The sequence below is a fragment of the Hymenobacter gummosus genome, from assembly GCF_003970915.1.
GTDB classification, from domain to species: Bacteria; Bacteroidota; Bacteroidia; order Cytophagales; family Hymenobacteraceae; genus Solirubrum; species Solirubrum gummosum.
Map to the genome: position 1 here is coordinate 1 of NZ_RXOF01000004.1, position 115,343 is coordinate 115,343.

The 115,343-nt window shown below is 64.7% G+C and carries 91 protein-coding genes, 1 tRNA gene and 1 pseudogene (1 of these 93 running past the window's edge); 26 read left to right on the top strand and 67 right to left on the bottom strand.

Annotation, left to right across the window (positions count from 1 at the left end; genetic code table 11):
* Positions 1 to 113: pseudogene (locus EJV47_RS29130) on the top strand (IS982 family transposase); the annotation flags it as partial.
* A 108-nt stretch (positions 114 to 221) separates the two neighbouring features.
* Here EJV47_RS29130 and EJV47_RS08105 read toward each other — a convergent pair.
* From EJV47_RS08105 to EJV47_RS08135, 7 genes are all read right to left on the bottom strand, one after another.
* A complete protein-coding gene (locus tag EJV47_RS08105; protein ID WP_126692659.1) occupies positions 222 to 869 on the bottom strand; it encodes a hypothetical protein in 648 nt (215 codons plus the stop codon).
* A 70-nt stretch (positions 870 to 939) separates the two neighbouring features.
* Positions 940 to 1,512: a hypothetical protein gene (locus tag EJV47_RS27950; protein ID WP_165903661.1), complete on the bottom strand. Its 573-nt coding sequence runs from the start codon at positions 1,510 to 1,512 to the stop codon at positions 940 to 942.
* A 5-nt stretch (positions 1,513 to 1,517) separates the two neighbouring features.
* Positions 1,518 to 2,408: a ChaN family lipoprotein gene (locus tag EJV47_RS08115; protein WP_126692661.1), complete on the bottom strand. Its 891-nt coding sequence runs from the start codon at positions 2,406 to 2,408 to the stop codon at positions 1,518 to 1,520.
* A gap of 257 nt (positions 2,409 to 2,665) precedes the next feature.
* Positions 2,666 to 4,000 carry an ABC transporter permease gene (locus tag EJV47_RS08120; RefSeq protein WP_126692662.1) on the bottom strand — a complete coding sequence of 445 codons (1,335 nt, stop codon included), beginning with the start codon at positions 3,998 to 4,000 and terminating at the stop codon, positions 2,666 to 2,668.
* A gap of 223 nt (positions 4,001 to 4,223) precedes the next feature.
* Positions 4,224 to 5,174 (bottom strand): ABC transporter ATP-binding protein, encoded by a 951-nt coding sequence (locus tag EJV47_RS08125; RefSeq protein ID WP_126692663.1) that lies wholly within the window; start codon positions 5,172 to 5,174, stop codon positions 4,224 to 4,226.
* Between the two features lie 139 nt (positions 5,175 to 5,313).
* Entirely contained in the window at positions 5,314 to 5,865 is a 552-nt protein-coding gene (locus EJV47_RS08130) for a hypothetical protein (RefSeq protein ID WP_126692664.1), read from the bottom strand.
* Between the two features lie 77 nt (positions 5,866 to 5,942).
* The gene (locus EJV47_RS08135; RefSeq protein WP_126692665.1) at positions 5,943 to 6,449 is read right to left on the bottom strand and encodes an RNA polymerase sigma factor; all 507 of its coding nucleotides are present in this window, start codon (positions 6,447 to 6,449) and stop codon (positions 5,943 to 5,945) included.
* Between the two features lie 144 nt (positions 6,450 to 6,593).
* On the opposite strand from EJV47_RS08135, the gene EJV47_RS08140 reads away from it, so the two are divergent.
* Positions 6,594 to 7,097: a hypothetical protein gene (locus tag EJV47_RS08140; RefSeq protein ID WP_126692666.1), complete on the top strand. Its 504-nt coding sequence runs from the start codon at positions 6,594 to 6,596 to the stop codon at positions 7,095 to 7,097.
* 169 nt (positions 7,098 to 7,266) lie between these two features.
* Here EJV47_RS08140 and dnaJ read toward each other — a convergent pair whose 3' ends face one another.
* The 7 genes from dnaJ to EJV47_RS08175 all read right to left on the bottom strand — a co-directional run bounded on the left by dnaJ (position 7,267) and on the right by EJV47_RS08175 (position 15,538).
* On the bottom strand, positions 7,267 to 8,415 hold the full coding sequence (dnaJ, locus tag EJV47_RS08145; protein ID WP_126692667.1) for a molecular chaperone DnaJ: 1,149 nt from the start codon (positions 8,413 to 8,415) through the stop codon (positions 7,267 to 7,269).
* A 97-nt stretch (positions 8,416 to 8,512) separates the two neighbouring features.
* A complete protein-coding gene (locus tag EJV47_RS08150; protein WP_243651060.1) occupies positions 8,513 to 9,100 on the bottom strand; it encodes a nucleotide exchange factor GrpE in 588 nt (195 codons plus the stop codon).
* 272 nt (positions 9,101 to 9,372) lie between these two features.
* Complete coding sequence (obgE, locus tag EJV47_RS08155) at positions 9,373 to 10,485, bottom strand: GTPase ObgE (RefSeq protein ID WP_126692668.1); 1,113 nt, start codon at positions 10,483 to 10,485, stop codon at positions 9,373 to 9,375.
* Positions 10,486 to 10,719: 234 nt separating this feature from the next.
* Entirely contained in the window at positions 10,720 to 11,343 is a 624-nt protein-coding gene (locus tag EJV47_RS08160; protein WP_126692669.1) for an adenylate kinase, read from the bottom strand.
* An 81-nt stretch (positions 11,344 to 11,424) separates the two neighbouring features.
* Positions 11,425 to 11,964: a hypoxanthine phosphoribosyltransferase gene (gene hpt / locus EJV47_RS08165; RefSeq protein WP_126692670.1), complete on the bottom strand. Its 540-nt coding sequence runs from the start codon at positions 11,962 to 11,964 to the stop codon at positions 11,425 to 11,427.
* 279 nt (positions 11,965 to 12,243) lie between these two features.
* Positions 12,244 to 14,502, bottom strand: a complete 2,259-nt coding sequence (locus EJV47_RS08170) for a sodium-translocating pyrophosphatase (protein ID WP_126692671.1) — start codon at positions 14,500 to 14,502, stop codon at positions 12,244 to 12,246.
* A gap of 121 nt (positions 14,503 to 14,623) precedes the next feature.
* The gene (locus tag EJV47_RS08175) at positions 14,624 to 15,538 is read right to left on the bottom strand and encodes a M20/M25/M40 family metallo-hydrolase (protein WP_126692672.1); all 915 of its coding nucleotides are present in this window, start codon (positions 15,536 to 15,538) and stop codon (positions 14,624 to 14,626) included.
* A 135-nt stretch (positions 15,539 to 15,673) separates the two neighbouring features.
* Here EJV47_RS08175 and EJV47_RS08180 point away from each other — a divergent pair, with 135 nt between their 5' ends.
* Positions 15,674 to 17,038: a hypothetical protein gene (locus EJV47_RS08180; protein ID WP_126692673.1), complete on the top strand. Its 1,365-nt coding sequence runs from the start codon at positions 15,674 to 15,676 to the stop codon at positions 17,036 to 17,038.
* Here EJV47_RS08180 and EJV47_RS08185 read toward each other — a convergent pair.
* From EJV47_RS08185 to asnB, 24 genes are all read right to left on the bottom strand, one after another.
* Positions 17,035 to 17,811 (bottom strand): formyl transferase, encoded by a 777-nt coding sequence (locus tag EJV47_RS08185; RefSeq protein ID WP_126692674.1) that lies wholly within the window; start codon positions 17,809 to 17,811, stop codon positions 17,035 to 17,037. The two genes, EJV47_RS08180 and EJV47_RS08185, sit on opposite strands and share 4 nt — an antisense overlap.
* Before the next feature lie 54 nt (positions 17,812 to 17,865).
* Positions 17,866 to 18,867, bottom strand: coding sequence for a polysaccharide deacetylase family protein (locus tag EJV47_RS08190; protein ID WP_126692675.1), 1,002 nt, complete (start codon positions 18,865 to 18,867; stop codon positions 17,866 to 17,868).
* Positions 18,868 to 18,939: 72 nt separating this feature from the next.
* A complete protein-coding gene (locus EJV47_RS08195; RefSeq protein WP_126692676.1) occupies positions 18,940 to 20,022 on the bottom strand; it encodes a glycosyltransferase family 4 protein in 1,083 nt (360 codons plus the stop codon).
* Positions 20,023 to 20,028: 6 nt separating this feature from the next.
* The gene (rffA, locus tag EJV47_RS08200) at positions 20,029 to 21,210 is read right to left on the bottom strand and encodes a dTDP-4-amino-4,6-dideoxygalactose transaminase (protein ID WP_341539256.1); all 1,182 of its coding nucleotides are present in this window, start codon (positions 21,208 to 21,210) and stop codon (positions 20,029 to 20,031) included.
* 45 nt (positions 21,211 to 21,255) lie between these two features.
* Positions 21,256 to 22,236, bottom strand: a complete 981-nt coding sequence (locus EJV47_RS08205; RefSeq protein WP_126692678.1) for a glycosyltransferase family 2 protein — start codon at positions 22,234 to 22,236, stop codon at positions 21,256 to 21,258.
* Between the two features lie 83 nt (positions 22,237 to 22,319).
* Complete coding sequence (locus EJV47_RS08210; RefSeq protein WP_126692679.1) at positions 22,320 to 23,531, bottom strand: glycosyltransferase; 1,212 nt, start codon at positions 23,529 to 23,531, stop codon at positions 22,320 to 22,322.
* A 38-nt stretch (positions 23,532 to 23,569) separates the two neighbouring features.
* Positions 23,570 to 24,472 carry a glycosyltransferase family 2 protein gene (locus EJV47_RS08215; RefSeq protein WP_165903662.1) on the bottom strand — a complete coding sequence of 301 codons (903 nt, stop codon included), beginning with the start codon at positions 24,470 to 24,472 and terminating at the stop codon, positions 23,570 to 23,572.
* Positions 24,473 to 24,521: 49 nt separating this feature from the next.
* On the bottom strand, positions 24,522 to 25,907 hold the full coding sequence (locus EJV47_RS08220; protein WP_165903663.1) for a lipopolysaccharide biosynthesis protein: 1,386 nt from the start codon (positions 25,905 to 25,907) through the stop codon (positions 24,522 to 24,524).
* 39 nt (positions 25,908 to 25,946) lie between these two features.
* Positions 25,947 to 27,059 (bottom strand): Gfo/Idh/MocA family oxidoreductase, encoded by a 1,113-nt coding sequence (locus EJV47_RS08225; RefSeq protein ID WP_126692682.1) that lies wholly within the window; start codon positions 27,057 to 27,059, stop codon positions 25,947 to 25,949.
* A 21-nt stretch (positions 27,060 to 27,080) separates the two neighbouring features.
* Complete coding sequence (locus tag EJV47_RS08230; RefSeq protein WP_126692683.1) at positions 27,081 to 27,980, bottom strand: glycosyltransferase family A protein; 900 nt, start codon at positions 27,978 to 27,980, stop codon at positions 27,081 to 27,083.
* Between the two features lie 64 nt (positions 27,981 to 28,044).
* Complete coding sequence (locus EJV47_RS08235; protein ID WP_126692684.1) at positions 28,045 to 29,031, bottom strand: glycosyltransferase; 987 nt, start codon at positions 29,029 to 29,031, stop codon at positions 28,045 to 28,047.
* A 79-nt stretch (positions 29,032 to 29,110) separates the two neighbouring features.
* The gene (locus EJV47_RS08240) at positions 29,111 to 30,265 is read right to left on the bottom strand and encodes a glycosyltransferase family 61 protein (RefSeq protein ID WP_126692685.1); all 1,155 of its coding nucleotides are present in this window, start codon (positions 30,263 to 30,265) and stop codon (positions 29,111 to 29,113) included.
* A 90-nt stretch (positions 30,266 to 30,355) separates the two neighbouring features.
* Complete coding sequence (gene gmd / locus EJV47_RS08245; protein WP_126692686.1) at positions 30,356 to 31,480, bottom strand: GDP-mannose 4,6-dehydratase; 1,125 nt, start codon at positions 31,478 to 31,480, stop codon at positions 30,356 to 30,358.
* Between the two features lie 188 nt (positions 31,481 to 31,668).
* Positions 31,669 to 32,667: a glycosyltransferase gene (locus EJV47_RS08250; protein WP_126692687.1), complete on the bottom strand. Its 999-nt coding sequence runs from the start codon at positions 32,665 to 32,667 to the stop codon at positions 31,669 to 31,671.
* A gap of 7 nt (positions 32,668 to 32,674) precedes the next feature.
* Positions 32,675 to 33,244 (bottom strand): acyltransferase, encoded by a 570-nt coding sequence (locus EJV47_RS08255; RefSeq protein ID WP_126692688.1) that lies wholly within the window; start codon positions 33,242 to 33,244, stop codon positions 32,675 to 32,677.
* Positions 33,245 to 33,335: 91 nt separating this feature from the next.
* On the bottom strand, positions 33,336 to 34,268 hold the full coding sequence (locus EJV47_RS08260) for an NAD-dependent epimerase/dehydratase family protein (protein ID WP_126692689.1): 933 nt from the start codon (positions 34,266 to 34,268) through the stop codon (positions 33,336 to 33,338).
* Between the two features lie 9 nt (positions 34,269 to 34,277).
* Entirely contained in the window at positions 34,278 to 35,378 is a 1,101-nt protein-coding gene (locus tag EJV47_RS08265) for a DegT/DnrJ/EryC1/StrS family aminotransferase (protein ID WP_126692690.1), read from the bottom strand.
* A 164-nt stretch (positions 35,379 to 35,542) separates the two neighbouring features.
* Positions 35,543 to 36,766 (bottom strand): acyltransferase family protein, encoded by a 1,224-nt coding sequence (locus EJV47_RS08270; protein WP_165903664.1) that lies wholly within the window; start codon positions 36,764 to 36,766, stop codon positions 35,543 to 35,545.
* Positions 36,767 to 36,889: 123 nt separating this feature from the next.
* Positions 36,890 to 37,867 carry a glycosyltransferase family 2 protein gene (locus tag EJV47_RS08275; RefSeq protein ID WP_126692692.1) on the bottom strand — a complete coding sequence of 326 codons (978 nt, stop codon included), beginning with the start codon at positions 37,865 to 37,867 and terminating at the stop codon, positions 36,890 to 36,892.
* A 22-nt stretch (positions 37,868 to 37,889) separates the two neighbouring features.
* The gene (locus EJV47_RS08280; RefSeq protein WP_126692693.1) at positions 37,890 to 38,993 is read right to left on the bottom strand and encodes a DegT/DnrJ/EryC1/StrS family aminotransferase; all 1,104 of its coding nucleotides are present in this window, start codon (positions 38,991 to 38,993) and stop codon (positions 37,890 to 37,892) included.
* Between the two features lie 44 nt (positions 38,994 to 39,037).
* Positions 39,038 to 39,463 carry a sugar 3,4-ketoisomerase gene (locus EJV47_RS08285; protein WP_126692694.1) on the bottom strand — a complete coding sequence of 142 codons (426 nt, stop codon included), beginning with the start codon at positions 39,461 to 39,463 and terminating at the stop codon, positions 39,038 to 39,040.
* Positions 39,464 to 39,580: 117 nt separating this feature from the next.
* The gene (locus EJV47_RS08290; RefSeq protein ID WP_126692695.1) at positions 39,581 to 40,525 is read right to left on the bottom strand and encodes a UDP-glucuronic acid decarboxylase family protein; all 945 of its coding nucleotides are present in this window, start codon (positions 40,523 to 40,525) and stop codon (positions 39,581 to 39,583) included.
* Between the two features lie 73 nt (positions 40,526 to 40,598).
* The gene (locus tag EJV47_RS08295) at positions 40,599 to 41,942 is read right to left on the bottom strand and encodes a UDP-glucose dehydrogenase family protein (RefSeq protein ID WP_126692696.1); all 1,344 of its coding nucleotides are present in this window, start codon (positions 41,940 to 41,942) and stop codon (positions 40,599 to 40,601) included.
* Between the two features lie 46 nt (positions 41,943 to 41,988).
* Positions 41,989 to 43,941 (bottom strand): asparagine synthase (glutamine-hydrolyzing), encoded by a 1,953-nt coding sequence (asnB, locus tag EJV47_RS08300; protein WP_126692697.1) that lies wholly within the window; start codon positions 43,939 to 43,941, stop codon positions 41,989 to 41,991.
* A 161-nt stretch (positions 43,942 to 44,102) separates the two neighbouring features.
* On the opposite strand from asnB, the gene EJV47_RS08305 reads away from it, so the two are divergent.
* Positions 44,103 to 44,624: an acyl-CoA-binding protein gene (locus EJV47_RS08305; RefSeq protein ID WP_126692698.1), complete on the top strand. Its 522-nt coding sequence runs from the start codon at positions 44,103 to 44,105 to the stop codon at positions 44,622 to 44,624.
* Positions 44,625 to 44,855: 231 nt separating this feature from the next.
* Here EJV47_RS08305 and EJV47_RS08310 read toward each other — a convergent pair whose 3' ends face one another.
* Complete coding sequence (locus EJV47_RS08310) at positions 44,856 to 46,286, bottom strand: FAD-binding oxidoreductase (protein WP_165903665.1); 1,431 nt, start codon at positions 46,284 to 46,286, stop codon at positions 44,856 to 44,858.
* Positions 46,287 to 46,370: 84 nt separating this feature from the next.
* Here EJV47_RS08310 and EJV47_RS08315 point away from each other — a divergent pair, with 84 nt between their 5' ends.
* The 3 genes from EJV47_RS08315 (at position 46,371) to EJV47_RS08325 (ending at position 50,908) form a co-directional block, all read left to right on the top strand.
* Positions 46,371 to 46,994: a C40 family peptidase gene (locus EJV47_RS08315; protein WP_243651063.1), complete on the top strand. Its 624-nt coding sequence runs from the start codon at positions 46,371 to 46,373 to the stop codon at positions 46,992 to 46,994.
* 282 nt (positions 46,995 to 47,276) lie between these two features.
* The gene (locus EJV47_RS08320; RefSeq protein WP_126692699.1) at positions 47,277 to 50,678 is read left to right on the top strand and encodes a TonB-dependent receptor; all 3,402 of its coding nucleotides are present in this window, start codon (positions 47,277 to 47,279) and stop codon (positions 50,676 to 50,678) included.
* Positions 50,679 to 50,834: 156 nt separating this feature from the next.
* Positions 50,835 to 50,908 (top strand) — tRNA-Ala (locus EJV47_RS08325).
* 184 nt (positions 50,909 to 51,092) lie between these two features.
* Here the strand turns inward: EJV47_RS08325 and cysK are convergent.
* Complete coding sequence (gene cysK, locus EJV47_RS08330; RefSeq protein WP_126692700.1) at positions 51,093 to 52,016, bottom strand: cysteine synthase A; 924 nt, start codon at positions 52,014 to 52,016, stop codon at positions 51,093 to 51,095.
* An 89-nt stretch (positions 52,017 to 52,105) separates the two neighbouring features.
* Positions 52,106 to 52,939, bottom strand: coding sequence for a serine O-acetyltransferase EpsC (epsC, locus tag EJV47_RS08335; RefSeq protein ID WP_126692701.1), 834 nt, complete (start codon positions 52,937 to 52,939; stop codon positions 52,106 to 52,108).
* Positions 52,940 to 53,085: 146 nt separating this feature from the next.
* Between epsC and EJV47_RS08340 the strand changes: the two genes are divergently transcribed.
* Positions 53,086 to 53,424 (top strand): cupin domain-containing protein, encoded by a 339-nt coding sequence (locus EJV47_RS08340; protein WP_126692702.1) that lies wholly within the window; start codon positions 53,086 to 53,088, stop codon positions 53,422 to 53,424.
* A gap of 244 nt (positions 53,425 to 53,668) precedes the next feature.
* Positions 53,669 to 56,635 (top strand): right-handed parallel beta-helix repeat-containing protein, encoded by a 2,967-nt coding sequence (locus EJV47_RS08345; RefSeq protein ID WP_126692703.1) that lies wholly within the window; start codon positions 53,669 to 53,671, stop codon positions 56,633 to 56,635.
* Between the two features lie 181 nt (positions 56,636 to 56,816).
* On the opposite strand, the gene EJV47_RS08350 is transcribed toward EJV47_RS08345, so the two are convergent.
* From EJV47_RS08350 to EJV47_RS27955, 5 genes are all read right to left on the bottom strand, one after another.
* Complete coding sequence (locus EJV47_RS08350) at positions 56,817 to 58,799, bottom strand: peptidylprolyl isomerase (RefSeq protein ID WP_126692704.1); 1,983 nt, start codon at positions 58,797 to 58,799, stop codon at positions 56,817 to 56,819.
* 39 nt (positions 58,800 to 58,838) lie between these two features.
* Entirely contained in the window at positions 58,839 to 59,378 is a 540-nt protein-coding gene (locus tag EJV47_RS08355; protein WP_126692705.1) for a hypothetical protein, read from the bottom strand.
* Positions 59,379 to 59,404: 26 nt separating this feature from the next.
* Entirely contained in the window at positions 59,405 to 59,809 is a 405-nt protein-coding gene (locus EJV47_RS08360; RefSeq protein ID WP_126692706.1) for a hypothetical protein, read from the bottom strand.
* A gap of 235 nt (positions 59,810 to 60,044) precedes the next feature.
* On the bottom strand, positions 60,045 to 61,112 hold the full coding sequence (locus EJV47_RS08365; protein ID WP_126692707.1) for an MJ1255/VC2487 family glycosyltransferase: 1,068 nt from the start codon (positions 61,110 to 61,112) through the stop codon (positions 60,045 to 60,047).
* A gap of 245 nt (positions 61,113 to 61,357) precedes the next feature.
* Positions 61,358 to 63,052: an LIC_10190 family membrane protein gene (locus EJV47_RS27955; protein WP_165903666.1), complete on the bottom strand. Its 1,695-nt coding sequence runs from the start codon at positions 63,050 to 63,052 to the stop codon at positions 61,358 to 61,360.
* Positions 63,053 to 63,161: 109 nt separating this feature from the next.
* Between EJV47_RS27955 and EJV47_RS08375 the strand changes: the two genes are divergently transcribed.
* Entirely contained in the window at positions 63,162 to 64,091 is a 930-nt protein-coding gene (locus EJV47_RS08375; RefSeq protein WP_126692708.1) for a hypothetical protein, read from the top strand.
* Between the two features lie 177 nt (positions 64,092 to 64,268).
* Here the strand turns inward: EJV47_RS08375 and EJV47_RS08380 are convergent, their stop codons facing one another.
* The gene (locus tag EJV47_RS08380; RefSeq protein ID WP_126692709.1) at positions 64,269 to 64,871 is read right to left on the bottom strand and encodes a DUF4136 domain-containing protein; all 603 of its coding nucleotides are present in this window, start codon (positions 64,869 to 64,871) and stop codon (positions 64,269 to 64,271) included.
* Between the two features lie 161 nt (positions 64,872 to 65,032).
* Between EJV47_RS08380 and EJV47_RS08385 the strand changes: the two genes are divergently transcribed.
* Together EJV47_RS08385 and EJV47_RS08390 are read left to right on the top strand one after the other, a co-directional pair.
* Positions 65,033 to 66,505, top strand: a complete 1,473-nt coding sequence (locus EJV47_RS08385) for an FAD binding domain-containing protein (protein WP_126692710.1) — start codon at positions 65,033 to 65,035, stop codon at positions 66,503 to 66,505.
* A 206-nt stretch (positions 66,506 to 66,711) separates the two neighbouring features.
* Positions 66,712 to 69,018, top strand: a complete 2,307-nt coding sequence (locus EJV47_RS08390) for a xanthine dehydrogenase molybdopterin binding subunit (protein WP_126692711.1) — start codon at positions 66,712 to 66,714, stop codon at positions 69,016 to 69,018.
* Positions 69,019 to 69,150: 132 nt separating this feature from the next.
* On the opposite strand, the gene EJV47_RS08395 is transcribed toward EJV47_RS08390, so the two are convergent.
* Positions 69,151 to 70,116, bottom strand: coding sequence for a hypothetical protein (locus EJV47_RS08395; RefSeq protein WP_126692712.1), 966 nt, complete (start codon positions 70,114 to 70,116; stop codon positions 69,151 to 69,153).
* Between the two features lie 192 nt (positions 70,117 to 70,308).
* On the opposite strand from EJV47_RS08395, the gene EJV47_RS08400 reads away from it, so the two are divergent.
* Positions 70,309 to 71,319: an XdhC family protein gene (locus EJV47_RS08400; RefSeq protein WP_126692713.1), complete on the top strand. Its 1,011-nt coding sequence runs from the start codon at positions 70,309 to 70,311 to the stop codon at positions 71,317 to 71,319.
* On the opposite strand, the gene EJV47_RS08405 is transcribed toward EJV47_RS08400, so the two are convergent.
* The 4 genes from EJV47_RS08405 to EJV47_RS08420 form a co-directional block, all read right to left on the bottom strand.
* Entirely contained in the window at positions 71,316 to 71,903 is a 588-nt protein-coding gene (locus tag EJV47_RS08405; RefSeq protein WP_126692714.1) for a hypothetical protein, read from the bottom strand. The genes EJV47_RS08400 and EJV47_RS08405 overlap by 4 nt on opposite strands.
* Before the next feature lie 150 nt (positions 71,904 to 72,053).
* Positions 72,054 to 72,587: a hypothetical protein gene (locus EJV47_RS08410; protein ID WP_126692715.1), complete on the bottom strand. Its 534-nt coding sequence runs from the start codon at positions 72,585 to 72,587 to the stop codon at positions 72,054 to 72,056.
* Between the two features lie 135 nt (positions 72,588 to 72,722).
* A complete protein-coding gene (locus EJV47_RS08415) occupies positions 72,723 to 73,352 on the bottom strand; it encodes a hypothetical protein (protein WP_126692716.1) in 630 nt (209 codons plus the stop codon).
* 70 nt (positions 73,353 to 73,422) lie between these two features.
* Positions 73,423 to 75,303 carry an ABC transporter ATP-binding protein gene (locus EJV47_RS08420; RefSeq protein WP_126692717.1) on the bottom strand — a complete coding sequence of 627 codons (1,881 nt, stop codon included), beginning with the start codon at positions 75,301 to 75,303 and terminating at the stop codon, positions 73,423 to 73,425.
* Between the two features lie 190 nt (positions 75,304 to 75,493).
* Between EJV47_RS08420 and EJV47_RS08425 the strand changes: the two genes are divergently transcribed.
* The 5 genes from EJV47_RS08425 to EJV47_RS27960 all read left to right on the top strand — a co-directional run bounded on the left by EJV47_RS08425 (position 75,494) and on the right by EJV47_RS27960 (position 83,691).
* Entirely contained in the window at positions 75,494 to 76,687 is a 1,194-nt protein-coding gene (locus EJV47_RS08425; protein ID WP_165903667.1) for an MFS transporter, read from the top strand.
* A gap of 397 nt (positions 76,688 to 77,084) precedes the next feature.
* A complete protein-coding gene (locus tag EJV47_RS08430) occupies positions 77,085 to 79,124 on the top strand; it encodes a DUF3857 domain-containing protein (protein WP_126692718.1) in 2,040 nt (679 codons plus the stop codon).
* A gap of 48 nt (positions 79,125 to 79,172) precedes the next feature.
* Positions 79,173 to 81,230 carry a transglutaminase domain-containing protein gene (locus tag EJV47_RS08435; RefSeq protein ID WP_126692719.1) on the top strand — a complete coding sequence of 686 codons (2,058 nt, stop codon included), beginning with the start codon at positions 79,173 to 79,175 and terminating at the stop codon, positions 81,228 to 81,230.
* On the top strand, positions 81,230 to 83,182 hold the full coding sequence (locus tag EJV47_RS08440) for a DUF3857 domain-containing transglutaminase family protein (RefSeq protein ID WP_126692720.1): 1,953 nt from the start codon (positions 81,230 to 81,232) through the stop codon (positions 83,180 to 83,182). The genes EJV47_RS08435 and EJV47_RS08440 overlap by 1 nt, the downstream gene beginning before the upstream one ends.
* A gap of 341 nt (positions 83,183 to 83,523) precedes the next feature.
* A complete protein-coding gene (locus EJV47_RS27960; RefSeq protein WP_165903668.1) occupies positions 83,524 to 83,691 on the top strand; it encodes a hypothetical protein in 168 nt (55 codons plus the stop codon).
* 182 nt (positions 83,692 to 83,873) lie between these two features.
* Here EJV47_RS27960 and EJV47_RS08445 read toward each other — a convergent pair whose 3' ends face one another.
* The 5 genes from EJV47_RS08445 to EJV47_RS08465 all read right to left on the bottom strand — a co-directional run bounded on the left by EJV47_RS08445 (position 83,874) and on the right by EJV47_RS08465 (position 89,707).
* Positions 83,874 to 84,356 carry a hypothetical protein gene (locus tag EJV47_RS08445; RefSeq protein ID WP_126692721.1) on the bottom strand — a complete coding sequence of 161 codons (483 nt, stop codon included), beginning with the start codon at positions 84,354 to 84,356 and terminating at the stop codon, positions 83,874 to 83,876.
* 65 nt (positions 84,357 to 84,421) lie between these two features.
* The gene (locus tag EJV47_RS08450; RefSeq protein WP_126692722.1) at positions 84,422 to 87,529 is read right to left on the bottom strand and encodes a T9SS type A sorting domain-containing protein; all 3,108 of its coding nucleotides are present in this window, start codon (positions 87,527 to 87,529) and stop codon (positions 84,422 to 84,424) included.
* Positions 87,530 to 87,561: 32 nt separating this feature from the next.
* The gene (locus tag EJV47_RS08455) at positions 87,562 to 88,086 is read right to left on the bottom strand and encodes a Riean_0653 family protein (protein ID WP_126692723.1); all 525 of its coding nucleotides are present in this window, start codon (positions 88,084 to 88,086) and stop codon (positions 87,562 to 87,564) included.
* A gap of 262 nt (positions 88,087 to 88,348) precedes the next feature.
* Complete coding sequence (locus tag EJV47_RS08460) at positions 88,349 to 88,879, bottom strand: Riean_0653 family protein (protein WP_126692724.1); 531 nt, start codon at positions 88,877 to 88,879, stop codon at positions 88,349 to 88,351.
* A 294-nt stretch (positions 88,880 to 89,173) separates the two neighbouring features.
* Positions 89,174 to 89,707: a Riean_0653 family protein gene (locus EJV47_RS08465; protein WP_126692725.1), complete on the bottom strand. Its 534-nt coding sequence runs from the start codon at positions 89,705 to 89,707 to the stop codon at positions 89,174 to 89,176.
* A 235-nt stretch (positions 89,708 to 89,942) separates the two neighbouring features.
* Here EJV47_RS08465 and EJV47_RS08470 point away from each other — a divergent pair, with 235 nt between their 5' ends.
* From EJV47_RS08470 to EJV47_RS27965, 4 genes are all read left to right on the top strand, one after another.
* Positions 89,943 to 90,473 carry a hypothetical protein gene (locus tag EJV47_RS08470; protein WP_126692726.1) on the top strand — a complete coding sequence of 177 codons (531 nt, stop codon included), beginning with the start codon at positions 89,943 to 89,945 and terminating at the stop codon, positions 90,471 to 90,473.
* A gap of 117 nt (positions 90,474 to 90,590) precedes the next feature.
* Positions 90,591 to 93,965 carry a reprolysin-like metallopeptidase gene (locus EJV47_RS08475; RefSeq protein WP_126692727.1) on the top strand — a complete coding sequence of 1,125 codons (3,375 nt, stop codon included), beginning with the start codon at positions 90,591 to 90,593 and terminating at the stop codon, positions 93,963 to 93,965.
* 72 nt (positions 93,966 to 94,037) lie between these two features.
* Positions 94,038 to 94,940 carry a hypothetical protein gene (locus tag EJV47_RS08480; protein WP_126692728.1) on the top strand — a complete coding sequence of 301 codons (903 nt, stop codon included), beginning with the start codon at positions 94,038 to 94,040 and terminating at the stop codon, positions 94,938 to 94,940.
* Between the two features lie 2 nt (positions 94,941 to 94,942).
* Positions 94,943 to 95,104, top strand: coding sequence for a hypothetical protein (locus EJV47_RS27965; protein ID WP_165903669.1), 162 nt, complete (start codon positions 94,943 to 94,945; stop codon positions 95,102 to 95,104).
* 86 nt (positions 95,105 to 95,190) lie between these two features.
* On the opposite strand, the gene EJV47_RS08485 is transcribed toward EJV47_RS27965, so the two are convergent.
* Positions 95,191 to 97,368 carry a ComEA family DNA-binding protein gene (locus tag EJV47_RS08485; RefSeq protein WP_243651065.1) on the bottom strand — a complete coding sequence of 726 codons (2,178 nt, stop codon included), beginning with the start codon at positions 97,366 to 97,368 and terminating at the stop codon, positions 95,191 to 95,193.
* Positions 97,365 to 98,252, bottom strand: a complete 888-nt coding sequence (locus EJV47_RS08490; RefSeq protein WP_126692729.1) for a hypothetical protein — start codon at positions 98,250 to 98,252, stop codon at positions 97,365 to 97,367. The genes EJV47_RS08485 and EJV47_RS08490 overlap by 4 nt, the downstream gene beginning before the upstream one ends.
* Before the next feature lie 297 nt (positions 98,253 to 98,549).
* Between EJV47_RS08490 and EJV47_RS08495 the strand changes: the two genes are divergently transcribed.
* Positions 98,550 to 101,354: an aminopeptidase P N-terminal domain-containing protein gene (locus EJV47_RS08495; RefSeq protein WP_126692730.1), complete on the top strand. Its 2,805-nt coding sequence runs from the start codon at positions 98,550 to 98,552 to the stop codon at positions 101,352 to 101,354.
* A 134-nt stretch (positions 101,355 to 101,488) separates the two neighbouring features.
* On the opposite strand, the gene EJV47_RS08500 is transcribed toward EJV47_RS08495, so the two are convergent.
* Positions 101,489 to 103,774, bottom strand: coding sequence for a S46 family peptidase (locus EJV47_RS08500; RefSeq protein ID WP_243651067.1), 2,286 nt, complete (start codon positions 103,772 to 103,774; stop codon positions 101,489 to 101,491).
* 146 nt (positions 103,775 to 103,920) lie between these two features.
* Here EJV47_RS08500 and yidD point away from each other — a divergent pair, with 146 nt between their 5' ends.
* From yidD to fbaA, 3 genes are all read left to right on the top strand, one after another.
* Complete coding sequence (gene yidD / locus EJV47_RS08505; protein WP_126692731.1) at positions 103,921 to 104,148, top strand: membrane protein insertion efficiency factor YidD; 228 nt, start codon at positions 103,921 to 103,923, stop codon at positions 104,146 to 104,148.
* Between the two features lie 519 nt (positions 104,149 to 104,667).
* A complete protein-coding gene (locus EJV47_RS08510; RefSeq protein ID WP_126692732.1) occupies positions 104,668 to 105,573 on the top strand; it encodes an esterase-like activity of phytase family protein in 906 nt (301 codons plus the stop codon).
* A 398-nt stretch (positions 105,574 to 105,971) separates the two neighbouring features.
* Positions 105,972 to 107,066, top strand: coding sequence for a class II fructose-bisphosphate aldolase (gene fbaA / locus EJV47_RS08515; protein WP_126692733.1), 1,095 nt, complete (start codon positions 105,972 to 105,974; stop codon positions 107,064 to 107,066).
* Positions 107,067 to 107,310: 244 nt separating this feature from the next.
* Here the strand turns inward: fbaA and lgt are convergent, their stop codons facing one another.
* From lgt to rnc, 7 genes are all read right to left on the bottom strand, one after another.
* Positions 107,311 to 108,207: a prolipoprotein diacylglyceryl transferase gene (lgt, locus tag EJV47_RS08520; RefSeq protein WP_126692734.1), complete on the bottom strand. Its 897-nt coding sequence runs from the start codon at positions 108,205 to 108,207 to the stop codon at positions 107,311 to 107,313.
* Positions 108,208 to 108,281: 74 nt separating this feature from the next.
* The gene (locus EJV47_RS08525; protein WP_126692735.1) at positions 108,282 to 108,572 is read right to left on the bottom strand and encodes a hypothetical protein; all 291 of its coding nucleotides are present in this window, start codon (positions 108,570 to 108,572) and stop codon (positions 108,282 to 108,284) included.
* Entirely contained in the window at positions 108,565 to 109,197 is a 633-nt protein-coding gene (locus tag EJV47_RS08530) for an RNA polymerase sigma factor (RefSeq protein ID WP_243651068.1), read from the bottom strand. The genes EJV47_RS08525 and EJV47_RS08530 overlap by 8 nt, the downstream gene beginning before the upstream one ends.
* A gap of 212 nt (positions 109,198 to 109,409) precedes the next feature.
* On the bottom strand, positions 109,410 to 111,386 hold the full coding sequence (gene nadE / locus EJV47_RS08535) for an NAD(+) synthase (RefSeq protein ID WP_126692737.1): 1,977 nt from the start codon (positions 111,384 to 111,386) through the stop codon (positions 109,410 to 109,412).
* Positions 111,387 to 111,550: 164 nt separating this feature from the next.
* Positions 111,551 to 113,857 (bottom strand): T9SS type A sorting domain-containing protein, encoded by a 2,307-nt coding sequence (locus tag EJV47_RS08540; protein WP_126692738.1) that lies wholly within the window; start codon positions 113,855 to 113,857, stop codon positions 111,551 to 111,553.
* A gap of 33 nt (positions 113,858 to 113,890) precedes the next feature.
* On the bottom strand, positions 113,891 to 114,652 hold the full coding sequence (locus EJV47_RS08545; RefSeq protein ID WP_126692739.1) for a hypothetical protein: 762 nt from the start codon (positions 114,650 to 114,652) through the stop codon (positions 113,891 to 113,893).
* A gap of 202 nt (positions 114,653 to 114,854) precedes the next feature.
* Positions 114,855 to 115,343 carry the 3' portion of a ribonuclease III gene (gene rnc, locus EJV47_RS08550; RefSeq protein ID WP_126692740.1) on the bottom strand. 258 nt of this gene lie beyond the right edge of the window, so 489 of the gene's 747 nt are visible here — the last part of the coding sequence; its start codon lies off the right edge, out of view; the stop codon is at positions 114,855 to 114,857.

A 115,343-nucleotide genomic window follows, 5' to 3' on the forward strand; every position in this document is an offset into this window, starting at 1 on the left:
GCGGCTTGACTGAGCGCTTCCCCAAGAAGATCCACGCCACCACGGCCGCCGGCTTCGCCCTTAAAATCGGCCTCTTCGTCTTTGTACACGCAATCGACCGCTTCGGACTGTAACCCGCAACTTGGGTAAGCTAATTGCCGCCAGTAGCACCAGCAGAGGTTTTGTGTTCATCATACGACAACCCTTTTCAGCCACTTAGGCGCACCATCTTAATACGTGGTCTATTGGCTGAAACTGTACGGGTAGCCGATTTCCTGCAAATCGGTTTCCAACTGCACCATATCTTCCGGCTCCAGCTCCTGGTTGAGGCGCTGCACCTGCTCGCGCGTCAGGGTTTCGCCGCGGTACACCCGGGCCACGTCCTCCACCTCGATGAGCTGGCGGCCGGTGTCTTCCACGAAGTACTCGTTGGCCCATTCGGCGTAGGACTCGGGGCGGCCGTCGAGCAGGTAGAGCATTTCCTCCGAGCCGTCGTCGGCGCTGACGTCCAGCTCGCCGGTTTGCCAGCCCGTGGCGGGCGTGTACCACAGGCAGAAGGTGGTGCCGATGGACGATACCGGCTCCCCGAACACAAACTCCTCGAAGGCGGCGGGCAGCCCCTGCGTGGCCCGGGCCTTGTCGGGCTGCTCGTAGGTGTCCACGAAGCCATTGATGCAGCAGCCTTCGGGCCGGAAGAGGATGAGCATTTCGTCGCCCTCGCCGGTGTTGAGCTGGAACACGGCCTCGTCTTCGCCCCAGGCCGGGTCGTAGGAGTGGTAGCGATATTCCCAGTCGGGGGAGTTGACGGCGTCGAGCACGGCCATGGCCTTGCAGAGCTGCTGCAGGGTGGCGGCGTCGGGGAGGGCGGCGGGGTTTTGGGTCGAAATCATGGGAGTTAAAGCAAGGAATTTAGCCAGTACACCGCTCGGCGGATGCGGCGGTCCGGCGCCGGGCGGCGGGTTATTTACGGCGGCGCTCGAAGCGCAAAAGCCCGAAGGCCGGCAAGGTAAAAGCAGTAATCCGATAACCAGCCGGTGTTCTTACGGCCGCCACTACCCGGCTACGGCGGCCATCGTGCACGGGATGCTCCCGGGCCAGCTGCTGCGCCCGCGCAAACTGCCGCCGCGCCACCAGGGCCACCAGCGAATCCGGGCCAATGTCGTCGTAGTCATCCAGGGCGGGCTCCAGGAACGGCTCGTAGCTGACGACCGGCCGCCCGTGCTGGTACTGCCGCCGGAAGCACACGGTATCCGTGCGGTTCCAGATTATGCCCCCGTCCGGTGCGTACCCGGCTACTTCCACCGACTGCAGCGTAATGAGGGTGAGGGTATCCGCCGCGGCCAGGTCACGACCGGTCTTTTGCCGGTGCGCCGCCAGTATTTCCCGGAGCAGGCTTATTTCCCGCTCCCGGTCGGCCTGGCTGGCCTGGGTGCTTTGGCGCAGGTAGCGCTGATAATCCGCCAGAAAACCTTGCGCCCGCCCCGCTACCACACTACCCAGCAGCAGCCCCCAAATGACTACCAGCTTCTGCATGAGGCCTAGTAGGTCTTGGTCATGTCTTCGGGCACCACCAGCACATAGTCGGCTTTCTGCAGATGCTCCTTGTCCAGCTTCTGCAGCTGGGCCTGCGCGACGGTGCTGATGGTGCGGATGCGCAGTGCGGGCTCGGCCTGGCGCAGGTACCACACGATACCGTCGTGGTTGTCGGAGTGGTAGGCGCCGTTGACGTGCAGCAGCAGCTGGCCGGGCTGGCGGCTCTGGCGAATGAAGTGGGCCATGGTGGCGTCCTTCAGGGCCTGGGCCTGGATGATGTTCTGCACCCCGGCCGCGTGGCTGGCGTCGCCGCCGAACATTTTGCGCATACCCTGGTAGCCCGGCAGCTCGTAGTCGACCTTGATGGGCAGCGGGGCCAGCCAGGCTTTTTCCTCGGCGGGCAGCGCGTCGAGCACCGTGAGGCTGCCTTTGGCTACCTGCTGGGCGTAGCGGCGCGGCACGTTGGTGCCCACCGCGCGCAGCTTCTGCTGCCGGGCCAGCTCCAGCAGAGGCTTGTAGTCGGTCGGGTAGTTGGGCCAGGGGCGGCTTTGCTCCTCGAAAGCTTTGGCCTCCAGCTCGCCCACGTTGTACTGCTGCAGCAGCGGCTGCACGTCGCGCTCAAACATTTCCAGGCCCAGCACCAGCTGCCCGGCCTTGCGCTCGGCCAAGTCCCGGGCCACTTGCAGCTCCAGCCAGTGCGCAATGGGGTCGTTGTGCTGCTCCCCGAACAAGACCACGTCGGCCGTGGCCAGCTCCTTGGTCATTTTGTCGAACGCTACGGGCTTGCCCTCGGCCGTGAACAGGCGGTAGGCCGGCCGGTCGTCGGCGGGCGGGTTGGCGGCCCGGGCAGTTATGGGTAGCAGCAGGACGAACAGAGAGGCAAGCAGGAGGCGCATGGCAGTAAAGGTAAAACGGTTCACCGGCAGTCATTGCGAGGAGGAACGACGAAGCAAGCCTTCCTCTCGCGGCACGACGCCACGAATAGCCCCCACCGAAAAACAGCCCCGCCCGCAACTGCAGCTGCGGGCGGGGCTGTTTTCATTCTGATAGATTGGCGGACAGTAGGTACTTCGTCGGCGGTGCTACTATACTAGAGGAAAGCTTGCTTCGGCTACGCCTCGCAATGACTGCCGGTGCTACCGCTGGCCGGCGACTACCCCTTGTAGAACAGCCACTTCGACAGCTCGCCGTAGGTGACTTTCTTGCCGTACATCAGGATACCCACGCGGTAGATGCGGCCAGCCAGCCAGATGGCGCCCACGAAGCCCGCAATCAGCAGGGCCATCGACAGGCCCAGTTGCCACATGGGCACGCCGCCGAAGGGCAGGCGCATCATCATGGCAATGGGCGAGGTCAGGGGGAAAATCGACATCCAGAAGGCCACTTGCCCGTTGGGGTTGGTCGTCAGGATGGCCTGCGACACCACGAAGGTCAGCACCAAGGGCATGGTGACGGGCATCATAAACTGCTGGGTATCCGTCTCGCTGTCGACGGCCGAGCCGATGGCCCCGAACAGGGCGCCGTAGAACAGGTAGCCGCCCAGGAAGTAGAACAGGAAGCAGCCCACCAGCAGCGGCACGTTGAGGTCGGCGTTGTCGAGGGCCTGGGTAAACTGGGCCATCATGTTTTCTTTCTTGGCCGACTTGTCCTGCGGGGTGTCCACGCGGGCTACGGCGGTGGTGCGGGCCATGCGGTCCTCGGCAATCTTCTCGGGGCTCATGGAGCCAGCCATAACCGAGCTGATGCCCATCGAGAGGACGACCCACAGCGCCAGCTGCGTGAAGCCCACGCCGGCAATGCCGAGCACCTTGCCCATCATCAGCTGGAAGGGCTTCACGGAGGAAATAACCACTTCCACAATGCGGTTGGTCTTTTCTTCCATCACCCCGCGCATAATCTGCACGCCGTAGATGAAGATGAAGATGTAAATCAGGAAGCCGGCGGCATAGGCTACGCCGGTGCTGATGCCCGTGCTGGAGCTTCGTTCGCCCTCGTCGCTCAGGCTCACCGTCTGCAGGTCCACGTCGGCCTTCAGGTTGTCGAGCACGGTGCGGTCGATGCCAGCCTTTTGCAGGCGCTGGTTTTCCACCGCGTTGTTCACGGCCCGGTTGATGTCGCGTTCCAGGGCCATGCCCAGGCCCTTGCGCGAGAATACCTGGAAGCCGTTGGGGTTGCTGATGTCGAGCTTCGGAATGTAGAGCAGCGCGTCGTACTTGGCCTTGTTGAACTCGGCCTTGGCCGTGACCAGATCCGACGAGACGCGGGTGAAGCTGATGTCGTCCTTGGCCTCGGGCAGCTTGCCGGCGAAGAGGCCGCCGGCGTCGGCCACGGCCACCACCTTGCCGCTATCCGACATTTTGGCAATGAGCACGGGTACCGCAAACAGGGCCACCGTCAGCAGCGGCCCGATGAGGGACATGATGATAAAGCTCTTCTTGCGCACGCGGGTGAGGTATTCGCGCTGCGCGATAAGCCAGATTTTAGACATGGAAAGAGGAAATTTCGGGAGAAAGGATCAGGAGCTGGCGCCGGTTTAGCCGTCGAAGACGGCGTAACCGGTGCCTACCATAAAGCAGGTTTTCAACCTGCGTGGACCGTTGCTGACTGCCGCGGTTGATTTTGTGCGGGCGCCGGACGCAGGCTGGAAGCCTGCTTTATTTCGGGCACCGGTTATGCCGTCTTCGACGGCTAAACCGGCGCCAGCCTTGGGCTTACACCAGCACCGAGTCGGTGTCGGGCACGTAGTCGGGCTGGGTTTCGCGCACCCGGCGGATAAAGATTTCGTTGATGCTCGGCACCCGCTCCCGGAAGGCGTGGATTTCCACGTTGCCCGGCCCGATGAGGTAGCGCAGCAAGTCGTTGGGCGTGCCGTGCACGATGCGGATCCGGTCGTAGAAGTGGCCGTTTTCGCGCTCCTTGTGCTCGATGACCTCGAAGTCGGGGTGCATCACCATCAGCTGGCCGCGGCCTTCCACCTCGTAGGTCTGGGTGCGGTAGGCGTCGCGCACCTGGCGTACGGGGCCGTCGAGCACCTTTTTCGAGCGGTTGATCAGGGCAATGTAGTCGCACATTTCCTCCACCGACTCCATGCGGTGGGTGGAGAAGATGATGCTGGCGCCCCGCTCGCGCATGGCCAGGATTTCGTCCTTGAGCAGGTTGGCGTTGATGGGGTCGAAGCCGGAAAAGGGCTCATCGAGGATGACCAGGGAAGGGTCGTGCACCACGGTGGCAATAAACTGCACCTTCTGCTGCATACCCTTCGAGAGGTCTTCGATGTTCTTGTCGGCCCAGCTCTTGATGTCGAAGCGCTCCAGCCAGCCCTTGATTTTCTGCTGGGCCTCGCTCTTGCCGATGCCCTTGAGCTGGGCTAGGTACATGAGCTGCTCGCCCACCTTCATCTTTTTGTAGAGGCCGCGCTCCTCGGGCAGGTAGCCGATCTGGCCGATGTGCGAGGGGTTGAGCTTCTCGCCGCGGAAGCGGATTTCGCCCGCGTCGGCGCCGGTAATCTGGGTGATGATGCGAATCAGGGAGGTTTTGCCCGCGCCGTTGGGGCCGAGCAGGCCGAAGATGGCGCCTTCGGGTACCTCCAGGCTCACCCCGTCGAGGGCGGTGTGGTTGGCGTACTGCTTGCGTACGTCAAGGGCCTGTAATATTGGTTTCATAGCCGTTGAGAAGCTGATTGTGACTACCAAGGTAGAGAGTTCGGGCGCACGGCAGTGCATGCGCCGCGGCGAAACTTGGGTTAACGGTGGTTAAAAGCGGCCGAGCCGGCAAAAAGGCGGCCCGAACGGCGGGTTGGGGCTAGTCGGCCGTCCGCAAGTCGCGCAGGTAGCCGTCGAGCCGGTCGATGTGGCGGCCGTACAGGCGCTGCAGGTACCAATGGGTAAAGCGGTGCAGCAGCCCGTAGGTGAACCAGCCGATGAGCAGGTAGGCCACCACGAGCACGCCCAGCATCAGGGCCAGCTTCGGGCCGTGCTCGGTGCGCGCAAACTTCAGCCCCTGCATCACCAGGCCGATGCCGAACGAGCCGAACAACGAGAGCATGGTGGCGCGGTAGTAGAGCTGCACGAGGCGCCGCAGGCTTCCGATCTGCTGCTCCAGCTGCTGGCGCAGGCCGCCGGCCGTGGGCTGCAGCTGGTCGAGCACCCGGAATTTCTGGTAGAGGTAGTACAGGGCGCCCAGGCAGATCAGCACCAGCCACCCGGCCATGATGCGCGGGTACGCATCGGGCGCCAGCAGGATAACGGCGGCGGCAATGGGCAGGCAGAGCAGGGCAATGGCCGCCTCAAACCGGGCATTGCGGCGGATAAGCCCCAGCGGGCTGCTGTCGGGTTGGCTAAGGATGGCTTGCATGGCTTCGGGGGTTAAGGGCGGGGTTGATTCAGGGGCTTGGTGACGCCATTGCCGGCGCAGCTCGTCGAGGTCCATGGCTAAAGGCGGCTAAACAGGGTGCGAAGCTTGTCCTGCACGCGGTGCATTTTCACGCGCACGTTGTTTTGGGTGATGCCCAGGATATCGGCCATTTCCTCGTAGCTGCGGTCTTCGAGGTAGAGCAGCACGAAAGCCTTTTCCACGCTGCTGAGCTGCTCGATGGCCCGGTACAGCAGGGCTAAGTCGTCGGCGTCGGGCCCGTCGGGCGCGGGGGCGGCAAAGGGCGCGTCGGGCGGCAGCGGCCCCGGCGGCGGGCGGCGGCTGCGCCGCCGCAAATCCGACACGGCCACGTTCAGCGCCACCCGATACAGCCAGGTGCTGACCTTGGCCGCGCCCGGCCGGTACTGCGGCCAGGCCCGCCACAGCTGCAGCACGATTTCCTGGTAGAGGTCCTGCCGGTCGTCGGCATCGGTGCAGTACACGCGGGCTACGCGCAGCAGCAGGGGCTGGTACTCGCCGATGAGGGCGGTAAAATCGGCGGCGACGGGCGGGGCGGCGGGACTCATGCGGGGGCTAGGTTCGGGCAATTAATCGTCGGAACCGCCGCCGCATTACAGCCCTCGAAAAATATTTCAGGCCGCCGCCAGTCAGCCCCGGTTCAGGCACTCCGGCAGCAGCGCTTACCTTGGGAGCAATCAATAGCGCTGCTTATGTCCCTGCCCTCATTTCTGCGCCGCCACCGCTACTACCTGCTGGCCTCGGTCGCCCTGGCCGCCCTGGCTTTCCAGACCGCGCCGCTCAAGTACCAGACCTACCATAACGCCCGCTTCGGCTACAGCATCCCCTACCCCGCGGCCCTGGTCAAGCCCTTTCCCGAAAGCCGGAATGGCGACGGGCGCCGTTTCGTTTCGGCCGATGCCGCTACCACGCTCACCGCCTACGCCCACTACAATGCCCTCGACTACACCGTGGCGCAGCAGCTGCAGATGAGCCGGAAGAGCTGGCAGCGGCGTGGAGCCACCATCACGCTGGCCCAAACGCTGCCAGGCAGTTACGTGCTGTCCGGCACGTACGAATCGGCCATTTTCTACGAGAAGGGAGCCCTGCAAAACGGCACGTTCAGCACCTTCATCTGGCAGTACCCGGCCGCCCAGAAGCAGCGCATGGACGCGGTGGTGACGTACACCGCCCGCGCGTTTCGGCCGGGGCAGTAAAATCAGGCGGCATCCTTTCTCCCGTTTCCAGCCGGCCAGAATAATATCAGCTGCGAAAAAAAAGTGGTGCCACGGCTTTGAGCCGTGGCACCACCCGTTCAATCGTCTACAAAATCCGTGAACCGAAGGAAGGCGAAGCCAAATCCGGAAAGTCCGCAGGAATCCGTGATTATTGGAAGTACTCCTTTACTTTCTCGAAGAAGCCCTTCTCGTTTTTGCCGGGGCTGGGCGTGAAGTTGGGTGAGCTGCGCAGCTTCTCCAGCGCGGCCCGCTCGTCGGCCGTCACGTTCTTCGGCGTCCACACGTTGATGTGGATGAGCTGGTCGCCCTTGCCGTAGCCGTTCAGGTCGGGAATGCCTTTGCCGCGCAGGCGCAGAATCTTGCCGGCCTGGGTGCCCGGGTCGATTTTCACCTTCACCTTGCCCTCGATGGTGGGCACTTCCAGCGAGGCGCCCAGGGCGGCATCGACGATAGAAATATATTGGTCGAGCACCACGTTGTTGCCGTCGCGCTTGAGCAACTCGTGCGGCTCCTCCTCAATCTGGATGAGCAGGTCGCCGGGTACGCCGCCGCGCTCGGGGTAGTTGCCCTTGCCCGACATGGAGAGCTGCATGCCCTCGGCCACGCCGGCCGGGATGTTGATCGGGATGATTTCCTCGGCCAGCTGCCGGCCTTCGCCGTGGCACACGTCGCACTTGCTGGTTACCACTTTGCCTTCGCCGTGGCAGGTGGGGCAGGTGGAGGAGCTGACCATCTGGCCGAGCATGGTCTGCACCACGCGCTTCACCTGGCCCTGGCCGTGGCAGGTAGCGCAGTCCTTCTGCTCGGTGCCGTTCTTGGCGCCGGTGCCCGAGCAGGTGTTGCAGGCGGTGTAGCGCTTCACCTTGATTTTCTTCTCGACGCCGTTGGCCACTTCCTCCAGGTCGAGCTTGAGCTTGATGCGCAGGTTGGAGCCCTTGCGCACGCGCCGGCCCTGGCTGCGGGCTCCGCCGCCGAAGAAGCTCTCGAAGCCCCCGCCCCCGCCGAAGATGTCGCCGAACTGCGAGAAGATGTCCTCCATGCTCGGGCCGTGCCCGCCGCCGGCGGCCCCGCCCACGCCCTGGTGGCCAAACCGGTCGTAGCGGGCGCGCTTGTTGTCGTCCGACAGCACTTCGTAGGCCTCGGCGGCTTCCTTGAACTTGTCCTCGGCCGTGGGGTCGTCGGGGTTCTTGTCGGGGTGGTACTTGATGGCCACCTTGCGGTAAGCCTTCTTAATCTCGTCCCCCGACGCGTTTTTGGCGACGCCCAGGATTTCGTAATAATCTCGCTTGGTCGACATGGTTTTGTCGGTATTGGGTAGTCAGTATTAAGTATTAAGACCTCTCGCCTCGCGCTTCCGTCCGACTACCTAATACCAGCTACTGACTACTAAAAAATTACTGGCCCAGCACCACCTTGGCGTGACGAATCACCTTGTCGCCGAGGTAGTAGCCCTTCTCCACTTCATCTACCACCTTGCCCTTCAGCTCCTCCGAGGGAGCCGGAATCTGGGCAATAGCCTCGTGCAGCTCCGGGTCGAAGGGGCCGCCCTTAGCGTCCATGGTCTGCAGGCCTTTCTGCTGCAGGGCCTTGGTCAGCTTGCCGTGAATGATATCGATGCTCTCGCGCACCACGTTGGCGTCGTCGGTGCTTTGCGTATGCTGCCGGGCGCGGTCGAAGTCGTCGAGCACGGGCAGCAGCACGGTCATCAGCTCCTGGTTGGCGGTTTTGAACAGGTCGGCGCGCTCCTTGGTGGTGCGGCGCTTGTAGTTCTCAAACTCGGCCGCGAGGCGCAGGTATTTGTCTTTCAGATCGGCCACTTCCTGGTCGGTGCGGGAGGCGTCGGCCTTGGAGGCGCCGCCATCCGGGGCAGTAGCGCCTTGCTCGTCAAACATTTCGCCGGCTACGTGGTCGGCGCTATTGTTGGTAGCCGAGGTGTTCGGGTCCTGCAGCTCGTCGGGGTTCGGGAAAGTTGCGTCAGCCATTCCTTACGGTAAGTATTTCAGGGTATGGAGGTTCAGATTCGGAAACTCGGGCAACTCAAAGGTTCTGCCAAAGCCTAGCGGCGTGACACAGTGGCACGAAAACCACCGGGCCGAGCGGTTTAGTTCAGCCGTGCTGACAGATGGCAGTGGCATAAGCTTCAGCTTGTGCTGAGGCCAGAGGCCGCAATTTGGTGCCGCGCCGTCCGGTTGTTGCAGAAGGCCCAGCCCCGCATTGGCGCTTCCAGCGCCAGCACAAGCTGAAGCTTATGCCACTAATCGAACTGGTCCTCCGACAGCTCGTCCTCGTCGCCCTCGTATTCCTCTTCGTCAGCTTCGTCGTTGCCTTTCTGCACCCAGATGCTGTGGCGCAGGGGCTTGGGGTCGTCGCGGCGGGCGTCCTGAATCTGCTGCCAGAGCAGGTCCTTGAGCTTCTGGATGTTCTTCTGGGTGATGCTGGAAATGAACACGTGCGGTACGTCCTGGGGCAGGGTGGCGGTGATTTCCGCCTCCAGCTCCTCGTCGAGCATGTCCGATTTGGTAATGGCCAGCACCCGGCGCTTCTCCAGCAGGTCGGGGTTGAACTGCTCCAGCTCATTCAGCAGCACCTGGTACTCGGCGGCAATGTCCGGCGAGTCGGCCGCAATCATGAACAGCAGCGTGGCGTTGCGCTCGATGTGCTTGAGGAAGCGCAAACCCAGACCCTTGCCCTCGGCCGCGCCCTCGATGATGCCCGGAATATCGGCCATCACGAAGCTTTGGTAGTCGCGGTAGCCCACCACGCCCAGGTTAGGCACCAGGGTGGTAAAGGCGTAGTCGGCAATCTTGGGCGTCGCGGCCGACACTACCGACAGCAGCGTGCTCTTGCCCGCGTTGGGGAAGCCTACCAAGCCCACGTCGGCCAGCAGCTTCAGCTCCAGCACGTTCCAGACCTCCTGGCCCGGCTCGCCCGGCTGGGCGTAGGTCGGAGCCTGGTTGGTGCTGGACTTGAAGTGGTCGTTGCCCAGGCCGCCGCGGCCGCCGCGGGTCAGGATGATTTTCTGGCCGTCCTCCGTGATTTCCGCGCGGATTTCGCCGGTTTCGGCGTCGCGGGCGATAGTGCCCAGCGGCACGTCGAGGATAATGTCCTCGCCCTGGGCACCGGTGCGCAGGTTTTCGCCGCCGCCCTCGCCGTGGCCGGCAATGACGTGTTTCTTGTACTGCAGGTGCAGCAGCGTCCAGAGCTGCTTGTTGCCGCGCAGGATGATGTGGCCGCCGCGGCCGCCGTCGCCGCCGTCGGGGCCGCCCATGGGCTTGCCCTTGGCGCGGAACATGTGGTGCGAGCCCGCCCCGCCCCGGCCCGAGCGGCAGCAGATCTTGACGTAGTCGATGAAGTTATTGGAAGCCACTTGCTTGAATTAAAAATTAAGAATTAGGAATTAAAAATTGAGGCTGGCTCAATCTATCCTGATTCTTAAGCTGGCGTGTCGTGAAAAAAGCCGTCATCCTGAGCGAAGCGAAGGACCTTGCCAAGACGGAACGAGTTGGGGTAACATCGTTCGGGCCTGATAAGGTCCTTCGCTTCGCTCAGGATGACAGTTGATGTCAGGCGCCAACGGCCGGAAGCTGCTGGCCCTGCAAAGTTACGCTTTTACTTCGTCAGCGGCCGTGGGGCCGTCGGTGACGGTGGCGGGCTGGTGCTGGTCGATGATACCGCAGAGCTGGCTGAAGATGTCGTCGATGGCGCCGATGCCGTAGACCGAGTGGAACTTGTCCTGCTGGGCGTAGTAGCCGGCTACCTGGGCGGTTTCGGTGTTATACACCGTCACGCGCTTGCGGATTTTGGTCTCGTCCTGGTCGTCGGGGCGGCCCGAGGTTTTGCCGCGCTCCAGCAGACGGGCTACCAGCTCGTCCTCGGTTACTTCCAGGGCAATCATGCACGAGATGCCCGTGTCGTAGCGCTGCATGAGCGCGTCGAGGGCTTCGGCCTGCGGGATGGTGCGCGGAAAGCCGTCGAAGATGAAGCCGGCGGCTTCTTTGTTGCCGGCCAGCTGCGACTCAATCATGCCGATTACCACTGCATCGGGCACCAGTTCGCCGGCGTCCATGAGTTTTTTGGCTTGCAGGCCCAGCTCGGTGCCCTGGGCAATCTGCGAACGGAGCAGGTCGCCCGTCGACAGGTGCACCAGACCGTAGCGCTGGATCAGCTTTTGGCTTTGGGTTCCTTTGCCGGCGCCGGGCGGGCCGAACAACACGATATTCAGCATGAGGAGAGGTAAGCGGGGAGTGAGTGAAGCGGGGGAACTTGTAGAAAGGTAAGAAAGAATCGGACAAGCCGTATCCTGTTCTTACACGGCCTGGTACAGGTCGCGGTAGTTGCGGCCGAGCCCGTCGTAATCGAGCCCGTAGCCCACCACAAACTTGTTCGGAATGACAATACCCTGGTACTTAATGGTCAGCGGGTGCTGCAGGCATTCGGGTTTCATCAGGAACGAGGCTACTTCCAGCGAAGCCGGCCGTTGGGCGCCAATCTGCTCCAGCAGCATCTTCATGGTGTGGCCCGTGTCCACGATGTCTTCGAGGATAACCACGTGGCGCCCTTCTACGGAGTCTTGCAGGCCCAGGATTTCCTTGACGGCGCCGGTGCTGCTGGTACCCGCGTACGAGGCCACCCGGATAAAGCTGATTTCGCAGTCGATGGTCAGTTCCTTGAGCAAATCGGAGGCGAACATGAAGCTCCCGTTGAGCACCGCAATCAGCAGCGGGGTTTGCCCGGCGTAGTCGCGGCTCAGCTCGGTGGCCACGCGGCGCACGGCGGCCAGCAGCTCGGCTTCGGTCAGGTAAGGGGCAAACTCTTTGTTGTGCAGCGAGATAGTAGCCTGGGGCATGCCGGGGAAAATTGGGCCGGGGCGAAAGTGCGGCGAAGGTACGACAAAAAAGAGCAGCCCTCCCGGCGGGCGGAAGGGCTGCTCAGGGCCGCTGGCCGGGCCTCAGCGGGGCCGCAGCGCATTGCCAAGCTGACTAACAGCGCGTTAAAGTGCCATTATTTGCAGCTTAAATGTAGCCTTGCGCTGGTTCTGGGGTTTGCGGTGACCGGCCACTGCTGGTTCTTGCCTGCAGCTTAAACGTAGCGGGGCCTCGACTTTGGGGGCGTGACACCACCGGTTTTACTCGGCCTGCTTGAGCAAGGAAGTCAGTACGATGCGGGCGGCTTTGGGGGCCAGCTCGGTGTAGCGCACTTTGGGCTGCACGGCCGGCACCACCTGCTCCACCGTAGGGCGTTGCGGAATGGGGGCCACGCCGCGGTCGATTACGCTGCCTTCGCGGGCAATGTGCGGGGCAATAACCAGCGACACGATGCTCATGAGCTTGATGAGGATATTCATCGAGGGGCCGGAGGTATCCTTGAACGGGTCCCCCACGGTGTCGCCCGTCACGGAGGCCTTGTGGGCGTCGGAGCCCTTGAACTCCATTTTGCCGTTGACCATCACGCCCTTCTCGAAGGACTTCTTGGCGTTGTCCCAGGCGCCGCCGGCGTTGCTCTGGAACATGGCCATCAGCACACCCGACACCGTCACGCCGGCCAGGGTGCCGCCCAGCACTTCGGGCCCGAAGGCATAGCCGATGACGATGGGCGAAATCAGGGCAATGGCGCCGGGCAGCAGCATCTCGCGGATGGCAGCCTGCGTGGAAATAGCCACGCACTTCTCGTACTCGGGACGGCCGGTGCCTTCCATGATGCCCGGAATTTCGCGGAACTGCCGGCGCACTTCCTGCACCATGGCCATGGCCGCGCGGCCCACGGCCGAAATAGCCAGGGCCGAGAAGATGAACGGAATCATGGCGCCGATGAACAGGCCGGCCAGCACCCGGGCGTTGCTGATATCGATGGCGGAAATGCCCGCGGTGCCCATGAAGGCGGCGAACAGGGCCAGCGAGGTGAGGGCGGCCGAGGCAATGGCGAAGCCCTTGCCGGTGGCGGCGGTGGTGTTGCCCACGGCGTCGAGGATGTCGGTCCGCTCGCGCACTTCCTTGGGCAGCTCGCTCATTTCGGCAATGCCGCCGGCGTTGTCGGCAATGGGGCCGAAGGCGTCGATGGCCAGCTGCATGGCGGTGGTGGCCATCATGCCGGCGGCGGCAATGGCCACACCGTACAGGCCCGCAAACTGGTAGCTGAGCACGATGCCCGCGGCCAGCACCAGAATGGGCAGTACCGTCGATTCCATGCCCACGGCCAGGCCACCGATAACGGTGGTAGCGTGGCCGGTGCTGCTCTGCCGCACGATGCTGAGCACGGGGCGCTTGCCCATGGCGGTGTAATACTCAGTGATAATGCTCATCAAAGTGCCCACCACCAGGCCCACGGCCACGGCCCAGAACACGTCGGTGGCGGTGAAGGGGGCCGAGCCCAGACGGGCCATGCTCAGCGTGCCCGAGGGCAGGATGTAGTGAATCACAAACCAGGACGCGGCGGCCGTCAGCACCACCGAAATCCAGTTGCCGATGTTCAGCGCCGCCTGCACGTTGCCGCCTTCCTTGACGCGCACGAACAGGATACCGATGAGCGAAAACACGATGCCCAGGCCCGCAATAACCATGGGCAGGATGATGGGCGACATGCCGTTGTAGGCGTCGCCGGCGGCAATGACTTCGCGGCCGAGCACCATGGTGGCGAGGATGGTGGCCACGTAGGAGCCGAACAGGTCGGCACCCATGCCGGCCACGTCGCCCACGTTGTCGCCCACGTTGTCGGCAATGGTGGCGGGGTTGCGCGGGTCGTCCTCGGGGATGCCAGCTTCCACTTTGCCCACCAGGTCGGCGCCCACGTCGGCGGCCTTGGTGTAAATGCCGCCGCCCACGCGGGCAAACAGGGCAATGCTTTCGGCGCCGAGCGAGAAGCCCGTCAGCACTTCCAGGGCGCGCTCCATTTCGGGGCCGTTGGCCGAGGCGCCGCCCACGAACATGTAGTAAAAGACGATAAACAGGCCGCCGAGACCCAGCACGGCCAGGCCGGCCACACCCATGCCCATCACCGAGCCGCCGGCGAAGGACACGTTCAGGGCGTTGGAAAGGCTGGTGCGGGCGGCCTGGGCCGTGCGCACGTTGGCCTTGGTGGCAATTTTCATCCCGATAAACCCGGCCACGGCCGAGAAGACGGCGCCGATGATAAAGGCCACGATGATGATGGGGCTGGACCGCTCGTTGCCGTAGCTCAGGAAGCCCAGAAACAGGCAGGCAATCAGCGCAAACAGGGCCAGCACGCGGTATTCGGCCCGCAGGAAGGCAATGGCGCCGTCGGCAATGTGGCCGGCGATGGTGCGCATACGGTCGTCACCGGCGTCCTGGCGGGAAACCCAGCCAGCGCGCAAGGCCGTGTAGAGCAGGGCCAGCACGCCCAGCGCGGGCGCGAGGTAGAGAATGGTCATAAAGCGGTGTTAGGAGGTTGGAGTGGGAAGAAAGTGAGCTTATTGCGGGTAAAATAGAGCTTTTACCCGCAAGCCCAAGCTTTTTATTCGCTTAGCCCACTGTTCACTCACCACCAGCCGCTTACAATTCCTGCATTAGTACCTGGTACAGCCGCAGCATACTGTCGATATCGGCCTTATATACCAGCTCGTCGGGGGTGTGCACGTGGTCTTCGGGGGCACCCACGAAGCACCAGTCCCAGGGCTGGGCACCGTGCTGCAACTCCTTGCCGTCGGAGCCGCCGCTGCCCTCCACTTCCAGTTGGTACGGAATGCCCGAAGCTTCGGCAATGCGGCGGATGCGCTCCACGTAGGAGCGGCGCGGAATGAGTGAGTCGCGCAGGGAAATGACGCAGCCCTGTCCGGCGTGCACGCCTTCGGTAACCCAGGTAATGTCGCAGACCAGGGCCTGGCGCACCCCGTACTGCTCGTAAATGCGCTTGGCCAGGTACTTCACCGAGCCGCCGCCGTGCTCTTCCCAGCAGCTGAAGGCCACGATGCCGTGCTCCAGCGTCTCGCACAGGCGCAGGGCCGTCCACACGCCCAGGCGGTTGTCGAGGTAGCAGCTCTGCACGGCCTCGGCGGTTTCGCGGAAGTCGCACTGAAACGTCAGCTCGGTGCCGCGCTCAATGTCGCGGTTGAACTCGTAGCCCAGCGCGCCGGTTTGCTCGTCAACGGTGAGGGTGCACTCGATGCTGCCCAGCGCGTCGCGCCCAACGAGGCGGTAGCCGGTTTGCACGTCGGGGCCGCCGATGCGCACCAGCTGCCGGCCGTAGCGCACCGTGAAGCCAATAGAATCGATATGCGCAAACACGGCCGTGCGCGGCTGCCCGAACACCAGAATGATGCAGTCCTGCAGGTCGTCGCCGGCCAGCACCTGGGGCTGCACCCGCCATCCGGGCGCGTGCTGCTGAATGTAGTGGAGCAGAAATTCGGTCAGAGGGGCTTCGTGGCCCGAAGGGGCGGCAATTTCGCAGAGGGTGCGCAGCAGATGCATAGCAAGCGGGTGGGTGTGGCCCCCAATATCCGACCTAAATGGCGTATTTTAGCCTTTCCGTTGGTCCGTAGTTGCCGCCCCAGGTCCTGACTTAACGCGCCCCCGGCATACGACTCTTTTTCTTTCGCCCTGCCCATGCTGTTATCCGCCAACATGATGAGCTTTCAGGATTTGTTCCTGACGCCCATTTACCTGCTGCTGCTTCTTGGCCTGGCTTACGCACTGCGCGGGCGGTTCACAAACGCTTATACCCGCCGGTATTTTATCCCGGCTTACGCGCTGAAGCTGGGCGGGGCCATTGCGCTGGGGCTGATTTACGAGTTCTACTATAGCGGCGGCGACACGACCAACTACTACAACCACGCCGCGCTGATGTACAAAGCCTTCGGCGACTCGTTCCCGGTGGGGCTGAAGCTGCTGACCAGCGACGGTGAGTACGACCCGGCTATTTATCCTTACACCTCGCAGATGTTCTGGTTTACGCCGGGCTCCACGGAAATGGTTATCGTGCGCATCGCGGCCGTTATAGCCCTACTGTGCTTCAACACCTACACGGTCATGGCCATGCTGTTTGCCACGCTAAGCTTCACTGGCATGTGGGCCATGTACATCACCTTCGTCAAGATTCGTCCGCAGCTCTACAAGCAGTTTACCCTGGCGGTGTTCTTCATGCCTTCGGTGTTTTTCTGGGGCTCGGGCCTGATGAAGGACTCGATTTGCATCGGGGCGCTGGGCCTGCTGTTCTACGGCTTCTACAAGGCCACCATTCAGAAGCGTAGCATCATCACCTCGGCGGCCATCGGCTTTTTGGGGGCCTACGTGCTGTACGTCACCAAGGTGTACATTCTGCTGTCCTTCCTACCGCCGGCCATGCTGTGGGTGTTCAACGAGAACAGCCAGCGCATTCAAAGCTCGCTGGTCCGGATGCTGGCCAAGCCCGTACTGATTGCCGTGGGCGTGGGCGTGGGCGCTTTTGCGGCCACCAACCTCACGGCCGGGGACGAGCGTTTCGACGTGGAGAAAATCGGGGAGCGAAGCAAGATTACTAAGGAATACCTCAGCGAGTACGTCACCAGCGGCTCGGCTTACGACATCGGGGAGCTGGACGGCTCCCTGAACTCCATCGTGAAAGTGGCGCCCATGGCCGTATTCACGGCCTTGTTCCGCCCCTTCCTGTTCGAGGCCCGCAACCCGGTCATGCTGCTGTCGGCCATGGAGGCGACGTTCTTCATTTACCTGACGGTGATGATGTTCTTCCGAACAGGTCTTTTCGGCACGCTGCGCATGATTGCCACCGAGCCCACCGTCACGTTCTGCTTTCTGTTCGCCATTATCATGGCCGTGGGCGTGGGCACCACCAGCGGCAACTTCGGTACGCTGGTGCGCTACAAGATTCCGCTGATGCCCTTCTTCCTGGCCGGCCTGTTCATCATGCAGGCCCGGGTGGATAGCCTGGCCCGCCTGAAGCGCGGCAACGTGAACCTGCAGCGGGCGGCTTAGCGGGTGCCGGTGCGGCGGCGGTTGCGCAGATACTCCGCCAGCGTGGGGTGCGACCACAGCCGCGACTGACCGGCCGGGGCCGGCTGCAGCTGCAGGGTGCCGTCGAGGGCGGCGCGCACGGCCTGCCGGAGCAGGGGCAGCCCGGCGGCCTGCTGCAGCAGCGGGTACGTCACGAAGTTGTCCTCGGCGGTGGGTTGGATCAGGGCCTGGGCAATGATGGCGCCGGTATCGATGCCCGCGTCGACCAGGTGTACCGTCACGCCGCAGTGCTCCGGGTCGTTGTTGGCCAGGGCCCAGTAGCCGCCGTGCACGCCGCGGTACAGGGGCGTGATGCCGGCGTGGGTGTTGATGAACTTGCAGGGCACGCTCTGCAGCACCTTCTTGGCAATGATGCGGGTGCCGTTGACCACGATGACGTCGGGGTCCATTTCCTGCAGGGCCGCAATGGTTTCGGGCGCATTCACCGACGACACGCGCAGCAGCCGGTCTTCGGGCACGGGGGCCGCACTCAGGCCGTGGGCCTGCCTAATGGCCGCCAGCCGGGCCTGCGAGCTGCTTTCCAGGGAGCGGGCCACGAAGAGCTTGAACAGAATCTGCCCGGCCACGGTGCTCCAGCCCAGCTTCTCGGCCCGGCGCTTGAGCAGCTGCTTCTGGCTCACGGGCTCCTCCACGATGATGCGGTACACCCCGAATTCCTTGTCGAGAGCGTGAAACAGGATGTCGGTGGAGGCGCCGGGGCCGGCCAGGATGACGATGCGGGGCGGATTGTGCATGAAGGAGTAGTCGGTAGAAAGTAATCAGCGGGCAGGCAGCGGGGCTTGTCCCGTCTAATGGGCCTCCTGCTGCAGGCGGTCGGCAATGTCGCGCATGGACACGCTTTCCATGCCGTAGCGCTGCTGCAGGTGCTGGAAATGCTCGGCCAGCCGGCGCAGTACGGCCATGTTCTGCTCGAGGTTGGCGCCAAAGTTATGCGGGTGCCACCACAGGTGGTAAATCAGCCCGTGTTTGGCCGCGTGCTCCATGGCCGCCAGCATGCGCCGCACCCGCAGCCCCTCCAGCGGCTGCAGCCGCCCCGACCACGGCCGCAGGAAGCGGCTGGCCGGGATGTTATAGGGCTGACCCGAGCGGGCAATGTCCTGCAGGCTGTGGCAGTGGTGGCCGGAGAGGTTGAGGTAGGCGTCGAGCAGGCGGGCGCCGCGCTTGTAGAGGGTTTGCTCCTCCTCGTTGCGGGCCTCGTAAATCCAGCTCTGCTCGTTGCCGCGGTAGCTCGTGATGCCCAGCTCCCGGCAGATGTCGAGGTAGGCGGCGTTGTACTGGTTGCGCGGAAACACCAGGCTGCGCAGCTCCACGCCCTGCTCCCGGGCCACGCGCACGGCCGCCTCCAGGTCGGCGCGGAAGGACTCGGGCGTCTGGCCGCGCTCCAGGCAGTAGTAGTGGCAGAAGGTGTGAGTGGCCATTTCCTGCCCCGGCACCGCCCGGATCTGGTCGATGAGCGACTGGCCGAAGTAGTACGGGTCGTGCTCCTCGTCGGGGCCGACTTCGTCCATGGCCAGGTAGGGCGAGAGTTTAGGGTCGGCGTACTCGGGGCGCACAGCGGGCAGGTGGGCCAGCATGTCCTCCTTCTTGCGGAAAAACAGCAGGCCGACGGTAGCCCAGGTCACGCGCAGACCGAACTTCTGGAATAAGCCCAGCATGGCCGGAATGGCCCGGCGCACGCCCAGGATGTTGGCGCCGTACTGCTGCAGGGTCTGCTGGTCGCGCACGCCCCAGTACAGCTCAAAATCCAGCGAAATGACGAGCTTACCCGGCTCGGTGGGCTTGGCGGCCATATATAGTCAGTTGTCGGTTACGGGTTGTCAGTTGCCAGTCAGCAGACCAGAGAAGCCTGCGAATGTCGGGCGTTACTTGAATAGATTCAGAAAGTTGCGGGTGTTCGACAGCACGGAGTAGCGCTCCACGATGGTGCGGCGGGCGGCCGTGCCGAGGCGGGTGCGCAGCGCCTCGTCGGTGAGCAGGCGGCGAATGGCCTCGTACCACTCCTCGTCGGTGGCGCACACGTAGCCGTTGTGGCCGTCCTGCACCACTTCCGTGTTCATGCCCACCGGCGACACCAGCGCGGGCATGCCCAGGGCCATGTACTGCAGGGCCTTGAAGGCGCACTTGCCGCGGGCCCAGGCGTCGTCCACCAGCGGCATCAGCCCGAAGTGGAAGCCGGCCAGGTCGGCAATTTCGGTGTCCTTGCGCCAGGGCCGGAAAGTCAGCGACTTGAGCCCCTCGTAATCGGGCGGAAAGTTGGAAATGACGCGAAACTCGAAGCGGTGTCCCTCCTGCTCCAGCCGCTCCAGCACCGGCCACAGCAAATCGAGGTGGCGCAGGGTGCTGTGGGTGCCCGTCCAGCCAATGACCACCGTCCCGCCGGGCGCGGTAGCCTGGCTCCGCACGATGTTGTGCAGGTTTTCGGTGTCGAGGGTGGTGGGGTTGATGACGGCCTGGGGGCTGAACTGGGCGGCGTAGTCGCGCAGGTAGGCGTTGCCGCAGCTCACGCGGTCGGCCCAGCGGCAAATCAGGCTCACCTTGCGCGGGTATTTCAGCCGGCTGGCAAAGGCCCGCTCCCAGGCTGGGTCCTGCAGCCAGATGGCATCGTCGAAATCGTAGACTATCCGCTTGCGCAGCACCCGGGCAATCAGCCACTCGATGACGGGCGGCCCGACGGGGGCGGCTTCACGGTGCACGAACACCACGTCGTACTTGCCCACGGCCGTCAGCACCAGCAGCAGGCGGCGCCACAGCCCGCCCAGGATGCCCAGCACCTTGGCGCCCACGTGCCCGGGCTTGTAGAGGATGCTCCAGGTGGCCTCGTCCAGAAACGGCACCAGCTGGTACTGCCAGCCCTGCGCGTCAAGCTCGGGGAGGTACTGCTCGAAGCGGAAGCGCTGGGACGGCGCCTTGCCCAGGGGGTACGGGGTCAGAAACAGGATACGCACGGCGGGCTAGCGGTAAAACGCCAGCACGGCGTCGATGATGTACTGCTGCTGCTCCTCGCTCAGCTCCACGAACAGCGGCAGGCGCAGCAGGCAGTCGGCGTAGTGCGCGGCCCAGGGCAGCGCGCGGCCGTCGTGGTGAGGGGCGTAGAACGGGCTGCTGTGCAGGGGCTGGTAGTGGAACACGGCCAGAATGCCCCGCTCCCGCAGCCGGGCCAGCAGGGCAGTCCGCTCCTGGGCCGAGCGGCACACCAGGTAAAACAGGTGGCCGTTGACGGTGGCGTAGTCGGGAATGAAGGGCAGGCCCACGCCCAGGGCCGCCAGCGGCTGCAGCGCCTCGGTGTAGCGGCGCCACAGGGCGCAACGCCGGGCCTGAATGGCTTCGGCGTTTTCGAGCTGGGCCCAGAGGAAGGCGGCCGTCAGCTCCGAGGGCAGGTAAGACGAGCCCACGTCGACCCACTGGTAACGGGCCACTTCGCCGCGGAAAAAGGCCGAACGGTCGGTGCCCTTCTCGCGGATGATTTCGGCCCGGCGCACGTAGCCGGGGTCGTTGATGGCCAGCAAGCCGCCCTCCCCGGCCTGAATGTTCTTGGTTTCGTGGAAGGAAAAAGCCGCCAGCGCGCCCAGCGTGCCCAGCCGCCGGCCGCGGTAGTATCCGTCGAAAGCCGGGGCCGCGTCTTCCACCACGGCCAGCTGGTGCTGCCGGGCCAGGGCCAGCAGCGGGTCCATGTCGCAGGCCACGCCGCCGTAGTGGATGGGTACGATGGCGCGGGTACGGGGCGTAATCAGCCCTTCCACGGCCGCCGCGTCGAGGTTGGGGTTGAGCGGGCTGCTGTCGACGAACACCACCCGGGCGCCGCGCAGCACGAAGGCCGTGGCGGTGGTGACGAAGGTAAACGAGGGCATGATGACCTCGTCGCCGGGCTGCAGCTCCAGCAGCAGGGCCGCCATTTCCAGCGCCGCCGTGCCCGAGTGCGTCAGCAGGGCCCGATGCAGGCCGTAGTGCTGCTCGAAGTAGCGGTGGCAGCGCCGCGAGAATTCCCCGTCGCCCGACAGGTGCCCGGCGCGCACGGCCTGCTCGATGTAGGCCGTTTCGGAGCCGGACAAGTACGGTTTGTTGTAGGGAATCAAGGCAGCGGGCGCACAATAGCGCTGCGAAGATACGCCATGTAGCCGAAGCCCCGCCCGCACCAGCCTCTCCCCTACTCTTATCTACTCATCTGCTTACCCGCTCATCTACTCACCCCCCAGCCGGCCCGCCTCGGTGGTTTCGTCCACCAGGTACAAGGGCCGCTGCTTGGCTTCCTCGAAGGTCTGCCCCACGTACAGGCCCACCATACCGAGCACGGTGATAATCAGCCCGCAGAAAAAGCACATCAGCAAAACCAGGCTGGTGTAGCCGGCCACGGTAATCTGCCCCAGCAGGAAACGCACGATGGTTAGCAGCCCCAGCACCAGGGCCAGGGCGCTGATGCCCAACCCGAACTGCACCGTGAGCCGCAGGGGCCGGTCGGACCAGGCCAGCAGCACATCCAGGGCCAGGTTGAGGCGGCGCCCGAGGCTGTAGGCGCTGCGGCCGGCCGGGCGCGGGGCGCGGGGCACCGTCAGGCTGCTGCCGCGCATGCCCACCCAGCGCACCATCACCGGGAAAAACCGGTTGCGCTCGGGCAGCCGCCGCACCGCGTCGATAACGCGCCGGTGGTACACGCCGAAGTTGCCCACCGCGGGGTCCTGCGCCACGCCCGTCAGGCCCGACAGCACCCGGTAAAACAGCCGCGAGCTGGCCCGGCGCCACCAGGCATCGGCCGCGTGGGCGTCGCCGCGGCGGGCCACCACGTAGTCGGCGCCGTGCTGCCGGGCGTGCTGCAGCAGCTCGGGTAGGGCTTCGGGCGGGTCCTGCAGGTCGCAGTCGAGCACGGCCACCCACTCGCCACGGCAGTAGTCGAAGCCGGCGGTGAGGGCGCGGTGCTGGCCGAAGTTGCGCGTCAGCCGCAGGCCGCGCACGCGCCCGTCGGCGGCGGCCAGGCGCTGAATGTGGGGCCAGGCCGCGTCGGGGCTGCCGTCGTCCACCAGCACGATTTCGTACTCGGGCGTGAGGCGCCGGGCCGCCGCGTGCAGCCGGGCCACCAGCTCGTCGAGCAGCGCGGCGCCCTGGTACACCGGGCTGACGATGGACAGCAAAGGCCGGGGCGCGGCGGCGGGCAAAGAATCGGGCATCAGGGGCCAAAATAACGCATCCGGCGGGGTTTGCGCCGGCAAACCCCGCCGGATGCGGAAAAGACGGAAACCGGGGCCCGGGGCTAGCGGACGGCGCCGGGCAGCAGCGCGTCGTAGGCCTGCTTCACGCGCTCGGGGGAGCGGTGGTGCCGGGCCAGCTCGCGCACCTGGCTGCGGTAATCGGGCTGGCGAATCAGCTCGGCCACGCGGGCAATGCTTTCGGCCACGCTGGCCGGGCGCTGCAGGTTGAAGATGGCCCCGCCGCCCTCGCGCTGAATAATGTCGCTGTCGTCGCCCACGCCCTCGGTCAGCACCACGGGCAGGCCGCTGGCCCAGTACTCGCCCACCTTGATGGGCGAGCAGAACCGGCGGCAGTCGGCGGGCTTGATGGGCGCGAAGGCGAAGTCGGCGGCCGAGAGGTAGCCCGGCACTTCGTGGTGGGCAGCTTTGGTGACGAAGCTGCGGCCCTCGCCCAGGCCCACGGCGGCCAGCTTGCCGCGCACCTCGTCCAGCGGATTAGGCGTCAGCACGATGAGGCGGAAGCTCGGGCCGAAGTACTCGGCGGCGGCGCGGAACAGCTCGTAGGCCTCCTCGTTGTAGTAAATGTCGCCGAACTTGCCCACGTAGATGCCCACGATGGCGTCGGCGGGGAAGCCCAGGCGCTGGCGCACCTGCTGGCCGGCAGCCGGGTCGTAGCCGAAGGCGTTCAGGTTCACCGAGCAGGGCACCGTCACAATCTGCCCGGCGGCTATGCCTTCCTTAATCAGCTGCTGGCGGTAGTTTTCGGCCACCGGCATCAGGCCGCGGGCCAGCTGCTTCTGCTTGGTTTCCCAGTGGCGCTGAAACAGGTAGCGCGGGTCGTAGCTTTTCCACACGCCCGATTCGAGCATGTAGTCGGCGTGGGGCTCGAAGGACTCCACCACGAAGGGCGTCTTGGTTTTCTGCCAGAGCAGGTAGGCCAAAGCCCCGGCCGGTGCCCCGCGGCCGATAACCAGCTCGATGCGGTGCTCCCGCACCAGGGCGGCCAGCTCGCGCGGGAAGCGGATGAAGTCGTCGGTTTTGGTCAGGATTACGTTGCGGCCCGGCCGGGAGCAGAGCGGCACGTAGCTGATTTTGCTGGCCGGAAAGCCGGGCCGGAACGGGGCCGGGTTCAGGGCGGCCGCGCCCCGCTCCACCGTCACCAGCAGCACCGACTCCACGTCGGGGCGCTCCTGCAGCACCTGCAGGTGGGGCAGCACGGTGGAGGTAGTCAGGGGGTCTTCGAGGCCCCAGTAGCTCAAGAACAGGATGCGCATGGCAGTCAAAACTCAAATCGGGCCGGAAACGTGCCGGCTTAGCCGCGGCCGCCCTTCAGCAGCCCGATGATGCCGGGCCCGAGCAGGCAGCGCACGTACAGAATAGCCGCCTGCGCACGGCCCAGCCCCGGGGCGGCCCGGCGGGCAAAGTGCAGGGCCTGGGCGCGGTGGCCGTCGGCGTAGGCGTGAATGGCGCAAAGGTAGTAGACGCGCCCCAGCAGGCGCCCTAGCTGCGCGGCGGTGAGCGTGAGGTGGCGCTGCATCCAGCCGGCGGCCAGCTCTAGGCGCTGAATCAGGCCCTGGTTGTCGGCGCGCATGGAGCGGGTGTCGTGGTCGTTCATGGTCAGGGTCACCGCGTCGAGCAGGTGCACCACGTCCTGCTGGGTGTTCTGCAGCATAAACATCCAGTCCTCCACGGCTGCAAAGCGCCGGTCCTGCTCGAAGCGGTGCAGCGCGGGGTTCTGGCGGCGCACGCACACGTTGCAGGCCAGCACGTTGCCCCGGATAAAGTCGTCGAGGCCCAGCGGCCCGGCCGGCAGGGCGGCCACGTCGCTGGGGCGGCGCTGCCCGTCCCGGTCGAAGTCGTACTTGGTGGCAATGAAGTTCGGCCGGTTTAGCGCCTCAATGCCCTGGTGTAGCGTGGCCAGGTGCGCGGGGTGAAACAGGTCGTCGGAGTCGAGGAAGATGGCGTACTCGCCGCGGGCCCGGTCGAGACCGTAGTTGCGGGCCGCGCCCCGCTCGGCGTTTTGCTTGGGCAGGTAGCTGATGCGCGCGTCGGTGAAGCCGCGCACCACTTCGGCCGTGTTATCCTTGGAGCCGTCGTCGACCACCAGCACTTCAAAATCGGGGAAAGTCTGGTCGAGCACCGACTGCAACGTGGCCCCGATAAAGGTGGCCCGGTTGTAGGTCGGGATGATGATGCTGAAGAAGGGCTGGTTCACGGGCATGGTATCAGGACGCGGGCCGGAGCCCCGGTAATCAGGAGGCCGCTCAGACCAGCAGCCACTCGGCGCCGAGGCGGATGCCCTTCAGCACCAGCAGCGTGGCGCCCACCAGCGCGATGGTGCGCAGAGCAATGCGGAAAATCGGCAGGCGCAGCAGGTGTAGAATGTGCAGGTCGATGAGGAAGGTGGCCAGCAGGCTGCACAGGCCGAACAGCATCAGGGCCAGGTTCAGGTCGTGGAAGTACAGGCCGATGCCCAGCCCGACGGCGCGCAGCGTGAGCAAAAACACGTTGCTGAGCAGGATGTAGCGCTGCTTGCTCATCACCGTGTAAATGGGCGCCGTGGCCTGCGACATGAGCTTGAACACGTAGTAGTAGCCCAGGTAGCCGGTGTACACCCCGGCCATTTCCCAGCGCGCCCCGAACACGAATTTGAACAGGATGTCGCCGTACACGGTGATGACGCCAAAAGGCAGCAGCCCCAGGTAGAGCATCTTGTTAAAGAGGCTCAACGTGATGCCCGGCAGGCGCTCCGGCTCGGTGTTGTAGGTTTCGGTGGCCTTCTGCCAGAACACCGGCAGGATGGCGTTGCCGATGAGGTTAACCGGAATTTCGAGCAGACCGACCGAAAACGAGTACAAGCCCACCGGCCCGGCCCCGAAGCCCGTGGTCAGGGCGAAGATGGGTAGCTGCGTCGACAGCACGTTGATGAAGCTGGCCGGCAGAAAATACAGCGGAAACTCGCGGTACTCCAGGGCCACTGCCTTCACCTCGCGCCAGGAAAAGGTGCGCCCGAGCGTGCCAAACGAATGCCGGATGCTGCCCGATACCAGGCTCACGGTGCTGGTGAGGCGGTTGAAAAACTCACCCAGCAGCAAACCCACCACCTGCCCACCGGCCCACAGGCCGTAGCTGATGGTGAAGCCGCGGCCCACCAGCGTGGTAATCACATCGACGCTGGTACGCTTGACGAATTGCTTTTCGCGCATGTACCAGCCGTTCATGATGTTGTTCAGGTTGAACAGCAGCAGAATGATGGGTAGGGTGTAAAACCAGTTGCCCAGGGCTTCTACCTTCAGGTAGTGCAGGATGGTGGGGCCACCGGCCCACAGCCCGCCCATCAGCAGCAGGCTGGTCCCGAAGGCCAGCAGCACCGTCAGCTGCACCAGGGAGAAAAACTTTTCCTGGGTTTTGGGCTGCAGAAAAGCGGCCGTGTAAGTCAGCGTGGCCACCATGCTCAGGTTGCTGGCCAGGGAGTTGAACACCGCAAACTGCCCGTAGGCCTCCGGCGGGTAAATGCGCGACATGACCGGCGTCAGCAGGAAGCCGATGGCCGTCACGGCCGCCGAGCCCGACAGGGTCACGGCAAAATTCTGCGCGAACGAGCCTTTGCGCAGCAAGGGCTGCACCAGCTGCTGAATACGCTGCTTCAAGGGGAAATAACTAGGGGCCGCAGGCACAAGCAGGGCCGGTTAGGCGGCCGGCGCGCCGGGCGTGGCCGGCTGGGCCGCCCCGCGCGGCTGCACGGGCAGGGTACGCTTTTCGCGGCTGCTCTGCTCGGCCAGCTCGATGAGGTAGATAACGTCGCGGGCTTCCTGGGGCTGAACCAGCAGCTCGGCCCCGGCCGTAATGGCGCGGTGCAGGTTGCGGTAGAACACGCTGTAGTCGCCCTGCTCGCTCTTGACGGTAGCCGTCAGCTCCAAGCCCTGGTGGTGGGTGATGAGGCGGCCCCAGAAGCTTTCCGGCTCAGTGCCCCAGTCGGGGCGGGCATTCGGTATTTCCCCGTCGCGCAGGGCGTCCTCCTGCATGTCGCGGCCGTACTTTACGAAGCTGCCCTGCTCGCCGAACACGGCAAACTGCGGGAAGGGGTCCTTCACCAGCATGCCGCCCTTCAGCGTGGCCTTCAGCCCTTCGTAGAGCAGCACCACCTCGAAGCTGTCGATGACGCGGCCCTCGGTGCGCTGCACGCGCAAATCGGCGCGCAGTTCCAGGGGCGTCCCGAACAGCTGCAGGGTCTGGTCGATGAGGTGGGGGCCCATGTCGTAGAAGATGCCCGCGCCGGGCATGTCCTCCTCCTTCCACGAGTCGTGGCGGATGGTGTTGCGGAACCGGTCGAAGTGCGACTCGTACTCCACGATGCGCCCGAGCAGGCCGCTGGCGCACACCTTTTTAAGGGTGCGGAAGTCGCTGGTCAGGCGGCGGTTGTGGTATACCGTCAGCAGGCGGCCGCTGCGCCCGGCCACGGCAATCAGCTCGTCGGCCTCGGCCGTGGAGAGCGTGAAGGGCTTGTCGACCACCACGTGCTTGCCGGCTTCGAGGGCGGCTTTGGCCAGGGGGAAGTGCAGGTGATTGGGCGCGGCCACCACCACCAGGTCGATGCTCGGGTCCTGCAGAATGGCGTCATTGTCGGTGACAATCTGCGTGTGAGCCGGCAGCGCGTTCAGGGCCTGCCCCACCACGGCGCGCGTGGTGCGCACCTTGGCCAGCCGAAAGCCGGGCACCGAGTTCAGGAAGGGCGCGTGGTAGAGGCGGCCCGCGTTGCCGAAGCCGATGAGCCCGACATTGATGATGGTATCTTGCTTCACTACGGACAGGTCGTTACTGAATTAGCGCAGGAAACTCTCGCCCTTGGCCGTTTCGTAGGCCTTGTAGAGCGTGGCGCGGTGCTCGGCGTAAAGCGGCGCAAAGTCCTTCACCTCGTACTTCTCGGCGCTGATGGTGGACGAGCGGCGGTACAGGATGTCGTACACCTTGCGCTTGACGGCGTTGACCATCCGCTGCCGCTTCAGCTCCGACACGGGGCGGCCGGTGGCAATTTCGCGGTACACGTCGTTGATACCCTGCTCCGTGCGCTTGATCTTGAGGAACTTCAGCGTGTTGCTGTCGGGGTTGATGATGCGCACGAACACCGGTTTGCGGTACCAGGCCATCTTTACCGGCAGGGAGGTAATGCGGTAGGTGTACTCGTTGTCGACGAAGCGGCTCAAGGCGTGGGTTACGCCGATGAGGGCCAGCGAGGAGCGGCGCAGCATCAGGCCCGGGCCGTAGAAGCCGAAGGGCTCCTTCTGCTCTTTCCACTTGGTGAAGTGCGCCACGTGCTCTACCAGCTCCAGCTCCTGCCCGGTGTAGTTGTCGAAGCCGTCGGCACCGATGACGTCGTACTCCGGGTTGTTGAGCAGGAAGTCGCGGCACTCGCGGATGGCCGGGTAGCAGAACACGTCGTCGTCGTTGATCCACTTCAGCACCTCGCCGCGGCAGGCCAGCAGCGCCCGGTTCACGCCGTGGGCCTCGCCCTTATCGGGCAGCGAGATGAACTGCTGAATTTTGCCGGCCGCGTGCAGCTCGCGCAGCCACTCGGGCGTGCCGTCTTTGCTGCCGCCGTCGGCCACTACGATTTCCTCGTCGGGCTGCCGGTTGTCAATCAAGTCCTGCAGCACCACTTTCAGGTAGGGCAGTTTCTGGAAGGTGGTGATGTAGTAGGATAACCGGATGTCGGAGGCAGCCATGAGGGTCAGAGAAGTTGAAAAAGAAGATACCGGCCAGGGAGCCGGCGGGGCCAGCCCGCTGGACTTAGGGCTGGTCGGGGTTGAAGACTTTGCGCACTTCCTGCTTGCGGAAGGTGAAATGCACCGGCCGGTTCTCGTTGAGCTTGGCCAGCATTTCGTCGCACATGCGGTAGGTCGCGTCGATGTTGTTTTCGCCGGGGCGGGGCACGAAGCCGGTTTCGAAACGCTCCGGGTTCTGCACCTGCGGCAGGTTGAAGCGGTCGAACAAGGCGCGCTTCATGGGCCGGATAGGCCGCTTCGCCGCCTCGATGCCGTCGCGCAGCAACTCGCCCACGCCGCGGCGCGGGGGCTTGCCGGCGTAGAAGTCGCGCACGCGCTCAAACTCGGCCTGGCGCTTGGCCTCGCTCATGCGGTTGAAGTTCCCGTCGGGGTTGCTCACGTGCATGCTGATGACGGCCGTGCACCAGGCAATGTTCACGTTCAGGCTGGTAGCGCGGTATACCCACTCCAGGTCCACCATCACCACGCCGGCGTAGAACAGCCCGGTGAGGGTCAGCGACTTGCGCCGAATCAGAATCGGCAGGTCAATCATCTGGAACGGGATTTTGTGCTCCAGCCAGCGCTGGTAGTCCCGGGCCGGGTCTTCCTTCACGCGCACGTAGCTCAGGTCTTCCATCTGCGAGGCGGCGTTGTAGCCCATGACCACGTCCACCTCGGGGTTTTCCATCATGAAATCGGCCGCCTTCCGGATGGAGGGGTAGTGGAAGGCGTCGTCGTCGTTGATGAGCTTGATGATTTCGCCCCGGGCCATAAACAGACACTTGTTCATGCCGTGCGACTGGCCCTTGTCGTGCTCCGAGACGTACTGCTGGATCTTGCCCGCCTCGTACAGCTCGCGCAAGTACTGGGGCGTGCCGTCCTTGCTGCCGCCGTCGGCCACTATGATTTCTTCATCGGGCCGCCGCTCGGCCACCAGGCGCCCGAGCACGTGCTTCAGGTACGGCAGCTTGTTGTACGTCGTCAGAACGTAGGAAATCCGGTAAGTGGACATCGAAAAAGGGTACGGGGTACGAAGGTGAATTGAACGTCGGCGGGCGGCGGGGCCGGGGGGGCCGGAAGGCCCGTTTCGACTACTCCGGGGCGCCGCAGATGGCGCGCAGGGCCTGGTCGACCAGGGCCGGGTCGGCGGTGATATCGGCGTAGTTATGCTCCACGTTGGGCGGGGACCCCAGCTTGGAGGGCACCAGGGAGTAGTGCACCCCGATGGCCGCCGCCATGCACATGTAGCTGGGGTTGATGTAGGTTTCGCTGAGCATTTCCAGCGCGTGCGTGCCGGGCGTCATGAACAGCAGGTTGGTCATGTTGGCTCCGTGAATGCCGATGAAGATGGACGCCTCGTACATGGTGCGCACCTGCTCCACGAAATTCATGTCCTCGAAGTAAATCGTCTCGAAGCCGTAGCGCGCCAGCACGGCCAGCACCTCGTCCTCATTGGTGAGGTGGCGCCACTGCTGGCGGTTGCGCGAGACGTACAGCCGGCGCGTGGCCCGGCGGCTTGGGTCGAGGTGGCTCTGCAGGCTGCTGATGACCGCGTCGTGCACTTCCTTGGTCAGCTCGGGCACCATGAAGCCGTGGCGGCCGGGCCGGGCGGGCATCCACAGGTCGTGCACGCGCACCAGCTCCCCGTCGCCGATGACGTGGGTGCGGGTGAAACCCAGCGCGCTGACGGTGCGCGTGATGTACTCCGGCGGCCGGGGCCCGGGCAGCAGCACCACGCAGTCGGGCTGCACGCGGCGCAGCAGCACCAGGCGAGGCAGCACCTCGGCAATCCAGTGGAAGTAGTTGCCCGACCAGCTGTCGAAAGCCAGGCCCACGGGGCCATCCAGCAGCGCGGGCACGCGGCGGCTGCTCAGCTGCCGCATCAGGAAAGAACCGCCAAACTCCAGCTCGAAGTAGTCCTGGGGCAGGCTGGGCACGAACACGCGCAGGCCTTTGAGCACGGTGCCGTGCCAGGCCACGTTCACGTCCCGCAGGTGGTAGACGACCTGGCGGAAGTTGGGCGTGACTTCGGTGAAAACGTCCTGGTAAGTCCGGGTGAAGTCGGCCGGGACCATGCTGGTATTGACCGGGGCCGGGCACACGGCGCCGGTGGGCACCGGGGCCAGCTCGATTTCCTCGGCCTCCAGCGGCGAGCTGACGCCCCGCCCCAGCAGGCTCAGGCGCCGGTCAATAACTCGCTTGGCCCGCTGGTAGGCACTTAGTCGCGGGCGGGGGGGCGTAGCCATGACAAGGGTTTGTTATATACCATCTGCACCCAGCAGCAGAGCCGCCGGGTGCAGACGATGAAGAGCAACTTAAATCCGGAGCGTCACCGCTTACTGATGCTGCTCGTGCTGCCAGAACACTTTGTGGCCGCCTTTCAGCAGGTAGGCGTCGCGCTTGAACAGCGACACGTCGGCCTGCACCATGTCCTTCACCAGGGCGGGCAGGTCGTACTTGGGCTCCCAGCCCAGCTTTTGCTTGCACTTGGTCGGGTCGCCGATGAGCAGGTCCACTTCGGTCGGGCGGAAGTAGGTGGGGTTCACCTCCACAACTACCTGACCTACCGGCACCTGGTACTCGGGGTCGTTGCAGGCCACTACCACGCCTTTCTCGTCCACGCCCTCGCCCTCGAAGGCCACTTCCACGCCCACTTCAGCGAAGGCCATCTTCACGAAGTCGCGCACGGTGGTGGTGATGCCGGTGGCAATGACGAAGTCCTCCGGCGTCTCGTGCTGCAGGATGCGCCACATGGCTTCCACGTAGTCCTTGGCGTGGCCCCAGTCGCGCTTGGCCGACAGGTTGCCCAGCGAGATTTTCTTGCGCATGCCCAGCACAATCTGCGCTACGCCGCGGGTGATTTTGCGGGTCACGAACGTTTCGCCGCGCAGCGGGCTTTCGTGGTTGAAGAGGATGCCGTTGACGGCGTACATGCCGTAGGCTTCGCGGTAGTTTACCGTAATCCAGAAGCCGTACATTTTGGCTACGGCGTAGGGCGAGCGGGGGTAGAAGGGCGTGGTTTCCTTCTGCGGAATTTCCTGTACCAAGCCGTACAGCTCCGAAGTGCTGGCCTGGTAAATCTTGGTTTTCTTGGTCAGCCCCAGCAGGCGCACGGCCTCCAGGATGCGCAGCGTGCCGATGCCGTCCACATTGGCCACGTACTCGGGCGTGTCGAACGACACCTTCACGTGCGACATGGCGCCCAGGTTGTAAATCTCGTCGGGCTGCACTTCCTGAATGATGCGGATCAGGTTGGTGGAGTCCGTCAGGTCGCCGTAGTGGTTGGTAAACCGCGGATGCTTATTCCCCTCTTCGTCGGTGATGAGATGGTCAATGCGGTCGGTGTTGAACAGCGAGGAGCGACGCTTGACGCCGTGCACATCGTAGCCTTTTTCCAGCAGGAATTCTGCCAGGTAAGCGCCGTCTTGACCCGTAATACCGGTGATGAGTGCTACTTTCATGGGGGGAAGGTTGGCGCGGCCACTGGTTAGGGCCGCAATCAAATCGTGGAAAGGTGCGTGTTATCGAAGAAGCTTGGTGGTGCCGCAACGCGCAGCGGCCAGTACGGCCATACGAGTTGCGGCCGCAAAGGTAATACACAACTGCGTTAGCTGAACCTATTGTATTTCAGCCGGCTTTGATGTAAGCATTACCCGAGTACTTTCGTCACCTGGTCGGTTTTGTAAAAAAACTCGGTCGGGCGCTGGGCATTATACTCGACCATAAACTGGTCGCACAGGTCGAATACGGCCCCCAGCTTGGCCGCGGGCTCGGTGGGCAGCGCGCCGCTGAAGCCGGTGGGCATGGCTTGGTTGCCCTGGTACTGCTTGAGGTGCAGCAGGTTAAACAAGCTGCGCTTGGCCGGCCGCAGAAAATCCTTCACGACCTCAATCCAGCCCGACTGGTGGCGCACAAAATCCCGGAAGCTGAAGCCGATGGTCTTGTCGTAGTACACGCGCATGCGCTTGGCCTCCTCCGCACTGGCGTTGCGGCCGCGCTGGTTCATCACCCGGAAATTGCTCTGCGGATTCTCGATGCGCACGCTCAGCATGGCCGTGCTCCAGGCCAGGTTGGCGTTGAGGCTGGTAATGCGGTAGGTAAACTCGGTATCGACCTGCACCACGCCGGTGTGAAACAAGCCGGTCAGGGCCAGCGACTTGCGCCGAATCAGCAGGGGCAGCCCGATCATCCAGATGACGGCTTTGCTGCTGAGCCAGCGCTGAAAGTTGTCGGCCACGTCGTCGTAGAGAGTGGCCGTACCGGGCTTATCCACGTCGATCAGCCCGGTATTGCCCGACATCACGTCGATTTCGGGGTGGGCCAGCATAAATTCCTTGGCTTCGCGGATGGCCGGGTAGCTGAACGCGTCGTCGTCGGTGATAAGCTTAATCAACTCCCCGCGCGCCATGAGCATGCACTTGTTGAAGCCGTGGGCCTCGCCCTTGTCGCGCTCTGACACGAACTGCTGAATTTGGCCCGCCTCGTACAGCCCGCGCAGGTACTCGGCGGTGCCGTCCTTGCTGCCGCCGTCGGCCACCACGATTTCCTCGTCGGGCTGGCGGGCAGCGAGTAGGCGCTCCAGCACCTGCTGCAGGTAGGGCAGCTTGTTGTACGTGGTCAGCACGTAAGACAGCGTGTACTCAGCCATGGCGCGGTTAGTAGCCTAGTTTGGCAGCGTATTCCAGCATCTTGGCGCGCGGCCGCATTTTCACCGGCCGGGCCGGCACGCCCACGTACACCGTCCAGGGCTCGGTGTCCTTGGTCACCAGGGAGCAGGCGCCGACGACGCTGCCCTCCCCTATCGTCACGTTGGGCATGATAACCACGTTGGTACCGATGCCGGCGAAGCGCTGGCAGCGGATGGTGCCGAAGTCCACCGTGTCGCGAAACTCCTCGGGCACCGTCACGCTGGTAAACCCGTCGCCCATAAACCGGTCGGAGCCGCAAATCAGGCGGCTACCGGCGGCAATGGTGACAAAATCCTCCACCACCAGGGTACTCTGCGCCCCGCCGATGATGGTCAGGTACGGCGACAGGTGCACGTAGTCGCCGATGTCGGCGGCGGTGGTGAGGTACACCCCAGAGTCGATGGCCACGTGGCTGCCCACCGACACGAGGTGGGGCCGGCGGATTTCGACGCGGGCGCTGATGAACACGTCTTCGCCGCAGCGTTTGAGCAGCGAATAATCGTACGTAGCCGAAGCCAGCGGAGAAGTATCAGCCATATGCAAACGGGTTAGACAACGGGGTTGGCCAGTGGCCAAACGGGCCCCTTGCGCCTGCTACGGTGCAAGGGGCCCGTTTGGTTGGGCAGCCTTAGTACGGGAATACCGACTCGTAGTAGGCAATGGTTTTGGCAATGCCCTCTTCGAAATCGGTAAACTTGAAATCGGGGAATACCTGCCGGAAGCGGGTGTCGTCCATTACTTTCTTGGGCGCGCCGTCGGGCTTGGTGTGGTCCCACACCGTCTTGCCCTTGTAGTCGAACTTATCCTGGATGATGTCGACCAGCTGTTTCACGCTCAGGCCGTCGTTCTGGGCCACGTTCAGCACCTGGTCCAGGCCTTTACGGTCGGGCAGCAGCAGCACCATCCACACCAGGCGGGCGAGGTCCTTGGCGTAGAGCCACTCGCGCACGGCCACGCCGGTACCCCAGATGGGCAGCTCGGGCTGGTTGATTTTCTCGGCCTTGACGAACTTGGAAATCAGCGCATTCAGGGCGTGCGCCTTGTTCGGGTCGGTCGAGTCGTAGGGGCCGTACATGTTGGGGGTGAGCAGGTTGATGCTGCGCACGGCGTACTGCATGTAGAAGCACTCGGCGGCGGCCCACAGCAGGCGGCGGGTAGCGCCGTAGCTGAGCACCGAGCGGTGCAGGTGCCCGTCCCACCACTCGTCCTCGCGGAAGAGGTCGGCCTTGGCCGGGTAGGCGCAGTTGGCAATGGGGTTGATGACGATGGCGCGCGGGCAGGCGTGGGCCACGGCCTCGTACATGCCCAGAATCATGCGCGAGTTGTCGGCTACCACGGTGGCGGCCTGCTCGGTCACGTAGTTGAGGCTGCCCACGTGGGCGGCGCAGTTGACGATGAAATCCGGGCGGTGCTTCTGCAGAAACGCCGTGGCCTGGGCCGTGTCGCGCAAATCCAGGCCGGTGCTCAGGGAGGCCTCAATCGGCTCGACGCCGTTTTCGCGCAGAACCTCGACTACGTTGCGCCCGGCAAAGCCATTGGCGCCAAATACTACTACTTTCATGGGTGGATATTACCAGCCTTGGTTAATGGCAGAAATGATGTAATCCACTTGCTCCGGGCTCAGGGCGTCGTGCAGTGGAATGTGAATTTGGGTGTCGTCGAAGCGGCGTTGGTTGGTCAGGTACTCCCGCTTGCCGCCGAACAGGGAGTTCTTGTCGATGCCGTTGTGGGCCACCGAGGCCACGATGCCGCGGCTTTTCAGCGCCCGGATGAAGTCCAGCCGCCGCTCCACGTGCATGCCGTAGAGCCAGTAGGCGCTTTCGCGGTCGGGGCGCTGCTCAAACAGCTGCAGCCCCGCCACTTGGCTCAGGCCGGCGGTGTACTGCCGCGCCAACGCGCGGCGGCGCGTCATCCGTTCCGCGAAGCCTTCAAGATTGGCCAGGCCCAGGGCAGCGCCATAGTCGCTCAGGTGATACTTGTAGCCCAGCTCGGCCAAATCGTACTCCCGCTCCCCCAGCTCCGACATGGGCGAATGGTCGCGGTCGATGCCAAACCAGCGCCGGCGGAACACTTCCTCGGCCCGGGCGGGGTCGGGGCAGCACAGGGCGCCGCCGTCGCCGGTGGTCAGGTGCTTGATGGCCTGAAAGGAAAAGCAGGTGTACTCGGAAATGGCACCGATGGGCCGGCCCTTATAGGTGGCGCCCAGGGCGTGGGCGGCGTCTTCTATCACCACGAGCTGGTGGCGCCGGGCAATGGCGTGCAGCTCGTCCATGTCGCAGGGGTAGCCGCCCCAGTGCACGGCCATGATGGCCTTGGTGCGCGGGGTAATCGACGCCTCGATGGCCGCGGGGTCGATGTTGCCGGTTTCGTACTGGACGTCGGTAAACACGGGCGTGGCGCCCTCCTGCACCACCGCCAAACCCGAGGCAATAAACGTCTGGGGGGCCATAATGACCTCGTCGCCAGGGCCGAGGCCAGCCACCACTACGGCCAGGTGCAGGGCACTGGTGCCGCTGTTCAGCGCCGCCGGATTGGCCAGGCCCAGCTCGGCGGCCAGGCGCGCTTCAAACTCCTTGACCAGCCTGCCCTCGCTCAGGAATTGCGACGTCAGCACTTCGGACACGCGGGCATGCGCCGTTGGGTGCACAAAGGTGCTGAACAAGGGTATCATAGGAGCTGCATCGGACCCGGCAGGGGTACTGGCAGCCGTACGACGGCCGCTGCCGGGAGGAGCCGCAAAACTACGGCATAATTTATAACCGCGCAGCCCGCTACGACCGGCAGCTACAGCCGGCGCGGAAACGTCTTATTCGACTGCCAAACCGTCGCTGGCAGCTAATCAAAATGCGCGCGGACGCGGGGCTGGAACTTGCGCTCCAGCCAGTAGGCCACTGCCAGGGCCAGGGGCAGAAACAGAACGAAGCGCAACAGGAAGGTCGGCCCGCTGCCACTCACGGGGCTAATGTGGCCAAACAGGTACAGCAGCGGCACGTGCACAATGTAGAGCCCGTAGGAAATGCCACCAATCCAGATCAGGCGGCCCACCAGGCGTTGGCTGACCTTTTCCAGCCCGGCGGCGGGCAGTAGCACCGCCAGCACCCCGGCCAGATAACACAGCACCGCCAGCGTGTAGGGCGCCAGGTCTATTTCGCGGAAGTGCAGGCCCAGGTACACGAACGTCAGCGCCGGCGCGCCCAGCAGCACCCCGAGCACGGCCCGCCGCCCCGGAAAGTCCTTGTTGGCAAACACTAGCACGAACACCACGGCGTAGGGCAGAAAGGCAAAGTCCGAAAACCGAATCTGCGTGGCGTAAGCGTCGAGGCCGGGTGCGTACGTCAGCCCGGGCACGAGCCGGAGTAGCTTGTGCGCCGCCGTATCGAATACGTTGAAGTAGTTCATCGTAAGCAGCACCAGCATCAGGCCCAGCAGCACCCGGAAGGGCGCCTCTTTGCGCGGCAGCTGCTTGGCGTACTGCGAGAGGGCAAGGCCCATCAGCCAGAAAGCGAAGCCGTAGGCATACGAAGTCGGCAGCGGATGCTGCGGGACCAGATACAGATTGAGGGTGCCAAGCAGCACGCAGACCAGGGCCGCGGGCAGGGCCGGAATCCGGCAGTAGGAAATAGGAATAAACAGCAGGTAGTAGAGCAACTCGTAGTGCAAGGACCACGAGGGGTCATTTTCCCGGATGATGTCGGTCAGCAGCACCTGCAGCAGCGAGAAGTTGCCCAGGACGGTGGTCAGCGGGTAAGGCTGCGCCACGGCCATGGTCAGCAGCAGACTGACAAAGTAGATGGGGTAGATGCGCAGCAGGCGCTTTTTCAGGTACACCCCGATACTGGCCCCTTCCAGCCGTTGCTTGGTGGAAAGGCCAATAACGTAGCCGGACAGCACGAAAAACAGCAGTACCGCCAAGTGTGAGGGTGGCACAAACGACCAGATGCCCCGGGGCGTGTAACCGGGGTCCAGCAGGTTGTGGTTTTCGATAGAGTGGGCCCAGACCACAATCAGAGCCGCAAAACCGCGCAAAGCCTCCAGGTTGTACTCAATCTTCTTGCTCACTTTTTGCGGCACCCCGGCAGGTGCATGTACTTGTGAGGTGACCAAAGTGTGTCGTTCGAGGTGCGAAGCGGAGGTTACAAGCTACAAATATAAATAATAGTGGCTAACCATATTAAAAGGCGGCTACAGCTCCGCACCTGCTTGTACCCTTCCACTTTCACGGCTTGACTTTAATTCGTGGACTTGCTTTACCACGTAGAGCGGGCGGTTGCGGGCCGCGTCGAGGCCGCGCCACACGTACTCGCCGATGACGCCCAGCGCCACCATCTGGAAGGCCGACACGAACAGCACCACCACCATCAGCGTGGTCCAGCCCTGGGGCTCGTCGGGGCTCATCAGCCGCAGCCCGATGATATAAAAGCCGTAAAGCACCGCAATCAGCCCCAGGCCCAGGCCCACCACCGAAATAGCGCGCACCGGCGAGAAGGAAAACGACAGGATGGAGTCGATGAACAGCTTGATCTTCTTCTGCAGCGTCCAGCGCGACTTCCCGATTTTGCGCTTCTGCCGCACGTACGGAATGTTGACGTAGGCGTAGCCCAGCCAGATCATCAGGTAGAACAGGTTGCTGTTGCGCTCCTTGAGGCGCAGCACCTCCTCGCACACCTGCCGGTCGAAGAGCACGTAGTCGAAGCCGCCGTCGGGGATGTTGCGCAGGGCCAGGCGCTTCATCAGGAAGTGAAACAGGTTGGCCGTGGCCTTCTGCAGCCCGGTTTCCTCGCGGTCCTGCCGGTTGCCGATGACCAGCTTGATGCCCTGCCGCCAGTATTCCAGCATGCGCACCATCAGCTCGGGCGGGTCCTGCAAGTCGGCCGTGATGATGACCATACAGTCGCCGGTGGCGTGGGCCATGCCGGCCACGATGGCGTTGTAAGAGCCCACGTTGCCGGCCAGCTCCACCACCCGCACCCGGCCCGGCGCCCGGCGCTGAAACTCCAGCAGGGCCTGCATGGTGTTGTCGCCCGAGCCGTCGTCCACCATCACGTACTCCACTTCCACGTCGGCCGGAAAGCGGGCTTCGTTGGCCAGCAGCTCCTGGGTTGTGACGGGGATATTGGCCTCGTTGTAGTAGCAGGGAACGATAATGGAAAGCTTGGGCATGAGGGTGCGCAGCCGGAAAAATCTAGTGGAAAAAGCCCCGGATGGCGTCGCACACGGCGTCCAGGTCGGCCGGGGTCATGCCGGGCCAGAGCGGCAGGCTCAGGCTGGTGCGGGCCAGCTCCTCGGCCAGCGGAAACGCCCCTTCGGCGTAGCCCAACGACGCGTAAGCCTGCTGGCGGTGCGGGGGCACCGGGTAGTGAATCAGGGTGCCGATGCCGGCGGCCGCCAGGTGCTGCTGCAGCGCGTCGCGCCGGGCGGTGCGCACCACGTAGAGGTGGTACACGTGGGTGGCGCCGGGGGCCGTCCGGGGCAGAATCAGCTCCGGCAGGCCGGCCAGGCGGGCGTCGTACTCGGCGGCCAGGCGCTGCCGCTCGGCCGTCCAGGCGGCTAGGTGGGGCAGCTTCACCCGCAATACGGCCGCCTGCAGCTCGTCGAGGCGGGAGTTGTAGCCGATTCGCTCGTTGTAGTATTTCTGCTGGGAGCCGTAGTTGCGCAGGGTGCGCACGCGCTCGGCCAGGGCTGCATCCTGGCAGGTCAGGCCGCCGGCGTCGCCGAGGGCGCCGAGGTTTTTGCCGGGGTAGAAGCTGGTGGCGTTCAGCTCGCCGAAGGAGCCGGTCAGCTGCCCCTGCCAAGCCGCGCCCTGGGCCTGGGCGTTGTCCTCTACTACCGCCAGCCCGTGCTTGCGGGCCACGGCCAAGATGCCCGTCATGTCGCAGGCCTGCCCGTACAGGTGCACCGGCATGATAACCTTGGTGCGCGGGGTAATAGCGGCTTCGAGGCGGGCCGGGTCGAGGTTGTAGGTGGCCGCGTCGGGCTCCACCGGCACGGGCACCGCCCCCACGAAGGTGGCCGCCAGCCAGGTGGCAATGTAGGTGTTCGAGGGTACGATGACTTCGTCGCCCTCCCCTACCCCCAGGGCAATCAGGGCCAGGTGCAGCGCGTCGAGGCCGTTGGCCACGCCCACGCAGTGCGCTACCCCACTGAAGGCGGCGTACTCCCGCTCAAATTGCCGGACCGACTCGCCCAGCACGTAGTAGTGCGAATCGTACACCTGCCCGATGGCAGCCATGATTTCCTCGCGCAGCGGGTCGTGCTGGGCCGCAAAAGACAGAAACGGAACGGACATAGGTCCAAAAATAGGCGTTTAGGCGGCAACAGACCGAGGAGGCGTTAATCGGCCGGGTCGGGCCGCCAGATTCGGTGGTACTCGTCGTAGTCGCGGATGTAGTCCTGCTCGTTGTAGGGCAGGGAGGCCAGGGCCAGCTGCACGGCCGTGTGCGAGTACTGCATGGTGTGCCAGCACGAGGGCGGCAGGTACAGACCCACATTGGGGTCTTCCAGCCGGAAAGTGTGCAGCTCCCCGTCGGGCGTCTCGGCCGTCACCACGATGCGGCCCGCCACGGCCACCAGTACCTGCTCGGTGCGGTGGTGGGCGTGGCGCCCGCGCAGGATGCTTTCGGGCGTGTAATACGTCCAGAACACCCGCTCCACCCGAAACAGCAATGAGCCGCCCTCCACGACGGAAATGTAGCCGATGCTCGATTCGCCGAGCTTGGGCAAGGTAATCAGGTGGGGCGGCGGATAAGCGGCGTTCATAGGCTTAGCGGCAAAACTAGCCCGTTCCGCCCAAGTATCCTAGCCGCCGCATAGAGGCTACCAACGACAAAGGGCGCGGTTTTCCGCGCCCTTTGCTTGGCTAGTAGTCTGGCGTGACTACTTCACGTGCTCCTTAAAGTACTCGTAGGTGCGGCGCAGGCCCTCGGCGCGGTCGACCTTCGGCTCCCAGCCCAGGATTTCCTTGGCCTTGGTGATGTCCGGCTGGCGGCGCAGCGGGTCGTTTTGCGGCAGCGGGTGGTAGGTGGGGCGGAACTCCACCCCGGCCAGCTTCGCAATTTCTTCGCCGAACTCCTTAATCGTGATTTCCGCCGGGTTGCCGATGTTCACCGGCATCGGGTAATCCGACAGCAGCAGACGGTAGATGCCTTCTACCAGGTCGTCGACGTAGCAGAACGAGCGGGTCTGCGAACCGTCGCCGAACACGGTCAGGGCTTCGCCTTTCAGGGCCTGGCTCAGGAACGCCGGCAGCACGCGGCCGTCATCGAGGCGCATGCGCGGGCCGTAGGTGTTGAAGATGCGGATGATGCGCGTCTCCACGCCGTGCACGTTGTGGTAAGCCATGGTAATGGCCTCCTGGAAACGCTTGGCCTCGTCGTAGCAGCCACGCGGGCCCACGGGGTTCACGTTGCCGTGGTATTCTTCCACCTGCGGGTGCACGTCCGGGTCGCCGTATACTTCCGAGGTGCTGGCAATCAGCACGCGGGCCTTTTTCACCCGGGCCAGGCCCAGCAGGTTGTGGGTGCCCAGGGCGCCCACTTTCAGGGTCTGAATCGGAATCTTCAGGTAGTCGATGGGCGAGGCGGGCGAGGCGAAGTGCAGGATGTAGTCCAGCTCGCCGGGCACATGCACGAACTTCGACACGTCGTGGTGGTAGAACTCGAAGTCCTTCTTGCCGAACAGGTGCTCGATGTTGGCCAGGTTGCCGGTCACGAGGTTGTCCATGGCAATGACATGGTAGCCTTCGGCCAGGAACCGGTCGCAGAGGTGCGAGCCGAGGAAGCCCGCGCCACCGGTAATCAGAATGCGTTTTTTATCTGCCATATGAGGTTAGCGGCCCGCCGAAGCGGCAAATGGCCCGCTGTAGTTGAGTGGTTGACGACGAAGCGGCGCGGACTTACTGCACGGCCGGCTCGGCGTGCAGCGTGCGGATGCCGATGCAGTGGTAGGCAAAGCCTGCCTGCTCCATTTCCTTGGCGTCGTAAATGTTGCGGCCGTCGAAAATCACGCGCTGCTTCATCAGGCGGGCTACCACCTCGAAGTTGGGGGCGCGGAACTCGGGCCACTCCGTCACCACCAGCAGGGCATCGGCGTCGATGAGGGCGTCGAGCTGGTCCTTGGCGTAACCGATTTTGTCGCCAATCATGTGCTGGGCTTCCTTGATGGCCACCGGGTCGTAGGCCACCACCGTGGCGCCGGCGTCGAGCAGCTTCTCGATGATAACCAGCGAGGGAGCCTCGCGCATGTCGTCGGTCTTGGGCTTGAACGAGAGGCCCCACAGGGCGAATTTCTTGCCGGCCAGGTTGCCGCCGAAGTGCTGGGTCACTTTGTTGAACAGCACCGACTTCTGGTCCTCGTTCACGCTTTCCACGGCCTTGAGCACCTGCATCTGGTAGCCGTTCTCGGCGGCGGTTTTAATCAGCGCCTTCACGTCCTTGGGGAAGCAGGAGCCGCCGTAGCCGATGCCGGGGTAGATGAACTTGTTGCCGATGCGCGCGTCGGAGCCGATGCCCAGGCGCACCTTGTTCACGTCGGCACCCATGATTTCGCACAGGTTGGCAATGTCGTTCATAAACGAAATCTTGGTTGCCAGCATGGAGTTGGCAGCGTATTTCGTCATTTCAGCCGACGGAATGTCCATAAAGATGATCGGGTGACCGTTCATCAGGAAGGGCTTGTAGAGGCGGCGCATGATTTCCTCGGCGCGCTCCGACGCCACGCCCACCACGATGCGGTCGGGCTTGAGGAAGTCGTCGATGGCGGCACCTTCCTTCAGGAACTCGGGGTTCGAGGCCACGTCGAAGTCGATGTCGGCGCCGCGCTTGGCCAGCGCGGCTTCCAGCTCCTTGCGCACCTTGGCGGCCGTACCCACCGGCACGGTGCTCTTGGTCACCACTACGCAGTGGCTGCTGATGTTTTCGCCGATGCCGCGGGCTACCGCCAGCACGTACTTCAGGTCGGCCGAGCCGTCCTCACCGGGAGGCGTGCCCACGGCGATGAACGCTACGTCGGCACCCTGAATGCTTTCGGCCAGCGAAGTGGAGAAGTGCAGACGGCCAGCGGCCACGTTGCGCGATACCATTTCCTCCAGGCCCGGCTCGTAGATGGGCAGGATGCCTTGCTTGAGGTTGTCAATTTTGCGCTGGTCAATGTCGATGCAGGTAACCTCAATGCCGACCTCGGCAAAGCAGGTACCCGTGACGAGGCCCACGTAACCGGTGCCTACAACTGCGATTTTCATGTGGTTGTGCTTAGGGGAAAGCGGAGTATGTGAGAGCCTTACTTTGTTATTGCACGAGGCGGCTGGCGGCCGCCGACTTGGAGGCGGGAGCCGGCATCATGTAGCGCTTCCACCAGTGCTGAAACACGATGAGCGCCCAGATACGGGCGTGTACGTCGCCGGGGTTGCGCGAGAACAGCTGTTGCTTCAGGGCGCGCACCGCGTCGACGGAGAAGATGCCCTGTGCTTCCACGAAGCCGTCAGAGAGCAAATCGTCCTCGATAAGAGGGCGCAGCTCGTTGCGGAACCACTTGAGCAGCGGCACTTCGAAGCCGTGCTTGGGGCGCTTGTAGAGTTCCTCCGGCAGCATGGGCCGGAAGGCGTCCTGCACGATGCGCTTCTTGATCTGCCCATTGATTTTGCTTTCGACGGGCAGGGAGAAGGCGAAGTTGATGACCTTGTAGTCTAGGAAGGGGCTGCGCACCTCCAGGGAGTTGGCCATGCTCATCAGGTCCACCTTGGCGTTCATGTCGTAGGGCAGCACCAACTGCATGTCGGTGAGCAGCACCTCGTTCAGGTCGCCATCGGCATGGATGTTCTCCAGAATGTCGCGGCGGCGCTTATCGGCCAGCTTCTTGTTGACTTTGCGGCGGCTGTCCGGGCTAAGCAGGTTGCGCGCGTCTTTCTCATTGACGAAGGTGGCCCAGTCCCAGTACCGGTCCTTGGGCCCGGCCAGCATGCCGCGCGAGAAGCGCTGGAACTGCCGCACCTTATTGCCCAGGAAAGAGTTGCGCGACTTCGGCAGCGCGTCCCAGAGCAGGTTCAGGCCGGTTACGGCCTCGGCTTTCCAGTCGGGGTTGCGCACCTGCCACTCGCCCATGTGCTTGTTGTAGCCGGCAAAGGCTTCGTCGGCCCCGTCGCCCGACAGCGCCACGGTGACTTTCTGCCGGGTGCGCTGGCTGAGGATGTACACGGCCAGGGCCGAGGAGTCGGCAAAGGGCTCGTCGAAGTAGTCGAGCACGCCGAACAGGTGCTCGTAGATGTCGTTGTTGGTCAGCGAGAAGACCGTGTGCTCGGTCTTATGCATCTTGGCCACCAGGTTGGCGTACTTCGTCTCGTCGAAGAAGGGCTCGTCCTTGAAGCCGATGCTGAACGTGTTCAGGTGCGGGGTGTGCTTGGCGGCCAGGGCCGTCACCACCGAGGAGTCGATGCCGCCGCTCAAGAAGGCGCCCAGCGGCACGTCGGCCACGAGGCGGCGGGCCACGGCGCCGTCCATCAGCTCCACCAGCTTGGCCTGCTGCTGCTCGTAGCTGAGCTTGTTCTTGGCGACTTTCTTGGGGTCGTACGGAATCTTGTACCAGCGCTTGCGCACCACTTTGCCGTCGGCCTTCACGAAAAGGTAATGGCCGGGCAGCAGTTTCTTCACGCCCTTGAAGATGGTGGCCGGGCCCGGGATGTAGTTCAGCTGCAGGTAGTGGCTGAGGGCGGCATAGTCGAGCTTGCGCGGCACGCCCAAAGCCAGCAACGACTTCATTTCGGAGCCGAACATCAGCTTGTCCTCGTCGCGGTACACCAGAATGGGCTTTACGCCCATCCGGTCCCGCGCAATGAACAGGGTGTTTTCCTCCTTATCGTAGATGGCCAGGCCGAAAAAGCCGTTGAGCTTCTTGAGGAAGCCGCGTCCCTCCGAGATGTACAGCTTCAGGATTACCTCCGTGTCGGTGTGCGACTTAAAGGTGTAGCCCTTCTTCTGCAGCTTGGCGCGCAACTCGCGGAAGTTGAAGATTTCGCCGTTGAAGACGATGGTGTAGCGCCCCGACTCGTCGGTCATCGGCTGGTTGCCGTCGGCCGAGAGGTCGAGGATGGCGAGACGGCGGAAGCCCAACCCGCATTGGTCGTACACGAAATGACCCTGCGAGTCCGGTCCCCGGCTCACAATGGCGTCGGTAGAGGCCTGCAGGCCCGCCAGCGACGTACGTCCTGGATCAGAAAAGGCGAAGAGTCCGGTGATTCCACACATAATTGGCGGGCAAAGGTACGAAGGTTCTGGACTTGCGGCGGACAAAATAGCACGGCTCGCGCGGCTGGTCCCCGGCGCAACCAAAGGCCGGCCGCGGCAGTAGAGTTCCTGTTGGCTTTGCGGCCGCCCCATTTAGTCTTCCCCAAACACCCCTCCTACCGATGAGCCTACAGAATCAGCTAAGTCTGCAACAAGAATTTGAAGCGGCCGTGTCGCGCGTCGACAACCTGCCCGGCGACCAGGCCGCCGCCCACATGACCGACCTTTACGGCCTCTACAAACAGGCCACCGAAGGCGACCATGACACGAAAACCGACGCCGTGGGCGACGACACGCCCGATAACCCCAGCGGCCCCAAGGGTATGTCGCAGGCGCAGTGGGACGCTTGGAGCAAGTTCAAGGGCGTCAGCCAGGACGACGCCAAGCGCCAGTACATCCAGAAAGTGCAGGAAGTAGCCGGCCCGGTGGGCGAAGCAGCTACGGTCATTACCGGCAACGGGCAGCCCGCCACCGGCTCCCAGGTCGGCAGCGGCGACAAAGTACCCGGCAACGAGGCCCCGGCCCCCGGCACGGCCAAAGCGCCCTACGAAAACGAGGGCGGCCAGTCGATGGGCGGCCTGCGCGGCGACATCAACGCCGGCGCCCCCTACGGCGGCGAGGACCAGCTGAAGACGCAGCAGTAAATCACGGATTTGTGCGGATTTGACGGATTTCGCGGATTTTGTGGACGATTGAACAGGTGGTGCTACGGCCTTGAGCCGTGGCACCACTTTTTTAAGCTGCCAGTAACTTCTTCCGCCCTGCCAGACGGCGCAGCGTAAGCGTAGTGGTGCCACGACTTTTGGAGTCGTGGCACCACCTGTTCAATCGTCCACAAAATCCGCGAAATCCGTCAAATCCGCACAAATCCGTGATTAGAAGATCTTGCCCGGGTTCAGGATGCCGTGCGGGTCGAACACCTTTTTGATGCCGCGCATCAGCTCCAGGTTGGCTTCTTTCAGCGCAATGCCGATGTAGCCCTTCTGCACCAGCCCGATGCCGTGCTCCCCCGAGATGGTGCCGCCGAGCTTGACGCACAGCTCGAAGATTTCGGTAATGGGCTGGCGCAGGCCCACGTTCCACTGCTCGTCGGTCAGCTCCCCGCGGATGATGTTCACGTGCAGGTTCCCGTCGCCGGCGTGGCCGTAGCACACGCTTTTGAAGCCGTAGCGGGCCCCGATTTCCTTTACGCCTTTTAGCAGCGTGGGCAGCTCGGCCCGGGGCACTACGGTATCCTCCTCCTTATATACCGAGTTGTAGCGGACGGAATTACCGATGTTGCGGCGAATCTTCCACAGCTCGTCCTTCTGGGTGGCGTTGTCGGCCAGCAGGATTTCGCCCACGTCGTAGCGCTCCAGCACGCCGTATACCTGCTCGGCTTCCTTGTACAGCTGGTCGAGGTCCTGCCCGTCCAGCTCGATGAGCAGGTGGGCTTTAATATCCTCAGGCAGCGTGAGCGGAATCTTGAGGTAGTCCGACGACCAGGCAATGGCCTCACGCTCCATGAACTCCATGCCCGAGGGAATGATGCCCGCCCGGAACACGGCCGACACGGCTTCGGCCGCTTCTTCCTCCCGCCGGAAGGGCACCAGCATCAGAATATTCTGCTGGGGGAAAGGCAAAAGCCGAAACACCACCTTGGTAATGATACCCAGCGTACCCTCCGAGCCAATCATGAGCTGGGTGAGGTTGTAGCCGGTGGAGTTTTTCAGGGTATTGGCGGCCGTCCAGATGATGTCCCCGTTGGGCAGCACTACCTCCAGATTCAGCACGTAGTCTTTGGTGGTGCCGTACTTCACGGCCTTGGGGCCGCCGCTGCTGTGGGCCAGGTTGCCGCCCAAGGAGCAGCTGCCCTTGCTGGCCGGATCGGGCGGGTAGAACAGCCCGACTTCCTTCACCGCAATCTGAAAGGCCTCGTTCACCACGCCCGGCTCTACGGTAGCCTGCAGGTTCCGCTCGTCAATCTGCAGAATCTTGTTGAGCCGCTCGGTGCTCAGCACCACGCCGTGGTGAATGGGCAGCGCCCCGCCGCTCAGGCCGGTGCCGGCCCCGCGGGGCGTCACGGGCAGGCGGTGCTCGGCGCACAGCCGCATAATACAGCTGATTTCTTCGGCGTTAGCGGGCCGGAGCACCACGTCGGGGCGGAAGGTGAAGTCTTCGGTATGATCCTGGCCGTAGCGCAGGTACTCGTCGTCTTCAAGGCGGCCCGGAGTGAATACGTGCTCGGGACCCACAATTTCTTCGAAGGCAGCCACCAGCTCCGGGGTGAGCTGCCCAAACCTGATTTCTTCAAGCAAATGACTCATCGTATCTTTGTGCCGATGCGGAAAACGTTCCCTCCAAAGGTACAGCATTCGGACCGGCCTCAGGCCCGGTTGTTTCTGTGGCTCGTGACCGGGCTGCTGTGCCTGGCCGGCTGCAGCGGCAGCAAGAAGCTGAACTACCGCAACGGCCGCTACTACTCGGCCCAGGAAATTGCCCGTATGAAGGCCGCCGAGCGCCGCGGCAGCGGCTACTCCAAGACCAAAGTCAAGACCAAAACCGCCGGCAGCGGGCGCATGAGCCCGGCCGGGCGCAAAATCGTGGCCAAGCCGCCCAAGCGCCCGAGTAGCCCGGCTTCGACCAACCGCACCCTGGCCACCGTCATCGAGACGGCCCGCTCCTACCAGGGCACTCCTTACAAGTTTGGGGGCACTACCCGCCTGGGCATGGACTGCTCGGGCCTGCTGAACGTGTCGTTCGGCGCCGCCGGTGTGCAGATTCCGCGTTCGTCCAACGAGCAGGCCGTGTGGGGCGACCCTATTCGCCCGCAGGACCTGCAGACCGGTGATTTAGTATTTTTCGGTGCTTCGCCTGGTAGCAATACCATTACGCACGTAGGACTCGTGACGGAAGTCAGCTCCGAAGGCGTGCAGTTCATTCACTCTTCCACCTCCTTAGGCGTGGTGGAAAATGCCTTGGAAAGTGATTATTACCTTAGTCGCTTTATTAAGGCCGTGCGTCCGAAGTTGTGAGATTCCGTCGTAGCTTTGCGGCACTGTTGGCCTTGCCGTTGCGAAAATCGCCTTTCTGCGAGATGTAACGATTCTGTAATACAAGTTGGCCGCAAGTGCCGTAGCTTTGCGCCGTTTTTTGCCCTGCTGCCCCTCGCCTCCCCACGCTTTTCGACGTCTTTTCTCCTGTAGTTGTCTATCGGCCGACTGATGCCCCTTTCGCGGCGTCATTCGCGTGATACACCGCTGGCAGGCTGGATTTTAGCTTAGCACACCGTTTCCGTTTCACCAACGCACTCACTCATGAAACACAAGTTTATTCACCATCTCCTGGCGCCGACGTTGCTGGTAGCTGCCGCTACCCCGGGTTGGAGCCAGGGCATAACCACCTCCGCTATCAGCGGGGTGATTACGGACAAAGCTGGTTCCGGGCTGCCGGGTGCGACGGTCATTGCCGTGCACACTCCCACCGGGACGCAGTACGTGGCGCCGACCAACTCGGAAGGCCGCTTCAACCTGCAGAACATGCGCGTAGGTGGCCCGTACACGGTGCGCATCACGTTCGTAGGCTACCAGGACGTTACCCGGGAGGGCATCTACCTGACGCTGGGCCAGACCCTGCGCCTGGACGTGAACCTGAGTGAGCAGACCCAGACGCTGGCCGACGTAGTAGTAACCGGCCGCGATTCACGCTCGGTGATGAACGCCGACCGCACCGGCTCGTCCACCAACATCAGCACCGAGGAAATCCAGCGCCTGCCCACCATTTCGCGCAGCCTGAACGACTTCACCCGCCTGACCCCGCAGTCGTCCAGCAACCTGCCGGGTGCCGGCTCCGGCCCGGCCATCGGCGGTGGTAACTACCGTCAGAACAACGTCACCATCGACGGTTCGGACTTTAACAACAACTTCGGTATTGGCGGCAACCTGCCGGCCGGCGGCAACCCGGTTTCGCTGGACGCCGTGCAGGAAGTAAGCGTGAGCGTTACCCCGTTCGACGTGCGTCAGTCGGGCTTCATCGGTAGCGCCGTTAACGCCGTAACCCGCTCGGGCACCAACGACTTCTCCGGTTCGGTGTACACCTACTGGCGTAACCAGAACCAGCAGGGCAACGAGGTAGGCAACGAGACTTTCACCAAGCAGAAGCTGGACGACAAGCAGTTCGGTTTCCGTTTCGGTGGCCCAATCCTGAAGAACAAGCTGTTCTTTTTCGTCAACGCCGAGCGCCAGGACACCGAGCGCCCCGGCCAGAACAACGTGGCGTCGACGCCCGAGCAGCCCTTTGGTGGTCCGAACACCCCCGCCAACGTGGTGCGCCCCACGGCCGCTTTCCTCGATGAGGTAAGCACCTACCTGCGCAACACCTACGGCTATGAAACCGGCCCTTACCAGGGCTACAGCTTCAAGAGCGACCGGACCAACATCCTGGGCCGCATCGACTGGAACATCACGAACAACCACCACCTCACGCTGCGCTACAACCGGGCGGAAACCAAGTCGCCGAGCTTCGTGAGCACCTCGCGTACGCCGCTGGCGGCTTTTCCGCAAACGCGTACCAGCACACAGGCGCTGTCGTTCCGCAACTCCAACTATTTCCAGGAGCAGAACCTGTACTCGTTCGCAGGCGAGTTGAACTCCACCTTCGGCGGTAAGTTCTTCAACACCCTGCGCGCGACCTACACCAACCAGAACGACCCGCGCAGCTCCGACAGCGACGTGTTCCCGTTCGTGGATATCCTCGACGGCGTGCCTGGTGTAAACGGCGGCGTCGGCACCAACCCGCGTACCTCGTTCGGTTACGAGCCCTTCACCTTCGGCAACCTGCGCGAGGTGAAAACCTGGTCGGCCGTGGACTACGTGAACTTCACGACGGGCATCCACAACATCACGGCGGGCGCCCAGTTCGACCTGCAGAGCACCCGTAACGGCTTCCAGCGCTTCGCTACCAGCTACTACACCTTCAACTCGTGGGAGGACTTCAAGAACGGCGCCAAGCCGCGTGACTTCGCCCTCACTTACTCGCTGCTGCCCGGCTTCGAGCAGGCCTTCCCGCGCTTCAAGTTCGCCCAGTACTCGCTGTACGGCCAGGACGAGCTGACGCTGACCGAGAAGTTCCGCCTGACTCTGGGTCTGCGCGCCGAGCTGAATACCTACCTGAACGTACAGGAAATCCAGACGCACCCGCTGGTGGCTTCGCTGCGCTTCGCCAACGATGAGCAGATCGACACCGGCATCCTGCCCAAGAACCGCATCCTTTGGTCGCCGCGCCTGGGCTTCAACTACGACGTGAAGGGCGACCGTACCCTGCAGGTGCGCGGTGGTACCGGCATCTTCGCCGGCCGCGTCCCCACGGTGTGGATTGTGTCGCAGTCGGGTGACGCTGGTCTGATCCAGTTCACCACCACTTCGTCAGGCGCTTCCACTCCTGGTCCGTTCAACCCGGACCCCAACGCTTACCGTCCGACCACGGTGCCGACGCCCGGTACGCAGGTGCCGGCTACGCTCAGCGCCACTGACCGCAACTTCCGCAACCCGCAGGCCTGGAAGAGCACGGTGGCTATTGACGCTCAGCTGCCCTGGGGCATCGTAGGTAGCCTGGAAGGTATCTTCACCAAGGACCTGACCATCGCCCTGGGCCGCAACCCGAACCTGGTGGAAGCTACGCCCCTGAACGTGGCGGGCTACCCGGACAGCCGTCCGATCTACCCGAACCTGGTGAAGGACAAATTCATCAACCCGCTGACCCCGGCTTCGCAAACGGCTGCCCCCGGTCCGAACCAGCCGGTGGCCAATGGCGACACCCGCGGTACGCAGGCGTTCAACACGGTGGTGCTCGACAACCGTCACGACGGTTACTACTGGTCGGCTACGGCCAAACTGGACAAGCGCTTCGCCAACGGTCTGTTTGCGACGGTGGCCTACACCCGCAGCAACGCCAAGGTGCTGTTCGACGGCTCGGGTGACCAGCTGCTGAACACCTGGTCGATTACCCAGATCGTGAACAACTCGAACAACCCGGAGCTGAGCTACGCCAACTACGTAGTGCCGAGCCGCCTGGTCGCTTCGCTGTCGTACCGCAAGGAGTTCTTCGGCCACCTGGGCACCCAGCTTGCCGTGTTCTACGAAGGTTCGTCGCAGGGCCGCTTCTCGTACACCTACGGTGGCGACTTCAACCGCGACGGTCAAAACAACGACCTGATCTACGTGCCGAACGACCCGTCGGAAATCGACTTCACGACCACGTTCAACTACGGCACCACGGCCGCTCCGAACAACGTGAGCCCCGAGGAGCAGGAGCGTCTGTTCTTCCAGTACATCGAGCAGGACGACTACCTGCGCACCCGCCGCGGCAAGTACGCCGAGCGTAACGGGGCCAAATACCCCTGGCGCAACCAGTTTGACCTCAAGTTTGTGCAGGACGTATTCGCCAACATCGGCGACAAGCGCAACACGCTGCAGTTCAGCGTAGACGTGTTCAACCTGGGCAACCTCCTGAACAAAGACTGGGGCCTGGTGCAATCGGTGAATAACTCGGGTATTCTGGTACCGACCAACACGGCTTCGTTGGTACCCGGCGGCACGGTTCGTCCGGCCTTCCGTTTGGCTCCTGACCGTGGCAACCCCATCACCAGCACGTTCCGCAACAACAACTCGCTCTCGTCGACCTACTACATGCAGTTCGGCCTGCGCTACATCTTCAACTAAGCCAACGGTTTAGCTACTAAAAAGTGGGCTGGCGCTTCGTCAGCCCACTTTTTTTTGCGTTTTCCGACAAGTTTTTTTGCCCGAATACTTGCAGATTCAAAAACGCGCTGTACTTTTGCATCACCAAACGCAACCGGCGAATGGTTCTAACAAAACGGGGGATTAGCTCAGCTGGCTAGAGCGCTTGCATGGCATGCAAGAGGTCATCGGTTCGACTCCGATATTCTCCACTCCTGTTTTTTAGATTAGCCCCAAGAAGCCCGACCACCTAGGTCGGGTTTTTTGTTTTATGGCATTTTCAGCTTGAGCTAATTAACGCCGGTTTCCGGCCGTCATCAGCTTCCGGCCTTAACACAAAGGGCCCCGGCTTTTCCCAAGCCGGGGCCCTTTGCGCTTGGCTGACGGGGATGCTTCCTACACAAACAGGCCGTCGACGGACAGGTACCGCTCACCGGTGTCGTAGCAGAAGGTGAGCACGCGGCCGCCCTGGGGCACCTCGGCCAATTTCTTGGCCACGGCTGCCAACGAGGCCCCCGACGACACGCCCAGGAAGATGCCTTCTTCGCGGGCGGCGCGGCGGGCGAAGTCGAAGGCCTCGGGGGCGCTGACCTGGATGGTGCCGTCGAGCACGTCCTGGTGCAGGTTGGAAGGAATAAAGCCGGCGCCGATGCCCTGGATGGGGTGCGGGCCGGGCGCGCCGCCGCTGATGACGGGCGAGAGTTCGGGCTCTACGGCGAAGACCTTCAGCTGCGGGAATTGGGGCTTAATGACCTCGGCCACGGCGGTGATGTGGCCGCCGGTGCCCACGCCCGTAATCAGGAAGTCGAAGCCCTCGGGGGCGTCGCGCAGGATTTCCTGGGCGGTGGTTTCGGCGTGCACGCGGATGTTGGCCGGGTTGTCGAACTGCATGGGCATCCAGGCGCCGGGCGTGTTCTGCACGATTTCGTGGGCCTTCTCGATGGCCCCTTTCATGCCCTTCTCCCGCGGCGTCAGCTCCAGCTGGGCGCCGTAGGCCGCCATCAGCCGGCGCCGCTCGATGGACATGGACTCGGGCATAACCAGGGTGAGCCGGTAGCCCTTCACGGCGGCCACCATGGCCAGGCCCACGCCGGTGTTGCCGGAGGTGGGCTCCACGATGAGGCTGTCGGCCGAGAGCAGCCCGTCTTGTTCGGCCTGCTCAATCATGGACAGGGCAATGCGGTCCTTGATGCTGCCGCCGGGGTTGGCGCGCTCCAGCTTCACCCACACTTCCACGTCGGGGCGGATGTTCTGAAACAGGCGGTTGATGCGGACCAGCGGCGTGTTGCCGATGGTGTCGAGAATGGTGTTGGCTTTCATGGGTTGATTGAATTGCTAAATGGCCGGACGGTTGAATGGTTGGTCGTTCAAGAACAATCAGCCATTTGACCATGCCGCCATTTAGCCATTTAAATGGAAAACGTAAGGTCGGCGGAGGGGTCTTCGACGCGGGTGACGTGAATCTGGGCGCGGTGGTAGACGCGGGAGTGCGAGGGCACGCTCTCGGTCAGCCACACATTGCCGCCGATGAGGCTGTGGCGCCCGACCACGGTGCTGCCGCCCAAGATAGTGGCGCCGGCATATATCACCACGTGGTCTTCGATGGTGGGGTGGCGCTTTTGGTGGGCCAGCTCCTTGGCTACGCTTAGGGCCCCGAGCGTGACGCCCTGGAACAGGCGCACATGGTCGCCGAGCACGGCCGTTTCGCCGATGACAATGCCCGTGCCGTGGTCGATGCTGCAGGAGCGGCCGATGCGGGCGCCGGGGTGGATGTCGATGCCGGTGCGCTGGTGGGCGTACTCGCTGAGCAGGCGCGGCAGCAGCGGCACCTGACGCTGGTACAGGGCGTGGGCGAGGCGGTGCAGCCCGAGGGCGTAGAAGCCCGGATAGGTGCAGATGACTTCGGCCAGGTCCTGGGCGGCCGGGTCGGCGGCCATGATGGCGCGGGCGTCGAGCAGCAGCAGCTCGTGCAGCACGGGCAGGCGGCCGAACAAATCGGCGGCCAGCGCGGCGGGCGGCAAGGGCAGCCCCGTAACGCTGGTGAGCAGCTGCTGAAGCTGCTGCTGCAGGGCCGTGAGGTGGGCCGCCAGCGCGGCCGGGGCCGTGAGGCGCTGCCCGGTGCGCTCGGGGAACAGCAGGTCCAGCAGCTCCTCGGCCAGCTGGCACAGCGCGGCGCCCGGCAGCGGCGGGGGCGCGGCGCGGTGGGCTTCGGTCAGGGCAAGAATAAAAGCGTCGTTGGGCATAAGCAGGCGGGGCCACCGGGGCCCACAATGGGGCTCAACCGCCCCGCGGGGGAAAAGTTAGGTCGAGCTGGGCATACAACCACCACCCGGGGCCTTGCGTTAGGGCAAGTCGACCCGTTTACACACCTCAACCAAACACCCACACCATGGCTGATACCAGCATCACCAAAGTCGATTCCAAATTCTCGCCCCACGGCCCCGACGGGCAGAAGTACCTCGCCTCGGGCACCCAGGTCGCCATGCGCCTGTGGGAAAACGAGCAGCCCGGCGAAGCCAAAGAGGATGCCCGCCGCGACTACGAAACCGTAGGCTTCGTCATCAGTGGGCGGGCCGAACTGCACCTGGAAGGCCAGATGGTGCTGCTGGAGCCCGGCCACTCGTGGGTGGTGCCCAAGGGCGCCAGTCACCGCTACCGGGTGCTGGAGCCCTTCACGGCGGTGGAAGCCACCACGCCCCCGGCCCACGCCCACCAGCGCGACGAATAAACCGCCCGGATTTTCCCAGGATGAAGCTGTCCGGACTTAGATTCGGACAGCTTTTTCTTTGCTCTATTAAAATACATAAGTATATTGATATCAGCTTATTACCCATAAATTTTTCGAGTTTATCTCACTAAAAAACGGGCCTACGGGGCCGTGGAGGCACACTGACCTGCGCGGCGGCAAAAAGGCGCTAACCCCCGCGGGGGTGGCTACGTTTCGGGGGGCACACTGCTAGACATTTCCCGCTATGAAACTAACCATACCAACTCTGGGAATGACGCTGCTGCTGGGCCTAGGCTCGGCCGGCGCCTGGGCACAAGCCCCCGTTTACGTCAACGACGCCTCCACCGCGGGCGACATCTATACCTCGGCTCCGGGCAACGATGAAACCGGCAACGGCTCGGCCGCCGCGCCCTTTGCCAGCGTCAACCGGGCCATTGCCGCGGCCACCAACGGCGCCACCGTATTCATCGACGCGGGCAGCTACGCCGACCGCATCGTACTCGACAAGCCGGTGAGCCTGCAGGGCGCCGGCGACTCGCTCAGCAGCCCGGGCAGCGCCACCATCTTCCGCGACGGGCCGCGCACCGCCGACGGCGAGTACGAGGGCGTGCCGGCACTGCGGCTGACGGCCACCGGCACCGTGGCCCAGCCCCTGCGCATCAGCCGCATGAGCCTGCGCCGCTACGACGCGGGCATTATGGGCGGCTTCACCACCACTACTCTCACGGGCGTGGTGTTCGAGGACCTGGACATCTTCAAGTGCTACCGCCAGGGCCTGGAACTGGGCGGCAACGTGAGTGACTTGACGTTCCGGCGGGTGAGCATCCGCATGACGCGCATTCAGAGCGCCACGCCGGGCGGCGGGGCACCCACCATCAGCGGCAACAACTACGGCCGGGGCCTGTTTTTGAACGGCTCGGACTTCGGGGCCGACAAGCGCAACATCCTCATCGAGGACTGCGCCTTCGAGCAGAACCGCCGCGCGGGCATCGACGTGAACGAGCGGGCTGCCTCCAATCTGGTGGTGCGCCGCTGCCGCTTCTACGGCAACCTGGGCCCGGCCCTGACCATTCTGAAAGCCGCCGGCCAGCGCGACGGTAGCGGCAACTTCACCACCATTGCGGCCCTGATTGAGGACAACGTCATCTTCGACAACGCCGACAACGGGCTGGAGCTGAAATCGTGCACCGGCAACGGACTGGGCAGCGGCCCGGGCTCCTTCGTGGTGCGCCGCAACCGCATTGCCCGCGGCCTGACGCAGTCGACGGCCCTGGTGAGCGACAACGCGGCCATTGCCGTAATCGACCGGGACCGGAGCATCAGCGGGCGGCCCAGCTTCAACGACGACCTGACCACCGGCGGGCTGTGGCTGGAGGCCAACGTGATTCGCGGGTACCGCTCCTCGGCGGCGGCCTTCCTGAACCGCAACGGCTTCGGCATCGTGCTGGAGGGCAGCAACCACCAGGTGCGCCAGAATGTAGTGGCGCAGTGCCAGCTGGGCATCCAGATTCAGGACCGCCCGGCCACGACCTCGGAAAACGCCACGCCCTACTTCGACATCCCGCGCAACCAGCTGCTGATTTCCAGCGGTGTCATGGTGCAGGAAAACCGCATCGATAGCTGCGACGTGGCCGGCCTGCGGGCCGTGAACCTCACCAACGTGGTTAACGCTGGGCTTAACTGGCTGGGCGGCACCACGGCGGCCGAAATCCGCGGGGCCAGCGGCACCGGCGGGCGCGTACGCACCCTGCTGGGCACCGGCGGCCTGGGCTTCTTCACCGAGGTATCCTCGCTGGCGCCGACGGGCCGGCTGCAGTTCAGCCCCTACCTGAACAGCCGCACCGACGCTTCCGCGGCCGCCGGCTTTCAGCCCGACCTGAGCTTCCTGAACGTGGCCGCCAACGTGCCCGACGCCATGCCGGCCGGCAACATGCAGGAAGCCATGACGGCCATCTTGGACGGCGGCACCATCGAGGCCGAAGGGGGCACCTACAACGAGGCCGTGACGGTGACCAAGAACGTGACCTTGCGCCAGGAAAGCCCGAGCCTAGCCATCCGGGACCTGACCCTGGACGGCGCGGGCAAAACGCTCACGCTGGCGGCGCCGCTCAGCATCAGCGGCTCCCTCACGCTCACCAACGGCCTGATCGGCAGCACGGCTACCAACCTGCTGACCGTGGCCGACGGGGCCACCAGCACCGAGGGCAATGCGGGCAGCTACGTGAGCGGCCCCATGAACAAAGTGGGCAGCGCGGCCTTCGTATTTCCCCTCGGCCGCGACGGGGTGTGGGCCCGTCTGGGCATTTCGGCGCCCTCCGCGGCCAGCACCTTTACGGCCGAGTACCTGGCCCAAAGCTTCCCCGCCAATCAGCCCGCCGACCCGGCGCTGGCCACGGTGAGCCGGGTGGAATACTGGAACCTGACGCGCCCCAGCGGCAGCGGCGAGGTGAGCGTGCGGCTGTACTGGGAAAACGGCGGCCGCAGCGGCATCAACTCCCTGGCTGAGCTGCGCGTGGTGCGCTCCGACGGCGCGACCTGGGTGAACGAGGGCAACGGCGGCACTACCGGTACGCCGGCCAGCGGTTCTATCGTGTCGGCTGGCCCAGTGGGTGGCTTCGGGCCGTTCACCTTCGGCTCCACCAACGTTATCAACCCGCTGCCCGTCGAACTGACTGAGTTCCGGGGCGAGGCCGTGGGCCCGGGCAAGGCTCGTTTGTACTGGGCCACGGCTCAGGAAAAGAACAACCGCGGCTTTGAGGTGCAGCGCGCCCAAAACGGGCAGAGCTGGGAAACGGTGGGCTTCGTGGCCGGCAACGGCAGCAGCACCATTGCCCACCGCTACAGCTACACCGACGCCTCCGGCCTGACGGGCATGGTATACTACCGCCTGCGCCAGCTCGATTTCGACGGCAGCCAGCACTTCTCCTCGGTGGTGGCCGTGCAGCTGACCGGCGGCAAGGGCGGTGAGCTGAGCCTCTACCCCAACCCCACCAGCAACGAGCTGCGGGTGCAGCTGCCCGCCGCCCCCACCGGCCCCGTAACGGTGCAGCTGCTCGACGCCACGGGCCGCACTGCTTGGAAGACCGAAGCCGCTGCCACGGGCCAGCACCTCGAACTGCAGCTGGCCGGCCAAGTGAAGCCGGGCTTGTACGTGGTGCGCGTCAGTGGTAAAGGCCTGACGACTACTACCCGCCAGCTGGTGGTACGGTAGGATGAAGGATGAAGGATGAAGGATGAAGGATGAAGGATGAAGGATGAAGGATGAAGGATGAAGGCGTACTGGCTTTGCCTATGCGGGTTGCGTCATTCTTCCTTCCTCATTCTTCACTCTTCCTTTCCAAAACAGAGCGGGGCCACCGGAAATCATTCCGGTGGCCCCGCTCTGTTTTGGCCTATTTGGCGGCTGAAGCGCCGCCCAGCAATTCCACCCGCTCTATCCGGTCCCCGATGTCGAGGCGGTGCACTATGTCCATGCCTTTGTCGACCACGGCGAAGATGGTGTAGCGGCCGTCGAGGTGGGGCGTGGGGCTGTGGGTGATAAACCACTGGCAGCTCTCGGTGTCCTTGCCGGCGGAGGCCAGGCCCACGGCGCCCTCGGCGTAGCCACGGTCGGCGAATTCGGAGCGCAGGGTGTAGTCGGTGCCGCCCCACCCGTCGCCGCGGGGGCAGCCGCCCTGGGCCACGAAGTTGGGCACCACGCGGTGGAAGTTTTTGCCGTTGTAGAAGCCCTGGCGCACCAGCTGCACGAAGCTGGCCACCGAGCCGGGCGCCTCTTCCACCAGCAGGCGCAGTTCCACCCTCCCTTTCCCGGTGACGACGGCCACGCGCTGCCCGGCCGGAATACTCTCCACCAAGGCCCAGTCGATGGGGTGCTGGCTGGCGGCGCTGGGCGTGGGCGTCGGGGCGGGCTTGCTTTCGAGGTAGTCGAGAGCCTGCTGCAGGGCCTGCCAGGTTTCCACGTCGCGGGGCAGGCGGATGCGCTGCTGGGCCGAGCGCAGCAGCGCCAGGTTGCGAAAGTCGCGGCGCATCTGCAGCTTTTCCTCCTTCAGCGCCCCAGCCGCCGTGCCGATGAGGGCCACGTCGTTGGTGCCGATGGCGCGCTCCAGCGTCTGCACGAACAGCGGCTGCTGGGCTTCGGGGAAGTCAGGGCGGCTGCGCAGGGCCACCAGCGCCTCGATGCCGTAGGTGCTGACCACCGGCGGCTGATTCGGCTGGAAAGTGGCCTGCTCCACGAAGGCGTAGGCGGTCGGGTCTTCGCCCAGGGTTTTGAGTAGGAAGGCCCGCTCGTACGGGTCGGTGGCCGCTGCGTAGCGCTGCTGAATGCTGGCGCGGATGCCTTCCTTTTCGGCGGCAGAGGCGTGGTGCAGGGCGGCGGCCAGCAGGGCGGCGCGGGGCCGAGCGGCCGTCATGCGGGCGGCTTTGTCGAGAAACAGGCGGCCGGTTTCGCCGCTGGCGTGCGTGAGGAAGAACTCGGCGGCCGTCAGCGCCACCTGGGCCTGCGGGTCGTCGAGGGCGGCCCAGGCAGCTTCCTTCACCGGGGCGTACATCGAGGCGTTCATGGCGCGCAGGGCGGCCACGCGCACCCGGTAATCAGCGTCGCGGCGCAGGATGCCGGCCAGCACCGGAGCCACGCCCGGGTCTTTCACCTTACCCAGGGCGCTGGTAGCAGCGGCGCGCACGGCATAGCTGGGCGCACTGGTGGCCGCGGCGCTGATGGGCTCCTGGTAGGCCGTCAGGTCGAGGCGCGGGGTGCGGGCCAGGGTGTGCGCCGCGGCCAGCCGGGCCGAATACGGCGGCCGGCCGAGCAAGCTCACCACCCGGCGCACGGCGGCCTCCGAGGTCAGCCCGCGCAGGCCGGCGCGGTACAGTCCCCAGGCCTGCCCGATGCTGAGCAAGGTGTCGTCGGGCGAGGCGGTGCGGGGCAGTTGGAGCAGCAGCGGCAGCGTGCCGCGGCCCACGCAGCGGCCCAGGGCCTCCAGCTCGTAGCGGCGGGCGCGGGCGTCGGTTTCGGTGCTGACCTGGCTGGCGAGCGGGGCAGCGGCGGCGCTGTCGGCGGTCTGGCCCAGGGCGAAGGCGGCGGCCACGCGCACGTCCACGTTGGCGTCGGAGAGGGCGCCGAGCAGGTCGGGCAGCGCGGCGCGGTCCTGCACCGAGGCAAAGGCCAGGGCGGCGGCCTGTCGGTAGCGGGCCTTGGGATGGTGCAGGAAGGGGCGCAGCGCCGGCGTCTGGCGCTGGTCCTGGGCCGTGGCAATGCGGCGCAGGGTGCTGTCGGCGGCAAACTGGTTGAGCGGCGCGGCGGCTGGCGGGGTGCGGCTGGTGGAGCAGGCCGCCAGCAGCAGGCCAAGGGCGGCAAGGGCGGGGACGGAGCGGGTCATCAAGGCGGAAATTAGGCAAACGGCGCGGGATGCCGCGCCTTACCTTACCCGCATTACCTTGCTGTCAACCACGAGGCAGCCCGTTTCGTCGTCCTGGTGGGCCACGATGCACCAGCGCTGTAGGTAAGGCATGACGTCCGCCGCGTTGACGCCTTTTTCGGACAACAGGCAGCCGTACTGGTTGAAATAATACGCCAGGAAGTATTTCTCGCCCTGCCGGGCCACCTGCGCCACGCGGGCGTCGTTGCCAGCCCATTCGAATTGCAGACTATCGAAGGGCACCGGGGAGGGAATAGCTTCGGCCCGGTCGAGAAAGCGCCGTTCGGGGTCCAGCCGGCCGGGCCGACTAGCCTCAATGAACTTCAGGTACCTCCGGGCATTGGTGCAGGCCAGTCGGGTGCGCCCCTGGTAACTGACGTGAAACGACACGTATTGCGTGTAGGCGTCCGGGCCGTACAGCACCAAGCTCAGGTAGTTGTAGGGGCACTGGGTTTTCTGCGCTCCGGACGAAACCGGCTGCTGCGCCAGCGCGGCCTGCATACCGGCCAGCATGCCTACCATACCGATTACCGTTTTCATAACGCGCCTCATTTTCTTGTAAGCTACTACACGCCCCGCCACTTCGCGAGCATGCAGTAGCCCCACACGGCCAGAAAAACCGCATGCAGGTAGGCTACCACCGGGTACCAGTCCTCGAGCCGGTGGGCCGAGGCCACCAATAGCGTCGTCAGCACTGTGAGCAGCAGTACCCACGGGGTGCTGGAATAGCGGTAGAAAAACGAATCCGGCCGCTGCCGGGCCGCTTGCAGCAGCTGGCGGCCGGTGGCTACGGTCAGGGCTATGGTGATGGGGAAAAGGCCAAACGGCAGGACGCCATAGAACAGCATCATCAGCATCGTTTCCGCAGTGCTCAGCACGGTCCTCAGCATCAGGGCGCAAACCAGCGCTGCACCGCCGCAGCTGACCGCCGCCAGCCGGATTTCGCTCCATAGGGTATTAGGGCGGGCCATAGCAGTTTTACGAGTTGATATACCACGGCGCAGCCGCGCACCGCGCCGGGCGCCCCCGCCGCACCCGCTCGGCTATTGCCGAGTGGGCTCTACGTGGCTCGGCTGTGCCGAGCACCCGCCCGCGCCGCTGGCACGACAACGCCCAGGCGGCCTGGTACCGTGCTCGGCATAGCCGAGCCACGTAGGCATCACGCGGCGCAGCCGCGCGACTGCGGCCGGCGAAACAGACGCCCCGCTACTGGTCCGACATAGCCCCCACCAGCACCGCGTCCAGGGCCTGGAACAGCTCTTCGTTGCCCTCCTGCCGGTACTGGCTCAGCGCCTGCTCGAAGGGCGTCAGGTCGTACAGAAAGGCCTTCAGGTTGTCGGCCGTGATGTGGCTGAAGCGGCGCCCGTAGCCCAGCTGCTCGATTTCGGCCGCGTTCAGCCACTGCTCGAACTGGGCCGGAATGGGCACGGCGCACACCGGCTTGCCCAGGTACACGGCCTCCGAAATCAGCGAGAAGCCGCCGTTCGTCACCACGGCGCGGGCCGAGGCCAGGTCCTCGATGAAGCCGGCCTCGGAGAAGGGCCGCAGGCGCACGTTGCCGTGCTCCTCGTCGCGGTTGAAGCCGTAGACGTGGAAGGTCTGCTGCGGCAGCTGCTGCAGCAGGCTCACCAGGTCGCGCTGGTTGGTGCTCGACTGGTACACCAGCACGTGCGGCCCGCACGTGGGGCGCTGCGCCAGGATTTCGGGCCGGATGATGGGCGGCACCAGCGTGGTATCGGGCTTGCTCGTGGGCGGGTAGAAAAAGGTGGTGACCAGGTAGTGGGCCGCCCGCGGCAGCTTGGCGCGCACGATGCCGCGGGCCAGCTCGAAGTTGCCGCGCTCCTCGGCCGGAATGGCTACGTCGAGCTTGCTGCGGCTGATGACCTGCATGTTGTCGATGCTGACGACGGGCAGGCGCTGGGTTTTGGCGAAGAAGTAGCTGAACGATTCGAAGTCGGACACGACCAGGTCGAAGCGCTGGCCCTGGTCGAGCAGGTCGCGGTAGCGCTGGAAGTTCAGGCGCAGGTTGTCGGGGGCCGTGCGCAGCGTGCGGGCCGCCGTGCGGCTTTTCGACACGGTCAGCTCCTTGTAGGCGAGGTGGAAACCCTTGATTTCGTGGACGCGGCCGGGGAAGTTGGCCGCCAGCAGCTGGTAGGCCCGGCTACTGCTGACTACCTGCACCTCGTGACCCTGCTCCAGCAGGTGGCGGATAATGACTTTGCTGCGGGTGGCGTGGCCGAGCCCCTCGCCGGGGACGCCGTACAGAATGTTCATGCTATGGAATGCGCAAGTATCGATAAGCAAGTAACAAGGAAATGGCCGAGCCGGGCCCGCTACGGCCGCCCGCAACGCGTGTTCGGCCGCCGCTGGGCCCGTTGCGGATGGCCGCAGCCCGCAAAAGCGTACCGGTTTGCCCCTTGCAGAGGCGTCTTGCGGTTCGCAGGTCGTCGGTATGCCTGTAGCCTTACCCGAGCGTTTCGGAGGTAGTCCGGCGGCGCGGGCGTAGTGGTGCCACGGGGCTAGTCGGCGCGGCGGAAGCCCTCGGCCAGGGTGTGGCCGCGCGGGCGCAGGCCGGCTTCGGCGCGGGGCGCGCAGGGCAAGGGCGCCCCCCAGCACTGCGCGCCGGCGCGGGGCACCTGCACCCGCAGCCCAGGCGCCAGCGGCACCGCTTCGGTGGCGGGCTTGGGCGGCGGCTCGGGCCAGAGCAGGCGGCCGGCAAAGCGGGCGGGATCGTGGCGCAGGTAGTAAAGCGGGTCGCGCAGCTGGTACAGGGCCCAGCCGAGCAGCAACACGGCGGAGAAGTAGCGCAGACGCCCCTGCAGCAAAGGGCCGGGCCAGCGCGGCCCCAGCCAGGGCCAGAGCGCCGCCACCAGCAGAAAGCCCGCCCCGAAGCGGTAGTCGGGCGCGGCTACCAGCCAAAACACGCTGCCCAGCCAAGCCACCAGCCAGCCAGCGGCCCACCCCTGCTCAGCGGCCGGTAGCCGGCGCAGGCGGCGCCAGCGCCAGAGGGCCGGCAGCGGCGAAATCAGTCCGGCCAACACCACCGCGCCGGGCATGTACACCTGCGGCCGCCACCAATTGCCGAGCCAGTCGCCGAGCAGCGGCCCGGGCGCGGCCGCCGCGGCCTGGGCGGCGTTGCGGGCCAGGTTGACTATCAGGTGCTGCTCGGCGCGGGCGGCGGCCAGGGGCACTTTCCAGTCCACATCGAGCACGTCGAGGGCCGGCAGCGGGTATACCAGGTAGCCCGACAGCACCACGTTGCGCGCCACCCAGGGCAACGCCAGCCCGCCGGCCAGGGCCAGCGGCGGCAGCCAAGTGCGCAGCCCGCTTTGCCCCGCGCGCCCGGCCCACACGGCGCCCAGGCCCAGCAGCAGCACCGGCGCGGCCGAGAGCTTGATGGTCACGGCCCAGGCGGTGAGCAGCACCAGCAGCAGCCGCTCGGCTTCCGAAGCCCGGCCCGGCGGCTGCTGGGCAAAGCGGCAGAACAGCAGCCCCAGCAGCGCCGCCGTGGTGGTATCGGTGGTGGGCGACGACAGCCAGACCTGAAACCCGTAGAGCAGCGCCAGCAGCAGCAGCAGCGGTGCCCAGGCCGCGCGGGCGTCGGGCTGCTGGCCGGCCAGCACGGCGCGCCCGGCGGCCACGGCCAGCACGGCGTACAGGTAAGAGCTGAGCGCGTACGCCGGGCCGCCGGGCGTAGCGGCCCGCAGCAGGGCCAGCAGCAGGTAGAAGCTGGAGTTGAAGGCCAGACGTCCGTGCAGGTTGCCCAGGCCGGGCACGGCCGCAAACCGCTCCGTCCACTGCAGGGTCTGCAGCTGGTACAGGCCGGCGTCGTAGTTGGTGGGCGGCTGGGCGGCAAAAGTCAGCACCCAGGCCAGCAGCAGAAATAGCAGTGCGGCGCCCAGCCACCCGGCGGCCCGCCAGCGCCAAGGCCCGGTGCAGCGCAGCACGGCCGCCACAGCCCGGCGGTTCAGCACCAGTACCAGTGCCGTGCACAGGCCGAATAGCAGCTGCGACCTGCCATCGATGGGCCCCTGCAGGGAGTAGAGCTGCAGGGCGGCCGTGAGCAGGGCCGCGCCGGCCAAACTCAGCCACTCCGGCGCGGGTAGCTCCGTCGCTCCGCCCACGCCCAGCCGGGCGGCCAGCCGGTAGGCCCCCACCCCGAGCCCGACGGTGCCCAGAGCCGCAACCAACCAAATGAACAGGACGAGTATCATTGCCGCAAAGGTGCCGAAAACGGGCGCTGCGGCCAATGTGCTTCGAACACCGGCCCATTTTTTGGATATTGGCTGATTCTTTCTCCTCCCCCCTCTTCTACTTTCTTTTATGTTCCGTCTTTTCTCACCCCGCCTGCTGCCCGTGGTCATGCTGCTGGCGGCCGGGGCGTGTACGGCGCCGCGCGCCATTACGCACTCGGGTAAGGTTACGCCCCAGGGCCAGTTCAAGGTTGGCGGCAACATGGGCTTCAACGTGGGCACGGCCTCCGTCGGCAAAATCACCACGGCGGCCAAGGACCTGGTGAAGCAGGCCATCAACCGTGACTCCATCCGCTACGAAGAGGGCTTCGACCGGGTGCAGACGGCCGCCCTGGCCTACGTGCTCGACCCCACGGCCGCCACGTCCGACTTGTACGTGCGCTACGGCCTGCTCAAGCGCGTCGACGTGGGCTACAAGTACTCCTTCGGGGCGCACAGCTTCGACGCGATGTACCAGTTTATGGGCCCGCTGGGCACGCCCGAGAAGCCCCAGGGCCAGGACGGCGCCATGTACGGCAGCGCGGGCCTGCAGTTCTCCACCCAGAAAGTGAAGCTGCCCGGCATTCCGTTTCTGGAAGAAACCAGCGACATTCTGGGCTTTAGCGCCAAACGCATCGATTTGCTGGTACCGGTGGTGTTCAGCCACTCCTTCGGGCCGGAGGAGCAGATTGGCAACGTGTCGTACGGGCTCGTGTACAGCCACACTTTCCTTAAGTACGGGTTCGAGCCGGGCAAAATCTTCAACTACATCCCCGGCTCCAACCGCGTGCTCGACCGGGTGCCGAGCCTGATGGAGCGCCGCAGCTTCGGGGCCTTGGGCGGCTTCGTGAACCTGAAGCTGGGCTACCGCTACGCCTACGTGGTGCCCGCCCTGGCCATCTACTACCAGAATTTTGGCAAGTACCAGCTGCTCAACAACAAGCAGGCCCGCATCAAGGGCCTGACCATCTTGCCCACCATCGGCCTGCAGTTCCGCATCCCGGCCGGCAAGAACCGGTAGGCGGCCCGAGCTTAGCGGCTAAGCTAGAACGTCATTCTGAGCAAAGCGAAGAATCTCGCGTGCTGACGCCGGATAGTTATTTTCTCGTTGAACGAGGATGTTACTATCTGGCCAAACACGCGAGATTCTTCGCTTTGCTCCGAATGACGTTCTGTTGGTATTCGGTTGTTGAGTTTGCTAGCGCAGTTGCCCGTCCTGCTGCTGATAGTCTTCCGACAGCACCCGGTATCGGTCGAAGATGGAGCGCACGGCGCGGCGCATGACGATGGACGCCTGGCTGCCCTGGCGGGCCGTCACGTTGGAGGCGTAGCCCTGCCACACGGCGCGGCCGTTTTTGTGGTCGATGAGGGTGATGAGCAGGGTGCCGTCGTTGAGCAGGTAGCGTACCCGGTCGTAGCCCTGCCGCTCGTCGGAGGGCGTGTCCTCGTCTTCCACCACTTCCTTGCGCATCCACTGGGTCAGCTCCTGCTGGTTGTAGCCGGTGAAGCGCATGGCCCCGTCGAACACGCGGTAGGAAATCAGCAGGTCGGGCCGGCGCTGGTTGAGCTTGTAGCCCTGGGCGCGCAGGTGGGTCTGGATGGCGTCGCGCACGGTTTCGTCCAGGGCCGCGGCGCTGTCCCGGGCCGCCCCATCGACGCCCTGCAGGAAGGCGAAGGTGCGGTAGTGACGAAAGTTGCCGGCGTAGCTGTAATCCGACTCGATACGGCCTTCGCGGGCCGTAAAACAGCCGCTTAGCAGCAGGGGCAGGGCGGCGAAGGCAGCAGTAACGGTCCGTCTCATAGGCGCAGCGCGGGCGGTTAGGGTTTTAGGGTCAGAAGTTACTCAATATTTCGACTTACGTAGTAAATCTACTTTCTGATTTCCAAAGTTTAACCTCAACGGCCCGGGCGGGCCACGGGAATTACTATATTGCTGGTCCGCCTGCCCCGGGCGCCTTTTCTATGCTCCAGTTTTACCTCAACGACCAGCTCGTCCGGCCTACCCACCGGGCCGGCAGCACCCTGCTCGACTACATCCGCTACCAGCAGCACCTGACGGGCACCAAAATCGGCTGCCGCGAGGGCGACTGCGGCGCCTGCACCGTGCTGGTGGGCGAGCTGCAGCCCGCCAGCGGCGCGGTGCGCTACCAGACCATGACCTCCTGCCTGACTCCGCTGGGCAACGCCCACGGCCGCCACATCGTGACGGTGGAGGGCCTCGGCCGGCCAGACGGGGGCCTTACGCCGGTGCAGCAGGCCATTGTGGCCGAGGGCGGCACCCAGTGCGGCTTCTGCACCCCGGGCTTCGTTGTGTCCTTGACCGGGCACTGCCTGGGCGGCGCGGCCACCGCCGAAGCCGCCCGCGCCAGCATCGACGGCAATATCTGCCGCTGCACGGGCTACAAGTCCTTGGAGCGGGCCGCCGACCAGCTCACCGCCCAGCTGCTCACCCGCGACGCGGCCCCCGAGCGGCTAGCCTGGCTGATGGAGCAGGGCTACGTGCCGGCCTACTTCCGGCAGATGCCCGGGCGCCTGGCCGAGCTGCGCCGCGCCACCCTGGCCGACGTAGCCGCCCGCACCGGCGGCCAGCTGCCCGACCCAAATGCGCCGGCCGTAACGCCGCCCCTCACCTACCTGCTCGGCGGCGGTACCGACCTGCTGGTGCAGCGCGCCGACGACGTGCTGGCCGCCGAGGTGCAGCTGCTCTACGGCCACCAGGAGCGGTGTTTTATACGCGCAGAGGCCGACGGGCGCATCAGCCTGGGCGCGGCTACCACGGTAGAAGACTTGCGCAGCTCCGAGCTGCTGCTAAGCCGCTTCCCGCGCCTGCGCCGCCACCTGAAGCTGGTGTCGAGCACGCCCATCCGCAACATGGCCACCGTGGCTGGCAACTTCGTCAATGCCTCCCCCATCGGCGACCTGACCATTTTCTTCCTGGCCCTCGATGCCCGGCTGACCCTGCAAAATGCCGCCGGCCAGACGCGCCAACTGCCCCTGCGCGAGCTGTACCGCGGCTACAAGCAGCTTAACCGCCAGCCCGACGAGCAGCTGGTGGAAATCAGCTTCCAGCCGCCCGCCGAGGGGGAAGTGTTCAACTTCGAGAAAGTCAGTAAGCGCACCCACCTCGACATTGCCAGCGTGAACTCGGCCGCCCGCCTGCGGGTAGCTGAGGGCATCATCCGGGAAGCGCACCTGTCGGCCGGGGGCGTGGGTTCGACGCCGCTGTACCTGCGCCGCACCTCGGAGTGGCTGGCTGGCCAGCCGCTCAGCGCCGATACGCTGCGCGAAGCCAACGCGCTGGCCCAGCAGGAAATCAGCCCCATCAGCGACGCCCGCGGCACCGAGCAGTACAAGCGCCTGCTGCTGCGCCAGCTGCTGTACGCGCATTTCCTGGAGCATTTCCCGCAGCAATTGACGCTGCAGGCGCTGCTGTAGCCCACAGCTGGCGCCGGTTTAGCCGTCGAAGACGGCGTAACCGGTGCCTGGCATAAGGCAGGCTTTCAGCCTGCGGGCAGCGCCCAGCCGACTCCACCCGGCTCCGACGCGGCAACGTTCGACGCAGGCTGAAAGCCTGCTTTATTTCCGGCACCGGTTACGCTGGCTGCGCCAGCTAAACCGGCGCCAGCCCTTCCTCCCTTCCCATGCACAACCTCGACGCTGCCGGCCACGTGCGCGGCGAATCCCAGTACCTCGACGATATTCCCACCCAGCGCGGCACCCTGCACGCGGCCGTGTACGGTTCCCCCCTGGCCCACGGCGTACTCGATGGCCTGAACCTGGCGGCGGCCCGCCGCGCCCCCGGCGTGGTGCGAATTCTTACGGCCGAGGACATTCCGGGCGAAAACCAGATTGGCGGCATCGTGCCCGACGAACCCCTGCTGGCCGAGGGCCACGTGCACTTCCAGGGCCAACCGGTGGCGCTGGTGCTGGCCGAAACCGAGGCCCAGGCCCGCGCCGCCGTCAAGCTGATTGAAGCCGACATTACCCCGCTGCCCGTCATAACCGACCCGCGGGTGGCCGCCGCCCAGAACGAGCTGATTGTGCCCCCGCGCACCTTCCGCCTCGGTGACCCGGCCGCCGCCTGGGCCGAGTGCGCCCACATCATCGAGGGCACGGCCGAAAACGGCGGGCAGGAGCACCTCTACATCGAGACGCAGGGCGCCTACGCCTACCCCACCGACGGCGGCGGGGTGCGGGTGCACTCCTCCACCCAGGGCCCGACGGCCGTGCAGCGCCACACGGCGCGGGTGCTGGGCCTGGGCATGCACAAGGTGGAGGTGGACGTGGTGCGGCTCGGCGGCGGCTTCGGCGGCAAGGAAGACCAGGCTACCACCTGGGGCGCCCTGGCCGCGCTGGCCGCCCACGTGCTGCGCAAGCCCGTGAAGCTGGTGCTGCCCCGCCACGACGATTTGCGCATGACCGGCAAGCGCCACCCCTACTCCTCCGACTTCCGGCTGGGCCTCTCGGCCGACCTGAAGCTGCTGGCCTACGAGGTGACCTTTTACCAGAACGCCGGCGCCGCGGCCGACCTCTCCCCGGCCGTGCTGGAGCGCACCCTGTTTCACGCCTGCAATACCTACTTCGTACCGAACGTGCGGGCTACGGCCTACAGCTGCCGGACGAATCTGCCGCCCAACACCGCCTTCCGGGGCTTCGGCGGGCCGCAGGGCATGTTCGTTATCGAGTCGGCCATTGCGCAGGCGGCCGAGCAGCTGGGCGTGCCGGCCTACGAAATTCAGCGCCGCAACCTGCTGCAGGACGGGCAGGTGTTTCCCTACGGGCAGCGCGTGGACGACTGCAACGCTACCCAGAGCTGGCAGACGGCCGAGGAGAAATTCGGGCTGGAAGGCTGGCAGCGCGAGGTCGACGCCTTCAACGCCGAAAACCACACCCGCAAGCGCGGACTGGCGGTAATGCCCATTTGCTTCGGCATCTCCTTCACCAAAACGGCCATGAACCAGGCCCGGGCGCTGGTGCACATTTACACCGACGGCTCGGTGGGCATCAGCACCGGGGCGGTGGAAATGGGCCAGGGCGTGAATACCAAGATGATTCAGGTGGCTGCCCGCACCCTCGGCATTAGTGCCAAGCGGGTGCGCATCGAGGCCACCAACACCACCCGCGTGGCCAATACCTCGCCCTCGGCCGCCTCGGCCACCGCCGACCTCAACGGCAAGGCCGTGGAGCTGGCCTGCCGGGAGCTGCGCGCCCGCCTTATGCGCCACGCCGCCGACGAGCTGAAGCTGGAGTACGAGGGCCTGGAAATCCGCGACGAGCAGGTGCTGGCTGCCGGCAAGCCCGCCGAAACCGACTGGGAAAAGCTGGTGTCGTCGGCGTACTGGAAGCGGGTGAGCCTGACGGAAAACGCCCACTACGCCACGCCCGACCTGTGGTTCGACCAGACCCAGGAAAAGGGCCACCCCTTCGCCTACCACGTCTACGGCACGGCGCTGGTGCAGGCCACCGTGGACGTGCTGCGCGGCACCTACGACCTCGACGCGGTGCGGCTGGTGCACGACTTCGGCCAGAGCTTCACCCCGGGCATCGACCGGGGGCAGATTGAGGGCGGGCTGGTGCAGGGCCTGGGCTGGATGACCATGGAGGAGCTGCTGTACAACGAGGACGGCCGCCTGCTCAGCAACGCCCTGAGCACCTACAAAGTCCCGGACATCTACAGCGTGCCGCCGGTCCTCGACGTAGAATTCCTGGAAACGCCGGGCCACCCCAACGCCATTCTGCGGGCCAAGGCCGTGGGCGAACCGCCGCTGATGTACGGACTGGGCGCCTACTTCGCCATCCGCAACGCCGTGCGCGCCTTCCGCCCGGCCGCCCGGCCGGCCTTCTCCGCCCCCATCACGCCCGAGAAGGTGCTGCTAGCCCTGCACGGCCCGCTGCTGCCCCAGCCGCCCGCTCCCGCGGCCGCCGCTGCCACCGTAACCGCGCAGTAGAACCGCCCTGCAAACGTCCGCGCCCGTCAGCACTGACTGCTGACGGGCGCGGACGTTTGCAGGAATGCCCCGATGGTAGTTTGCCTTATCCGTTGCCAGTACGGTGGCCGGGCAAACTGCCCCCTACTTGGCTTAGAACCGCCGCGTCAGCGTCAGCACGCCGCCCGAAGGCTCGGCCGGGGAGCTGTAGCTGCCCACCTCAACCGTGGTGCGCGGCTGCGTGGTCTTGGGGCCCCACAGATTCCAGGCGCCCAGCACCGCGGTGGCCGTGCCCAACCCGACGTTCAGGAAGGATACCGCCTTTTTCGACTCGTTGTAGCTGTGACCATCGTAGCTGCGCGAGTTGTCCTCAATCAGCACGATGGTACCCAGCGCGGCCTGGCCCAGGCCCGAGGCCAGCCCAACCACCGCCAGGCCTTTGCTCGGCCGGCCGCTCATGGCCCGGCTGGCATTAAGGGCCGCCAGCGGCGCGTTCAGTCCGCTCCACGCGGCCGTGCCCGCCCCGTATGCGCCCGACACGTAGTTGTTGGAGGGCGGCCGGGGGTAGCCGTAGGTGGGCTGAATCATGGCGCATTCTTCCAGGCTCAGGCCCGATTGTGCCACCCAGGCGGCCAGCTCCGGGCTGCGCATGTCGCGGATGTAGTCGTACTGGTGGGCAGCGTTGACGCGCTCGGCCAGGGCCCGGCCGCCGGTTTGCTCCACCAGGTAGCCCACGGCGCAGATGCGGCCGGCTCCGTCGATAAAGCAGGGGCGGCGCTGCCCGGGGTACTGCTCATTGCGCGGAAACACGCCCGCCGTGCGGTAGCGGTGCAGGTAATTGAGCAGGGTGGCGCGGCGGCGCTGCTGCTCAGCGGGCAGGTGCTGCACGTTGCGGCCGCGCAGCAGGGCTTCGGCGTAGGCCAGGTGGGTGGCAATGCGGGTGGCTTCGTCATCGGCGGCCCCGGGCGCGCGGCCGAAGCGCGTCTGGAAGCTGGCGTTGCCCAGCACCGGGTTGATGAAATCGGTGGCGGCGGACGTGAGGGGCCGGCTGGGCCAGAACAGCCAGCCCAGGCCGGCCAGCAGCACGCCCAGGGCGCTGCGGAGTAAAAAAGTGCTCATGCTACCTGCGGGAAAAATGAAACTACTAACGACTACTCCCGCCGCGGCCATTTTTTTGGCGGGCCGGCCGGGCTTTGGGAGGAGTAAGCCACGGGCCCCGCAGGTTGCACGCCCCGGCGCCGGAGTTAGCCGCCAGGGCGAAATTCCGCCCCGTACCAGCCTGTTTTTCGGGCAGTAAGTGCTTTCTTGCAAATGGATTCACCCGCTCCCTTGGACTTTCTGACTGGCTCACCCTCCGTTCCACGCGACCTGCTGGTATGGCAGCACGCCGTGGCATGCCTGCGCGCCGGCATTCCGGTGGCGCTGCTGCTGGTGGTGCACAGCGCGGGCTCCAGCCCCGGCCGGCAGGGCTTCAAGATGAGCGTGGCGCCCGGCAGCATGGTCGGCTCCATCGGGGGCGGCATCATGGAGCACAAGTTCGTGGAGCTGGCCCGGCACCGCATGGCCGATGGGCAGGGCGGCCTGCTGCTGCGCGAACAGGTTCACCGCGGCGAAGCCGGGCACAACCGCTCGGGCATGATTTGCTCGGGCGAGCAGACGGTGCTGCTGCTGCACCTGCGCCCCGACTACCTGCCCCTGCTGCGCCAGGTGGCCGACGCCCTGCAGCACGACGGCACGGGCTGGCTGCGCCTCACGGCGGCCGGCGAGCTAAGCCTCACTACCGCGCCCCCGACGGCCGCCGGCTTCCAGCCCGGCCCCGCCTGGACGTACACCGAGCGGCTGGGCTTCCGCGAGCAGCTGACCATCGTGGGCGGCGGGCACGTGGCGCTGGCCTTGTCGCGCATTGCCAGCACGCTCGATTTTCACCTCACCGTGCTCGACGACCGGGCCGGCCTGAATACCCTGCAGCTCAACCCCTACCCCCACCAGAAGCGCACCGTCGACTACGCCCGGCTGGGGGCGGAAATTCCCGAGGGCCCCACCCAGTTCGTGGTCATCATGACGGTGGGCTACCGCACCGACGCGGTGGCGCTGCGGCAGCTGCTGGGCCGCCGCTTCGCCTACCTCGGCCTGATGGGCAGCGAGGCTAAAATAACCGAGCTGCGCCGCGACTTGCTGGCCGAAGGCTACCCCGAAGCGCAGCTGGCCGCGGTGCACGCGCCTATCGGCTTGCCTATTCACAGCCGCACGCCCGAGGAAATTGCCATCAGCGTGGCCGCCGAGCTGATTCGGGCCCGCAACGCGCCGCGGGCCCACAGCTAGGGCTGAATATTAAATACCGGCGTTTCGGCCGTGTACACTTCGCCGTTGCGCAGACGGTAGCGTACCACCAGCTGCTGCGGCCCCGCGGCAGCCGGGGCCGTACTCAGGCGCAGAATCAGGCTTTCGTCGGGGGTGCCGGCGCGCAGGCGCAAGTAATCGGGCAGCAGGTTGCCGCTGTAGTCGCCGGCCAGCAGCAAATCGTTGAGGGAGGTGCCGGCGGGGTGGCGGGCGTCGTAGGCGTAGCGGCTGCGCACCAGCACCGAGTCCAGCTGCTCCACAAATTCGGGATCTGCCGGCGAGCAGGCCCAGGCCACGCCGGCCCCGCCCGGGTGCGGCGTGCGGCTGGTGAAATAGCGCGTCACGGGGGCCAGCCGCAGCTTCAGCAGGGCCAGGGGCACGGTGTTGCCGGTGGTCAGCACGGTGCCGCTGCCGCCGCTGCCGTTCAGGGCTACCAGGCTCACGCCCTCAATGTCGTAGAAACCGGCCTTGGGCGGGCCGCCGCAGCCACAGCTGGTGGTGTTGCAAAACATCTGGCAAGCCGGGCCGACGCCCATTGTCAGCAGCAGGAGCCACCATTTTTTCATCGGGAAGGTTCGTTGGGCGCCCCGGGCCGGGCGGCCAGCGGCGGAGTGGCAAGTAAAGCTTTGAAAGAAACAGCGCGTGCAGCGGGCTGGCCAGGTGACGCAGCCCGCCGGGTGACGCGCTACCCCCAGTCGGCCGACCCAACCACCGTCTTAGTTGACGCCCTGAATCAGGGCGCACTCTTCTAGCGTCAGGCCCGACATCTGCACCCAGTGCTTCAGGCCGGCGTCTTTGATGGTTTCGATGCGCGTGCCGGGGTACTGCCGGCTCAGCTGCTCCAGCAGGGCTGGGCTGCCACTCTGCTGCATCAGGTAGCCCAAGGCATCCACGCGGCCTTCGGCGTCGCGCAGGCAGGGCTGGCGCTGGCCCGAATAGGCGGGCAGCACCGGAAACTGCGCGGCGGTGCGGTAGGCGTGCAGCTGCTTGAGGCTCTGGTAGCGGCGGCGGCGCAGGTGGCTGGGCAGCTGACGGGTGTTTTTGTGGCGGAGCAGGTCCTCGGCATAGGCCAGGCGCTCGGCCGTGCGCGCGTCAGCGTCGGCCCGGGTGGTAGTGGCAGCCGGATGGTAGCTCACGGCGGTAACGGCCGGGGCGCCGGCCACGGGCCGCACGACGGCCGAATCGTGCTGGCAGCCCACGCTCAGGAGCGCGGCTGCCAGCAAATTGGCGGGGATAAACCAGGATTTCACGGTGGTAAGGAATAGAGCACTATACGACGGCCGGGCGGATGGCCAAACCCGCCCACGGCCGCCGTCTTGCTGCTATGATCCTAGATTACCTCCGCAGGTTGCAATGCGCTGAAAATTTTTTCGGCCGGCTCTGCCTCAAGGCACCACCGTCAGTAGCGGCGTTTCGGCCACGTAGGCTTCCCCGTTGGTTTGGTGGTAGCGCAGCCGAAACTGCTGGGGCCCGGCCTGGGCGGGCCCCACCGTCAGCTTAAGGCGCTGCGCCTGCCAGCCCCGCACACTGCCCGGCTGGCCCAGCACCTGGCTTAGCAAGCGGGGCGGGGTGCCCGGCTCCGGCGGGCCGGCGCTGGGCCAGGGCAGCACCTGCACGATGTCGTTGAGCGGGGTGCCGGCCGGGTGCCGGGCGTCGTAGTCGTAGCGGCTGAAAATGCTCACCGAGTCCACCTGCTCGGAATACTCCGGCTCGATGCAGTCGGCCCAGGCCACGAACCCACCGCGGGCCGGCACGGCGCCGTAGCGGCGCTCTTGCAGGCCCAGGTGTAGCTGCAGCTGGTTGGCCACCACGCGCTGCCCGGCCGCCAGGGTTACCGAGCTGGCCCCGACCGGCTCCTGGTAAGCCCGCAGCTCCACGCCTTCCACGTCGACGTAGCGGTGGCCGCCGCCGCAGTAGTATTTCCGGTCGCCGAACAGCAGTTCGCAGGCCGGCAGGGTAAGGCCGGTCAATATTGCCAGCAGCGTGAGTTTGAGTGCGGGTCGTCGAGTAAGCATAGGAAGTAGAAGTTGCTGATTAACGGAATGATACCGAAATGAGCCCGCGGCGTTGCACGGGTGCCGTGCTTTATTGATACCCGGCGGCCTGCAGCCGGAACAGCTCGGCGTAGCGGCCGCCGCGGGCCAGCAGCTCCGGGTGGGAGCCAATTTCGACGAACTGTCCGTGCTCAATGACCAGGATGCGGTCGGCCATGCGCACGGTGCTGAAGCGGTGCGAGATGAGCACGGCCGTTTTGCCCTGGGTCAGGTCCTTGAAGCGCTGAAACACCTCGTACTCGGCGCGGGCGTCGAGGGCGGCGGTGGGCTCGTCGAGGATGAGCAGCTGCGCGTCGCGCATGTAGGCCCGGCCGAGGGCAATTTTCTGCCATTCCCCGCCCGAGAGGTCCACCCCGCCGTTGAAGCGCCGCCCGATCATCTGCTCGTAGCCCTGGGGCAGCTTGCTGATAACCGAGTCGGCCAGACTCTGCTGGGCGGCCTGCTCGATGCGCGGGCGGTTGTCTTTCTCCTCGATACGGCCCACGGCCAGGTTCTGGCCGGCCGGCAATTGGAAGCGCACAAAGTCCTGGAAAATCACCCCGATTTCCTGGCGCAGCTCGGCCGGGTCGTACTCGCGCAAATCGTGGCCGTCGAGCAGGATGCGGCCCTCGGTGGGGTCGTAGAGGCGGGCCAGCAGCTTGACCAGAGTAGTTTTGCCGGCGCCGTTTTCGCCCACCAGGGCCAGCTTCTCGCCGGCGCGCAGCTGGAAGCTGAGGTTGCGCAGGGCCCACTTCTGCGCGTTGCGGTACTTGAAGCCCACCCCCTCGAAGGTAAAGCCCTCCCGAATAGGCCGTGGGAAGGGGCGCACGGCCGCGCCTTCTGCGGGCCGGCGGATGCGGGGCTGCAGGTGGAAGAAGTCGAAGAAGTCCTGCAGGTACAGCGCGCCCTCGGCCACCGAGCTGAAACGGCTCAGGATGCCTTCGAGCAGACCGCGCATGCGGGCGAAGGAGCCGGCCAGAAAAGTGAGCTGCCCCACCGAAATCCGGCCCGCGGCGGCCTGGCTGATGATGTACACGTAGGCGCCGTAGTAGCCGGCCGCGCCCACCGCGGCGAAGAACGTGCCCCAGCCGGCCCGGCGAATCACCAGGCTCTTGTTCTGCTGGTAAAACTGGTCGGAAAGCAGCCGAAACCGCTCGATCAGAAAGCCCGAGAGGCCGAAAATCTTCACTTCCTTGGCCGTTTCGTCGGAGGCGCCGGTCTGGCGCAGGTAGTCCAGCTCGCGCCGCTCGGGCGTCCAGCCGTGTACCAAGGAATAGCTGCGCTCATTGAAATGCGACTCGCCCAGGAAGGCCGGCACCACCGCCACGAGCAGCAGCAGCAGCAGCCAGGGGTTAAAGGCGGCCAGGCCCACGGCCAAAAAGGCCATGCTGATGAAATCCTGGGCCTGCGAGAGAACCTGGGCCATGAGCACGGTGCGCGAAAGAGTCTGGCGGCGGGCGCGCTCCAGCTTGTCGTAAAAGGCCGAATCCTCGAACTGGTCGAGGTCCAGCTCGGCCGCGTGCTGCATCAGGCGCACGGAAGTCTGGTTGGCAAACAGGTCGCCGAGCAGGCTATCGAGCAGGGCCACGCCGCGGCCCAGGGCATCGGAGAGAATGGCCAGACCGAACTCCAGGGCCAGCAGCTCCAGCACCGGCGTGAGCGTGCGCTCGGCGGCAGGCAGGCGACTCAGGCTCACTACCGCGTCGAGGATGAGCTGGCCCACGTAGAGCATGGCTACGGGCAAGCCGGCGCGCACGAGGCGCAGGGCCACGTTGCCCAGCGTGAGGCTGGGCGAGGTCTGCCAGATCAGGCGCAGAAACTCGGGCAGGTTCCGCAGGGCCGAAACCCGCTCCCGCACCGTCAGGGCAGGCTTGCCCTCGGGGCGTGGGCGCTTGGCGGATATGCGTTGGAAGAGAGAAGTCCAGAAGCTCATGACCGCAGATGAAACGGATGTTTAACGGATAGCAACAGATTCGGACGCAATACGGCACATGTGGCCGACATGGCTTCGCCAGCCATGACGACCACCCGAACCGTCCCGAACAAATCCATTTTCATCCGTTCGAACATCCGTCCCGATCTGCGGTCCTACCTTTGCGGCTCGTTTCGCGTACCGCTTACCCATGTCCACTGCTGCTGCCCCGGGGAAGGTGTACACAACTGGTTTCTGGTTGATGTGCCTCTCGTCCTTCCTGTTTTTCCTGAGCTTCAACCTGCTCATTCCGGAGCTGCCGGCCCACCTCACCCGCATGGGCGGGGGCGAGTACAAGGGCTTTATCATCGCGCTGTTTACCGTCACGGCGGCCATTTCGCGGCCTTTCAGCGGCAAGCTGGCCGATACGGTGGGGCGCATCCCGGTCATGGTTATCGGCACGCTCGTGTGCTTTGTGTGCGGCTTCCTGTACGTGTGGGCCACCACCGTGGCGTCGTTTCTCACGCTGCGGCTGCTGCACGGCTTTAGCACCGGTTTCAAGCCCACCGGCACGGCCGCTTTTATTGCCGATATCATCCCGGTGGAGCGCCGCGGCGAGGCCATGGGCCTGCTGGGCGTGTGCGGTACCCTGGGCATGGCCGTGGGGCCGGCCTTGTGCGGGCCCATCACCGAGTTTTTCTCCATCGACGCGCTGTTTTACGCCTCCTCGGGCCTGGCCCTGCTGTCGGTGCTGGTGCAGGGCACCATGACGGAAACGCTGAACCCGGCCCAGCGGCAGAAGTTTCATTGGGGCCTGCTGCGCATCGAGTGGAGCGAGGTGCTGGAGCCGCGGGTGCTGCGCCCGGCCCTGGTCACGCTGCTGTGCCTGTTTCCCTACGGGGCCATCATCACCATCGTGCCCGACCAGAGCCAGCTGCTGGGCCTGACGGGCCTCACCAAGGGCGCGTTCTTCATCTGCTACACCGTGAGCACCTTGCTGGTACGCCTGGTGGCCGGCCGCGCCTCCGACGTGTACGGCCGGGTACCGGTGCTGCGCTGGTCGGCGCTGGCGCTGGTGCTGGCCCTGGGCGTGCTCACGCTGGCGGCCACGCCGCCGGTATTTCTGTTCGGGGCGGTGCTGTTTGGGCTGGCCTCGGGGCTGAACTCGCCCACGCTCTACGCCTGGACGGTGGACCTAAGCCACCCCGAGCACCGCGGCCGGGCCGTGGGCACCATGTACATTGCCCTGGAAGTGGGCATCATGTTCGGGGCGCTGCTGGCCGGCTGGGTGTACTCCAACGAGGCCAGCCGCCTGCCCTGGGTGTACGCCCTGAGCGGGGCCTGCGTGCTCGGGGCGCTGGTGTACCTATTCCGGCAGCCCGTGGAAGGACCCGTGCGGCAGTAGCTACCCCAAGTGGCGCGGCTAGAGCCGACAGCTAGTTCCCCTCCTCAGCTGATTCCGCGCATCAAGCGGCGGGGGTAGGGATGGTTGACCAATCGTCGAACAGGCGTAAAAGCACGTCATGCAGAGGCGCAGCCGAAGCATCTCGCGTGCTGACGTGGGAGAGTAATTCCTAGCGCTAATTTTTCAACTACCCCAACCCCCCGCCGCTTGATGCGCGGAATCAGCTGAGGAAGGGAGCTAACCTTAGCCTTGGTCACGCTTAGGGGCTCCGGCTAAAAATTTTCATCGAATCTTCAGAATATTACCACGGGCCATTAATTTTATGCTACCCAACGTGCGCGCCGGGGGCAATTAGCTTCTCGGACGTTCGATTGGTTAGCTTTCTTATTGCCCTCGTATGCATTTCCCGTGGTTACGCCCCGCCCCGCTGCTGGGCACTCTGCTGCTCACTGCCGTCACCGCCCGCGCCCAGGACGACCCCATTAAGTACGGCAAGGTGGAAGCCAGCCACTTCGACGCCAAACAGTACCACAACATCGAAGGCGCGCCGGCCGTGGTGCTCTGCGACTACGGCACCTCGCGCGTGGTGGGCGGCAAGGACGGCTTCCAGGTGGTATTCGACCGGGTGACGCGGGTGCTGGTGCTCAACAAGGCCGGCTACGACGAGGCCACCGTGCAGATTCCGCTCTACCACCGCGAGGGCAACGAAGAAAAGCTCAGCAACCTGCGCGGCTGCACCTACAACCTGGTCGGCGGCAAGCTGGAAAAGCAGCCCCTCGATACCAAGGACCCCAAGGCGGTATTCACCGAAAAGGCCGACGACAACGTGAACGTGCGCAAGTTCACCCTGCCTGGCGTGCGCGAAGGCTCCATCCTCGAGTACGCCTACACGATTAAGTCGGACTTCGTGTTCAACCTGCAGGACTGGCGCTTTCAGCGCGACATTCCGGTGGAGTGGAGCGAGTACCGGGCCGTGCTGCCGAGCTTTTACCAGTACAAGCAGATTCCCCACGGCTTCCTGCCCTACGCGGTGAAGGACTTCAACATCGTGCCCTACAGCACTTCCTACCGCGAATCCAAGGAAGACCACTACGGCCGCACCGGGGCCGAGGACGTGACGCACCTGACCACCAAGGCCGTGAGCTGCCGCTGGGCCATGCAGCACGTGCCCGCCTTCCGCGACGAGCCGTTCATGACCACGGCCCGCGACTACATTGCCGGCATCGACTTCGAGCTGGACATCGTGCAGTTCGACGCCAACCACCCGCGGCCGGTAACCTCGACCTGGGAGAAAATCAACCAGGATCTGCTCAAGGAAGAAGACTTCGGCCTCTGGCTCAGCAGCCGCAGCCCGCTCACGGCCCAGGCCGAGGCCCTGGCCACCGCCTACCCCGACCCCACCGCCCGCGCCGCCGCCGTGGTGACCCTGGTGCAGCGCGCCGTGCGCTACAACGGCGAGGAGCGCCGCTACGCCAGCCAGCCCGTGCGCCGGGTGCTCGACCAGCAGCGCGGCAACTCGGCCGAGGTGAACCTGCTGCTGGTGCGCAGCCTGCGCGACGCGGGCCTGGCCGAAGCCGCCCCGGTGCTGGTGAGTACCCGCCGCCACGGCCGGGTGCAGACGGAAGTGCCCTTGCTCAGCCAGTTCAACTACGTGGTGGCCCAGGTGCCGCTCGGCAACGGCCAGCAGTTGCTGCTCGACGCCACGGAGCCCACCGCCGCTGCGGGCACCTTGCCCAGTCGCTGCCTCAACGGGCAGGGCCGCCTTATCGGCAAGGAGGGGCGCTGGGTGTCGCTCACGCCGTCCCAGAAGTTTATGCGCGTCACCAACGCCCGCCTCAGCCTCGACGCGCAGGGCCAGCTGCAGGGCACCATGCACCGCGAGTACGCCGGCTACGCCGCCCTGGCCGAGCGCAACCAGCTGGCCGAGCACGGCGAAAAAGCCTACCTGACGGCCCTGCAGCAGCAGTACGCCGACTGGCAGCTCAAGCGCAGCGCCCTGCAGCAGACCGAAGTGCTCGACAAGCCCCTGGTGCTCGACGTGGACCTGGTGCTGCCCGCCGCCGGCACGGCCGCCGACCGGCTGTATGTGCCGGTGATGCAGTTCTTCACCGAGCGGCAAAACCCCTTCCAGAACGACGCGCGCACCTTCCCGGTCGACTTCGGCACCCTGCGCGAGGACATCACCTCGGTGGTCGTGACGCTGCCCAAGGGCTACGCCGTGGAGGAGCTGCCCAAGAGCGCCGTGCTGGACTTGCCCGGCGGACAAGGCCGCTACAGCTTCGAGGCCGTGCTGCGCGACAACGTGCTGTACTTCAACAGCCGCCTGCAGCTGCGCAAAACCGAGTACCAGCCCAGCGAATACGCCGCCCTGCGCGAGCTGTTTACGCGCTCCGTGGCCAAGCACACCGAGCCGCTGGTGCTGCGCCGCACGCCCTAAGCCCCCGGCCGCGCCTTTTCTACTAGTGTTTTCTAACTCCCTTTTTGTATGGCCCAACCTATACGCTCCCGCCTGGCGCTGGCCGCCGGCTTTTCCCTTCTGAGCCTGACGGCCTTCGGGCAGGCCGAGCCCATCAAGTTCGGCAAACCCGACCCCAAGGACTTCGACAAGGCTTCCTTCGCCGCCGACTCGGCTGCCAACGCCGTTATCCTGTGCGACTACGGCCGCTCCCACTTCGAAATGGGCTCCAAGGGCGGGCTGGTAGTAGTCTACGAGCACATCCGCCGCATCAAAATCCTGAAGAAGGGCGGCTACGACTGGGCCGACGGCGACGTGCTGCTCTACCACAAGGGCGGCGACGCCGAAAAGCTCAGCAGCCTGCGCGGCTTCACTTACAACGTGGGCCCGGGCGGTGAAATCACCAAGGATAAGCTGGACAGCGACGCCGTGTTCAGTGAGGAGCTGGACGCCAACCACACCCGGCGCAAGTTTACCCTGCCCAACGTGCACGAGGGCTCGGTGGTGGAATACGCCTACACCATCACCTCCGACTACTGGTTCAACTTCCAGGACTGGAACTTTCAGCACGGCATTCCGGTGCGCTGGAGCGAGTACCGGGCCAGCATCCCGGAGTACTTCGACTACAAGCTGCTGTGGCAGGGCTACGAGCCGCTGGCCGTGCAGGAGCGCACCACGGGCTCCACGCAGTTTAGCATCCGCTCGGAGGGCGGCTGGGCCGGCGGGGGCTTCAATACCACCCGCGTGGCCGCCAGCACCCAAACTGTAACGGCCCAGGTGACCAATTACCGCTGGGTGACCAAGAACACGCCGGCCCTGCGCCCCGAGCCCTTTATGACTACTCCGCGCGACTTCGTGACGCGCATCGACTTCGAATTGGCCGGCCTGAAGTGGCCCAACGCGGCCTACCAGAACGTGAGCGGCACCTGGGGCAAGATGCAGCGCGACCTGCTGAACGACGAGGAATTCGGCGGGCAGCTGCGCCGCGGCGGCTTCCTTAAGCCCCAGGTGACGGCCGCCATAGCCCAGTACCCCAACGAGGCCGAGCGCGCTGCCGCCATTCACGCCCTGGTGCGCGACAACGTAGCCTGCACCGGCCTCGGCCGCGGGCTGTGGAGCAAGGACGGCGTGCGCAAAGCCTGGGAGCAGCACCGCGGCACCGCCGCCGACGTGAACCTGCTGCTCATTGCCCTGCTGCGCGAAGCCGGCCTGAAAGCCAACCCGGTTATCCTCAGCACCCGGGAGCACGGCCGCGTCGACACCAACTTCCCGCTGCTTTCCCGCTTCAACTACGTGGTGGCCCACGTGCAGCTGCCCGACAGCCAGCAGGTGCTGGTCGACGCCACCGAGTCGCAGGCGCCCTTCGGCATGCTGCCGGCCGCCTGCCTGAGCGGACAGGGCCGCATGATTATGAGCGAGGATGCGGGCGCCTGGGTGCCGCTCAGCTCGCCCCACCGCTACGTGCACTTCCGCTCGGCCAAGCTCACGCTGGATGAGCGCGGCAACCTCGCCGGCACCCTGCGCGACGAGCAGGGCGGCTACCTGGGCCTGCACCAGCGCGACGAGCTGCGCCAGCAGGGCGAGAAAAAGTACGTGGAAGGCCTGCTCAAGCAGCAGAGCGGCTGGAAAGTCGACAAGTACGCCTTCCAGAACACCAAGGAGCTGGGCAAGCCGCTGATGCTGGACATGGACCTGCGCGTGCCCGGCGACGCCGAGCAGCCGCTGGGTACCATTTACCTGAACGTGATGCACGCCCTCAACGAGGCCACCAACCCCTTCCTGCAGCCCGAGCGCCGCTTCCCAGTGGATTTCGGCTCGCGCCGCGAGGAAACCAGCATGGTGACCGTGACCCTACCCGCGGGCTACGTGGTGGAGGAGCTGCCCAAGAACGCGGTGGTGGAGCTGCCCGAGGGCGGGGGCCGCTTCCTGTTCAGCATCACGCCGGTGGGCAACACCCTGCAGATTACCAGCCGCATGACGCTCAACCGCAGCCTGTTTCTGGCCGACGAATACCCCCACTTGCGCCAGTTCTACACCCTGATGCTGGCCAAGCAGGCCGAGAAAATCGTGCTTAAGCGCAAATCCTGATGAGCTACTTTGTCCGCACCATTGCCCGCACCGCCCCGCTGCTGGGCGGCCTGCTGCTGCTGGGCAGCCCCCTGGCCCGGGCCGGCGCCGACCCGCGCTGGCCGGCCTACGGCATTCCGGCCGCCCTGCGCGAAAACGCCCACGCCGTCATTCGCCAGCAGGACGATATTATTACCGTGAAAGGCGCCGGCCGCCTCGTGCACACCGTGCACCGGGTGGTGACGGTGCTCGACGACCAGGGCCAGGACTGGGGCCAGGCCGGGGTGCCGTACGACAAGCTCCGGCAGCTCAGCTACCTGCGCGGCAACGTGTACGACGCAACCGGCCGCCTCATTCGCAGCCTGCGCGCCGCCGACACCAAGGATTACAGCGCCTCGGGCGACGCTAACCTGTACACCGACAACCGGGTGCGCGTGGCCGATTTGCGCCAGACAAGCTACCCCTACACCGCCGAGTTCGAATACGAGGTCAACTCCAGCAACACGCTGTACTTCCCTACCTGGCAACCTCAGCGGGATGAAAACCTGAGCGTGGAGCACGCCACCCTGCGCGTGGTGACGCCCCCCGAGCTGCCGCTGCGCTACCTGGAGGAGCGGCTGCCCGCCGGCAGCACCGTGGCCAAGAGTGGGCAGGGCAGCTTGCTGGTGTACGCCTGGCAGCTCACCCAGCTGCCGGCCGTGGAGCGGGAGCCGTACAGCCTGCCGCTGGCCGAGCTGGTGCCCACCGTATACACCTCCCCCACCGCCTTCGAGGTGCAGGGCTTCCGCGGCTCCCTCACCAGCTGGCAGGAGCTGGGCCAGTGGGCTTTCCAGCTCAACCAGGACCGCGCCGCCCTCCCGCCCGAGGTGCAGGCCAAGGTGGCCGAACTGGTGAAGGGCGTGAATGACCCCAAGGAGCGGGTACGCAAAATCTACCAGTACCTGCAGAGCAATACCCGCTACGTGTCGGTGCAACTGGGCATCGGGGGCTACCAAAGCTTCCCGGCCAGCACCGTGGCTGGCAACGGCTACGGCGACTGTAAGGCCTTGTCGAACTACTGCATGGCCCTGCTCAAGGCGGCTGGCGTCGAGAGCTACTGCGCCTGGGTGACTTCGGGACGGGGCGCACCGGCCGTGCGCACGGCCTTCCCTAACGACCGTTTCAACCACGCCATTCTGTGCGTGCCCATGCAAAAGGACACCGTGTGGCTGGAATGTACCTCCCAGAACGAGGCGTTCGGCTATATGGGCTCGTTTACGGGCGGGCGGCACGCGCTGCTGCTTACCCCGCAGGGCGGCAAGCTGGTGCGCACCCCGCGCTACTCGGCCCTCGACAACCGCCAGTACCGCCGCGCCGAGGTGCAGATTGACGCCCAGGGCCACGGCCGCGCCACGGTGCGTACCGTCAGCACCGGCGAGCAGCAAGAAGACCTAGCCGGGATGATTCACGCCCTGCCCGCCGACGAACAGCGCAAGTACGCCTACAAGCGCCTGCCGCTGTCGGGCGTCACCATCGAGCAGAGCAGCTGGCAGACCGACCACCGCGGCGCCCAGCCCGCCGTGACGGAGCAATTGACCCTGGCCCTGCCCAGCTACGCCTCCCAGACCGGCCGCCGCCTGTTCCTGACGCCCAACCTGCTCAACCGCATGCCCCCGCCCGCCCCGCGCGTGGGTGCCCGCCAGAGCCCGCTGCGCCTGAGCATGCCCTTCACCGACGCCGATACCATCCGCTACCGCCTGCCCGCCGGCTACAAGCCCGAGGCCGTGCCCGCCCCCGTGCAGCTGCGCACCGCCTTCGGCACCTACGAGGCCCAGACCCAGGTGCTGCCCGACGGCACCGTGCAGTACACCCGCCGCCTGCAAATGCCCGCCGGCCGCTTCGAAGCCAAGGACTACGAGGCCTACGAGGACTTCCACCAGCGCATCAGCAAGGCCGACCGCGCCCAGCTCGTGCTCATCCGCCCGGAATCGTGAGTTGGTGATTAGGTAATGAGGTCGTTAAAGGATTGGGTGCTCACGGCCGCCAGATCAATCGGAACGTCATGTCGAGTGAAGGCGAGACATCTCGCGTGCTGACGCCGGATAGTAACCCAATCACCCATTCCGCCGCCCTTCGCCCACCGGCCAGCAGACCCGCCTGCCACCACAAGCGCCGCCCCGATTCGCAGTGGAATCGGGGCGGCGCTGCGTTTGAGCCGTAACCGGGCCGGGCGACTACGCCCTGAACAAATGGCCTCAGCCCCTTTACGGAGCCGGAGGGGGTATCCGCGCATACCCCCCTCCCCCTTCCGGCATACCCCCCTCCCACTGCCGTCATGCGGGGCCGCTTGATTTTCATCCGCCCTCGCGTGATTCCGACGGGCGGGAGCATGCCGGGCACCCGCCGCCGCGTGAAAATCATGCTGCGACGGGCCAAAATCATGCGGCTCCGCATGATGGCCGCCCGCGGCCGGGTGAAAGGAATGCGGCCGCGGGTGAACTAGATGCGGCCCCGCGTGCACATCATCCGCCGCCGCTTGAATCGTACCCGCCGGCGGGTGCCGCCGCTGCCCGGTGGCACCCGCCGGCACCATTCTAGCCGGGCAACGGGGCCGGCGCCAACGAAAACCGGCGCCGCGCAACGGGTACGCGGCGCCGGTTGGGCGCGGGGCAGGCGGCCGGGCCGCTAGGGCTTGGGCTTGTCGGCCTTGCGCTGGCTGCTGCTCTCGAAGCGGTTTTTCAACTCATCCACCACGGCCTGGGCCCCGCTCACGTTCTGGCGCAGGGCCTGCTGGGCGGAGTTGTAGTAAGCCAGCGCCGCCACGTAGGCCTCGCTGCCCGCCTTGATGGTGGTGGCGTTGAGGTTGTCGGCCAGGGGGCGCAGGCGCTGGCTGAGGCGGCTGAGCAGGCGGTAGGCGTCCAGGTCGAGGCGCAGGCCGGGAATGTCGATGTAGGCGGGGGCGAACTTGGGCTGCTGCTCGGCCAGGTCCAGGCTTTTCTCAATAAAGGGCAGCGTCCCGTCGCTGGCCTTGGGCAGGCGCTGAATGTCCTTGCCGCTGAGGGTAATGAGCTTGGACCCGAGCACCTCGTCCACAATGTCGAGGGCGTCGTGCAGGCGCTGCAGCTCGGCGGCGGATAGCTGAAATTGAAGATTGTCGGCGGATGCCATGCGGAAATAGGAAAAATGGTGGGAAGAAAGCCCCCACGCCGGCGCGGCGCGGGGGGTAAGCGGAGCTAGTGCGTAATCTGAATCTGGCGACGCTCTGCCCGCTGGCCGCGGCGCAATTGCAGGTGGTAGAGGCCGGCGGGCAGCGCGCTAGTGTCCAGGCGCAGGCGGCCCTGCGGGGCCTGCTGCTGGCGGCGGGGCTGGCCCTGCCCGTCGTAGAGGGTGGCTTGGAAGGCGCCGCGCTGGCTTTCCTCGATGGTCAGCTCGTCCCGGGCCGGGTTGGGGTACACGGCGTAGGCCGGGCGCTGGTTGGCGCAGCCCACCCCGTAGTTAACGGAGATGTTGAACGTATGCCGGAGTGTAGTGGGACTGGAGTTACAACCGTCCGTTACCTCAATGGTAACCGGTACCTGGGTTCGGGTAGGGTCGTCATCGGGCAGCGTGTACTGAACCTGAGCCTGCCCGTTGTACTGGGGCAAGAAGCCGGAATTGTTGATGTTCCAACGGTAATCGCCCAGCACATTCTGCCCGCCGGCGGAAATGGTAATGGTGGAACCGGCACAGTCGCCGTTCACCGTCGGGTTGATGCCGCTCGGCCCAATCTGTACGGGCAGTGTCAGAATTATTTCGCCGCAGTCGGCAAACACGCGGGCAGTGATAATTCCCGTGCCGCTAACGCTGCCTGTGGCCGTTATCGTGTAGGCAGGGCCGGTATAGGGGCCACTAGGCGATACGGTCGCCGGTGTTTCAATGCTCCATTCCACATTGGCCCCCGGCGGCAAGCCAGCCACTGTGAACGTGCTGCCCCCGGGGCAGATGCCCGGAGGGCCGCTGATGGTGGGCGCTGCTTGGCAGAACGACTGGCAGTCGAACGTAGCTGGTGCGGCGCGTACCTCGTTGAGCATCCAGCGGCTGTTGTGCTCGTCGTACTCGATATGAAACAGGTTCTCGCGGCCAGCCGTTACCACGTTGGCGAAGGGCGAGCCGTAGGCGGCGCGCTGGCTAGGCGAATACGAGCGGTACAGGATCTGGCTGGTGCCGACGAGCGGCACCCCTAAGGCGCTGGGCGTGGGTACGAAGCAGAACCGGTCAGCTCCTGGCAAAAAGGATATACCGGGGGGCAGCGCGCCCGCCGGGATGCCCACGCGGGCCAAGTCGGCGCCCAAGATGCTGCCAGGGGCGCTATCGAGAGGCAGCATCTCCGCGCGGGCGTTAACCGTCTTGCTGAATAGCTGGAGCGACAGCGGAATCAGGCCCAGAATAGGCTTACGTTTCTGAATGCCAGCGTAGCCGTAGTATACCTCTTGGCTCTGCTGGTCGGGCAACGCATTCAGGCGGAAGTTAATAGTGGCGTCGTAGGCCCCAATGAGCGGTAGCAGCAGCGCCAGCCGCGTGGGGCTGAGGTAGAGAGCGGGCGGCAGAAGGCGCACGTTTAAAGAACCCAGCAGGGCATAGTACCACTCAAAGCGGAATGCCTCGGCGCCCCCGTTGATAGTGGCCAATCGGGCGCCAGGACCAAAAGGTTGGGGGCGGGCGCATTCGGTGCCGTTGCTGGTTGCCACCACCCGGCAGGGCAGTCCGTTCATGCCCTGGGGCAGGCCCAGGTTGTCATACTCAGTTTGCCACACGTCGTGCGGGGTGTTGCCCACGGCAGCGGCGGCGGCTGAGGCTCCGAGGCCGGTGGTGCCGTAGGCCAAGAGTTGCTGCGAGGCCGGAGCCCGCAGCAAGTCGTAGGCCTGCTGCAGTTCGGGCAGCTCATCCACCAGGGCGAAGCTATTGTTATTGGGGCCGGGTACGGGCAACGGGCTGCTGATGCGGATGCCGGCCAGGTGGCGTACGGCGGCCTGGGCGCTGAGCGGGGCATTGGCCCCGCGGTGGGGCGAATCGTGGGTGATGAGCAGGCGTACCTGGTGGGCCGGGCCGCCGTTTACTTCCAGGTCGCGCAGGGCGTAGCGGGCAATCAGCCCGCCCATGCTCTGGCCCAGCATCACGTTGGGCTCGGTGCTGCCGGCCAGCTGCTTCCGCTCGTTCACCCAGCGAATCACTCGTTGCACCAAATAGGCGTTGTTCTGCAGGTAGTCTACGCCGTTGGTGAAATTGATAAACACGAGGTCGTAACCGTCCGCGTCCAGGCCATTGTTCAAGGGCGAATTACGTGCTTCGTTTATGTCATCAATAAAAGCCAAATAATCGTAATCTGGCATACTCCTTATTATCCCTGAAACGTCATACCCTTCTAACACAATCAACGGCTTATCTAACACCGGCGGCCCGCTTTCGTTGTACTCGATAGTAACCGTGGCGCTGGCAGGTCCGGCGGCAGCCCACCAAGTGCGGTCGGCGGTTAGCACTTGCCGCACATCGGCAAAGCCTGTATAGCGCGCGGCTGGCGGCACGGCCGCCACCTGTACAGGGGCGTGGCTGTAAAGTTGCGAGCCATCGGCGTAGCCCAAGCGGAAGCGAAGGGTGTAGCGGCCGGTATCGGCATAGGTCACGGCCAGCGGAGCATCCCAACCGGCATTGACGTAGCCCTGTCCGTCGCCAAAGTCCACCTGCAGGCTGGTAGGCAGCTGACCCAGGTTGGAGTAAAACAGACCTTGGCGAAAGACGAAGCGCAGTTGGTTCGTGGCAAACAGGTTTTGGGTGGGCGCCACCATAAAAGCCGTGTGGGCTTCGTACGGGCTCTGGCTGCGGCCGGGCACGTCGTAAATCTGGTTGTTCTGCACGTGCACCAGATTTTGCTGCACGGCGTCGGAGCGGAAGGCGTGGTAGCGAAAGCAGAGTACGGGCAGCTCTACCAGGCTGTCGGCGTCGTAGGCGCGCAGGGCGGTGTTGACCTGGGCCGGGGCGGGCATGGCCGGTGCGTAGGGGCCAAAGCGGGCACGGTACAAGGCCCCGTAGAGGCGGCGCCAACGGGCAGCGTCAGCGTGGTTGGCGGGGGTGAGGTCCTGACCAGTATAGGGCGTCCAGTCGATAAAGCTGAAGCCGTATTCTTCCAGGATGCCGGAGGGCACCTGGCTGCGGTCCACGTGCTCGAAGATGGGACCGATGGCGTTGGACCAAGCGGCGATGGGCGGGTTGGGGTCGGCGGGGGGCGCCGCCAGCGTGCCGACCCGCTGGGCATAGGTGGCGGCGCTCAACGCCAGCGCGGCGCCGAACAGTAGCAGTTTTCGCATTGGGTAGGGGTAAAAAATGAGAGGAAAAGAAATTAGAACTTGAGGTCGAAGCGCCCGTCGGTGGCCTGCACGTCGGGGCAGCCGGCGCGGCGCAGCGTGAAGGCGAAGCGGCCTGAGACAATCCGTAGTGAGTAGTCTAGCTTAGTGATGTCAACGAATCCAATTGGGGTAGTATCGCTTTCATATTCACAGATACTTTCTAAATCGGAGTAGCGCACATAATCCTGAGAGCTTTCTCCTAAGACATAGTGTCCAACTTGAATAGGCAACCCATTATTGTCAAAGCTCATATGAACGGATTGACGAGTGGTAACCCCGTTCTCAACCACGCGCTTATTAGCATTAAGCGTCAAGGTATTTTGATAAAATCGCGCTGTTGCTGGCTGCCCGGCCGGCAACCACACCTGCCCGTTGAGCAGGCAGCCGAAGGAGTTGGCGCCGGTCTGCGTCTCGGCCGGCAGCGTGTCTTCCACCGGGGGCTTGGGCTTGGGGTCGTCCTTGCACTTGGAGCATTGGGTGAGCAGCAGCAGGGCGGAATAGAGCAGGAGGCGGTGCACAGCGAATCAAGGTTGAGGAAACAAAAACGCCAGCGGCCGGCGCCCTCCGGCGGGGAGGGGTGTGCGGGCAAGCTGGCAACAGGGGTGTGGTAAGAAGAAGCGGGGCGCGGTGCGTCAAATATAGGATTTCGCCGCAGCGGTGCAAGCCCGCGGCGGAATAGTTACACGGCCGCTGCAGCCAGCGGCCAGAGCCAGCACAGCAGCAGGACAAAACGGTAAGCGTGTTTCATAGGGCAGGGGGGCACAATGGGAAACAGGGGATTCAAAACCTGAGGTCGAAGCGCCCGTCGGTGGCCTGAACGTCGGGGCAGCCGGCGCGGCGCAGCGTGAAGGCGAAGCGGCCTGATACGACGCGCTGCACTCGGTCCAGGCGCGTGATGTCCACCACCCCGACCTGGGTGCTGGTCAGCGTGTCATAGAAGGCACACTGCATGTCCCGGCTGCGCCATTCCACGTACCGGGGCTGCCCGCCAAGTATTGGGTAGCGACCGGTGCTGCCGATGCCACGCAGCCGGAAATACACGGTTTGGTCAAAGGCTGGCCGGTAGTTGCTGGCTCTTATGGTCAGCTCCTCCCGGCCGAACGCGCCGTAGTACTGGGCCGTGAGCGTGGGGCTGAAGGCAGGCGGGCTGGCGGTCCACACCTGCCCGTTGAGCAGGCAGCCGAAGGTGTTTTTACCTTCTTGCGTGGCCGGGGGCAGTTTCTCCTCTTCGGTCTTGGGCTGCGGGTCGTCCTTGCACCTGGAGCATTGAGTGAGCAGCGGCACAGAGGCGTAAAGCAGGAAGCGGTGCATAGCGAATCAGGGTTGGGGAAAAACACGAATGCCAGCGGCCGGCGCCCTCCGGGTGGGAGGGTCATGCGGGCAAGCTGGCAACAGGGGTGTGGTAAGAAGCGGGGAGCGGTGCGCCAAGATAAGCAGCCGCGCCGGCCGGGCAAGTAAGGAGCGGAATAATTATAGCTGGCGCAGCGAGTCGGGCGGGGTGCTGGCGCGGGCAGGACGCAGCAGGACCAGCAGGCTCAGCAACAAACCGAGCCGGTAGAGGTGGGGCATTGCAAGAAGAAATAACAGGTGGAAGAAAAAGTGGGCTCAGAGTTTCTTGTCGAAGCGCCCTTCCGTGACGCGGACGGTGTCGCAGCCGGGTTTGGCCAGCACGAACTCGAACGTGCCCGCAACAATGCCCGCCTGCCGGTCCAGGCGCGTAAGGGTGAGTCGGCCCCGGCAATAGGTCGACGCATCCACTGCGTAATACTGGCAGCCCGTGCGCACATCCATCATGCCAGCGCCATGCCGCCCCTGCGTCCGTAGCCTGTAAGTGCCAGTGGCTTGAATGCTGTCGGAAAACAGCCCTAAAGTTTGATGGTCGTTGGTTGCGCTCCTGATCCGGGCGGCGGCAATACTCAGCGTGCCTTGTGCGCGAGTTGGATCATAATCTACCGTGTAGTTCGAAAACCCGTCGTTGCCCCGGGGCGTCCACACCTGCCCGTTGAGTAAGCAACCGAACGTATTCTCACCCTCCTGCGTGACCGGGGGCAGCTTGTCCTGCCCGGGTTTGGGGTCATCCTTGCACTTGGAGCACTGGGTAAGCAGCAACAGAGCGGCGTACAGATACGGGCGGTTCATAAGTAGTCGAATTGAAGATTAGGGACGCACCGGCAGCGCGCACCGCTGGTCGTAAAGGATACCGGCCTAATATAAGCGTTGCCCCTGTCCGTCGCAAAGCAACCCCACGCCGCCACCGCCCGAGTGACGACCAACCCACCCGCCGCAACCCTCCCCCGCCCCCGTTGGTCTATGGTTTCGCGGCGTTCATCCATCCTTCACCGGCCGGGCGCCCCGGGCACCTTACCTTGCCACTATGTTGCTCCCCGCTGCCTGGCTGACCATGCTGCTCACCACCCCTCCGACGCCCGCCGCGGCCCCGGCGGCTGATTTCTGGACCGCGGTGCCCGCGGCCGCGCAGCGCAAGCTGGGCCCGCCGCGCCTGCCGCCCACGCGCTACCGGGTGCTGAAGCTGGATTTGGCCCGGGCCCGGCGCTTTTTGAAGGCCGTGCCTGCCCAGGGCCCCGCCCCTACCCTCTTCGCCCTGCCCCTGCCCGACGGCACGAAGCGGCCTTTTCGGCTGGAGCGCACCCAGGTGATGCACCCCGACCTGGCCGCCCAGTTTCCGGACCTGCTCACCTTCATGGGCCGCGACGCCCAGGATGCGCTGGCCGATGTGCGCCTGGAGCTGACGCCCACCGGCTTGCGCGCCCAGATTATTGGCTACGGCCGCACCCAGTTCGTGGAACCTTACCGCGCGGGCGACCCTTTGCATTACATCTGTTTCGATAAGGCCGATTTGCCGCCCGGCAGCAAGCAGTGGCAGGAAGCCCCGCCCCAACGCTGAGACGCGGCTAACATTCTGAGCACAAAGCCTTCTGGAGCCGGCGCAAAAACCGTAACTTGGGGCCTTCCAAAGCAGATTTTCCCTTCTTTCCATACACCCAACCACTTTTCATTGCCTATGCGCACACATTCTACCCCGACCGGTGCCGCCCTGCGCGGCGCGCTGCTGGGTGGCTTGCTGGCCGCGGGCCTGACGACGCCCTTTGCCGCTTCGGCGCAACGCGTCCTCTGGGCTGATGCCAAAACCGAGCAACTGCCCGACGCCGCCCGCCGCACCACCCGCGCCCTTGACCGGTACCGGGTGGTGAGCATCCAGACGGCCAACCTGCGCGCCGCCCTGGCCTCGGCCCCGCTGATGAGCGCCGCCGGCGCCGGTGCCCGCACCTCGGCCACCGTCGTGTCGCTGCCCCTGCCCGACGGGACTTCCGGCCGCTTCCGCGTGATGGAAACCCAGATCATGCACCCGCGGCTGGCTGCGCAGTTTCCCATGATTAAGACCTACGCCGCCCAGGGCATCGACGACCCGGCGGCTACGGCCTACTTCGACGTGTCGCCGGCCGGGCTGCACGTGATGATTCTGTCGCCCAGCAACACCGTGTTTATGGACCCCTCCGCCGACGGGGTAAACCACCTGGTGTTCTACAAGCGTGACATCAACCGCGCCTCCCTGGTGAAGGGCGTGTGCGGCGTGGAGTCGCCCAACGGGGCCGGGCAGCGCCTGGCGCCCACCGCCAGCACCAACCTGGCCCACCGCCCCAACGGCGGGACCCTGCGCACCTACCGCCTGGCCATGGCCTGCACCGGTGAGTACGCCGCCACCAAGGGTGGTACCGTGACGGGCGCCATGTCGGGCATCACCACCTCCGTAACCCGCGTGAGCGGCGTGTACACCAGCGAAATGGCCGTGGCCTTCCAGCTGGTGCCGAACAACGCCTCCCTGGTGTACCTGAACGGCTCGACCGACCCGTACACCAACAACGTGGGCTCGACGATGCTGGGCGAAAACCAGACTAACGTCGACAACATCATCGGCGCGGCCAACTACGACATCGGCCACGTGTTCAGCACCGGCGGCGGCGGCATTGCCCGTCTGCGCTCGGTGTGCGTCGCCGGCAACAAAGCCTCGGGCGTAACCGGCCTGCCCAACCCCGTAGGCGACGCCTTCGACATCGACTTCGTGGCCCACGAAATCGGCCACCAGTTCGGCGGCAACCACACCTTCAACGGCAACTCGGCGGCCAACAGCAACTGCACGACCACGACGCGCTCCAGCACCTCGGCCTTCGAGCCGGGCTCGGGCTCGACCATCATGGCCTACGCCGGTATCTGCGGCACCGACGACTTGCAGGAAAACTCCGACCCGTACTTCCACACCCGGAGCTACGACGAGATTCTGACGCACATCACCGGCACCGGCAACTGCGCCACCAACACCGCCACCAACAACACCCCGCCCACGGCGGAGGCCGGGGCGCGCTACGTGATTCCGCAGGGCACCCCGTTTGAGCTGACCGGCTCGGGCACCGACGCCAACGGCGACGTGCTGACCTACTGCTGGGAGCAGTACAACCTCGGCCCGGGCGGCGCCCCTTCGGCAGCCACCAGCAACGCGCCCATCTTCCGCTCGTTCAGCCCCACCACCAACCCCACGCGCACCTTCCCGCGCCTGTCGGACCTGCTGAACAACACCACCACCATCGGGGAGATGCTGCCGACCTACAGCCGGCAGATGATCTTCCGCCTCACCGTGCGCGACAACCGCGCGGGCGGCGGCGGCGTGGAATACGACACCACTTCGGTACCGGTAGTAGGCACGGCTGGGCCGTTCGTGGTAACGGCCCCGAACACCAACGTGACCTGGCGCGGCACCGTGCCTCAGCAAGTAACCTGGGACGTGGCCAACACCACGGCGGCCCCCATCAACGCCGCCAACGTGGACATCCTGCTCTCGATTGACGGCGGGCTGACCTTCCCCTACACCCTGCTGGCCAACACCCCCAACGACGGCAGCGAAGCCGTGACGGTACCCGGCACCGTGCCTTCGTCCACGCGGGCCCGCATCAAGGTGAAGGCCTCGGGCAACATCTTCTTCGACCTCTCGAACACGAACTTCAACCTGGTGGTGCCCACTGCGCCGGGCTTCTTCCTGGCCAGCCCCTGCGCCACCACGGCCCCGGCCATCTGCCCGGGCGCTACCACCACCTGCACCGTAAACGTGACGCCCCTGCTGGGCTTCACCGGCGCCGTGACGCTGACGGCCACGGGCCTGCCCACGGGCATGACGGCGGCCTTCTCGGCCAACCCGGTAAACACCGGCGGCTCGACCAACCTGACGCTGACCACCGACCCGAACACCACGTCGGGTACCTACACCATCAACATCCAGGGCAACGGCGGCAACGTCTCGGAAAGCCAGGCCATTACGGTGACGGTGCGCAACTCGGCCAACGTGCCGCCCACGCTGACGGCCCCGGCCGCTAACACCCTGCGCGCCCTGCCCCGGCCCACCTTCACCTGGTCGGCCATCCAGGCCGCCAGCTCCTACGATTTGCAGGTGTCGGTTGACCCGACCTTCCCGGCTGGCAACCTGATCATCAACCAGACGGGCCTGACCAACAACTCGTACACGGCCACCACCGATTTGACGCAGAACCAGCGCTACTACTGGCGCGTGCGCGGCATTGCCGACTGCGGTACCGGCAACTGGTCGGCTAACGGTGTGTTCTTCGTGGGTCAGCAGCTGTGCATCCCGGTGCTGTTCAACGCCGTCGACGTACCGCAGAACATCCCGTCCACGGCTTCGGCCTCGGCTAGCTCGGTTATCACTGTGGCCGCCGGCACCAACCCCAATACCCAGCTGCTGCCCGGGGACGTTATTTCGGCCATCCGCGTGCGCAACGTGCGCATCACGCACCCCAACACCGGTGAGCTGATTCTGTCGCTGAACAGCCCCAACAACCGCCGCATCACGCTGGCTACGGTACCCTGCGGCGGCACGGCCAACCTGAACGCCAGCTTCTCGGACACGGCCCGCCTGGCCTCGACGGATTGCCCCATCAACCGCAACCGCTTCCACCGTCCGGTCAACAGCCTGGAAACCTACCGCAACGCCACGCCCTTTGGCAACTGGACCTTGGAAGTCCGGGACATCATCATCGGCAACGGCGGCGACCTTACCGGCTGGTCGCTGGAATTCTGCACCACCCGCGACGCGCTGCCCAAGCGCGAAGCCCAGCAGCTGCAGGGCGTGTCGGTATTCCCGAACCCGAGCACCGGCGAGTTCCAGCTGAACGTGGATAACGGCGTGCGCGGCACCCTGAGCGTGCAGGTAACCGACGCCGTGGGCCGCGTGGTCCTGACCAAGGAGCTCAACAAAGGCGCCGGCATGCTGCAGGACCGCCTCGACCTGAGCAAGCTCAGCCGCGGCATGTACCAGCTGCACCTGTCGCTGCCCGGCGGCGGCACCAGCGTGGAGAAGCTGATGAAGCTGTAAGCTGCCTCAGTCCTTATCTTTAAAACCGGCCGGCTTCACCACGAAGCCGGCCGGTTTTGTTTTTTACCCCCGATGCGTACTTACTACCTGATTTCCCTGCTACTCACCAGCCCGCTGCTGACGCACACCGCCCCGGGCCAGAGCCTGCGCCGCGCCTGGCGGGACCCCGTCGACAGCGTGACGGTGATGCCGCCCTACGCGCTAGACTCCACCGTGATGGGCTTGCTGGTTTACAATGACTACCCGCACACCCCGGGCAAGACGGCCAAACCGGGCTACGTATTCGACTGGCCGTACCACAGCGTCGATGGGTCGCTGAATATGTATATCAGCCGCCGGCAGCTGTACCTGCGCACGGGCCACAACAACCCTAACCCCAACATGCTGCACTGGATGCAGGATATCACGCCGGCCCAGTTTCAGGCCATTGATGCGGTGCTGAAAAAGCCCCAACCGCCTTTCCAGGCCGTGCGCAACAGTGCTGACTTTGGCTATTTCCGCTATCTGGAGTTTGAGCCCAAAACGCCTTCCAACCCGACCCTGGAAACCGAGGAGCAATGGAAAGCCTTTAGCACGCAGGAAGAACAAGATTTGGCTGGACGCGTCATTCGCCTGCTGCAGCAGCTAAACCGGCAGCTCCCCGCCGCGGCCCAGCTGCGCGTACCCACCGAAAAGGAGCTGTTTGCCCGCGCCACCCACATTGCCGGGAGCGTCGACGAGCTGCTGAGCGGCGGCGGCATCGTGATGAGCCTGGGCAAAAGGATGCGCCGCTCAAGCGCAACTTTACCCTGCAGGGCGACGCGGCCTTCCGGCTGGGCCCGCAGCTGTACCGCCTCGACCGGGACTACGCCTACGCGGGCTACACCGAGCAAGCGGCCACGCGCGGCCTCACCGTGCAGTGGCAGCGCAAAGCCGGTGCTAGCCCCAAGCTGCCGGCGCAGCTCACGCTGCAGTGCCTCCGCGTCGACAAGCTGAACGTGACCGAGCCCGACGCCGGGCAGCCGTCCGCGCTGGACCAGCAGCTGTGGTATGCCTACCTGCCCACCGACGCAGACGACTACGAGCTGCGGCTGGGCCTGGAAAGCGGCCGAACCCTGCGCATCAGCTGCGCCGAAGCCCGGCTGACGGCCACGCCGTAGCTTCAATTGGTCCGGCCCACTGGTGACTCACCAGAGGGCCGGACCAATCGTTTAGGAAATCCGTGTAATTCGGAAAAACCCGTGATTTACAGCGCCACCCGCAGCTGGGCTTTCACATCGGAGCGTTCCGAGCCCTGGATTTCGTCGAGGCCGGAGCCGACGGTTTTCTGGTTGCGGTAGCGGGTGTTGGCGAAGCGCAGCCATAGGGTGAGGCGACGGTTGATTTTGTACTCGGCTAGGGCGTAGTAGCGGGTGCCGCGGCCGTATAGCACCGGGATGGAAAAGGCGTAGAGCACGTCCTGCTCGTACACGTACTGGCGGGTGTCGTAATCGTCGGTGTCGAAGAGGGCGTAGCGGGCGGTGAGGCGCAGGCGCGGCCAGGGCTGCACCGTCACGTCCTGGGCCAGCAGGTAGCCAGTACGTTGCGGGCCGTCGTTTTCGCGGTAGTGCACGCCCTGCACGCGGGTGCGCAAACTCAGGTTCTGCGTCGGACTGGTGTCGTAGAACAGAAGCAGAGAGCGGCGCAGCACGGGCACCGGCTCGGGCATGGGCCGGGTGCCGTCGGCGTCGTACTCCTTCAGGCGGGTGCGGATCTGGGCGTAGAGCTGGCTGGTCTTGTTCGGAGCGAAGCTCACGCGCACCAGCCAGTCGTAGCCCTTGGTGGGGGCGCCGGCCTGGAAGCGCAGCCAGGGAAAGCGGAACTGGTCGTAGTAGGCCGACAGCTCCCAGCGGGCAATGGGCCGCACTTTCAGCCCCAGGTACAGCCCCGATTCGTTGATGTTGCGGGTATTTTCGCCCAGGGCGTTGCCGTAGAGCGTGTGGAAATTCCGGTCGTAGCGGCGGTAGAGCACCGAGGCGTCCACCGTGGGGCCCAGGCTGGCCAGCAGGCCGTTGATGGTGCCGAGGCCGCCGCTACTGCTGCGGGCCGTTTCGCCGAACAGGCTCAGGTTGCGCCAGCCGTAGCCGTAGTGCAGGCTGGTAGCCAGGTTCTGCCGGCCGCTGAACTCGTAGAGGTTGTAGGGCTCGGCGCGCTTCTGCAGGGGGCGGCTCAGCAGGGTGTTCACAGCTGTCAGTCCCAGGTTCAGCCGGCCGTTGCCGGGCGCGAAGCTCAAATCACCGCCCGTCACGGTTTCACCCAGGCTCTGGCGGTTCTGCAGCTCGGTGGGCGTGCGGTGGAAGCCGGTGATGATGAAGCCCGAGGCAAACTCGTTGAAGTCGTCGGCCTGGCGCAGGGAGTCTACCACGTCACTGGTGCGCAGCGTGGCGTCGATGCGCTTGCGGGAAGCAAAGCCGGTCAGCTTCAGCGCCGGGGTAATGGCCACGGTGGCCGCCGCGCCGCGGAAAAACGCGGTTTCCAGCACCGACGAATACGGCCGCACGCCCACGTTGGAGCGGCGCAGGGTGGTTATCGTCTCGGCGCCCTTACCCACCTGCAGGCCCGAGGATAGCAGCAGCCCCTGCCCGAACTGCAGCTGGTAGTCGCCGATGACGACGGATTTCAGCCGGCCGCGGTCGAACAGGGCAAAGTGGGCGGAGTAGTAATCGAAGCCGTAGCGGCGGGTTTTCGCATCCCAGGTAAACTGCTCCCCGGCGTCTTTCTCGGCCGCGAAGCCCACCGAGAAGTCGCGGGCGTGGCTGGTGCGGAAGCGCACGAGCATTTTGTCGGGGGAACCGAGGTAGCGCGTGGGCAGGTCGCCGTTGCTGTTGGGCACGGCCGGGGTGTACCCCGTGCGCTGCTGCAGCACCCGCTCGTAGCGCAGGAACAGGGCGTTGTTGTCTTCCTGCCAGATGCGCTGCCACAGCGGCCCGCGGGCGGCGTTCGGGTCGGTGGTGCCCACCGTCACGAAGGGCGCCAGCCGGTAAATCGTGCGCACGTCGAAGCCGCGGATGGTTTGCAGCTCGTAGAGGGCCAGCAGCGGGCCGTTGAGCTGCCGGTGCTCCAGCAGGGCCGTTATCTGCGTCTGCGACAGGAGCAGCAAGCTTCCCAGTTCTTCGCGGTTGGCCGTATTCAGGTTCAGCGGCGTCTGCAGAAACTGCAGCAGGTTCTCGTACAGGTCCTCGTAGGGCACCTGGTCGCTCTCGGGCTCGGCAAACAGCTCCTGGATGAGCTTGTCGAGGTCGGGGCGGGGGCGCGGGTAGTCCTGCACCTGGGCCCGGGCCGAGCCGGCCAGCAGCAGGCCGGCCGTCAGCAGCGCGGCGGCGCGGGCCACTCCCCTACCGTTCGCAATCGGCCGCAGCCCGGTGAAGTTGAGGCGCGGCATCATGGCTGGGCGGCGGGCTGGGGTTGGGCTTTGGGCTCTAGGCGCAGGCTCGCGCCCAGGTGCTGGCTCAGGCCGAGGCTGTTGTGGTAGCCGGCGGCGTAGTCGAGGCGCAGGCGGCCCAGGCGCAGGCCTACGCCGCCGGTAGCCTGCTCGGTGAGCGTGGCCACGCCGGCGCGCACCGTCAGGGCGTCCATCACCTGGTATTCCAGCCCGGCCTTGAAGTCGGCGTCCTGCTCCACGTCCTTTTCCGTTTCCACCAGCAGCAGCACTTTGGCCGAGGCCCGGTAGCTCAGGCCGGCTTTGAGCACGGTGGGCACCCGCTCGTCCTGGTACTCGGCCAGCTTGGCCTGATTGAGGTTGTAGAGGTAGGCTCCGAAGGTCAGCTTCTGCGGAATCACCTCGGCCTGCCCGCCCAGCGACATAGCCACTGCCCGGCGGCTGCCCAGCCCCTCGATGCTCACCTGCAGCACATCAGCGCGGGCGCCGATGCTCACCAGCCCCAGGCGGTAGCCGTAGCCCAGGCCGACGCGCTGCTCGCTGTAGAGCTTGCCGCCGAAGCGCTGCAGCTCCACGCCCACCACGCCGTGACGGGCGGCTTTGGCGGTGGCGCCGTCGGGCTGCCGGCCCAGGGGCACGGCGGCGGCCAGAGCGGCGTTGTTCAGGCCCGATACCAGAAACTGGTTGCCCGCGTACAGGCCCACCTCGGCGCGGGTGAGCTGGCCGAGGCCGGCCACATTGTTGCCGATGGCCCACACGTCGCTCAAGGTCACCGAGGCGTTGCCCAGCGCGGCGGCGCGGCCGCCGCGGATGCCGGGGCCGTTGCCCTGGGCGTGGGCCGCGGCGGTGCAAAGCAGTAAGAAAGAGGCAGCAAAGTATAGTTTTCGCATAGGCGGGACTGGGGCAATCAGGCTGAACAAATTTATCGGTTACTCCTACAAACAGGCATACTCCGGCTGAAAATAATTCTATCCGGCGGTGGTTGTTGCCGCCGGGGCACTGGCCCGTTCGGCGGCGCCGCCCGCGTGGTGCAGCCCCCGACTCTGCCGGGCATCGGCTCCCCGCCTGGGCCCCGGCCGGGTGGCCGCCGAAATATCGACTTCCGGCCCGCCGTTGGCCATCGGCCCGCACCGACAAGCCATGCTTCTGTCTTAGCTTTGACGCTGCATTATCTGCCGACCCAGCGTATGTCCCTTATTGACCTCGTTGCTCAGAACCGTCAACGCCTGACCGCTCAGCTGTTGCCGGATTCCATTGCCGTATGCTTTGCCGACAATACGTTGCCCGGCCCAGGAACTCCCGCCCTGCCCGGGCAGCCCGATGCCCTGTACTGGCTCACGGGCCTGACGCAGCCCAGCGCCTGCCTGCTGCTGTTTCCGCAGCACCCGGAGCCGCGCCAGCGGGAAATCCTGTTTATCGAGCGGGCGGCGGCCTGGCGTACGGCCCCGCTGAGCGCGGCCGACGCGGCGGCGCGCAGCGGCATCGGCACGGTGCACTGGCTGGATGAGCTGGAAAACGTGTTTGCCGGGCTGGCGCCCGCCGCGCAGCACCTCTACCTTAGCGGCGGCGAGGGTTTTGGCGGCGCCGGGGCGTCCTTGCCCGCCGCCGAGCAGTTTGCGCGCTGGTGCCGCTGGCAGTATCCGCGGCACGATTACCAGCCCCTAGCGCCTTTGCTGAACACCTTGCGGGCGGCCAAAACCAGCGCCGAGCTGGAGCAGCTGCGCCGCGCCGCGCAGTTTGCCACGGCCGGCTTCCACCGGCTGCTGGGCGCCGTGCAGCCCGGCCTCACGGCGCGGCAGCTGGAGGCCGAGCTGGCGCACGAATACGCGCGCACCAGCCTTGCCTGGACGTTGTCGTTGCAGCCCGCAGCCGCCGACGCCCGCCGCGCCGCGCCGCCCCAGGCCGGCCGCGCTGGTGACTTACTGCAGGTGCACCTGGCCGTAGCCGACGAGCTGTACCCCGTCTTCGTCACGCGTACCGTCCCCGTCGACGGCCAGTACTCCCCTCGTCAGCGGGCCGTGTACGACGCCGTGCTGCGCGTCAGCCGGGGCGTCGGCAGCTACGCCCGGGCCGGCCTGAGCCCGCACGACATTCAGCAGCACGGCGACGCGCTGCTGCTCAGCGAGCTGCAGGGCCTGGGCCTGTTTACGCCGGAAGAGCTGCAGCGCTACGGGCCGGCCTATTACCTGCAGCAGTACACCCGCCCCGCGGTGGAGCCGGATGGCAGCGCCCAGGCTTTCGGCCGCGAGCCGCTGCCCGCCGGCGCCACGCTCACCGTGGCCCCCAGCATCCACCTTGCCGCCGAAGGCCTAAGCGCCTGCATCGGCAACACGCTGGTGCTGACGGCCAACGGCGCCGAAGAGCTGACGGCCGGCGTCCCGGTGGAGGCGGACGAAATTGAGGCCCTGCTTGAGCAAGAATCCGCCGCGGTGCCCCGGGCAGCTGCGGAAAGTGCTCCGGCCATAGCGCCCTTGGTTCGGGCCCCCAGGACCGCGCGCAGCGCCCCCGCCGCACCGGCCCCCACCGCTGCTCCGGCTTCGAACACGCTGCGCAGCAAGCTGTGGCGCCACGCGTACTGGCTGCTGCTGCTGCCGCTGCTGCTCGATTTGGGCTACTCCTACGTGCAGCACCTCAACGTGCCCCACGACGGGGATATGGTGGCGCTGGTGCTGCCGCGCATCTGGATCCAGCAGGTGTTGGATGAGCCGTTTGGCCTTCGGGCCCTTCTGAAAGGCGAATCCTACGTGGGGCCCAACCGCTACTTCGCGCACGAAACCCTGTACCTGTACATGCACAATGTGCCCCTGGCCTTACAAGCTTTTGTCGACCCGATATATAGCACGTATATGGCCAGCGCCATTGCCAAAATAATTATTCAGATAGCCCTACTGTCCTTACTAGCTTATTATATCAGCGAGCAGTTTGCTTTTAATCCTAAATATTTCCTGCTCGCCGCTATCCTGATAACGCCGCTTTTCCAGACGGCGGGCTACCATGACCAAATGGGTATTATCGACCGCGCCCTGACGTACACCATTTTCTACGCCCTGCCCCTGACGCTGCTGTTGGTTTATTTTATTCCCTTCTACCGCAATCTGTTTACCCCGGCCGCTACGCCCATTTCCCGGGCCTGGCATATCGTGCTGCCCGTACTGGCCGTGGTGCTGGCGCTGAACGGCCCGCTTACCCCCGCGGTGGCAGGCATGATGTGCGGCTCCCTGCTGTTGTACCTGTGGTGGCGCAATTTCCAGGCCCAGTCCCTGCCGGGCTTTGTGCCGCGCGCCGTGCAAGCCGTCAAGCTGATTCCGCGCGCGGTGCTCTGGCAACTGGGCTGGTTTATTCTCTGCGGCATGTATTCCCTCTACATCGGCACCTACAACATCGAGAATATTGCCACCGTCACCCTGGGCGAGCGGTACAGCAAGCTCTACGAGGGCATGTGGATTGAACTGGGCCGGCAGCCGGCCTTCCCGCTGCTGGTCCTTGCGGTATTGATTAACACCCGCATTATCCGCCGGAATTTCAATACGGTCACCTCGGCCCGCATTCTTACCGCGGCCCGCTGGCTGCTGATATTATCCGCCATCTACATCCTGTTGCTGCCCTTAGGCGGCTACCGCTCGGCCCGGCCCTACATTGTGCGCCGCGATAGTGTCATGCCCGTTACCCTGGCGCTGGTGTACCTGTTCGGCACGTCTTCTATTTACTTGCTGTATCACCTCAAGCGGCTGTACAAGCCCGTTTATATTACTGCCCTTATTGGCCTGATGGCCTTTTATTCCACGTCCGATATTTCCAACCTGAAAGAGAACAACTGCGAAGTCGACTCTATGCGGATTATTGCTAATTCGCCCGAAAAAATAGTACACCTCGAACAGGACTGCTCCATTATGAACTGGGGTACCATTACGGATTACAAAAACTCGGAAGAGCAGAGCAAAATGATGAAGTACTGGCGGATTATGAAGGAGGAAAAGCTCTTCTATCATTAATTACCAGCCTTCTTCCCCGGTCTTTAAGTAGCTGCTAAAGGCACATTAAAAAAGCCCCGATACGTCGCGTATCGGGGCTTTTTTGATGCATGTAATTATGTCGGCCGGCAAGCCGCAACAAGTGGCCAAACGAGCTACATCGACGCGGCTTCCTTCCCCTTCTTCTTGGTTTTCACCTTCATCTTGCCGGGCTTGGCGTCGGAGCCGCCCACCGGGTCGGCGGCCGAGGCGGCGCCGGGGTTGGGACCGTTGCTGACGATGGTCATTTCATCGACGATGTGCTTGGCGCCGCCCAGCTTCTCGATGCACCAGAGCACGTAGCGGATGTCGGCGTTGATGCAGCGCTTCAGCTCCGGGTCGTAGGCCAGGTCGCCGGTCATGGCTTCCCAGTTGCCATCGAAGGCCAGGCCGATCAGCTCCCCGCGGCCGTTGATAACCGGGGAGCCGGAGTTGCCGCCGGTAATGTCGTTGTCGGTGATGAAGGCCACGTGCAGGGTGCCGTCCTTGTCGGCGAAGCGGCCGTAGTCCTTGCCCAGGAGCAGCTGCTCCTCCTTGGTGGGCACCACGAACTCGGGGTCGGCGTTGTTCTGCTTTTCCAGGATGCCCTGGGCGGTGGTGAAGTAGTTGTAGTTTACCGCGTCGCGGCCCTTGTAGGCGCGCACCGAGCCGTAGCTCAGGCGCAGGGTGGAGTTGGCGTCGGGCGAGTACACCTTGGTGGGGTTCTTCTCGCGCAGGGCGGCCACGTACAGGCGGTTGGCGCGCACCAGGTCGGCCTGCAGCGCCTGCATTTTCGGCAGGATGTTCTGGATGTAGTTGGTGTAAATCGACTGGTAGGTCTTGAAGCCGGGGTCGGCCTCCAGCTTGGCCAGCGTGGGCGCGGCCAGGAACGCATCGGTTTTGGCCTTGGAGGTCAGGAAGGAATTGGCGAAAACGTAGTCGGCGTACTTCTGGGTGGAGCCGCCGTACTGCTTCTCAATCGTCTGGAACACCTCGGGCTGCTGGTCCTTGGGCACGTCCTGCATGTACAGGGCCAGCAGGGCGGCGAAAACCTTCTTGTCGGTGGCGGCGCTGTAGTCCTTGAAGTGCTCGGCCACCGGCTCCTTCAGCTCCTCGGCGGCGCGGCGGGCGGCGTCCGGGTTGGGGGCCACCGTGCCGGCGCCTTTGAAGTCCGAGTAAATCCGCTGCATCCGGGCGGCCAGCGTGATGATTTCGGTGCCAAAGGCGGCTTCGTTAACGTACTGGCTGCTCAGGTTGTACTCCCGCAGCCCGGCGTAGGCCCGGTCGATGTCGGTGAGCACCTTGCCGTACTGCTCGGTGCGGGTGGCGTCGGCCGCAATCCACTGCTGCAGGGCGGCTTCCTCGGCCTTTTTCTGGTCCACCGTCTTGAGGCGCTTTATGCCCTCGTTCTGGCCGATGTAGTACTTCCAGTAGTTGGCAATGTTGGCGTACTTCGAGGCGTACGCCAGGCGCAGGGCCGGGTCACGGTCCATATCCTCTTTCCAGAGCTTGAGGCGGGTGTCGCGCAGCTTGATGCGGGCGGGGTTGGTCTGCTCCAGCATCATCTGCAGGCCGGCGGCGGGCAAGAAGCGCTGGGTGCGGCCCGGGAAGCCGAACACCATCGAAAAATCCCCCTCGCTCACGCCCTGCAAACTCACGGGCAGGTGCTTTTTGGGCACGTAGGGCCGGTTGCCCTCCTGGAAACCGGCGGTGGGCTTGTTGTCCTTGTCGGCGTACACCCGGAACATGGAAAAGTCGCCGGTGTGGCGGGGCCACATCCAGTTGTCGGTGTCGCCGCCGAACTTGCCCACGGCCTCGGGCGGGGCGCCCACCAGGCGCACGTCGCCGAAGCGCTGGTACACGAACAGGTAGTACTCGTTGCCGCCGAAAAAGTCGCGCACGTAGGCCACGTACTGCCCGTTTTCCTTGGCCGCACCTGCCAGCTCGCGCTGCCGCTGCTGAATGGTGGCCGAGCGCACCAGCTCGGTGGTCTGCGGCGTGATGCCCTCGAGCACCTTGCCGGTCACGTCCTCCATGCGCACCAGCACGTCCACGAACAGACCGGGGTTTTTCAGCTCGTCGGTCTTGGTGGCGGCAAAGAAGCCGTTCTGCAGGATGTTGTTCTGGGTGGTGCTGTGGCTCTGAATGGCGTCGTAACCGCAGTGGTGGTTGGTGAGCAGCAGGCCCTGGCTGCTCACAAACTCGCCCGTGCAGAAGCCACCGAGCTGGCCGATGGCGTCCTTGAGGGAGGCGTTGTTGACGTCGTAGATTTCCTCGGCGGTGAGCTTGAGGCCTTTTTTCTGCATGTCGGCGTGGTTGAGCCGCTTCACGAGCAGCGGCAGCCACATCCCTTCGTCGGCGCGGGCCGCTACGGGCAGCAGCAGCGCCAGCAGCAGGCCTTTCAGCCAGGTACGGTTAAGCATTGAGAGGGGAATAAGTGAGTGAAACGGCGCAACTTGCCCCCGCGGGGGCAACGCCGAACCAAACTTACGAAGCCCGGCGTTGTTGCCCTAACGCCCGTTCGGGTCCGCCCCGTTTCCGCCGCCCCGTTTTCCCGCTTCGCCCCGCCGTGTCCGCGCTGTTCAAGTACCTTTTCCTGGCCCTGGTGTGGGTGTACCGCCACCTGATTTCGCCCCTGAAACCGGCCACCTGCCGCTACCAGCCCACCTGCTCGGCCTACGCCGCCCAGGCCCTGCACCGCCACGGCCCCTGGCGCGGCGGCTGGCTGGCCCTGCGCCGCATCGGCCGCTGCCACCCCTGGGGCGGCTTCGGCTACGACCCGGTGCCGGAGAAGTAAAGCCGTGGGTTGGGCTGGCGCCGGTTTAGCGAGCGAAGCGAGTGTAACCGGTGCCGGAAATAAAGCAGGTTTTCAACCTGCGTGGAACGGTGTTGTATCGGCCGGTTCCGCTCGTCCAGGCGCCGGACGCAGGCTGAAAGCCTGCCTTATGTTGGGCACCGGTTACGCCGTCTTCGACGGCTAAACCGGCGCCAGCCCCTGTTGGTCCGCAATGCCCTTTACAACATCCCAAGGCCGATACATTGCTGTTGGGAACGTATCGGACGCTCTTGGGAACGTATTGGACCCTATTGGGCAGGTTCCGGCCACTCGCGGCGACGCTTCTGACGCCCGCGGCGAAACGTTGGAGGCTGCTGGCCCGCTTCCAGGCGCAGGCAGCCGCGTTTCAGACGGCCCCGGGTATATTTTGAAGGCCCTCGTTCCCGCATTTCACCCTGCTCCGCCGACCCGGCTACCCCGTTCTCCGTATACCTCCCCTACCCCCGACCGCCCCGGCGGCCGGGCTTTTTTCACGGAAGTATGATTGATATGAACCGAATAGCGGCGGGCCTGCTGAGTTTGACGCTGCTGGTGCCAGCCTCCTGCTCCGAGGCCCAGGACGGCAAAGGCAAGGGCAAAAAGGACGGCGGCGGCAAGAAAGGCGGCAAGAAAACCACCCTGATGAACCCCATTGCGGGCCTCACCAAAACCGGCCACATGGGCTCCGAGGTCAAGGAAAGCTCCGGCCTGGCCCGGGGCCCCGAAGCCGGCACCTTCTACACCCACGGCGACGACGGGGCCGAGCCCACCCTGTACCTGGTGCGCCTCGACGGCAGCCTGGTCAAGTCCCTGCCCGTGCCCGGCGTGCGGCAGGTCGACTGGGAATCCCTGGCCCAGGACGCGCAGGGCGTGCTCTACATCGGCGACTGCGGCAACAACAACAACGACCGGCGCGACCTGACCATCTACCGCTTCGACCCGCGCCAGCCCAGCGCGGCGCCGCGCAGCATCCGCTTCACCTACCCCGACCAGAAAGAATTTCCGCCCGGCAAAAAGGAGCGCAACTTCGACTGCGAAGCTTCCCTGTGGTACGAAGGCGGCATCTACCTTTTCACCAAGGACCGCGGCCAAGGCAGCACCTGCAAAGTGTACCGCCTGCAGGCCGATGGCCCGGACAAGCAGCAGGCTAAGCTGCTGGGTAAGATTTCGATTAACGGCGAAGTCACCGACGCGGCCCTGAGCCCGGACGGCCGCACCCTGGCCCTGCTGGGCCGGGAGGAGCTGTTTCTCTGCCCCGTATCGGGTGGCAACTTCACCCAGACCACCCCGCGCACCGTGAAGCTGCCTGGCGCCGGCCAGACCGAAGGCGCCGTGTTCGAGGGCAACAGCACGCTTATCATCAGCACCGAGCAGGGCAACCTGTTTCGGTACGAGCTGGGGCAGTAGTAGGCAAAAACGTCTGTCATCCTGAGCAGAGCGAACCGAAGGAAGGCGCAGCCAAGGACCTTCCTCGCCCCCTTCACCGCCGCTGATGCCAACGTGCCGACGCTTTTTCGGTAACGGGAAATAAAAGCGCACCCACGACCGCAACTGGTAGTGGTTGCGCTTTTATCGTTCTGCCGGGTTGGCGTCAGCGCATTGGCACTAGCGGCGGTGCGGGGGGCGAGGAAGGTCCTTCGCTCTGCTCAGGATGACCGTTCTATAAACCGAGGGTCACCTGTTTGCGCGCGGCGGATGGTACTGCGGCCCGAAATGATTGGGACCGGCACCGTCCGCCGCTTACTTTTGTTTATCCCTTGACCCCGCCGCCCACGGGCGGTACTTTCCCCCACATTCTTCACAGTATGAGCAGCACTGCCGTTTCCACCCTGCGCGCCGGCGTCCTCTTCGGCGACGAGGTACAACAACTGTTTGACTACGCCAAGGAGCAAGGCTTCGCCCTGCCCGCCGTCAACGTCACCGGCACCGACACGGTGAATGCCACGCTGGAAGCGGCCCGCGAGCTGAACTCGCCCGTTATCATCCAGTTCTCCAACGGCGGTGCCCAGTTCTTCGCCGGCAAGGGCGTGCCCAACGACAAGCAGCAGGCCAGCATTGCCGGCGCCGTTTCGGGTGCCCAGCACGTGCACCTGATGGCCGAGCTGTACGGCGTGCCCGTCATCCTGCACACCGACCACGCCGCCAAAAAGCTGCTGCCGTGGATCGACGGCCTGCTCGAAGCCGGCGAAAAGCACTTCGCCCAGTACGGCCGCCCGCTGTTTTCCTCGCACATGATTGACCTCTCGGAGGAGCCCATCGAGGAGAACATCGAAATCTGCAAGGAGTACCTGGCGCGCATGGACAAAATCGGCATGACGCTGGAAATCGAGCTGGGCGTAACCGGCGGCGAAGAAGACGGCGTCGACAACTCCGACGTGGATTCGGCCCGCCTCTACACCCAGCCCTCGGAAGTGGCCTACGCCTACGAGGAGCTGCTGAAAGTGAGCCCGCGCTTCACCATCGCGGCCGCCTTCGGCAACGTGCACGGCGTGTACAAGCCCGGCAACGTGAAGCTGCAGCCCGTCATTCTGAAAAACTCGCAGGAGTACGTGCGCGAGAAGTTCGCCCTGGAAGCCGAGCGTCCCATCAACTTCGTGTTCCACGGCGGCTCGGGCTCCTCGCAGGAGGAAATCCGCGAGGCCATCGGCTACGGCGCCATCAAGATGAACATCGACACCGACCTGCAGTGGGCGTTCTGGGACGGCATCAAGAACTTCTACAAGAAGAACGAAGGCTTCCTGCAGGGCCAGATCGGCAACCCCACCGGCGAAGACTCCCCCAACAAGAAGTACTACGACCCGCGCGTGTGGCTGCGCGAAGGCGAAAAAACCTTCGTAACCCGCCTCAAGCAGGCCTTTGAAGACCTGAACGCCGTGAATCGCCGCCCTTCGGCTGAGTAGTAGCAGAACGAGCCAAAGGAAGGTCATTCCGAGCCTAGCCAAGGACCCGAAGGAAGGCGCAGCCAATCTCGCGTGCTGCTGACAGGTAGTAAAATCCTCGTTCAACGAAGAAGTTACTATCAAGCAAGATGTCTCGATCCTCGCTTGATGCGCGACATGCTCGACATGACGTTCTGATAATAGCAAGCAACAAAAAAGCCCGCCGGATTGCTCCGGCGGGCTTTTTTGTTGGGGCTGTAGCGGCTTAGCGCTTCATCTGCACCGGCAGGGGCTTCTGCGGCTGGGCTTCCAGGCCCAGGTCGCGGGGGGCGTCTTCGGGACGGCCGGGGCGGCGGCCGGCGGTGAAGAGCACCGCGAGGCCCACCAGCACCAGCGGAATGCTCAGCACCTGGCCCATGTTGAGCGGAGCCAGCGCCCAGGTACTTTCGAAGCCTTCCTGATTTTCTTTCAGGAACTCCACCAGGAAGCGGAAGGAGAACAGCAGGGTCACGAACAAACCGAACAGGAAGCCGCGCGGGGCGCTGGCCTTCCAGCGGTTCCAGAGGGCGTAGAGCAGCACGAACAGCAGCAGGCAGAACAAGGCCTCGTAGATCTGCGTGGGATGGTGCAGCTCCTGCGGAATGGGGCCGCGGGTGTTATGAATCTCGTTGTAGCGCACGAATTTGAACGCCCAGGGCACATCGGTCTGCTTGCCGATGATTTCGGAGTTCATCAAATTGCCCAGGCGGATGCACATGCCCCCGGTGGCCACCACGATGACGATGCGGTCGAGCACCCAGAGGTAATCGAACTTGTTGTTGCGCGCAAACAGCCACACGGCCAGCAGAATGCCCAGCGTGGCGCCGTGGCTGGCCAGCCCGCCCTCCCAGATTTTCAGGATTTCCAGCGGGTTGGAGAGGTAGTGGTCGGGGTCGTAAAACAGCACGTGGCCCAGGCGGGCGCCCAGCACCGTGCCGATAAGCATGTAGATGGTAATGACGTCGACCCAGCGCGGCGAGACTTTCTCGGCCTTGTAGATGTGGGTGAGGATAAACGAGCCGATGATGAAGCCCGCCGCGAACAGCAGGCCGTACCAGCGCAGCGCAAACGGCCCGAGCTGGGCAATGATGGGCGAAACGTCCCAGGGAATGTAGGCAAGCATAAGCAGCGTGCGTGACGAAAAAGCGAGGAAGACTCAAAAGTACTCAGACAATCGACTTGACGCTCAGCCGCGGCTCAGCGGCCAGGGCTGGCGGCAGGGCGCGCATCGTACGGGCCGGAGCCCAGGGCGGCGGAGTCGCCGCTGAGGACCAGCACCAGGGTGGCCAGCAGGGCCGCGTAGGCCGGCCAGCGCAGCCACTGCGGCAGCAAGGGCCGAGGAGGGGTCGTTGCGCGCGGCAGCCGCGCCCGCACCCGCCCATAGAAGTGCGGCTGGGGCTGGGCGGCGGCGCACTGGCCGCGCCACTGGTGTAGCAGCTGCTCCCACTGCTCATCGGCGCCGGGGGGGGGCGGGGTGGTATCAGGCATGGCGAAATGCGGACTGAAGATATTTGCGCAGGGTTTGCCGGGCCCGGAACAGCAACGACTCCACGGCCGGCACGCTGGTCTGCAGCACGGCGGCTATTTCCGCGTAGCTCAGCTGCTGCTCGTGGCGCAGCGTAAAGGCCACCTGTTGCGGCTCGGGCAGCCGGGCAATGTGCGCCTGCAGGGCCTGGAGCTGCTGCTGGCCTTCCAGCTGGGCCTGCGGGTGGGCGTAGTCAGGCGCCTCGTGCAGCACTTCGTTGTTGAAGCCCAGCAGGCTGGTGAAGTAGGCCAGCCGCTTCCGGGCGCGGGCCCGCCGCCGGTGTTTCAGGGCCCGGGATGTAGCCAGCCGGTACAGCCAGGTGCTCAGCGCCGCCTCGCCCCGAAACCGGGCCACGGTCTGGTATACTTCCACGAACACCTCCTGGGCCACGTCCTCGGCTTCTTCCGGTGAGTGCAGCAGGGCCAGCACGATGCGGTAAATGCGGTTCTGGTATTGTTCCACCAAGTGCCGGAACGCCACCTCGTCGCCCTGCTGCAGCCGCGCCAGCAGCTCGGCGTCGGCCGCAACAGCCGGCGCTAGACGGCTGGTTGGCGGCTCAATGGCAGCGGGCAGTGAAAGGGAGTACACCGGCGGGCGAGGGATAGAAGCAGAGCAAAATACCCGGCTCTGATTTCGGGCGCCGCCCCGCATTCCGGGCGTACAGCAGCTTAGGCCGCATCCGGCCCGAAAACTTGCGGCACCCATCCAGACTATTTTATAAACAGCTGAAGCTCAAAGCAAAAAATTTGCTCTGAGCTTCAGCTGTTCGACAGGCCAGCCGGCGCGGTACCGGGCAGCCGTTACAGCGCCCCCAGCTCGGCCGCGAAGCCCCCGCTGAGGATGGGGAAGCGCAGCCAGGAGCGCGGGTCAAGGTTGTAGTCGTCGAGGTGGAAGGAGGGGGCGTACCGCTCGCGCTTCCACTGGTTGCGGCTCCAGAGCGAGTAGAAGCGCCGCACGTACACTTTCAGCTGCTCCACGTCGGCGTCTTCCAGCTCACCTTCCAGCCGGGCCAGCACCTGCTGGGGGCTCAGCCGCTCGTAGAAGGCCAGCCGCTCGATGCGGTTGAGCAGCGGGTAGGGCATCAGGTCCCGCTCGTCGGTCTGCTTGTCTTCCAGAGGCCGCAGCTCGGCCGTGGGCTGCAGGTTGTTGACGCGGTGCAGGCCGGGGTAGTTCAGCTCCGTCTCGGCCCACACCAGCCACTGCTTCACGAAGGCCTTATCGACGCCGGCAATGGGCGAGATGGAGCCGGCCGTGTCGCCGTCCATGGTGCAGTAGCCCACGGCGGCCTCGGAGCGGTTGGAAGTGGTGATGAGCAGGCAGTTGAGCACGTTGGCCAGCATCCAGATGCTGGGGGCGCGCACCCGGGCCTGAATATTCTGTAGCGTAAGGTCGTCGGTTTTCCAACTCAGCTCCCGCCCCAGCGCGTGCTCGATTTTGCCGGTGTAGCCCTTCACCTCCTGGTCGATGTCCCAGCTGAAAAACACCGCGCCAGTATCGTCAGCCAGCTCCTTGGCCGAGAGGTAGGTGTCGTCGGAGGAGTTGACGGTGCCCTGGTAGGCGCAGGTGAGCAGGCGGCGCGTGAGCTGCTGGTTGAGGGTGCGGTTTTCGTTGCCGGTGGTTTGCACGCCCGGGTGCGAGGCGCCCTGTACGCGGCCGGCGTCGGTTTCCTTGGGCCGCTCCTGCACCGGCCCGCCGGGCAGCTGCCGGTATTCCACGGCGAAGCGGATTTCGTTCTCGGTGTAGGCGCCGGCCTTGCGCATGAAGCCCTCCACGCCCAGCTCGGCCACGCCCAGGCGCACCAGTTCGGCCACGCCCACGGCGCACATGCAGGAGTCGGCTCCGCCGCTCAGGCTCAGCACGAAGCCCTTGCTGCGGGCCTTGCGCAGGTAGTCGAACAAAGCCAGGCTCAGCGCCTGGTTCAGCTCCCGGTACTCATCCGGGGTGGGCAGCGGGGTTATGTCCTGCTTCACGGCCGGCTCGGTGGCGAAATCCACGTCGGCAAACTCCAGGTCCACATCCTTGTAGCTCAGCAGCTGGTTGCGCTTGAGCAGCTCCCCGTTGCGGGCAATGAGGATTTCGCCGTCGTAGGTGATGCGGCCGGCTTCGTTGCCGAGCAGGTTGGCGTAGAGGTAGGTCACCTGGTAGTCGCGGGAGGCCTTGAGCACCAGCTGGTAGCGCACATCGGTCTTGCTCATGGCGAAGTGCGAGGCCGAGGGGTTCACGATGAGCTGCACCCCGCGCTCCTTGAGGCGGCCGGCGGGCCGGTCCTGGGCCGGGCGCCAGGCATCCTCGCAGATTTCAAAGCCGAACGTCACGCCCTGGTGCTCAAAGGTCAGGTCGCCGATGGTGAACGTCTCGCCCCCGAAGTCGAAGGTTTCGATGGTACCAGCCCGCCAGGAGGTGAAAAAGCGCGGCTCGTAGTGCACCCCGTCGTTGGCCAGCCACTGCTTGGCCGCGAAGCCCAGGATTTCCCGGTTGCGGATGACGCAGGCGGTATTGTAGGTGCGGCCCTGCAGGCGCACGGGCAGGCCCACGCACACCACCATATTGGGGTCGGTGCAGCACTGGCGCACCGTCTGCAGGTGCTGCAGGGCGGTTTCGCTCAGCCAGTCGTGCAGAAACAGGTCCTCGCAGCCGTAGCCCGTCAGGCACAGCTCGGGCAGGCAGAGCAGCTCCACCTGGGCATCCTTGGCCTGCTCAATGGCCTCGCGGATGGTGCGCAGGTTGTTGTCCCAATCAATCGGAGTCTGGTTCAGGGCGGCGCCGGCAAGTCGCATAAGCTAGGGGCAGGGTGGTTGGAGTTGGTCCTGCAAGTAACTCGAAATGGCGGAGTCGGGTTGTGCCCGCCAACAATACAGCCGCCCCACCCGAGGCAGGACGGCTGCATTGTTGACGGGTGCGGCACGGTGCACCAGCGCAGCCCGTGCTCAGTTCCGCGCCCTTACCGGGTTATGGCCAGTTTCACGCTGCTCCGGCCTTGTCCGGTTTCCAGGACGCAATTATATAGCCCGGCCGGCAACTTGCTCACGTCCAGCGTCTGCGTGTATTCCCCGCTGGCTTGCTCCGGCTTTTCCATTACGGTTTGCACCGCATGGCCGAGCCCATCCAGCACGTACAGCTTCACCGACGTACTGCTTTGCAGCTGGTAGCTGATGCGTACCGACTCGCTGGCCGGGTTGGGGAAGCAGGCTAGCACGGGCGCGGTCTGGGCCGCGGGAGCAGCCGCCGGCTGGCCCAGTGTCGGCCGCGTTACGGCTACTGGGTTATAGGTCTTCGCGTCCGAGCAAAACTCCTTGATTTGGGCGGCGGTCTGCGCCGGCACGTTCCGGCAGTTGTTGCCCACCAACACCGGCAAGGGCAGCGGAATAGCAGTGGCCTTGTAGTGGTATTTGCCCTGGCTCGGGGTTTGATTGGCATCCATCTCCTGCCGGAACTTGAGGTTGCCCGGGTCGTTGCCGGAGCGTGCCACGTCAGCATGGTAGGTAGCCAGATAAATCACATCCTGGTCGCCCGCCTGCGCATCCTGCCGTTTGAACACGGCCCGGACTTTCAGGTAGATTTTGGCATCCTTCGCCGGCATGGTGTAGGTAGCCGGCGACATCATCGTCAGACTGGTTTCCGTCACGCAGCCCGCCGGCAAGAAGACGGTACGCACCCGCTTATCCGTTTCCTGCTCGTAGCCCATCTTCTTCAGCCGTTCGGCTTCGTCGGCGTAGGGCGAAGGGTCGGTGAACGAAGCAGCCACGGGCACGCCCCAGCCAGCCTCGCTGCCGTCGGCCACCAGGGCAAACGACAATTCTTTCAAGACAAGCCGGGCCGCCGGATTGATGGCGAATTTCAGGTCCCTGGAAAGCTTGTACTGCTTAAGCCAGTAGTCGTACACGCCGACGTGCGAAAAGTTATATTCCGCCGGACAGCTGGAGCCGCCGTACTCGTCGTACGTCGGTACGCAGTTCGGGTCATAGTCCGGGTTCGGGTATTCGTAGCCCAGGTACGGCTGGCTGTAGTCGCGGGCGTACTGCACGTATTCCACCTTGGGCGTTTCCAGCAGCGCAAACAGCCCCAGTACGTTGTCGTAGGCAGGCACGGCCGCCGTACCCACCTGCTGGGAGCCCGGGGTCTTCACAATCCGGTCCCCCCGTGGGATATCTAGTCTTAGTTCTCCGGTAGCACTGCCGGTAATTTTGTGGGTCAGGTTAGCCTCAAAAGCTGCTACTCCACTGGCATCCTTGGCGGTACGGCGCCCACCGCCGGTAAGAAAATCCAGAACGCCCATCAGGCCGCCCAGATACGGGATGGTTTGGCCTACCTGCATCAAGTTGCTGAACAGTTGGGCTTCCTGTTTTTGCTTGGTGGACAAACCATTGGTAGCCGACAAAAAATCAGCAATGCCGTTGATGCCTGTTTGGAAACCGGAATAATCTTTATAGCCGCTTACCCCTGACGTTACTAATCCATCCACCCACCTAAGCGCTGATGAGCGAATGCCGGCATCAACCCCGTTAGGTGCTTGTTTTATTATTTGCCGTGCGTAACTGGTTCCATTAAGTACGACTTCCAAATTGGCATTAGTGGTTTGAATGAGTGAAAAGGTGAAACGTAAGCGCGAGGCAAACAAGCACGTACAAGGATCATAAGCCACAGGAAAGTCAGCAAACAGCCAATAATCTGCCTCGTTTGTATAACGATTTGGTGTAGTCATGGACATCGATTTTGAGAATCGGTCCGTGGCATTGATAATCGGCGAAGCGTGAGCAAGCAACGCGGACTGATTTGTTGATGTTCTATCAAACTCCATCGTTACCGCAGCACCATTGTTTGTGCCACTAATCGGGTCCACAACCAGATAAAATACGCGTACAGTGGCGCTGTAACGATTATATAAAGCAAAGAACGGATTACTGACACCAGTAGCCGGAAAATTTACACCAGTTCCAAAATCCTTTACCAATAACTCCCAACCGTCTATTGGACCATTGTCTTTGTTTACCGGATTCTGAAAATGGAATATATTCTGATTCTGTCCGGTTGAGAATGGATTATGAAATGGAGACGCTATTACCGTGGGGGCAGGTCTATTTTTGATATAGACATCGTTATAAAATTGCGTAGTCCAGTTCCATGTATTAGAGCTTTGAGAATTATTCCATTCTGTAGTAACTGTTCGTATTTGGTCGACGCAATACTGTTGCGCTTGGACGAAGCCGGAACATAGCAGTGCCAGCAGCAATGTATACAATTGCTTCATGGGTGAAAAAACGAAAATGGTTGTGTAAATTATCTACTGCACCTTTGTGCCAACGAACGTATCATGAAGCCTGGGGCTCGTACTGAGTGGCTTCGTGGGGTCATTGTATTCATAGTCGAATCGTAATACATTTCTGCTATTCCAATCTAATTCGGCCCATCCCCTTAATGCTCCTGCTCCGTACTCTGGCGAGAATACTTGACTGAAAGCATGTAGACCCATGGAACCTAAAATAAATTCGTTGCGCAAATCATAACGGCAACCCTGCGGCAAGTTCAGGATAGCGTTTTCCTCAATCGTTACCCGAAAACGGTTGGTTGGATTTGACAGGTTATAGCCTTCATATACCCCGATAACAGGCACCCGGTCCCGGTCTACCACCACTAACGCTTTCTGCTGCACGTCCACGCCGGAGTCGTTAGGGAAGCAGCCGGTAGTAGGCTTCTTGCGCACCGTCAGCCGAATATTCACCGCTCCCACAGCCTGCGGGAATCTTAATTCAATCTGACGGCCGCGGCGCGGGTTGGCCTCCGATCCTATTTGCCACTCATACGAATCGGCAGTGCTGTCCTCAGCCGTGAGGAAGATGGGAATCATACCCGTGGCCCCGATGGTGTCGACGCGAAACCGACGAGTACGGCCTGGTATTGCCTGCAAACTTATTTCCTCCTCCATCCGGAAGGCGGCCGAGGTAGGATGCTGCTTGGCGCAGGGGTCGGGGTCTTTGCCGCAACCGGCCAGCAGTAGAATCAGGCCGGCACCAAGGGTGTTCCAAAAAGGGGCAGTACGTTTCATAGCAGACCAGAAAGTGAATCAGACAACCGCGTCATCCGGCAGTGCATAGCCCAGCCACTTGCCAGAATAGGCAAGCAGCGCCGAATGACAACAATAGGTGTGGGTAGTAAAGGGGCGTAGCGGCTCCTGCGCAAGCGCATTAGCCGCCGCTAATATACAGTCCGAAGTAACAAATCCTAATGCAGTCAGAATATTCTCTGCCTCAGACGCCCAGCGCCGCCAACGCCCGCTCGGCCGCCTGCTGCTCGGCCTGCTTCTTCGACAGGCCCATGCCCGTGGCCACCGCCTCCTCGTCAATCAGCACCGTGGCCGAAAACTCCATCACGCCGCCGCTGCGCTGCTCCCCGTTCAGCTCGTAGCGCACCGCTTTGCCGTGCCGCTGCGCCCACTCAATGAGCTTGCTCTTGAAGTTGGCCGTGGTCGAGGTCAGCGCTTTTACGTCCACGTAGGGCCGGATGAGCCGCTTGAGCACGAACTGCCGGGCCTGCTCGTAGCCGTGGTCGAGGTAGATGGCGCCCACCAGGGCCTCCAGCGCGTTGCCGTTGACGGAGCGCGAGCGGGCCGAGCGGCTCTGGCCGGGGTCCAGCTGCACCAGCGCGTCGAGGCCCAGTTTCAGGGCCAGCTGGTTCATGCTTTCCCGGTTCACGATGCGCGAACGGATTTCCGTCAGAAAGCCCTCCGGCTCGTAGGG

What these genes read in the sequence shown, in the direction of transcription:
- asnB (WP_126692697.1), bottom strand. Translation starts at nt 43,941, where the DNA reads ATGTGTGGAATCACCGGACTCTTCGCCTTTTCTGATCCAGGACGTACG.
- epsC (WP_126692701.1), bottom strand. Translation starts at nt 52,939, where the DNA reads ATGCCCAACGACGCTTTTATTCTTGCCCTGACCGAAGCCCACCGCGCC.
- EJV47_RS08540 (WP_126692738.1), bottom strand. Translation starts at nt 113,857, where the DNA reads ATGAAGCAATTGTATACATTGCTGCTGGCACTGCTATGTTCCGGCTTC.
- EJV47_RS08470 (WP_126692726.1), top strand. Translation starts at nt 89,943, where the DNA reads ATGTTGCTCCCCGCTGCCTGGCTGACCATGCTGCTCACCACCCCTCCG.
- EJV47_RS08190 (WP_126692675.1), bottom strand. Translation starts at nt 18,867, where the DNA reads ATGGCCGCCAAGCCCACCGAGCCGGGTAAGCTCGTCATTTCGCTGGAT.
- EJV47_RS08320 (WP_126692699.1), top strand. Translation starts at nt 47,277, where the DNA reads ATGAAACACAAGTTTATTCACCATCTCCTGGCGCCGACGTTGCTGGTA.
- EJV47_RS08405 (WP_126692714.1), bottom strand. Translation starts at nt 71,903, where the DNA reads ATGAAAAAATGGTGGCTCCTGCTGCTGACAATGGGCGTCGGCCCGGCT.
- EJV47_RS08445 (WP_126692721.1), bottom strand. Translation starts at nt 84,356, where the DNA reads ATGGCATCCGCCGACAATCTTCAATTTCAGCTATCCGCCGCCGAGCTG.
- EJV47_RS08185 (WP_126692674.1), bottom strand. Translation starts at nt 17,811, where the DNA reads ATGCACAATCCGCCCCGCATCGTCATCCTGGCCGGCCCCGGCGCCTCC.
- EJV47_RS08130 (WP_126692664.1), bottom strand. Translation starts at nt 5,865, where the DNA reads ATGCAAGCCATCCTTAGCCAACCCGACAGCAGCCCGCTGGGGCTTATC.
- EJV47_RS08390 (WP_126692711.1), top strand. Translation starts at nt 66,712, where the DNA reads ATGCACAACCTCGACGCTGCCGGCCACGTGCGCGGCGAATCCCAGTAC.
- nadE (WP_126692737.1), bottom strand. Translation starts at nt 111,386, where the DNA reads ATGCGACTTGCCGGCGCCGCCCTGAACCAGACTCCGATTGATTGGGAC.
- EJV47_RS08260 (WP_126692689.1), bottom strand. Translation starts at nt 34,268, where the DNA reads ATGAAAGTAGTAGTATTTGGCGCCAATGGCTTTGCCGGGCGCAACGTA.
- EJV47_RS08450 (WP_126692722.1), bottom strand. Translation starts at nt 87,529, where the DNA reads ATGCGAAAACTGCTACTGTTCGGCGCCGCGCTGGCGTTGAGCGCCGCC.
- EJV47_RS08395 (WP_126692712.1), bottom strand. Translation starts at nt 70,116, where the DNA reads ATGAGCACTTTTTTACTCCGCAGCGCCCTGGGCGTGCTGCTGGCCGGC.
- EJV47_RS08380 (WP_126692709.1), bottom strand. Translation starts at nt 64,871, where the DNA reads ATGAGACGGACCGTTACTGCTGCCTTCGCCGCCCTGCCCCTGCTGCTA.
- EJV47_RS08230 (WP_126692683.1), bottom strand. Translation starts at nt 27,980, where the DNA reads ATGGCTGCCTCCGACATCCGGTTATCCTACTACATCACCACCTTCCAG.
- gmd (WP_126692686.1), bottom strand. Translation starts at nt 31,480, where the DNA reads ATGAAAGTAGCACTCATCACCGGTATTACGGGTCAAGACGGCGCTTAC.
- EJV47_RS08430 (WP_126692718.1), top strand. Translation starts at nt 77,085, where the DNA reads ATGCATTTCCCGTGGTTACGCCCCGCCCCGCTGCTGGGCACTCTGCTG.
- EJV47_RS08510 (WP_126692732.1), top strand. Translation starts at nt 104,668, where the DNA reads ATGATTGATATGAACCGAATAGCGGCGGGCCTGCTGAGTTTGACGCTG.
- EJV47_RS08480 (WP_126692728.1), top strand. Translation starts at nt 94,038, where the DNA reads ATGCGTACTTACTACCTGATTTCCCTGCTACTCACCAGCCCGCTGCTG.
- EJV47_RS08495 (WP_126692730.1), top strand. Translation starts at nt 98,550, where the DNA reads ATGTCCCTTATTGACCTCGTTGCTCAGAACCGTCAACGCCTGACCGCT.
- dnaJ (WP_126692667.1), bottom strand. Translation starts at nt 8,415, where the DNA reads ATGTCGACCAAGCGAGATTATTACGAAATCCTGGGCGTCGCCAAAAAC.
- EJV47_RS08340 (WP_126692702.1), top strand. Translation starts at nt 53,086, where the DNA reads ATGGCTGATACCAGCATCACCAAAGTCGATTCCAAATTCTCGCCCCAC.
- EJV47_RS08175 (WP_126692672.1), bottom strand. Translation starts at nt 15,538, where the DNA reads ATGCATCTGCTGCGCACCCTCTGCGAAATTGCCGCCCCTTCGGGCCAC.
- EJV47_RS08160 (WP_126692669.1), bottom strand. Translation starts at nt 11,343, where the DNA reads ATGCTGAATATCGTGTTGTTCGGCCCGCCCGGCGCCGGCAAAGGAACC.
- EJV47_RS08415 (WP_126692716.1), bottom strand. Translation starts at nt 73,352, where the DNA reads ATGCTTACTCGACGACCCGCACTCAAACTCACGCTGCTGGCAATATTG.
- EJV47_RS27960 (WP_165903668.1), top strand. Translation starts at nt 83,524, where the DNA reads ATGCGGGGCCGCTTGATTTTCATCCGCCCTCGCGTGATTCCGACGGGC.
- EJV47_RS08140 (WP_126692666.1), top strand. Translation starts at nt 6,594, where the DNA reads ATGTCCCTGCCCTCATTTCTGCGCCGCCACCGCTACTACCTGCTGGCC.
- EJV47_RS08135 (WP_126692665.1), bottom strand. Translation starts at nt 6,449, where the DNA reads ATGAGTCCCGCCGCCCCGCCCGTCGCCGCCGATTTTACCGCCCTCATC.
- EJV47_RS08485 (WP_243651065.1), bottom strand. Translation starts at nt 97,368, where the DNA reads ATGATGCCGCGCCTCAACTTCACCGGGCTGCGGCCGATTGCGAACGGT.
- EJV47_RS08545 (WP_126692739.1), bottom strand. Translation starts at nt 114,652, where the DNA reads ATGAAACGTACTGCCCCTTTTTGGAACACCCTTGGTGCCGGCCTGATT.
- EJV47_RS08400 (WP_126692713.1), top strand. Translation starts at nt 70,309, where the DNA reads ATGGATTCACCCGCTCCCTTGGACTTTCTGACTGGCTCACCCTCCGTT.
- EJV47_RS08170 (WP_126692671.1), bottom strand. Translation starts at nt 14,502, where the DNA reads ATGACCATTCTCTACCTCGCGCCCGCGCTGGGCGTGCTGGCCCTGCTC.
- EJV47_RS08310 (WP_165903665.1), bottom strand. Translation starts at nt 46,286, where the DNA reads ATGAGTCATTTGCTTGAAGAAATCAGGTTTGGGCAGCTCACCCCGGAG.
- EJV47_RS08150 (WP_243651060.1), bottom strand. Translation starts at nt 9,100, where the DNA reads ATGGCTGACGCAACTTTCCCGAACCCCGACGAGCTGCAGGACCCGAAC.
- EJV47_RS08385 (WP_126692710.1), top strand. Translation starts at nt 65,033, where the DNA reads ATGCTCCAGTTTTACCTCAACGACCAGCTCGTCCGGCCTACCCACCGG.
- cysK (WP_126692700.1), bottom strand. Translation starts at nt 52,016, where the DNA reads ATGAAAGCCAACACCATTCTCGACACCATCGGCAACACGCCGCTGGTC.
- EJV47_RS08500 (WP_243651067.1), bottom strand. Translation starts at nt 103,774, where the DNA reads ATGCTTAACCGTACCTGGCTGAAAGGCCTGCTGCTGGCGCTGCTGCTG.
- EJV47_RS08210 (WP_126692679.1), bottom strand. Translation starts at nt 23,531, where the DNA reads ATGCGCATCCTGTTCTTGAGCTACTGGGGCCTCGAAGACCCCCTGACT.
- EJV47_RS08290 (WP_126692695.1), bottom strand. Translation starts at nt 40,525, where the DNA reads ATGGCAGATAAAAAACGCATTCTGATTACCGGTGGCGCGGGCTTCCTC.
- fbaA (WP_126692733.1), top strand. Translation starts at nt 105,972, where the DNA reads ATGAGCAGCACTGCCGTTTCCACCCTGCGCGCCGGCGTCCTCTTCGGC.
- EJV47_RS08180 (WP_126692673.1), top strand. Translation starts at nt 15,674, where the DNA reads ATGCTGTTATCCGCCAACATGATGAGCTTTCAGGATTTGTTCCTGACG.
- EJV47_RS08255 (WP_126692688.1), bottom strand. Translation starts at nt 33,244, where the DNA reads ATGGCTGATACTTCTCCGCTGGCTTCGGCTACGTACGATTATTCGCTG.
- EJV47_RS08205 (WP_126692678.1), bottom strand. Translation starts at nt 22,236, where the DNA reads ATGCCCGATTCTTTGCCCGCCGCCGCGCCCCGGCCTTTGCTGTCCATC.
- EJV47_RS08240 (WP_126692685.1), bottom strand. Translation starts at nt 30,265, where the DNA reads ATGGCTACGCCCCCCCGCCCGCGACTAAGTGCCTACCAGCGGGCCAAG.
- EJV47_RS08525 (WP_126692735.1), bottom strand. Translation starts at nt 108,572, where the DNA reads ATGCCTGATACCACCCCGCCCCCCCCCGGCGCCGATGAGCAGTGGGAG.
- EJV47_RS08425 (WP_165903667.1), top strand. Translation starts at nt 75,494, where the DNA reads ATGTCCACTGCTGCTGCCCCGGGGAAGGTGTACACAACTGGTTTCTGG.
- EJV47_RS08105 (WP_126692659.1), bottom strand. Translation starts at nt 869, where the DNA reads ATGATTTCGACCCAAAACCCCGCCGCCCTCCCCGACGCCGCCACCCTG.
- EJV47_RS08265 (WP_126692690.1), bottom strand. Translation starts at nt 35,378, where the DNA reads ATGATACCCTTGTTCAGCACCTTTGTGCACCCAACGGCGCATGCCCGC.
- EJV47_RS08440 (WP_126692720.1), top strand. Translation starts at nt 81,230, where the DNA reads ATGAGCTACTTTGTCCGCACCATTGCCCGCACCGCCCCGCTGCTGGGC.
- EJV47_RS08295 (WP_126692696.1), bottom strand. Translation starts at nt 41,942, where the DNA reads ATGAAAATCGCAGTTGTAGGCACCGGTTACGTGGGCCTCGTCACGGGT.
- EJV47_RS08365 (WP_126692707.1), bottom strand. Translation starts at nt 61,112, where the DNA reads ATGAACATTCTGTACGGCGTCCCCGGCGAGGGGCTCGGCCACGCCACC.
- EJV47_RS08460 (WP_126692724.1), bottom strand. Translation starts at nt 88,879, where the DNA reads ATGCACCGCTTCCTGCTTTACGCCTCTGTGCCGCTGCTCACTCAATGC.
- EJV47_RS08115 (WP_126692661.1), bottom strand. Translation starts at nt 2,408, where the DNA reads ATGCGCCTCCTGCTTGCCTCTCTGTTCGTCCTGCTGCTACCCATAACT.
- EJV47_RS08360 (WP_126692706.1), bottom strand. Translation starts at nt 59,809, where the DNA reads ATGGCCCGCCCTAATACCCTATGGAGCGAAATCCGGCTGGCGGCGGTC.
- EJV47_RS08355 (WP_126692705.1), bottom strand. Translation starts at nt 59,378, where the DNA reads ATGAAAACGGTAATCGGTATGGTAGGCATGCTGGCCGGTATGCAGGCC.
- EJV47_RS08435 (WP_126692719.1), top strand. Translation starts at nt 79,173, where the DNA reads ATGGCCCAACCTATACGCTCCCGCCTGGCGCTGGCCGCCGGCTTTTCC.
- EJV47_RS08125 (WP_126692663.1), bottom strand. Translation starts at nt 5,174, where the DNA reads ATGAAACCAATATTACAGGCCCTTGACGTACGCAAGCAGTACGCCAAC.
- EJV47_RS08420 (WP_126692717.1), bottom strand. Translation starts at nt 75,303, where the DNA reads ATGAGCTTCTGGACTTCTCTCTTCCAACGCATATCCGCCAAGCGCCCA.
- EJV47_RS27950 (WP_165903661.1), bottom strand. Translation starts at nt 1,512, where the DNA reads ATGCAGAAGCTGGTAGTCATTTGGGGGCTGCTGCTGGGTAGTGTGGTA.
- lgt (WP_126692734.1), bottom strand. Translation starts at nt 108,207, where the DNA reads ATGCTTGCCTACATTCCCTGGGACGTTTCGCCCATCATTGCCCAGCTC.
- EJV47_RS27955 (WP_165903666.1), bottom strand. Translation starts at nt 63,052, where the DNA reads ATGATACTCGTCCTGTTCATTTGGTTGGTTGCGGCTCTGGGCACCGTC.
- EJV47_RS08350 (WP_126692704.1), bottom strand. Translation starts at nt 58,799, where the DNA reads ATGACCCGCTCCGTCCCCGCCCTTGCCGCCCTTGGCCTGCTGCTGGCG.
- EJV47_RS08465 (WP_126692725.1), bottom strand. Translation starts at nt 89,707, where the DNA reads ATGAACCGCCCGTATCTGTACGCCGCTCTGTTGCTGCTTACCCAGTGC.
- EJV47_RS08250 (WP_126692687.1), bottom strand. Translation starts at nt 32,667, where the DNA reads ATGGCTGAGTACACGCTGTCTTACGTGCTGACCACGTACAACAAGCTG.
- EJV47_RS08280 (WP_126692693.1), bottom strand. Translation starts at nt 38,993, where the DNA reads ATGTCCGTTCCGTTTCTGTCTTTTGCGGCCCAGCACGACCCGCTGCGC.
- EJV47_RS08490 (WP_126692729.1), bottom strand. Translation starts at nt 98,252, where the DNA reads ATGCGAAAACTATACTTTGCTGCCTCTTTCTTACTGCTTTGCACCGCC.
- EJV47_RS08375 (WP_126692708.1), top strand. Translation starts at nt 63,162, where the DNA reads ATGTTCCGTCTTTTCTCACCCCGCCTGCTGCCCGTGGTCATGCTGCTG.
- EJV47_RS08475 (WP_126692727.1), top strand. Translation starts at nt 90,591, where the DNA reads ATGCGCACACATTCTACCCCGACCGGTGCCGCCCTGCGCGGCGCGCTG.
- EJV47_RS08285 (WP_126692694.1), bottom strand. Translation starts at nt 39,463, where the DNA reads ATGAACGCCGCTTATCCGCCGCCCCACCTGATTACCTTGCCCAAGCTC.
- EJV47_RS08235 (WP_126692684.1), bottom strand. Translation starts at nt 29,031, where the DNA reads ATGTCCACTTACCGGATTTCCTACGTTCTGACGACGTACAACAAGCTG.
- EJV47_RS08305 (WP_126692698.1), top strand. Translation starts at nt 44,103, where the DNA reads ATGAGCCTACAGAATCAGCTAAGTCTGCAACAAGAATTTGAAGCGGCC.
- hpt (WP_126692670.1), bottom strand. Translation starts at nt 11,964, where the DNA reads ATGCCCCAGGCTACTATCTCGCTGCACAACAAAGAGTTTGCCCCTTAC.
- EJV47_RS08120 (WP_126692662.1), bottom strand. Translation starts at nt 4,000, where the DNA reads ATGTCTAAAATCTGGCTTATCGCGCAGCGCGAATACCTCACCCGCGTG.
- EJV47_RS08345 (WP_126692703.1), top strand. Translation starts at nt 53,669, where the DNA reads ATGAAACTAACCATACCAACTCTGGGAATGACGCTGCTGCTGGGCCTA.
- EJV47_RS08275 (WP_126692692.1), bottom strand. Translation starts at nt 37,867, where the DNA reads ATGCCCAAGCTTTCCATTATCGTTCCCTGCTACTACAACGAGGCCAAT.